General features: G+C 61.1%; 108 protein-coding genes (2 of these 108 running past the window's edge). 37 read left to right on the top strand and 71 right to left on the bottom strand.

Annotation, left to right across the window (positions count from 1 at the left end; translation table 11 throughout):
• The 3 genes from J2X43_RS18870 to J2X43_RS18880 all read right to left on the bottom strand — a co-directional run.
• On the bottom strand, positions 1 to 467 hold the 5' portion of the coding sequence (locus J2X43_RS18870) for a xanthine dehydrogenase family protein subunit M (protein ID WP_310296216.1). The gene continues 331 nt to the left of window position 1, outside the view; 467 of the gene's 798 nt are visible here — the first part of the coding sequence; the start codon lies at positions 465 to 467; its stop codon lies off the left edge, out of view.
• Between the two features lie 12 nt (positions 468 to 479).
• Positions 480 to 2,825 (bottom strand): xanthine dehydrogenase family protein molybdopterin-binding subunit, encoded by a 2,346-nt coding sequence (locus tag J2X43_RS18875; protein ID WP_310296218.1) that lies wholly within the window; start codon positions 2,823 to 2,825, stop codon positions 480 to 482.
• A gap of 82 nt (positions 2,826 to 2,907) precedes the next feature.
• Complete coding sequence (locus J2X43_RS18880; protein WP_310296221.1) at positions 2,908 to 3,399, bottom strand: 2Fe-2S iron-sulfur cluster-binding protein; 492 nt, start codon at positions 3,397 to 3,399, stop codon at positions 2,908 to 2,910.
• A 281-nt stretch (positions 3,400 to 3,680) separates the two neighbouring features.
• On the opposite strand from J2X43_RS18880, the gene J2X43_RS18885 reads away from it, so the two are divergent.
• The 3 genes from J2X43_RS18885 (at position 3,681) to J2X43_RS18895 (ending at position 11,887) form a co-directional block, all read left to right on the top strand.
• On the top strand, positions 3,681 to 3,947 hold the full coding sequence (locus tag J2X43_RS18885; protein WP_112385738.1) for a YMGG-like glycine zipper-containing protein: 267 nt from the start codon (positions 3,681 to 3,683) through the stop codon (positions 3,945 to 3,947).
• Between the two features lie 170 nt (positions 3,948 to 4,117).
• Positions 4,118 to 6,040 carry an autotransporter assembly complex family protein gene (locus tag J2X43_RS18890; RefSeq protein WP_310296224.1) on the top strand — a complete coding sequence of 641 codons (1,923 nt, stop codon included), beginning with the start codon at positions 4,118 to 4,120 and terminating at the stop codon, positions 6,038 to 6,040.
• A gap of 63 nt (positions 6,041 to 6,103) precedes the next feature.
• Positions 6,104 to 11,887, top strand: a complete 5,784-nt coding sequence (locus tag J2X43_RS18895; RefSeq protein ID WP_310296227.1) for a translocation/assembly module TamB domain-containing protein — start codon at positions 6,104 to 6,106, stop codon at positions 11,885 to 11,887.
• Positions 11,888 to 11,897: 10 nt separating this feature from the next.
• On the opposite strand, the gene J2X43_RS18900 is transcribed toward J2X43_RS18895, so the two are convergent.
• Positions 11,898 to 12,326 carry an Lrp/AsnC family transcriptional regulator gene (locus J2X43_RS18900; protein ID WP_310296229.1) on the bottom strand — a complete coding sequence of 143 codons (429 nt, stop codon included), beginning with the start codon at positions 12,324 to 12,326 and terminating at the stop codon, positions 11,898 to 11,900.
• A 129-nt stretch (positions 12,327 to 12,455) separates the two neighbouring features.
• On the opposite strand from J2X43_RS18900, the gene rocF reads away from it, so the two are divergent.
• The 6 genes from rocF to J2X43_RS18930 all read left to right on the top strand — a co-directional run bounded on the left by rocF (position 12,456) and on the right by J2X43_RS18930 (position 20,510).
• Positions 12,456 to 13,391 carry an arginase gene (rocF, locus tag J2X43_RS18905; protein WP_310296231.1) on the top strand — a complete coding sequence of 312 codons (936 nt, stop codon included), beginning with the start codon at positions 12,456 to 12,458 and terminating at the stop codon, positions 13,389 to 13,391.
• A 16-nt stretch (positions 13,392 to 13,407) separates the two neighbouring features.
• A complete protein-coding gene (gene rocD, locus J2X43_RS18910; RefSeq protein ID WP_310296233.1) occupies positions 13,408 to 14,607 on the top strand; it encodes an ornithine--oxo-acid transaminase in 1,200 nt (399 codons plus the stop codon).
• Positions 14,608 to 14,907: 300 nt separating this feature from the next.
• Entirely contained in the window at positions 14,908 to 16,692 is a 1,785-nt protein-coding gene (locus tag J2X43_RS18915; protein ID WP_310296235.1) for a PAS domain-containing methyl-accepting chemotaxis protein, read from the top strand.
• A complete protein-coding gene (locus J2X43_RS18920) occupies positions 16,692 to 17,171 on the top strand; it encodes a chemotaxis protein CheW (protein ID WP_112385744.1) in 480 nt (159 codons plus the stop codon). The genes J2X43_RS18915 and J2X43_RS18920 overlap by 1 nt, the downstream gene beginning before the upstream one ends.
• A 286-nt stretch (positions 17,172 to 17,457) precedes the next feature.
• Positions 17,458 to 19,209, top strand: coding sequence for a methyl-accepting chemotaxis protein (locus tag J2X43_RS18925; protein ID WP_310296238.1), 1,752 nt, complete (start codon positions 17,458 to 17,460; stop codon positions 19,207 to 19,209).
• A gap of 518 nt (positions 19,210 to 19,727) precedes the next feature.
• Entirely contained in the window at positions 19,728 to 20,510 is a 783-nt protein-coding gene (locus J2X43_RS18930) for a hypothetical protein (protein ID WP_310296240.1), read from the top strand.
• Positions 20,511 to 20,669: 159 nt separating this feature from the next.
• On the opposite strand, the gene J2X43_RS18935 is transcribed toward J2X43_RS18930, so the two are convergent.
• The 9 genes from J2X43_RS18935 to J2X43_RS18975 all read right to left on the bottom strand — a co-directional run bounded on the left by J2X43_RS18935 (position 20,670) and on the right by J2X43_RS18975 (position 30,718).
• Positions 20,670 to 22,328, bottom strand: coding sequence for an OFA family MFS transporter (locus J2X43_RS18935; protein WP_310296242.1), 1,659 nt, complete (start codon positions 22,326 to 22,328; stop codon positions 20,670 to 20,672).
• Positions 22,329 to 22,419: 91 nt separating this feature from the next.
• Complete coding sequence (locus J2X43_RS18940; protein WP_310296244.1) at positions 22,420 to 22,665, bottom strand: formate dehydrogenase subunit delta; 246 nt, start codon at positions 22,663 to 22,665, stop codon at positions 22,420 to 22,422.
• Positions 22,655 to 23,422, bottom strand: a complete 768-nt coding sequence (fdhD, locus tag J2X43_RS18945) for a formate dehydrogenase accessory sulfurtransferase FdhD (RefSeq protein WP_405049625.1) — start codon at positions 23,420 to 23,422, stop codon at positions 22,655 to 22,657. Before fdhD ends, J2X43_RS18940 begins: the two co-directional genes overlap by 11 nt.
• Positions 23,423 to 23,481: 59 nt before the next feature.
• Complete coding sequence (gene fdhF, locus J2X43_RS18950) at positions 23,482 to 26,361, bottom strand: formate dehydrogenase subunit alpha (protein WP_310296248.1); 2,880 nt, start codon at positions 26,359 to 26,361, stop codon at positions 23,482 to 23,484.
• Between the two features lie 6 nt (positions 26,362 to 26,367).
• On the bottom strand, positions 26,368 to 27,924 hold the full coding sequence (locus J2X43_RS18955) for an NADH-quinone oxidoreductase subunit NuoF (protein ID WP_310296250.1): 1,557 nt from the start codon (positions 27,922 to 27,924) through the stop codon (positions 26,368 to 26,370).
• On the bottom strand, positions 27,921 to 28,400 hold the full coding sequence (locus tag J2X43_RS18960; RefSeq protein WP_310296252.1) for a formate dehydrogenase subunit gamma: 480 nt from the start codon (positions 28,398 to 28,400) through the stop codon (positions 27,921 to 27,923). The genes J2X43_RS18955 and J2X43_RS18960 overlap by 4 nt, the downstream gene beginning before the upstream one ends.
• 137 nt (positions 28,401 to 28,537) lie before the next feature.
• Positions 28,538 to 29,434: a LysR family transcriptional regulator gene (locus J2X43_RS18965; protein WP_112385753.1), complete on the bottom strand. Its 897-nt coding sequence runs from the start codon at positions 29,432 to 29,434 to the stop codon at positions 28,538 to 28,540.
• Positions 29,435 to 29,500: 66 nt separating this feature from the next.
• Positions 29,501 to 29,845 carry a helix-turn-helix transcriptional regulator gene (locus J2X43_RS18970; protein ID WP_112385754.1) on the bottom strand — a complete coding sequence of 115 codons (345 nt, stop codon included), beginning with the start codon at positions 29,843 to 29,845 and terminating at the stop codon, positions 29,501 to 29,503.
• A gap of 102 nt (positions 29,846 to 29,947) precedes the next feature.
• Entirely contained in the window at positions 29,948 to 30,718 is a 771-nt protein-coding gene (locus J2X43_RS18975; RefSeq protein ID WP_310296256.1) for an SDR family oxidoreductase, read from the bottom strand.
• Positions 30,719 to 30,812: 94 nt separating this feature from the next.
• Between J2X43_RS18975 and J2X43_RS18980 the strand changes: the two genes are divergently transcribed.
• Both J2X43_RS18980 and glpD read left to right on the top strand, forming a co-directional pair.
• Entirely contained in the window at positions 30,813 to 31,595 is a 783-nt protein-coding gene (locus J2X43_RS18980; protein ID WP_310296257.1) for a DeoR/GlpR family DNA-binding transcription regulator, read from the top strand.
• A 98-nt stretch (positions 31,596 to 31,693) separates the two neighbouring features.
• Entirely contained in the window at positions 31,694 to 33,217 is a 1,524-nt protein-coding gene (gene glpD / locus J2X43_RS18985) for a glycerol-3-phosphate dehydrogenase (RefSeq protein WP_310296258.1), read from the top strand.
• 68 nt (positions 33,218 to 33,285) lie between these two features.
• Here glpD and J2X43_RS18990 read toward each other — a convergent pair whose 3' ends face one another.
• The 10 genes from J2X43_RS18990 to J2X43_RS19035 all read right to left on the bottom strand — a co-directional run bounded on the left by J2X43_RS18990 (position 33,286) and on the right by J2X43_RS19035 (position 43,703).
• Positions 33,286 to 34,215: an aldo/keto reductase gene (locus tag J2X43_RS18990; protein WP_310296260.1), complete on the bottom strand. Its 930-nt coding sequence runs from the start codon at positions 34,213 to 34,215 to the stop codon at positions 33,286 to 33,288.
• 200 nt (positions 34,216 to 34,415) lie between these two features.
• Positions 34,416 to 34,823: a F0F1 ATP synthase subunit epsilon gene (locus J2X43_RS18995; RefSeq protein WP_112385759.1), complete on the bottom strand. Its 408-nt coding sequence runs from the start codon at positions 34,821 to 34,823 to the stop codon at positions 34,416 to 34,418.
• Entirely contained in the window at positions 34,823 to 35,056 is a 234-nt protein-coding gene (locus J2X43_RS19000; RefSeq protein ID WP_112385760.1) for a hypothetical protein, read from the bottom strand. The genes J2X43_RS18995 and J2X43_RS19000 overlap by 1 nt, the downstream gene beginning before the upstream one ends.
• The gene (gene atpD / locus J2X43_RS19005) at positions 35,056 to 36,528 is read right to left on the bottom strand and encodes a F0F1 ATP synthase subunit beta (protein WP_112385761.1); all 1,473 of its coding nucleotides are present in this window, start codon (positions 36,526 to 36,528) and stop codon (positions 35,056 to 35,058) included. The genes J2X43_RS19000 and atpD overlap by 1 nt, the downstream gene beginning before the upstream one ends.
• Positions 36,529 to 36,551: 23 nt before the next feature.
• On the bottom strand, positions 36,552 to 37,436 hold the full coding sequence (locus J2X43_RS19010; RefSeq protein ID WP_310296264.1) for a F0F1 ATP synthase subunit gamma: 885 nt from the start codon (positions 37,434 to 37,436) through the stop codon (positions 36,552 to 36,554).
• Between the two features lie 26 nt (positions 37,437 to 37,462).
• Positions 37,463 to 38,992, bottom strand: coding sequence for a F0F1 ATP synthase subunit alpha (gene atpA / locus J2X43_RS19015; RefSeq protein ID WP_112385763.1), 1,530 nt, complete (start codon positions 38,990 to 38,992; stop codon positions 37,463 to 37,465).
• Positions 38,992 to 39,558, bottom strand: a complete 567-nt coding sequence (locus J2X43_RS19020) for a F0F1 ATP synthase subunit delta (protein ID WP_112385764.1) — start codon at positions 39,556 to 39,558, stop codon at positions 38,992 to 38,994. The genes atpA and J2X43_RS19020 overlap by 1 nt, the downstream gene beginning before the upstream one ends.
• A 254-nt stretch (positions 39,559 to 39,812) precedes the next feature.
• The gene (locus J2X43_RS19025) at positions 39,813 to 40,202 is read right to left on the bottom strand and encodes a DUF4345 domain-containing protein (RefSeq protein WP_310296267.1); all 390 of its coding nucleotides are present in this window, start codon (positions 40,200 to 40,202) and stop codon (positions 39,813 to 39,815) included.
• An 84-nt stretch (positions 40,203 to 40,286) separates the two neighbouring features.
• On the bottom strand, positions 40,287 to 42,503 hold the full coding sequence (locus tag J2X43_RS19030) for a primosomal protein N' (RefSeq protein WP_310296269.1): 2,217 nt from the start codon (positions 42,501 to 42,503) through the stop codon (positions 40,287 to 40,289).
• Positions 42,504 to 42,554: 51 nt separating this feature from the next.
• Positions 42,555 to 43,703, bottom strand: coding sequence for an AAA family ATPase (locus J2X43_RS19035; protein ID WP_310296271.1), 1,149 nt, complete (start codon positions 43,701 to 43,703; stop codon positions 42,555 to 42,557).
• A gap of 135 nt (positions 43,704 to 43,838) precedes the next feature.
• On the opposite strand from J2X43_RS19035, the gene J2X43_RS19040 reads away from it, so the two are divergent.
• Both J2X43_RS19040 and J2X43_RS19045 read left to right on the top strand, forming a co-directional pair.
• Positions 43,839 to 44,774, top strand: a complete 936-nt coding sequence (locus J2X43_RS19040; RefSeq protein ID WP_310296273.1) for a tyrosine recombinase XerC — start codon at positions 43,839 to 43,841, stop codon at positions 44,772 to 44,774.
• 90 nt (positions 44,775 to 44,864) lie between these two features.
• Positions 44,865 to 45,938, top strand: coding sequence for a TraB/GumN family protein (locus tag J2X43_RS19045; RefSeq protein ID WP_310296275.1), 1,074 nt, complete (start codon positions 44,865 to 44,867; stop codon positions 45,936 to 45,938).
• A 336-nt stretch (positions 45,939 to 46,274) separates the two neighbouring features.
• Here the strand turns inward: J2X43_RS19045 and lpdA are convergent, their stop codons facing one another.
• The 15 genes from lpdA to sdhC form a co-directional block, all read right to left on the bottom strand.
• On the bottom strand, positions 46,275 to 47,681 hold the full coding sequence (lpdA, locus tag J2X43_RS19050) for a dihydrolipoyl dehydrogenase (RefSeq protein ID WP_310296277.1): 1,407 nt from the start codon (positions 47,679 to 47,681) through the stop codon (positions 46,275 to 46,277).
• A 43-nt stretch (positions 47,682 to 47,724) separates the two neighbouring features.
• A complete protein-coding gene (locus J2X43_RS19055) occupies positions 47,725 to 48,477 on the bottom strand; it encodes an SDR family oxidoreductase (protein ID WP_310296279.1) in 753 nt (250 codons plus the stop codon).
• Positions 48,474 to 48,983 carry a hypothetical protein gene (locus J2X43_RS19060; RefSeq protein ID WP_310296281.1) on the bottom strand — a complete coding sequence of 170 codons (510 nt, stop codon included), beginning with the start codon at positions 48,981 to 48,983 and terminating at the stop codon, positions 48,474 to 48,476. Before J2X43_RS19060 ends, J2X43_RS19055 begins: the two co-directional genes overlap by 4 nt.
• Complete coding sequence (locus J2X43_RS19065) at positions 48,980 to 49,726, bottom strand: DUF4241 domain-containing protein (protein WP_310296282.1); 747 nt, start codon at positions 49,724 to 49,726, stop codon at positions 48,980 to 48,982. Before J2X43_RS19065 ends, J2X43_RS19060 begins: the two co-directional genes overlap by 4 nt.
• A gap of 14 nt (positions 49,727 to 49,740) precedes the next feature.
• On the bottom strand, positions 49,741 to 50,982 hold the full coding sequence (gene odhB, locus J2X43_RS19070) for a 2-oxoglutarate dehydrogenase complex dihydrolipoyllysine-residue succinyltransferase (RefSeq protein WP_112517745.1): 1,242 nt from the start codon (positions 50,980 to 50,982) through the stop codon (positions 49,741 to 49,743).
• Between the two features lie 51 nt (positions 50,983 to 51,033).
• The gene (locus J2X43_RS19075; protein WP_112444581.1) at positions 51,034 to 54,018 is read right to left on the bottom strand and encodes a 2-oxoglutarate dehydrogenase E1 component; all 2,985 of its coding nucleotides are present in this window, start codon (positions 54,016 to 54,018) and stop codon (positions 51,034 to 51,036) included.
• Between the two features lie 166 nt (positions 54,019 to 54,184).
• Entirely contained in the window at positions 54,185 to 55,087 is a 903-nt protein-coding gene (sucD, locus tag J2X43_RS19080; protein ID WP_112385776.1) for a succinate--CoA ligase subunit alpha, read from the bottom strand.
• A 15-nt stretch (positions 55,088 to 55,102) separates the two neighbouring features.
• Positions 55,103 to 56,296: an ADP-forming succinate--CoA ligase subunit beta gene (gene sucC, locus J2X43_RS19085; RefSeq protein ID WP_310296285.1), complete on the bottom strand. Its 1,194-nt coding sequence runs from the start codon at positions 56,294 to 56,296 to the stop codon at positions 55,103 to 55,105.
• 40 nt (positions 56,297 to 56,336) lie between these two features.
• Complete coding sequence (gene mdh, locus J2X43_RS19090) at positions 56,337 to 57,299, bottom strand: malate dehydrogenase (RefSeq protein ID WP_310296288.1); 963 nt, start codon at positions 57,297 to 57,299, stop codon at positions 56,337 to 56,339.
• Between the two features lie 176 nt (positions 57,300 to 57,475).
• On the bottom strand, positions 57,476 to 58,639 hold the full coding sequence (gene zapE / locus J2X43_RS19095; RefSeq protein WP_310296290.1) for a cell division protein ZapE: 1,164 nt from the start codon (positions 58,637 to 58,639) through the stop codon (positions 57,476 to 57,478).
• A gap of 48 nt (positions 58,640 to 58,687) precedes the next feature.
• Positions 58,688 to 59,197 carry a protease inhibitor Inh/omp19 family protein gene (locus J2X43_RS19100; RefSeq protein WP_310296292.1) on the bottom strand — a complete coding sequence of 170 codons (510 nt, stop codon included), beginning with the start codon at positions 59,195 to 59,197 and terminating at the stop codon, positions 58,688 to 58,690.
• 274 nt (positions 59,198 to 59,471) lie between these two features.
• Positions 59,472 to 60,251 carry a succinate dehydrogenase iron-sulfur subunit gene (locus J2X43_RS19105; RefSeq protein WP_112517747.1) on the bottom strand — a complete coding sequence of 260 codons (780 nt, stop codon included), beginning with the start codon at positions 60,249 to 60,251 and terminating at the stop codon, positions 59,472 to 59,474.
• A gap of 12 nt (positions 60,252 to 60,263) precedes the next feature.
• Positions 60,264 to 62,105, bottom strand: coding sequence for a succinate dehydrogenase flavoprotein subunit (sdhA, locus tag J2X43_RS19110; protein WP_310296295.1), 1,842 nt, complete (start codon positions 62,103 to 62,105; stop codon positions 60,264 to 60,266).
• A 7-nt stretch (positions 62,106 to 62,112) separates the two neighbouring features.
• The gene (sdhD, locus tag J2X43_RS19115) at positions 62,113 to 62,493 is read right to left on the bottom strand and encodes a succinate dehydrogenase, hydrophobic membrane anchor protein (RefSeq protein ID WP_310296297.1); all 381 of its coding nucleotides are present in this window, start codon (positions 62,491 to 62,493) and stop codon (positions 62,113 to 62,115) included.
• 11 nt (positions 62,494 to 62,504) lie between these two features.
• Entirely contained in the window at positions 62,505 to 62,897 is a 393-nt protein-coding gene (sdhC, locus tag J2X43_RS19120) for a succinate dehydrogenase, cytochrome b556 subunit (protein WP_112517952.1), read from the bottom strand.
• Between the two features lie 316 nt (positions 62,898 to 63,213).
• Between sdhC and J2X43_RS19125 the strand changes: the two genes are divergently transcribed.
• A complete protein-coding gene (locus tag J2X43_RS19125) occupies positions 63,214 to 63,657 on the top strand; it encodes a hypothetical protein (protein ID WP_310296299.1) in 444 nt (147 codons plus the stop codon).
• Here the strand turns inward: J2X43_RS19125 and J2X43_RS19130 are convergent.
• The 5 genes from J2X43_RS19130 to tsaD are packed head-to-tail and all read right to left on the bottom strand — an operon-like array spanning position 63,647 to position 67,114.
• Entirely contained in the window at positions 63,647 to 64,294 is a 648-nt protein-coding gene (locus J2X43_RS19130) for a methyltransferase (protein WP_310296301.1), read from the bottom strand. The genes J2X43_RS19125 and J2X43_RS19130 overlap by 11 nt on opposite strands.
• A gap of 6 nt (positions 64,295 to 64,300) precedes the next feature.
• Positions 64,301 to 64,732: an EVE domain-containing protein gene (locus tag J2X43_RS19135; RefSeq protein WP_310296303.1), complete on the bottom strand. Its 432-nt coding sequence runs from the start codon at positions 64,730 to 64,732 to the stop codon at positions 64,301 to 64,303.
• A gap of 1 nt (position 64,733) precedes the next feature.
• Positions 64,734 to 65,027: a YciI-like protein gene (locus J2X43_RS19140; RefSeq protein WP_310296305.1), complete on the bottom strand. Its 294-nt coding sequence runs from the start codon at positions 65,025 to 65,027 to the stop codon at positions 64,734 to 64,736.
• Positions 65,028 to 65,036: 9 nt separating this feature from the next.
• Positions 65,037 to 66,020, bottom strand: a complete 984-nt coding sequence (locus J2X43_RS19145; RefSeq protein WP_310296307.1) for an NAD(P)H-dependent glycerol-3-phosphate dehydrogenase — start codon at positions 66,018 to 66,020, stop codon at positions 65,037 to 65,039.
• A complete protein-coding gene (gene tsaD / locus J2X43_RS19150) occupies positions 66,017 to 67,114 on the bottom strand; it encodes a tRNA (adenosine(37)-N6)-threonylcarbamoyltransferase complex transferase subunit TsaD (RefSeq protein WP_310296309.1) in 1,098 nt (365 codons plus the stop codon). Before tsaD ends, J2X43_RS19145 begins: the two co-directional genes overlap by 4 nt.
• A gap of 72 nt (positions 67,115 to 67,186) precedes the next feature.
• On the opposite strand from tsaD, the gene hemC reads away from it, so the two are divergent.
• The 6 genes from hemC (at position 67,187) to J2X43_RS19180 (ending at position 73,054) form a co-directional block, all read left to right on the top strand.
• A complete protein-coding gene (gene hemC, locus J2X43_RS19155; protein WP_310296312.1) occupies positions 67,187 to 68,116 on the top strand; it encodes a hydroxymethylbilane synthase in 930 nt (309 codons plus the stop codon).
• A gap of 5 nt (positions 68,117 to 68,121) precedes the next feature.
• Positions 68,122 to 68,826, top strand: a complete 705-nt coding sequence (locus J2X43_RS19160; protein ID WP_310296314.1) for a uroporphyrinogen-III synthase — start codon at positions 68,122 to 68,124, stop codon at positions 68,824 to 68,826.
• 90 nt (positions 68,827 to 68,916) lie between these two features.
• On the top strand, positions 68,917 to 70,194 hold the full coding sequence (locus J2X43_RS19165; RefSeq protein ID WP_310296316.1) for a YbgF trimerization domain-containing protein: 1,278 nt from the start codon (positions 68,917 to 68,919) through the stop codon (positions 70,192 to 70,194).
• Positions 70,195 to 70,198: 4 nt separating this feature from the next.
• Positions 70,199 to 71,800 (top strand): heme biosynthesis protein HemY, encoded by a 1,602-nt coding sequence (locus tag J2X43_RS19170; RefSeq protein ID WP_310296318.1) that lies wholly within the window; start codon positions 70,199 to 70,201, stop codon positions 71,798 to 71,800.
• 17 nt (positions 71,801 to 71,817) lie between these two features.
• Positions 71,818 to 72,303: a TerB family tellurite resistance protein gene (locus J2X43_RS19175; RefSeq protein ID WP_112385795.1), complete on the top strand. Its 486-nt coding sequence runs from the start codon at positions 71,818 to 71,820 to the stop codon at positions 72,301 to 72,303.
• Complete coding sequence (locus J2X43_RS19180) at positions 72,293 to 73,054, top strand: glutamine amidotransferase (protein WP_310296321.1); 762 nt, start codon at positions 72,293 to 72,295, stop codon at positions 73,052 to 73,054. The genes J2X43_RS19175 and J2X43_RS19180 overlap by 11 nt, the downstream gene beginning before the upstream one ends.
• Here the strand turns inward: J2X43_RS19180 and J2X43_RS19185 are convergent.
• Entirely contained in the window at positions 73,029 to 74,279 is a 1,251-nt protein-coding gene (locus J2X43_RS19185; RefSeq protein WP_112385797.1) for an MFS transporter, read from the bottom strand. The genes J2X43_RS19180 and J2X43_RS19185 overlap by 26 nt on opposite strands.
• A 140-nt stretch (positions 74,280 to 74,419) precedes the next feature.
• Between J2X43_RS19185 and J2X43_RS19190 the strand changes: the two genes are divergently transcribed.
• Positions 74,420 to 74,710 carry a YggT family protein gene (locus J2X43_RS19190; RefSeq protein WP_112386055.1) on the top strand — a complete coding sequence of 97 codons (291 nt, stop codon included), beginning with the start codon at positions 74,420 to 74,422 and terminating at the stop codon, positions 74,708 to 74,710.
• Complete coding sequence (locus J2X43_RS19195; protein ID WP_112540491.1) at positions 74,707 to 75,021, top strand: DUF167 domain-containing protein; 315 nt, start codon at positions 74,707 to 74,709, stop codon at positions 75,019 to 75,021. Before J2X43_RS19190 ends, J2X43_RS19195 begins: the two co-directional genes overlap by 4 nt.
• 2 nt (positions 75,022 to 75,023) lie before the next feature.
• Here the strand turns inward: J2X43_RS19195 and ppa are convergent, their stop codons facing one another.
• Positions 75,024 to 75,557, bottom strand: a complete 534-nt coding sequence (ppa, locus tag J2X43_RS19200) for an inorganic diphosphatase (protein ID WP_112517760.1) — start codon at positions 75,555 to 75,557, stop codon at positions 75,024 to 75,026.
• A 9-nt stretch (positions 75,558 to 75,566) separates the two neighbouring features.
• Entirely contained in the window at positions 75,567 to 75,776 is a 210-nt protein-coding gene (locus J2X43_RS19205) for a hypothetical protein (RefSeq protein WP_112540490.1), read from the bottom strand.
• Between J2X43_RS19205 and J2X43_RS19210 the strand changes: the two genes are divergently transcribed.
• Positions 75,775 to 76,215 carry an MEKHLA domain-containing protein gene (locus J2X43_RS19210; RefSeq protein WP_112540489.1) on the top strand — a complete coding sequence of 147 codons (441 nt, stop codon included), beginning with the start codon at positions 75,775 to 75,777 and terminating at the stop codon, positions 76,213 to 76,215. The genes J2X43_RS19205 and J2X43_RS19210 overlap by 2 nt on opposite strands.
• Before the next feature lie 10 nt (positions 76,216 to 76,225).
• Here the strand turns inward: J2X43_RS19210 and J2X43_RS19215 are convergent, their stop codons facing one another.
• From J2X43_RS19215 to J2X43_RS19230, 4 genes are all read right to left on the bottom strand, one after another.
• The gene (locus tag J2X43_RS19215; RefSeq protein WP_112385801.1) at positions 76,226 to 76,732 is read right to left on the bottom strand and encodes a GNAT family N-acetyltransferase; all 507 of its coding nucleotides are present in this window, start codon (positions 76,730 to 76,732) and stop codon (positions 76,226 to 76,228) included.
• A gap of 203 nt (positions 76,733 to 76,935) precedes the next feature.
• Positions 76,936 to 78,753, bottom strand: a complete 1,818-nt coding sequence (gene typA, locus J2X43_RS19220; protein WP_112385802.1) for a translational GTPase TypA — start codon at positions 78,751 to 78,753, stop codon at positions 76,936 to 76,938.
• A 123-nt stretch (positions 78,754 to 78,876) separates the two neighbouring features.
• Positions 78,877 to 80,454, bottom strand: a complete 1,578-nt coding sequence (locus J2X43_RS19225) for an alkaline phosphatase D family protein (protein ID WP_310296329.1) — start codon at positions 80,452 to 80,454, stop codon at positions 78,877 to 78,879.
• A 133-nt stretch (positions 80,455 to 80,587) separates the two neighbouring features.
• Entirely contained in the window at positions 80,588 to 82,675 is a 2,088-nt protein-coding gene (locus tag J2X43_RS19230; RefSeq protein ID WP_310296332.1) for a M3 family metallopeptidase, read from the bottom strand.
• Between the two features lie 212 nt (positions 82,676 to 82,887).
• Between J2X43_RS19230 and J2X43_RS19235 the strand changes: the two genes are divergently transcribed.
• Positions 82,888 to 83,322: a hypothetical protein gene (locus J2X43_RS19235; protein ID WP_112385805.1), complete on the top strand. Its 435-nt coding sequence runs from the start codon at positions 82,888 to 82,890 to the stop codon at positions 83,320 to 83,322.
• A 3-nt stretch (positions 83,323 to 83,325) separates the two neighbouring features.
• Here J2X43_RS19235 and J2X43_RS19240 read toward each other — a convergent pair whose 3' ends face one another.
• Positions 83,326 to 83,967 (bottom strand): LysE family translocator, encoded by a 642-nt coding sequence (locus tag J2X43_RS19240; RefSeq protein WP_310296335.1) that lies wholly within the window; start codon positions 83,965 to 83,967, stop codon positions 83,326 to 83,328.
• A 120-nt stretch (positions 83,968 to 84,087) separates the two neighbouring features.
• Positions 84,088 to 85,311, bottom strand: a complete 1,224-nt coding sequence (locus J2X43_RS19245; protein ID WP_112385807.1) for an argininosuccinate synthase — start codon at positions 85,309 to 85,311, stop codon at positions 84,088 to 84,090.
• Positions 85,312 to 85,501: 190 nt separating this feature from the next.
• Here J2X43_RS19245 and J2X43_RS19250 point away from each other — a divergent pair, with 190 nt between their 5' ends.
• Together J2X43_RS19250 and J2X43_RS19255 are read left to right on the top strand one after the other, a co-directional pair.
• Entirely contained in the window at positions 85,502 to 86,353 is an 852-nt protein-coding gene (locus J2X43_RS19250; protein WP_310296337.1) for an SDR family NAD(P)-dependent oxidoreductase, read from the top strand.
• Positions 86,354 to 86,451: 98 nt separating this feature from the next.
• Positions 86,452 to 87,093 (top strand): LysE family translocator, encoded by a 642-nt coding sequence (locus J2X43_RS19255; protein WP_310296339.1) that lies wholly within the window; start codon positions 86,452 to 86,454, stop codon positions 87,091 to 87,093.
• Between the two features lie 2 nt (positions 87,094 to 87,095).
• On the opposite strand, the gene J2X43_RS19260 is transcribed toward J2X43_RS19255, so the two are convergent.
• The 7 genes from J2X43_RS19260 to J2X43_RS19290 form a co-directional block, all read right to left on the bottom strand.
• Positions 87,096 to 88,349 carry a DUF6596 domain-containing protein gene (locus J2X43_RS19260; RefSeq protein ID WP_310296341.1) on the bottom strand — a complete coding sequence of 418 codons (1,254 nt, stop codon included), beginning with the start codon at positions 88,347 to 88,349 and terminating at the stop codon, positions 87,096 to 87,098.
• Positions 88,349 to 88,702 carry a YciI family protein gene (locus J2X43_RS19265; RefSeq protein ID WP_310296343.1) on the bottom strand — a complete coding sequence of 118 codons (354 nt, stop codon included), beginning with the start codon at positions 88,700 to 88,702 and terminating at the stop codon, positions 88,349 to 88,351. Before J2X43_RS19265 ends, J2X43_RS19260 begins: the two co-directional genes overlap by 1 nt.
• 93 nt (positions 88,703 to 88,795) lie before the next feature.
• Complete coding sequence (locus J2X43_RS19270; RefSeq protein ID WP_112385812.1) at positions 88,796 to 89,590, bottom strand: ABC transporter ATP-binding protein; 795 nt, start codon at positions 89,588 to 89,590, stop codon at positions 88,796 to 88,798.
• Complete coding sequence (locus tag J2X43_RS19275; RefSeq protein ID WP_112385813.1) at positions 89,587 to 90,468, bottom strand: ABC transporter permease; 882 nt, start codon at positions 90,466 to 90,468, stop codon at positions 89,587 to 89,589. The genes J2X43_RS19270 and J2X43_RS19275 overlap by 4 nt, the downstream gene beginning before the upstream one ends.
• A gap of 116 nt (positions 90,469 to 90,584) precedes the next feature.
• Positions 90,585 to 91,538, bottom strand: a complete 954-nt coding sequence (locus J2X43_RS19280) for an ABC transporter substrate-binding protein (RefSeq protein ID WP_112385814.1) — start codon at positions 91,536 to 91,538, stop codon at positions 90,585 to 90,587.
• An 89-nt stretch (positions 91,539 to 91,627) separates the two neighbouring features.
• Positions 91,628 to 92,857 carry a 23S rRNA (adenine(2503)-C(2))-methyltransferase RlmN gene (gene rlmN, locus J2X43_RS19285; RefSeq protein WP_310296347.1) on the bottom strand — a complete coding sequence of 410 codons (1,230 nt, stop codon included), beginning with the start codon at positions 92,855 to 92,857 and terminating at the stop codon, positions 91,628 to 91,630.
• Positions 92,858 to 93,085: 228 nt separating this feature from the next.
• A complete protein-coding gene (locus J2X43_RS19290; protein ID WP_112385816.1) occupies positions 93,086 to 93,604 on the bottom strand; it encodes an invasion associated locus B family protein in 519 nt (172 codons plus the stop codon).
• A 337-nt stretch (positions 93,605 to 93,941) separates the two neighbouring features.
• On the opposite strand from J2X43_RS19290, the gene J2X43_RS19295 reads away from it, so the two are divergent.
• On the top strand, positions 93,942 to 94,502 hold the full coding sequence (locus tag J2X43_RS19295; protein ID WP_310296348.1) for a sigma-70 family RNA polymerase sigma factor: 561 nt from the start codon (positions 93,942 to 93,944) through the stop codon (positions 94,500 to 94,502).
• On the opposite strand, the gene J2X43_RS19300 is transcribed toward J2X43_RS19295, so the two are convergent.
• Positions 94,499 to 94,888 (bottom strand): YkvA family protein, encoded by a 390-nt coding sequence (locus J2X43_RS19300; protein WP_112385818.1) that lies wholly within the window; start codon positions 94,886 to 94,888, stop codon positions 94,499 to 94,501. The two genes, J2X43_RS19295 and J2X43_RS19300, sit on opposite strands and share 4 nt — an antisense overlap.
• A gap of 50 nt (positions 94,889 to 94,938) precedes the next feature.
• Complete coding sequence (locus J2X43_RS19305; RefSeq protein WP_310296350.1) at positions 94,939 to 95,247, bottom strand: 4a-hydroxytetrahydrobiopterin dehydratase; 309 nt, start codon at positions 95,245 to 95,247, stop codon at positions 94,939 to 94,941.
• 36 nt (positions 95,248 to 95,283) lie between these two features.
• Between J2X43_RS19305 and J2X43_RS19310 the strand changes: the two genes are divergently transcribed.
• Positions 95,284 to 95,784 (top strand): low molecular weight protein-tyrosine-phosphatase, encoded by a 501-nt coding sequence (locus J2X43_RS19310; protein WP_310296695.1) that lies wholly within the window; start codon positions 95,284 to 95,286, stop codon positions 95,782 to 95,784.
• Here J2X43_RS19310 and thpR read toward each other — a convergent pair.
• Complete coding sequence (thpR, locus tag J2X43_RS19315) at positions 95,691 to 96,284, bottom strand: RNA 2',3'-cyclic phosphodiesterase (RefSeq protein ID WP_310296352.1); 594 nt, start codon at positions 96,282 to 96,284, stop codon at positions 95,691 to 95,693. The two genes, J2X43_RS19310 and thpR, sit on opposite strands and share 94 nt — an antisense overlap.
• A 68-nt stretch (positions 96,285 to 96,352) precedes the next feature.
• Positions 96,353 to 96,997 (bottom strand): arylesterase, encoded by a 645-nt coding sequence (locus J2X43_RS19320; protein WP_310296697.1) that lies wholly within the window; start codon positions 96,995 to 96,997, stop codon positions 96,353 to 96,355.
• Positions 96,998 to 97,050: 53 nt separating this feature from the next.
• Between J2X43_RS19320 and J2X43_RS19325 the strand changes: the two genes are divergently transcribed.
• From J2X43_RS19325 to J2X43_RS19335, 3 genes are all read left to right on the top strand, one after another.
• Positions 97,051 to 97,758, top strand: a complete 708-nt coding sequence (locus tag J2X43_RS19325) for an ABC transporter ATP-binding protein (RefSeq protein ID WP_310296354.1) — start codon at positions 97,051 to 97,053, stop codon at positions 97,756 to 97,758.
• Positions 97,755 to 100,298: an ABC transporter permease gene (locus J2X43_RS19330; RefSeq protein ID WP_310296356.1), complete on the top strand. Its 2,544-nt coding sequence runs from the start codon at positions 97,755 to 97,757 to the stop codon at positions 100,296 to 100,298. The genes J2X43_RS19325 and J2X43_RS19330 overlap by 4 nt, the downstream gene beginning before the upstream one ends.
• A gap of 194 nt (positions 100,299 to 100,492) precedes the next feature.
• The gene (locus J2X43_RS19335) at positions 100,493 to 101,221 is read left to right on the top strand and encodes a Bax inhibitor-1/YccA family protein (RefSeq protein ID WP_310296358.1); all 729 of its coding nucleotides are present in this window, start codon (positions 100,493 to 100,495) and stop codon (positions 101,219 to 101,221) included.
• Between the two features lie 150 nt (positions 101,222 to 101,371).
• On the opposite strand, the gene J2X43_RS19340 is transcribed toward J2X43_RS19335, so the two are convergent.
• Complete coding sequence (locus tag J2X43_RS19340; protein WP_112444593.1) at positions 101,372 to 101,572, bottom strand: hypothetical protein; 201 nt, start codon at positions 101,570 to 101,572, stop codon at positions 101,372 to 101,374.
• A 297-nt stretch (positions 101,573 to 101,869) separates the two neighbouring features.
• Here J2X43_RS19340 and J2X43_RS19345 point away from each other — a divergent pair, with 297 nt between their 5' ends.
• Positions 101,870 to 102,427 (top strand): N-acetyltransferase family protein, encoded by a 558-nt coding sequence (locus tag J2X43_RS19345; protein ID WP_310296360.1) that lies wholly within the window; start codon positions 101,870 to 101,872, stop codon positions 102,425 to 102,427.
• Positions 102,428 to 102,430: 3 nt separating this feature from the next.
• On the opposite strand, the gene J2X43_RS19350 is transcribed toward J2X43_RS19345, so the two are convergent.
• The 3 genes from J2X43_RS19350 to acnA form a co-directional block, all read right to left on the bottom strand.
• A complete protein-coding gene (locus J2X43_RS19350) occupies positions 102,431 to 102,832 on the bottom strand; it encodes a DUF2794 domain-containing protein (RefSeq protein WP_310296699.1) in 402 nt (133 codons plus the stop codon).
• Positions 102,833 to 103,108: 276 nt separating this feature from the next.
• A complete protein-coding gene (locus J2X43_RS19355) occupies positions 103,109 to 103,849 on the bottom strand; it encodes a thioredoxin family protein (protein ID WP_310296362.1) in 741 nt (246 codons plus the stop codon).
• Between the two features lie 220 nt (positions 103,850 to 104,069).
• Positions 104,070 to 106,760, bottom strand: coding sequence for an aconitate hydratase AcnA (acnA, locus tag J2X43_RS19360; protein WP_310296363.1), 2,691 nt, complete (start codon positions 106,758 to 106,760; stop codon positions 104,070 to 104,072).
• Between the two features lie 261 nt (positions 106,761 to 107,021).
• Here acnA and ccmA point away from each other — a divergent pair, with 261 nt between their 5' ends.
• From ccmA to J2X43_RS19385, 5 genes are all read left to right on the top strand, one after another.
• Positions 107,022 to 107,669 (top strand): heme ABC exporter ATP-binding protein CcmA, encoded by a 648-nt coding sequence (ccmA, locus tag J2X43_RS19365; protein WP_310296701.1) that lies wholly within the window; start codon positions 107,022 to 107,024, stop codon positions 107,667 to 107,669.
• 235 nt (positions 107,670 to 107,904) lie between these two features.
• A complete protein-coding gene (gene ccmB, locus J2X43_RS19370; protein ID WP_310296365.1) occupies positions 107,905 to 108,564 on the top strand; it encodes a heme exporter protein CcmB in 660 nt (219 codons plus the stop codon).
• 58 nt (positions 108,565 to 108,622) lie between these two features.
• Complete coding sequence (locus J2X43_RS19375) at positions 108,623 to 109,384, top strand: heme ABC transporter permease (RefSeq protein ID WP_112517784.1); 762 nt, start codon at positions 108,623 to 108,625, stop codon at positions 109,382 to 109,384.
• 3 nt (positions 109,385 to 109,387) lie between these two features.
• A complete protein-coding gene (gene ccmD / locus J2X43_RS19380; protein WP_310296368.1) occupies positions 109,388 to 109,555 on the top strand; it encodes a heme exporter protein CcmD in 168 nt (55 codons plus the stop codon).
• Entirely contained in the window at positions 109,552 to 110,157 is a 606-nt protein-coding gene (locus J2X43_RS19385; protein ID WP_310296370.1) for a DsbE family thiol:disulfide interchange protein, read from the top strand. Before ccmD ends, J2X43_RS19385 begins: the two co-directional genes overlap by 4 nt.
• Here the strand turns inward: J2X43_RS19385 and J2X43_RS19390 are convergent.
• The 4 genes from J2X43_RS19390 to mtaB all read right to left on the bottom strand — a co-directional run.
• Complete coding sequence (locus J2X43_RS19390; protein WP_310296372.1) at positions 110,154 to 110,741, bottom strand: DUF2585 domain-containing protein; 588 nt, start codon at positions 110,739 to 110,741, stop codon at positions 110,154 to 110,156. The two genes, J2X43_RS19385 and J2X43_RS19390, sit on opposite strands and share 4 nt — an antisense overlap.
• Positions 110,738 to 111,382 carry a septation protein A gene (locus tag J2X43_RS19395; RefSeq protein ID WP_310296374.1) on the bottom strand — a complete coding sequence of 215 codons (645 nt, stop codon included), beginning with the start codon at positions 111,380 to 111,382 and terminating at the stop codon, positions 110,738 to 110,740. Before J2X43_RS19395 ends, J2X43_RS19390 begins: the two co-directional genes overlap by 4 nt.
• 65 nt (positions 111,383 to 111,447) lie before the next feature.
• On the bottom strand, positions 111,448 to 113,055 hold the full coding sequence (gene ftsY, locus J2X43_RS19400; protein WP_310296376.1) for a signal recognition particle-docking protein FtsY: 1,608 nt from the start codon (positions 113,053 to 113,055) through the stop codon (positions 111,448 to 111,450).
• A 15-nt stretch (positions 113,056 to 113,070) separates the two neighbouring features.
• Positions 113,071 to 113,428, bottom strand: the end of a protein-coding gene (gene mtaB, locus J2X43_RS19405) for a tRNA (N(6)-L-threonylcarbamoyladenosine(37)-C(2))-methylthiotransferase MtaB (RefSeq protein ID WP_310296378.1). It continues 917 nt past the right edge of the window; only the last 358 of its 1,275 coding nucleotides appear in the window; its start codon lies beyond the right edge, outside the window; the stop codon is at positions 113,071 to 113,073.

Raw genomic sequence — 113,428 nt, forward strand, 5'->3', positions numbered from 1 at the left:
TCCTCAAGCGCCGTTTCGAACAGCCCGGTAAAGAACTGATCCGCTGGCAACTGGCGCTTGCTTGTCATGATCGTCGCATTGAGCGCCAGCATTGCCGCCGGATAGTCGGCAGCCGGGTCATTGTTGGCGATTGATCCGCCGATCGTCCCCATATGCCGGACATGCGGATCGCCGATCAGCCCCGCCAGTTCGCAGAAGGCCGGAAGCACACTGCGGATTGCCGCAGATGAAGCGACTTCCGCATGCGTCGTTGCGCCGCCGATGGTGATCTTTCGCCCATCGACTTTGACCCCCTTCATCGAATCGATATGCCGGAGATCGACAAGGTTGCTCGGCGCGGCGAGCCGCTGCTTCATGGTGGCAATCAGCGTCATGCCGCCGGAAACGAACTTGCCCTCGGGTTTGCCGGAGATCAGCTTGACCGCCTCATCGACCGAAGAGGCGCGGTGATAGTTCAACTCGTACATGGCCCTTCCTCCTCAATTGTTCGCACGTGCCGCCATCCACACCTTTTGCGGTGTGGCAGGCATGGTCAGCATATTGTTGCCGATGGCATCGGTGATCGCATTCATCAGCGCCGGTGGAGACCCGATCGCCCCCGCCTCGCCGCAGCCCTTGATGCCGAGCGGGTTGCTCGGGCAGGGCGTGTTCTGATGCGACAGCTTGAAGGACGGCAGGTCGTCGGCGCGCGGCATGGCATAATCCATGTAGCTCGCCGTCAGCAGCTGCCCGTTCTCGTCATAGTGCACACCTTCGAGTAGCGCCTGGCCGATACCCTGTGCAATGCCGCCATGCACCTGTCCCTCGACGATCATCGGGTTGATGATATTGCCGAAGTCGTCAGCGGCAACGAACTGGATAATCTTGGTATGACCCGTTTCCGGATCGACCTCGACTTCGCAGATGTAGCATCCGGCCGGGAAGGTGAAGTTCGACGGATCGTAGAAGGCGGTTTCCTTCAGCCCCGGCTCCATACCCGCCGGCAGATTGTGGGCGGTGTAGGAAGCAAGCGCCACCTGGAACCATGGCAGCACCTTGTCGGTACCGGCCACCTTCAGCTCGCCATTTTCGATGACGATATCGCTCTCGTCAGCCTCCATCAGGTGTGCGGCAATCTTCTTCGCCTTGGCCTCGACCTTGTCGAGCGCCTTGACGACAGCCGACATGCCGACGGCACCCGAGCGCGAGCCGTAGGTGCCCATCCCCATCTGCACCTTGTCGGTATCGCCGTGGACGATGGAAACGCTGTCGATGGGAACACCGAGACGATCCGCCACCAGCTGAGCAAAGGTCGTCTCGTGTCCTTGGCCATGGCTGTGCGAGCCGGTCAGCACCTCGATCGTACCGACGGCGTTGACGCGCACCTCTGCCGATTCCCACAGCCCGACACCAGCGCCGAGAGAACCGACCGCCTGAGACGGCGCAATCCCGCAGGCTTCGATATAGCAACTCATGCCGATCCCGCGCTTCATGCCGCGGTTCGCGGCCTCTGCACGGCGGGCTTCGAAGCCATTCCAGTCGGCAGCCTGCATCGCCGCGTCGAGCGAGGCATCGTAGTCGCCCGCATCATACATCATGATCACAGGCGTCTGATGCGGGAAGGAGCGGATGAAGTTCTTCCGCCGAAGCTCGGCCGGCGAAATACCGAGTTCGCGTGCTGCGGTTTCCATCGTCCGCTCCAGCAGATAGGTCGCCTCCGGCCGACCCGCGCCGCGATAGGCATCGACGGGCGCCGTATTGGTATAGACGGTGCGGACATTGGCGTGGATCGCGGGGATCGCATACTGCCCTGACAGCAGCGTCGCATAGAGATAAGTCGGCACCGCCGAAGAGAAGAGCGACATGTAGGCGCCGAGATTGGCGATCGTATCGACCTTCAGCCCGATGATGCGATGATCCTTGTCGAAGGCCATCTTCACCTTGGACACGTGGTCGCGACCATGCGCATCGGTCAGGAAGGCTTCGGTGCGGTCCGAATTCCACTTCACCGGAACGCCGGTCTTCTTCGAGGCCCAGAGACAGACGATCTCCTCGGGATAGATATAGATTTTCGATCCAAAACCACCGCCGACATCGGGCGCGATGACCCTGAGCTTGTTCTCCGGCGCCACATTATAGAAGGCGCTCATCACCAGACGGGCGACATGTGGATTCTGGCTCGTCGTGTAGCAGGTGTAGTGATCCTCGGCAGAATCATAGATGCCGAGCGCCGCCCGCGGCTCCATCGGATTGGGCGACAGACGGTTGTTGGTCAGTTCGATCTCGGTGACATGCGCTGCCGCCGCAATTGCCTGATCGGTCGCGCCTTCATCGCCGATCACCCAATCGAAGATCAGATTGTCCGATGATTCAGGATGGATCTGCGGCGCGCCCGACTTCAAGGCCTCGACGGCTTCAGTGACGACAGGAAGCTCCTCGTAGTCGATGCTGACGGCTTCGGCAGCATCCCGCGCTTCGCCGAGCGAATCGGCGACGACGATCGCCACGGCATCGCCGACATAGCGGACCGTATCCACCGCCAGCGGCCGCCACGCACCCATCTTCATCGGCGAGCCGTCGCGCGAATGGATCATCCAGCCGCAGATCAGATTGCCGATGCCATCGGCAAACAGCTGCTTACCGTCGAGCACGCCGATGACGCCGGGCATCGCCTTGGCGGCCGAGACGTCGATATTGGTGATTTTTGCGTGAGCATGCGGGCTGCGGATGAAGTAGCCGTATTTCATGCCCGGAACGACCATGTCGTCTGTATAGCGGCCCTTGCCTGTCAGAAACCGCTTGTCTTCCTTGCGTGCGACGCGTGCACCAATTCCTTCAACACCCATGATGTCCTCCAATGGGGTTTCGGGCCTGGCATTCCGCCAAAGAGAATTGTGTTCGGCAGCTGCCAGACGAATTCAGGGGATGCTATTCGGCAGCCTGCTTGGCGCCGCCATGCATTTCGGCGTTGGCGGAGAGCACGGCCTTGACGATGTTGTGATAGCCGGTGCAACGACAGATATTGCCTTCAAGCTCGTGGCGGACGGTTTCCTCGTCGAGATGGCCGCCGTGGCGGTTGATCATATCGACCGAGGCCATCACCATGCCGGGCGTACAGAAGCCGCATTGCAGGCCGTGATGTTCCTTGAAAGCCGCCTGAACGGGATGCAGCTCGCCATTTGCCGCAAGCCCCTCGATGGTCGTCACCGAAGAGCCGGAGGCCTGGACGGCCAGGATTGTGCAGCTCTTGACCGACTTGCCGTCCAGATGGACGACACATGCACCGCATTGCGTTGTATCGCAGCCGACATGGGTGCCCGTCAGCCCCAGCTTTTCGCGAATGAAATGGACGAGAAGCGTTCTTTCTTCACAGTCGCCGCTCACCGCGCGGCCATTCACCGTCAGTTTGACTTTCGCCATGATGTCCTCCTCGTGCCTCCTCCAGGCACAAGCGGCATCATTTGACCTTTTCCCTTTAGGATCAACCGCTACTTTAGGGAGTTGTATCAATTTTGCTTCACTGCCGAAGTCCGATAGAACGGGGCTCTCCTGAAACGTTATGAAACGAAGCGTGACCGCAAACTTTGTGGAGATTGCTGGACACGCTTTGTTTACGACATAGTTTGCAGCCTACGTGACAAAAACAAAAACACGTGAGGGACGGCTGCTGCCAGGGGGCAGCGAACCTTTTGGAGATGGAAATGAAGAAGATTATCGCATTCGTACTCGTCGGCCTCTCGATCGCGAGTTGCACGCCGACACAGCAGGGTGCCGGCATCGGCGCCGCTTCCGGCGCTGTGATCGGTGGTGTTGCTACAGGCAATGTCCGCGGTGCCGCAGTTGGCGCAGCGATCGGCGGCGTTGCCGGCGCACTGATCGGCCGTGTCGCCGAGCAGCCCGGGCAGTGCTATTATCGTGATCGAAACGGCAATCGCTACATCGACGACTGCCCGCGCGGCGGCTACTAAGCGTTAAATTCACCGACTAAAAAATCCCGGCCAGCGCCGGGATTTTTCATTTTCTGTACTAAATTAGCCCGCCAACAACTTAAATTGGTACACGTTTCGCATTTTTGCCGCTAAGGTGCCCGCGGCTGGGCAACGCGAAGCTTCATTTTCCATGTAACTAAAAGCGGCGGATGCAGATCAGAGGGACGACACCGAAAGCGGGTTTCGCGTATCGGCGGACAGGCACCATGATGGTGATCGCGGCAACGGCCGCGTTTTCGCCTGCATTGGTCGATGAGGCATACGCCTTCAAGCTGTTTGGCATAACGATATTCGGCAAGGACGACAGCGAAGCGGAACAGGTTCCTGATCCGGTGCGATACGACGTCGATCTGACGTCGGGCACGGCCGATCCTGATCTCACTGAGGCGCTGCAAAACAGCTCGCGCCTGGTCGGCGACAAGGACAAGCCCGTATCAGGCGATCTCGGCGTCGTCGTCAAGGCGCGCGACGACCGCGAGCGGCTGATCGCCACCCTGTATGAAAAGGCCCGATATGGCGGCGTGGTGACCATCACCGTCGATGGCAAGAATATCGACAACCTGCCACCCAATCCGGTTTTCGACCGGTCGAAGCCGGTCACCGTCAACGTCAATGTCGATCCGGGGCCGGTGTTCCACGTACGCGACGTCCAGTTCGGCGGCGATGCAGCGATGCGCAATCCCGCAGACTACGATCTGGCGCCCGGCGAAGAGGCGGGCTCCCTCGTCATCATCAAGGCCGGCGACAAGATCGTCGAGCAGTTGAAGAGCGAAGGACGGCCGCTTGCCAAGCTGACGAAGCGCGAGGTCGTTGCCGATCATCGCACGAGCACCGTCGATATCGTCATCACCACCGAAGGCGGCCCCGTTGCCCCTGTCGGCACCGTTGGCGTCACCGGTGAAAAGACCGTCAAACCCGATTTCATCCAGCGCTATTCGCGGCTCAACCGCGGCGAAGCCTATTCGCCAGAGGCGTTGAAGAAGGCCGGAGACCGTCTGCGTGCACTTGGCGTCTTCTCGAGCGTCACCATTCACGAAGCCAATGAGCTCGCTGCTGATGGTACGCTACCGATGACCATCGAGGTGTCGGAAGGCAAGCAGCGCTACTTCGGCTTCGGCGCCAACTACTCGACGATCGACGGCTTCGGCCTGCAGGGCTACTGGGGCCATCGCAATCTTTTCGGCGAGGCGGAATCGCTTCGTATCGAAGGAACAGTCGGCCGGCTCGGCGAGAACGACATCAGCAATCTCGACTATTCGACTGGCATTTCCTTCACCAAGCCTGGCGCCTTCTTCCCTGCAGGAACGCTCAAGGCATCAATCCTTGCCAAGACGGAAAATCCAGACGCCTACAACGCCTCTCTGATCACCGGCTTGCTCGGTTACTCCTACGAACTCAGCGATCAGGACACCGTGTCGGCCGCAGCCGAGATCAGCTACGAAAAAGACGACGACGCCTTCGGCAACAACGAGTATCTGACCTTCGCTCTGCCACTGACATACGAGCGCGACGCCCGCGACAGCAAGTTCAATCCGACGGAAGGCTACCGCGCGACACTCGCGGCAACGCCGAGCTACGAAGCCTTCAACGGCACCATCTTCTCCTCCTTCGAGGGCTCGATCTCGGGCTATCAGGCGATCGGCCAGGAGGACAATGTAGTGTTCGCCGGTAAGGTGGCCGCGGGTTTCCTGGTCGGCGGCGAGCTGCAGGACATTCCCGCCACCCGCCGCTTCTTTGCCGGCGGTGGTGGCTCGGTGCGCGGCTACGGCTATCAGGAGATCTCGCCCTACGACGCCGACAACGAGGCGACCGGCGGCAAGTCCTATGTGACCGCATCGCTGGAGGCACGCGTCAGGATCACCGACACGATCGGCATCGTGCCTTTCATCGACGTCGGCACGGTCTCGGCAGACACCTTCCCCGATTTCGGCGATTTCCGCGCCGGCGCTGGCGTCGGTATTCGCTACGCCACGCCTTTCGGTCCACTGCGGCTTGATTTTGCCGTACCGCTGAACAAGTACGAAAATGGCACGGCCTATGGAATCTACGCCGGCATAGGCCAATCATTCTAACGGCGGAAAACGCAGCGGATGAACCCGTTGCACCGCCATGCGAACGGGATAGTGTCCGCCTTCATGCAAGCACTGACGAAACTCATGAACTGGATTGTAAGGCTGCTGGGCTATGGCCTTGGCCTCGTGCTTGTCGTTGCCGCGATTGCGATCGTCATTTTCGGCTTCACTTCCTTCGGCTCACGCATCGTTACCGAAAAGGTCGCGGAGATCATCTCCAACCGGGACATGAACGTCTCGATCCGCGAGCCTGGCAGCCTGCTGACAGGCGGCCTCGATGCTGCACAGATCACGATATCGGACACCCGTGGTGTTTTCGCCGAAGCGAGAGGAATCTCTATCAACTGGAATCCCTTGGCGCTGCTGACCGGCACGTTCCACGCCAAGCAGATCGGCATCCAGTCGATCACCGTCGTCCGCAAGCCGGTGCGCACCTTGCCGTCGCCGCCGGATACCGGCGAAGAAGCCGGCTTCAAGCTGCCCATCAAGATCGATATCGACAACATCGCGCTGCCGCAGATCAATCTCAGTGAGCAGCTTGTCGGCCGCGCCTTCACGCTGGTCGCGGGCGGCAATCTGCAGGCCGATCAGAGCGGTGGCCACGCGGTTCTCAACGTCAATCGCCAGTCGGTGCTGGACGCCAAGCTGAACGCAGACGTTGCCTTCATGCCCGAGGAAAACCACCTTCGCCTCAAGGCTCAGCTTGCCGAACCGAAGGGCGGCGTGATGGCGACGTTGCTGTCGCTGCCGGGCGATCCATCCGTCAATCTGTCGATCGATGGCGACGGTCCGATTTCGAACTGGAAGGCCAAGCTGCTGGCGGCCCTCGATGGACAGCCCCGCGCTTCGATCGAAGGCCAGCATGTGCTGACGCCGGAGGGGCTTCACCAGATCAACCTGAAAGGCGGCGGCGATCTGAGCTCGCTCCTGCCCCCACCCTTCCGCCCGCTCTTTGCAGGGCAGACGAATATCGACCTCGCGGCCACCTTCGACAACAAGGGCAAGATCGACATCCAGACCGGCAACATCGCCACCGGAAGCGTCGTCATCGCCGCCTCCGGCACGCTCGATCCGGCAGGCAACAACAGCCTGAATGCCAATGTTCTCGGCACGTCCGGCCCGGTCGATTTCCGCTGGCCGCTCGAAAAGGGTGAAGCCCGCCTGCTGGTCAGCGGCCTCAATGTCGCCCTGACCGGCGACGCCAAGGCTGCCCGGCTGAACGCCAGCGCATCCCTGGACGCGATCACCGTTCCCCAGGCCACGGCAAGCAACGTCAAGCTGACGGCCAAGAGCGATGCCTTCAACATCGCCAAGAAAAGCGGCGGCGTGCAGATCCGTCTTGTGGCCGGCGATACGGCCTTCATCAATCCCGACGTCAACCGGGCGGTCCAGGGGCCGGTCACGCTGGCAGCCCCGCTGCAGGTCGCGCCCGATAGCATTGGCTTCAACGGCACGACATTCGAAAGCGCCAATGCCAGCGGCAGCGTCAACGGCACTTACAGGCTCGAAAGCCAGGCGCTCACAGGCAATGCCAAGCTGACGATCGAACCGGCGGCCCTCCCGGTGGCGATCGCGCCGCGTTTCGACACGCCGATTTCGATCGAGACACAGGTTGCAGGCACGATCCCTTCGAAGATCAATCTGTCGAACCTCGTGGTGAAATCGGGCAGCCTGGAAACCAACGGCAACGTCACCCTCGACGGCGATACGCTGGCGGCCGATCTCAGCGGACGGCTTCCCGATATCGGCAAGCTCGTTCAGGATACCGGCGGCGAACTGGCCTACACGGCCAATATCAGTGGCCCGCTCACCGCGCTCGCCATCAAGGCGAACCTGAAGTCCGCGGCCCTCCAGACCGCAGGCCGTACGCTGTCCGGTCTCGACGTGGACCTCTCCGGGACCGCTGATCCCAATGCGCCGCAGGCGACGGTCAGCGCCAAAGGTGCGATCGACGGCCAGCCGCTGGCGATCAATGCCAACGTCCAGTCGAAAGACGGGACGACCAGCATTCCGTCGATCTCCATCGATGCCGGCAGCAACAAGCTGACCGGCAACATCGAGCTGACGCCATCCTTCCTGCCGAGCGGCAAGCTGAATTTCGATTTTCCGGATGTCGGCCTGCTGGCAGCCTTGGCAGGACAACGTGCCGAGGGCGATCTGAAGGGGGCCTTCGACATCGCCAATGACGGTGGCAAAATCTCCATCAAGGCGAAGGCCAGCGGCAGCGGCATCAGGCGCGACGGCCTGTCGCTGGTGAAGCCGGATATCGATATCACCGTCAGCGATCTGAAAGCTTTTGCGGCGAACGGCATCATCAAGGCCGACGAGATTTCTTCGGGCGCCAACACCATCAGCGGCCTGGCGGTCAATTTCACGCAGCAGCAGAACCGCACCAATTTCGATCTAACCTCCGTCTACGACGCCAATCCGCTGGTCGCCGCCGGCGCAGTCGAAACCAACGACGGCAGCATGAAGATCGAGCTCGACCGGCTGTCGGCAAAGCCGCTGAATATTGCCGTAGAGCTTTCTGCGCCGACCGCCGTAACGATCGCCGGTGGTGCCGCAAAGCTGGATGGCCTGACGATCCGCACCGGTGAGGGTTCGGTCAGCGTTTCGGGCTCGGCCGGAGAAACACTCGATATCGATGCGACGATCAAGGACCTTCCCGCCAGCCTCGCCAACACCTTCGTCCCGAAGCTCGAGGCGGCAGGCAGCATTTCCGGCACGGTCACGGTAACCGGCACCCCGGCGGCCCCGATCGCGAACTTCAAGCTCGACTGGAAGGACGCTTCGACAAGCCAGACCAAGGCCGCCGGCCTCTCCGGTTTCGCGATCGCCGCAAGCGGCAAGCTCGCTGACAACAGACTGGATTTCGAAACCACCGCAGATGGCGGCAAGGGACTATCCTTGAAGGCCTCAGGCAACTACATGGTCGCCGGTGCCAATGCCCAGGCCCTGTCGGTCGATGCCGAAATCGCCAACGTGCCAGCGGGGCTCGCCAACGCCTTCGTTCCCGATCTCGGTGCCGCCGGCGTCATATCCGGCACCGCCAAAGCATCCGGCACGCTCCCCAACCCCACTGCGCAATTCGATCTGTCATGGAAAGACGCCGCAACCGGCCAGACTGTGAAGGCCGGCCTTGCCAAACTGGCCATCGGCGCAACCGGCACCTTTGCCGACAACAAGCTCGCCTTCGACGTCGACGCCACCGGCGCAAAGAACCTGGCGCTGAAAGCCAAGGGCAACTTCGTCGTTTCAGGGCTCGAAGCGAATACGTTGACAGTCGATGCCGATATCAGCAACGCCCCGGCCTCGCTGGCAAATGCCTTCGTTCCGGGCCTTGGCGCCGAAGGACTGATTTCAGGGACAGGCAAGGCTTCCGGCAGGCTGCCACGCCCTAGCGCCGAATTCGACCTGACCTGGACCGATGCGGCGACCGGCCAAACCAAAAAGGCGGGGCTCGCGAGTTTCGACGTTTCCGCCAAGGGCAAGTTTGCCGATAGCAAGCTCGATTTTGACACCGCAGCAAGCGGCAAGAACAGCCTATCGCTGAAGGCAGCGGGCAGCTTCACCGTTGCCGGTCCCGATGCGAACAACCTCTCCGTCGATGCCACGATCGGCAATGTACCGGCCGGGCTGGCAAATCCCTTCGTTCCCGGCCTTGGCGCCGAGGGTCTGATATCCGGAACGGCCAAGGCCTCCGGCAAGTTGCCGAGACCAAATGCCGACTTCGACCTTACATGGACGGATGCCGCGACGGATCAGACGAAGAAAGCCAAGCTCGCCAGCTTCGACGTCACCGCCAAGGGCAAGTTCGCTGACGACCGCATCAATTTCGACGCGGCGGCAAGCGGCAAGAACAGCCTGTCGCTGAAGGCAACTGGCAACTTCGCCGTTTCCGGCCCCGATGCCAACGCGCTTTCGGTCGATGCCGACGTCACCAACGTGCCAGCCGGCCTTGCCAACCCCTTCGTGCCGGGCCTTGGCGCCGAAGGACTGATTTCCGGAACCGCCAGAGCTTACGGAAAGCTCCCCAATCCGGCGGCCGATTTCAAATTTGCCTGGAAGAACGCCGCGACCAGTCACACCAAGGCCGCCAATGTTACCGGTCTCGGCGTCACGGCCGATGGCCGACTTTCTGGTAATACGCTGAATTTCAACGTCAACGCCAACGGCAGCGGTTCCCTGTCGGTCAAGGCGAAGGGCAGCTTCGAGGTTGCCGGTCCTCAGGCGAATTCGCTGCGCGCCGACGCTGACATCAACAATCTGCCGGCCGGCATCGCCAACGCCTTCGTTCCCAATCTTGATGCCGAAGGGGCAATTTCGGGCAGCGCCAATGCCGCGGGCAAGCTTCCGATCCCCGATGTCGATTTCAAGCTCAACTGGAAGAATGCGCAGACCAGTCAGACAAAGAGCGCTGGCCTTGCGCCACTCGGCATCACCGCCAATGGAAAGCTTGCCAGCAACACGCTGACGATCGATACCGGCCTTTCCGGCGACGGCGGCCTGTCGATGAAGGGTGGCGGCAGTGTTGGCATTACCGGGCAGAAGGCACTGAACCTTCAGTTCCACGGCAACCTGCCCTTCGCCATTCTCGACGCGCAGCTCGCCCAGCAAGGCTTCGTTGCCGAAGGCGCGGCGGATATCGATCTTCGCATTACCGGAAATGCCGGTGGTCCCGTTCTCAACGGCAGCGTCAACACCAGTGGCGCCAAGCTGGTCGACGTTCGCCGCAACCTGGCTCTCAACAATCTGGCTGCAAGCATTACCATGAACGGCCAGCAGGCGACGATCTCGCGCTTCAGCGCCAATCTGGCAAGCGGCGGCGCAATCTCGGCCACCGGAACGATCGGCATTCAGCCGAATGGCGACTATCCGGTGAATATCGACGTCAAGCTGGACAAGGCCGTCTATGTCGACGGCACGCTCGTCGTCGCGACAGTCGATGGTACCGTCGGTCTGCGTGGTCCGCTGCTGTCCAACCCGACCTTGAGCGGACGCCTCGATCTGGAAAAAGCCTCCGTCACGGTGCCGGAAAAGCTGCCGACCTCGCTGCGCGAAATCGACATCAGGCACATCCACGCGCCCGCCGCGGTGCTCAAGCAACTGCGCGACGAAAACCCGCCGAAGCCTGGCGAAAAGTCTTCGACGATCACGCTCGATCTTCAGCTCAATGCGCCGTCGCAGATCTTCGTTCGTGGCCGCGGCATCGATTCCGAGCTTGGCGGCAGTCTGACCATCAAGGGGACGGCAGCAGCCCCGATCGTCTCCGGCGGCTTCACCATGCGGCGTGGGCGCCTGACGATCCTGAACCGCCGAATGAACTTCACCGACAAGAGCCGCATCACTTTCGCAGGCAACCTGACCCCTGCTTTGGATATGGAGGCAAGCTCGACCTCGGGCACGACGACGCTGACGGTCGATGTCGGTGGTCTGGCGACCGACCCGGCCATCACCTTCTCGTCGTCACCGGCCCTGCCGCAGGATGAAGTCCTGGCGCAGTTGATCTTCGGGCAGTCGATGTCAAAGCTTTCGCCGGTGCAGATCGCTCAGCTTGCGGATGCAGTCAGCCAGCTCGCCGGTGGCCGGTCGACCTCGCTCTTCGAGGGCCTGCGTAACCAGCTTGGCGTCGATGATCTCGACATTAGCACCGACGAAAAGGGCCAAACCAGCGTCAGCGTCGGCCGCTATCTCAACGAGCGCACTTATTTCGAACTGCAGCAAGGCGGCGCGGCCGGCGCCAAGGCGATCATCAATCTTGATGTCGGCCGCGGTGTCAAGCTTCGCGGTGCAGCGGGCGGCAATGGCGCCGGTGAAGCAGGCGTCGTCTACGAACGCGAGTATTGACGCGCGCGGCCTAGAAAATCGTCTTGCTGGTTTTCAGCAGGATGTTGGTTTCCGTCACGTTGATGCCGTCGACCAGACGGATGCGCCGCAGCGTCTCGTCGAAGGACACGAGATCCCGGTCTTCGAGTTCGGCGATGAAATCCCATTTGCCATTGGTGCTGTGCAAGGCACGCACTTGAGGCAACCCGCGCAGCTGGTCGGCAACCTTGTCGGCCAGTTTGCCGAGAACCTCGATGAGAATGATGGCCCGGACGCCCGCCGAGCGCACTTCATGCCCCGTTCGGATGGTGAAGGCTGCGATCGTGCCATTGACAACAAGCCGGTCGATCCGCGCGGCAACGGTCGCCCGTGAGGCGCCCGTCATCGCCGCTAGTGACGATACCGGCGTTCTTGCATTGTGTCTGAGAGCGCTGAGCAGTTCCTGATCGAGGTCGTCCATGATTTTCACTTTGCTCGAATGGTGTGAGCAATTTGTACAATGTTGATTTTATTTTGGCAATTTTCCATCTTTTTGTCGTCGCGGCAATAGCCGAATATGCAGCTCGAAACTCGAAATCCGGAGCTTGGAATGGACGTTCAATCGCGCGCAGTCACCCTCATTGGCGTTCCGTTGGAAGAAGGCTCCGGCCGAAGGGGCGCCGCAATGGGCCCGGCAGCACTTCGCATCGCAGGGATCGACCAGACGCTCATCGAGCTCGGTCATGACGTCAAGGACGACGGCGACCTGCAGATCGTGCCGGCTCGAGACCTGCCCAATCATCCGAAGGCCCACAATCTGCGGATCATCGGCGCGTTCACCCGGGCGCTGGAAGCGAGCACCTATGAAGCGGCCGCTGCCGGCCGCCTTCCGCTGATCCTTGGCGGCGATCACGCCCTGTCGATGGGTAGCGTCTCCGGCATGGCACGCTATGCCGCCGAACAGGGCCGCCCGCTGTTTGTCATCTGGCTTGACGCCCACTCGGATTTCAACTCGCCGGAAACCTCGCCCTCCGGCAATATTCACGGCATGCCGGTCGCGTTCTTCACCGGTCAGGCTGACCTCGCCGAAGTTCTTCCGAAGGCCCGGCCGCTGGTCGATCCGCGCAACGTCTTTCAGGTCGGCATCCGTTCGGTCGATGCGCCGGAACGCGAGCTGATCAAGAAGCACGGCGTCAACGTCTTCGATATGCGCTCGATCGACGAACAGGGTATCGCACCTATCATGCGGCAGATCCTCGCTGCGGTGGAAGAAGCCAACGGCCTCCTGCATGTCAGCCTTGATGTCGATTTCCTTGATCCCGATATTGCCCCGGGCGTCGGAACGACCGTGCCGGGCGGAGCGACATTCCGCGAAGCGCACCTCGTCATGGAGATGCTCTGCGACAGCGGCCTCGTATCGTCGCTCGATCTCGTCGAACTCAATCCGTTTCTGGACGATCGCGGCAAGAGCGCCCGCGTTCTTGTCGAACTGACCGCCAGCCTTTTCGGCCGCCGTATCTTCGATCGTCCGACCCGCGCCGCCTAATCCGAGGGAACCAGCCATGAACGCATCTGAAAACCTGATCGCCACCGAACAGCGGCTTGGCGCCCATAACTACAAGCCGCTCGACGTCGTGCTGACCCGCGGAGAAGGCGTTTACGTCTGGGATACCGACGGCAACCGCTATCTCGATTGCCTCTCGGCCTACTCCGCCGTGAACCAGGGCCATTGCCATCCGAAGATCCTGGCCGCGATGGTCGAACAGGCCGGCAAGCTGACACTCACCTCCCGCGCCTTCCGCAACGACCAGTTGGCTCATCTCTACGAAGAGCTGGCGGCACTGACCGGATCGCACAAGATCCTGCCGATGAATTCCGGTGCCGAAGCCGTCGAGACGGCGATCAAGGCCGTGCGCAAATGGGGCTACGAGGTGAAGGGCGTGCCGGAAGGCAAGGCAGAGATCATCGTCTGCTCCGACAATTTCCACGGCCGGACGCTCAGCATCATCAGCTTCTCGACCGACCCGGATGCACGCACCGGCTTCGGACCTTACACGCCGGGCTTCCGCACCATCCCCTTCGGCGATGCCGGAGCCTTTGCCGCGGCGATCAACGAAAACACCGTCGGCGCGCTGATCGAGCCGATCCAGGGCGAGGCCGGCGTCATCATTCCTCCGGCCGGTTATTTCAAGCGCGTCCGCGAGCTCTGCACCACGCACAACGTCACGCTGATTCTCGACGAGATCCAGACCGGTCTCGGCCGCACCGGAAAGCTGCTTGCGGAAGAGCACGAAGGCATCGAAGCCGACGTGACGTTGATCGGCAAGGCGCTCTCCGGCGGTTTCTATCCGGTGTCCGCCGTTCTTTCGAACAGCGAGGTCCTTGGCGTCCTCAAGCCCGGTCAGCACGGCTCCACCTTCGGCGGCAATCCGCTCGCCTGCGCCGTGGCTCGCACCGCGCTCAAGGTGCTCACTGAGGAAGGCATGATCGAGAATGCCGAGAAGATGGGTAACTATTTCCTCGAAGGTCTGCGCTCCATCCGCTCGAACATCGTCAAGGACGTACGTGGCCGCGGCCTGATGCTAGCGATCGAACTCGAGCCCGAAGCAGGTGGCGCGCGCCAGTATTGCTACGGTCTCAAGGAGCGCGGTCTGCTCGCCAAAGATACGCACGAGCACACGATCCGCCTCGCTCCGCCGCTGGTCATCACCAAGGACCAGGTCGAATGGGCCGTCTCCGAAATCGAGAAGACAATTACCTGAGGTGAGCGGCCTCTTCGGAGGCCGCAACCAACACGAAGTATGTTTGCGTGAACTCACGCATTAAACGCTAATATACATCAGTATATTCAGTCAGTTACTCATTTTTAATCTAACTAATCATATTATTTCAGCAGAAACACCCGGGCGCATTGTGGGGGCAGCGTCCGGGTTTTCAGCTTTATTTGAGATCTGACCTGCCGCATCGAATGCGCCGCAGGCGCGGCGATCTGTGTGCCTGTTTTTGGCAATCGCCCTCGCCCCGCACCGCTTTGGAGTGCTGCAGTCCTTAGAGGGACGACGATGCCGCTATTTTCAGTTATTTCAGGTTCCGACGCCAAGGCCATGTTCTCGGCGCTCAACAAATCGCAGGCCGTGATCGAATTCGACCTGCAGGGCAATATTCTGACGGCCAACGAAAACTTTTGCCGGACGCTCGGGTACGAGCTTTCGGAGATCGCCGGCAAACACCACCGCATATTCTGCGATCCTGACTATGTCGCGTCCGCGGCCTATAAGGATTTCTGGGCCAAGCTCGGCAAGGGCCAGTTCGATTCCGGCGAATACCGCCGCATCGGCAAGGGCGGCCGGGACGTCTGGATTCAGGCGACCTACAATCCCCTGCTCTCCAACGGCAAGCCTTACAAGATCGTCAAGTTCGCAACTGACGTGACCGCGGCCAAGCTCGATTCGGCAAATGCCATCGGCAAGATCGAAGCGATCTCCCGGGCACAGGCCGTCATCGAGTTTACCCCGTCCGGCGAGATCTTGACCGCAAACGGAAACTTCCTTTCCGTCCTCGGCTACAGCCTGGATGAAATCCGCGGAAAGCATCACAGCATGTTCTGCGAAACGGCCTATACGGCCTCGCCTGCCTACCGCGAATTCTGGACCAAGCTTGCCGCCGGCCAGTTCGTTGCCGAAGAGTTCAAGCGAGTCGGCAAGGGCGGTAAGGTCGTCTGGATCCAGGCGTCCTACAACCCGATCTTCGACATGAACGGTCGCGTCTTCAAGGTTGTCAAGTTTGCGACCGATATCACCAGCCGCGTGCAGGCCGTCGATGAGCTCGGCGAAGGACTGACGCGCCTTGCCGCCGGCGACCTGACCGGCGCCATTGAGACCCCATTCCTTCCGGCTCTCGACAAGGTCCGCGTCGATTTCAACAGCGCTGTTGAACGTCTGAGCGGCGCCATGCGCACCGTTGCTGAAAACACCGATGCCATCGCGCATGGCTCCCGCGAAATGACGACCGCTGCCGGCGAATTGTCTAGACGGACGGAGCGGCAGGCAGCAACCGTTGAGGAAACAGCCGCCGCCCTTGAGCAGATCACCCAGACAGTGGCCGACAGCGCCAAGCGCGCCGGTGAGGCTGGCGACCTGGTGGCCAAGACGAAGCTTGGCGCCGGCCATTCCGGCAGCATCGTCCGCAAGGCGATGGGAGCCATGGATCAGATCGCCAATTCGTCGCGCGAGATCAGCAACATCATCAGCGTCATCGACGAAATCGCGTTCCAGACCAATCTTTTGGCCTTGAATGCCGGTGTCGAGGCTGCCCGTGCCGGCGAAGCTGGCAAGGGGTTTGCTGTCGTCGCGCAGGAAGTCCGCGAACTCGCCCAACGCTCGGCGAACGCGGCAAAGGAGATCAAGACGCTGATCACCGCCTCGTCCGAACACGTCAAGAGCGGCGTAACGCTGGTCGGTGAAACCGGTAGCGCTCTGGAAGAGATCGTCTCGCAGGTCACCGAGATCGACGGCAATGTCGTGGCGATCGTTACAGCTGCCCGCGAGCAGTCTACCGGGCTGACGGAGATCAACAAGGCTGTCAACGCGATGGATCAGGTCACGCAGGACAACGCCTCTATGGTTGAGGAGACCACGGCTGCCAGCGGCAAACTCTCGAAGGAAGCCGAAAACCTCCGGGTGCTGCTGTCGCAATTTAGATTTGCGCAACACTCTTTCGCTAAGCTCAACACCAAAGCCACAGAAGCGCCTGCCGCACGCGCAACGCCACGTGGTCAACGCGTAACGAATGTTCGCGCCAATGGCGGCGCAGCCGCTCTGGCTTACGAGAATTGGGAAGATTTCTAATGAGCACCATTAATTCCAATAGTTTCAGTGGCGACACGCTCGAGATCATTGCCTTCCGGCTGCACGATCAGGAATTCTGCGTGAAGACGACGACCATCCGCGAAATCCGTGGCTGGGCGCCCTCCACCCCGATCCCGCATGCACCGTCGGATGTCATCGGCGTGATGAACCTGCGCGGCTCTGTAATCCCGATCATCGACCTCGCCTACAAGCTTGGTATGAAGAGCACGGTCGCCAATGAGCGCAGCGCCATCGTTGTCGCCGAAGTCCACAGCATGGTCATCGGCATGCTCGTCGACCGCGTCTCGGACATCCTGACGATCTCTTCCGGCCAGGTTCAGCCCGTTCCTGAGGTCACCGCCTCCTTCGATCGCGCCTATTGCGAAGGTATCATCGCCTCCGAAAACGGCATGATCTGCTTCCTGAACCTCGCGAAGATGTTCAAGGAAAGCGAAGCCGAAGAACTCGTTGCCGCCTAACGGAAGGCAGCGCCACACAAAATCAAAGCCGCCGTCGAGGCGGCTTTTTTGTGCCCAGTAGAAATCACCCATAAGAACTTGGCGTAAAAACAAATCTTATTAGCAATCTCTTTTATACCCTAAATTAACCTTCACACCATCATCATGGGTTGCGAACTGACAGTATTACGATTTCTGATAGTTGCGATTTTCGCGTATAGCGCGATTAATCCGGCCTCAAATCCAAAAGCTGTAAGTTCATCAACTTTGCCTGGCGAGAGCGTCGGCACATGATTGGGGAACGGGGATGCTGGGTTTATCTTCCGATGCAAAATACATTCTTGATGCCATTTCGAAATCTCAAGCCGTTATCGAATTTGATCTGAAAGGCAATGTCCTGAAGGCCAACGAGAACTTCTGCCGGGCGCTCGGCTACAGTCTCGATGAGATCACCGGCAAACATCACAGCATGTTCTGCGATCCGGCCTTGGTCGCAACCGCGGAATACCGCGATTTCTGGACCCGGCTTGGCCGCGGCGAACATGATGCTGGCGCTTACAAGCGGCTGGCAAAGGGCGGCCGTGAGATCTGGATCCAGGCAACCTATAATCCCGTGCTCAAGGGCGGAAAGCCCTTCAAGGTCGTCAAGTTTGCCACCGACATCACCGCGGCCAAGCGTCAGGCGATCGACGACGCCGGCAAGCTCGATGCGATCTCCCGGTCTCAGGCTGTCATCGAATTCAAGCCGAACGGCGAGATCCTGACGGCCAACGAGAATTTCTGTAAAGGCCTGGGCTACAGCCTCTCCGAAATCGCTGGAAAGCATCACAGCATGTTCTGCGATCCGGCCTATGCCCGCACCGAAGACTATGCCAATTTCTGGCGGCGGCTGGCAGGCGGGGAGTTCATCGCCAACGAGTTCGTTCGCTATGGCAAGGGCGGCAAGGAGATATGGATCCAGGCCGCCTACAACCCGATCATCGGTGCCGATGGCCGCGTCTACAAGGTCGTCAAGTTCGCCACCGACGTGACCGAGCGAATGAGCGCGATCAGCCAGCTCGGCAGCGCTTTGAAACATCTCGCGGAGGGCGACCTGACGCAGACGGTCAATACCGCCTTTGTCCCATCGATGGAGCAATTGCGCCACGATTTCAACACCGCGCTGGAAAAGCTGCGGGATACGATGGTGACGATCGGCGAGAACACGGCCGCGATCGCCGCCGGGTCTCACGAGATCGGTGCGGCAGCCGATTCCTTCTCGAAACGCACGGAACAGCAGGCCGCGTCCATTGAAGAGACGGCCGCCGCACTGGAGCAGATCACCACCACCGTCAACGACTCCAGCCACCGCGCCGGCGAGGCCGGTCAGCTCGTGGCCAAGACGAAGCATGGCGCCGAGCAATCCGGTATCGTCGTGCGCAATGCAGTCTCGGCAATGGGGCAGATCGAGCAGTCGTCCCGCGAGATTACCAACATCATCGGCGTCATCGACGATATCGCCTTCCAGACCAATCTGCTGGCGCTGAATGCCGGTGTCGAGGCCGCACGCGCCGGGGAAGCCGGCAAGGGCTTTGCCGTCGTCGCCCAGGAAGTGCGCGAACTCGCCCAGCGCTCGGCAAGTGCTGCCAAGGAAATCAAGGCGCTGATCAACCAGTCCAGCGAGTTCGTCAAGAATGGCGTCGATCTCGTCGGCCAGACTGGACGGGCGCTCGAAGAGATCGTCAGCCAAGTCGCCGACATCAATACCAATGTCGCGGCCATTGTCGAAGGATCACGCGAACAAGCGACAGGCATCAAGGAAATCAATCAGGCTGTCAATTCGATGGACCAGGCGACACAACAGAATGCCGCCATGGTCGAGGAAAGCACCGCAGCAAGCCACAAGCTGACCTCCGAGGCAGAGGTGCTGAGAGCCCTGCTCAGCCAGTTCCGCCTCGGCAACGAGATGCAGCATCGTCCAGCTGCGAGACATACCTCTCCGGCCCTGCAGCTTGTCTCCCGTGTTGCCAGAGCGCACGGTTCAGCCGCACCGGCCGCCGACAACTGGGAAGAATTCTGATCTCCACTCAGGCACACCTGCACTCCGGCTCTGCTTGCAGGGCCGGTTTTTCTTTGCATCTCTGCAAGCAAGGCGTGCTGCCAAAACCAGCCGCCACCCCTAATTTTTGATTGAATTAGAATATCATCATAGACAAGTATCGATTTGACGCCTCGTCCTTCGCAGCTATTCTGCGAGAATAGCCACGTATGCTTTCAGGCAAGGAAATTCTTCGAAACCATAATAAAAACAATCAATATAGAATTCGGCACTTTCCAGAAATTACGCAATAAAAAATATTATAGACGCAGTCTTGCCGATTTCGTTTACAGCTTCTTAGCTGTACACGTAGCCAAAACCAACCTTAGCGCGAAACTCCTACACAATATTAGAATCTACGTATATTATGATACTGTATCGATCGGAGACCTGACAACCACTTTTGGTTGCTGTTATCCGATACGGAAAGCGCGCGCTTCCGATTTTGATTTCCAAGCCTGGGCATGGGGTCCTGGCGGAATCGCTTTTGGAGGTTGGAAATGCAGTATCACAAATCGGCTATCACTGTACTCGCCATCAGCTGTGCAGCGTTGATCATGCCGTCCCAAGCTAGCGCCGAAGGCCTTCTCGGCGGCCTCGGAAACGCCCTCAGCGGCGGCTCCAAGAGCAGTACGAGCAGCGGGAGCACAAGCAGCGGGAGCACAAGCAGCGGCAGCAAAAGCAGTGGCGGCGGCCTTAGCATAGGCGGCAGTAACGGCATCAGCATCGGCAACAATGGCGGGCGCGGCCTCAGCGCGTCCATCGGCGGCTCCAGCGGCGTCAATGCCAGCGTCGGCGGCACATCGAAGGGTGGACTTGGCGTCAACGCATCCGTTGGCGGATCCGGCGGCATCAATAGCAAGACGAGCATCGGCGGCGGAACAAAAGGGCTCGGAGTCGGCACGACAGCAAGCGTCGGCGGCAGCAAAGGCCTGAATGCTGACGTCAAAGCCAATGTCGGCGGTAGTGGCCTCGTCAGCGCCAGGGCGAAAGCTGGATTGGGCGGCAACACGCTGGTCGATATCGCCCTCGGTGTGCCGGGCATCGATCCGGATGATCCGACCGGCCCTAATGGTCCTAATGGGCCCAATGGCCCGAACGGGCCGAGAGATCCCAATGGCTCGAATGGGCCACGTGGTCTGAATGGGCCGGCCTACTCTTACAATGACATGTCGGCAGCCGAGCGCGCCAAGGTAAAGCTTCGCTGCCGGGACATTCTCGGCTCGGGCGGCTACGAGGCAAGCCTCGTCAAGCTCTGCCGCATGGTCATCGCGATGCGCTGACCTCCTCCCCCGGGACCGTGTCCGGCGCGAAAGGCCGGATGCGGCCTGGTGGTGAAAGCGCCCAACTCCAGAATTCGCGCCTCTCCCCGGAGGCGCCTTTTTCATGAGAAAGGCACGCGTTGAGATGCGTGCCTTTCCTTAGATCCACCAAGGTCCCGATCAGCCGAACAAGGCAAACGTCGCCTTCAGCGTCACCCAGACACCCCACAGCAGCGGAATGCCGACGACGGCCCAGGCAAGTGCTGCCTTGGCGTCGAAACCGCCACGGCCAATGCCGAAGGAGCCGCTCGGCCCTGCACTTGCAGCGGCCGACTTGGCCTGCAGCGATGCCACTTCTGCGTCCGACATGAACCACTTGTCTGCAAGCGGCCGGACGAAGAGGTTGGCGATCAGGCCGAGTGCCAGCATACCAGCCAGGATATACATCGTGCCGGTATACAGCGCCGGTCCAGGCGCCACGCCCGCCGAGATTTGCGCCTCGCGGATGTAGTTGACGACCACAGGGCCGACGATACCGGCAGTCGCCCATGCCGTCAGCAGACGGCCATGGATGGCGCCGACGAACTGCGTACCAAAGATATCGGCGAGATAGGCCGGGATCGTCGCGAAGCCGCCGCCATACATCGACAGGATAATGCCGAAGGCGAGAACGAAGAGTGCCTTGTTGCCCATGTCGGCGAGCGTCGGCGCCACAGCGTAGAGCACAATGCCAAGCAGGAAGAACGTATAATAGGTGTTCTTGCGGCCGATCTTGTCCGACAGAGAGGCCCAGAAGAAGCGTCCACCGATATTGAAGAGCGAGAGCAGACCGGCAAAGCCCGCCGCGATTGTTGCGATCGATGCTTTCTGGCCCGCATCGAGCTGCGCGAAGCCGACGTCAGGCAGACCGATCAGCGAACCGGCAAAGATTTCCTGCAGCATCGGCGATGCCATGCCGATAACGCCGATACCGGCGGAAACGTTGAGGCAGAGAACCGCCCAGATCAGCCAGAACTGCTTGGTCTTGTGCGCATCGCGCAGGTGCACGTGCTTGGTGGTGATCATGCTGCTCTTGGCAGCAGGGGCCGTCCAGCCCTCAGGACGCCAGCCGGCCGGCGGAATGCGGTAGCCGAAGGCACCGCCCATCATGAAGACGAAGTAGATGACGGCCATGACCACGAAGGTCTGCCAGACACCGACCGACGTGTCGGTCTTGAAGTAGTTCATCAGCAGATTTGCGAGCGGAGCGCCGATCATCGCGCCGCCGCCGAAGCCCATGATCGCCATGCCGGTCGCCATACCGCGACGGTCCGGGAACCACTTGATCAGCGTCGAAACCGGCGAGATATAGCCGAGACCGAGGCCGATGCCGCCGATCACACCGGCGCCGAGCCACATCAGCCAGAGCTGATGGGTCATGACGCCGACGGCAGCGACGAGAATACCACCACACCAGCAGCAGGCGGAGACGAAACCGGCTTTGCGCGGACCGACCCGCTCAAGCCAGCCGCCCCAGATGGCCGCAGAGCAGCCGAGGAGCACGAAAAACAGCGTATAGATCCAGCCGAGATCGGCGACGCGCCAGTCGCAGGTCGTGGTGAAAAGAGCCGAAGCCAGCGTCAGATCCGGGCAGGCCGTCGAAGCGCTGATCCCCAGAGATTTAGACAGCGGCAGCCAGAACACGCTGAAGCCGTATGCCATGCCGATGCACAGATGAATGGCGAGTGCGGCCGGTGGCACGAGCCAGCGGTTGAACCCCGGCTGCGCAATAATTCGCTCACGATCAAGCAGGCCAGCGCCCGCCAGTACCCCTGCTCCTGATGTATCCGCTGCGGTCATGAATGAGTTCCTCCTGGATCTGACCTTGCTGACATGAATCGCGCTCGAACAGGCAAAAACAACCTGCGTCCCCCCTCGCGCGAAACGATGTTTAGTGCCGGATAGGCTCCGCCGGCTCGGGCTTGCGGATCAGGGAAGAGGCCTCGATCACCAAAGGATCGAAGCCATTGTTTTCCTGGTCCAGAATTTCAAAAAACTGCCGCCGCATACGCGGCTCCCAAAATTTATTGATATGTGTTGCGACGCCCTCGACAGCTTCGCTGGCGGGTTGGGTCTTGAAAAAAGTGGCGATCTGATTGGCCATGTAGACGAGCTTGGAACGCGTATCATGCGACATCGGCGATGCTTTCCGGCGAAATGCGGTGAGGATGGGTGAAAATCTCGAAATCATCGCCACGAACCAGGGCGACCAGCGTCATCCCGGCGTCCTCGGCCGTGCGGATGGCGAGTGCCGTCGGCGCCGAAATCGCAATCAGGATCGATGCGCCGAGAATTGCCGTCTTCTGCACCATCTCGACAGAGATGCGGCTGGTAACCACGACAGCACCCCCGATGCCAGTATTGCCCGACCGGATCACTGCGCCGCAAAGCTTGTCCAGCGCATTGTGCCGCCCGACATCCTCGCGAACGGCCGAGAGCCCCTGCCCAGGAATATAGAAGCCTGCGCCATGGACGGCACGGGTTTCGCGATGCAGCGGCTGCGCCTCGTTGAGCAGGTTTGCAGCGCGCACAATATCGCCATGCGTCAGTGCCAAGGGAGAACCGGAAACATCCGGCACCTTGCGAACGGCCTGCTCGATCGATTCGATACCACATAGGCCGCACCCGACGGGTCCAGCCATGCTGCGGCGCCGAGCGCGCAGAGCGTCTTCGACATCATCCGCGAGCATGATCTGCACATCGATGCCCATCTCGCTATCGACGGTCTCGATCGAGGAAATCTGCGCCATCGAACTGATGATCCCCTCCGTCAGGCTGAAGCCCACGGCGAAATCCTCAAGATCATCGGGCGTCGCCATCATGACGGCATGCGAACTGCCGCCATAGGAAAAGGCGATCGGCACCTCTTCCGGCACGATGCGCTCGCCCGGCATCACCACACCGCCCTTGCGGGCGATGCGGCTGACGGGGATGCGTGTGTGCCGTTCGGACATTACTCCGCGGCCTCCATCTTGCCGGAGATACGGCGGCTCTGGCGGGCCTGCTCGTCATATTCGAGCTGCCACTCGGTCGGCCCGTTGGAGGGCGAAACCTGCACCGCCGTCACCTTGTATTCCGGGCAGTTGGTCGCCCAATCGGAGAAGTCGGTGGTGATAACGTTGGCTTGCGTCGTCGGATGATGGAAGGTCGTGTAGACAACGCCGGGCGCAACGCGCTCGGTGATCAGCGACCGGAGCGTCGTGTCGCCGGAGCGGCTCTGCAGCTTGATCCAGTCGCCATCGCGGATGCCGCGCTGTTCGGCATCATGCGGATGGATTTCCAGCCGGTCTTCTGCGTGCCAGGCAACGTTCTCGGTGCGGCGCGTCTGTGCTCCCACATTATACTGGCTGAGAATACGGCCGGTGGTCAGCAGCAGCGGGAAGCGCGGGCCGGTGCGTTCGTCGGTCGCGACATATTCCGTGCGGATGAACTTGCCCTTGCCGCGAACGAAGCCGTCGACATGCATGATCGGCGATCCCTCGGGATGCTTCTCGTTGCACGGCCACTGAACCGAGCCCATCTTTTCCAGATAGTCGTAGGACACCATCGCAAAACTCGGCGTACTCGCCGCGATCTCGTCCATGATTTCGGACGGATGCTTGTAGTTCCAGTTGAGCCCCATCGCCTGCGCGAGCTTCTGTGTCACTTCCCAGTCGGCATAGCCGTTCTTAGGGGTCATCACCTTGCGCACGCGGTTGATGCGCCGCTCTGCATTGGTGAAGGTTCCGTCCTTCTCCAGGAAGGTCGAGCCCGGCAGGAAGACATGCGCGTAGTTGGCGGTCTCGTTGAGGAAGAGATCCTGGACGACAACGCATTCCATCGCCGCCAGACCGGCAGCGACATGCTTGGTGTCGGGGTCCGATTGCAGGATGTCCTCACCCTGGATGTAGAGCCCCTTGAAGGTGCCATCCACAGCCGCATCCAGCATGTTCGGAATGCGCAGGCCCGGTTCGTTGTTAAGCTTTACGCCCCACAGCTTTTCGAAGACATCGCGCGTCGCATCATCAGAGATATGGCGATAACCCGGCAGCTCGTGCGGGAACGATCCCATGTCGCACGAACCCTGCACGTTGTTCTGGCCACGCAGCGGGTTCACGCCAACGCCTTCACGGCCGATATTGCCTGTTACCATCGCCAGATTGGCGATCGCCATGACGGTCGTCGAGCCCTGGCTGTGTTCGGTAACGCCGAGGCCGTAATAGATCGCGCCATTGCCGCCGAGCGCATAAAGCCTGGCTGCACCACGCAGATCGGCAGCCGGAACGCCGGTGAATTTCTCGGTCTCCTCAGGACTATGCTGCGGCTCCGAAACGAAGGCCGCCCAATCCTCGAATTCCGACCAGTCGCAGCGCTCGCGAATGAATCTCTCGTTGAACAGGCCTTCGGTGACGATGACATGCGCCAGCGCCGTCATGACGGCAACGTTGGTGCCCGGCTTCAATGGCAGGTGATAGGCAGCCTCGACATGCGGCGTTCTGACAAGATCGATGCGGCGCGGATCGATGACGATCAGCTTGGCGCCCTGACGCAGCCGCTTCTTGAGCCGCGAGCCGAAGACCGGATGGCCATCCGTCGGGTTCGCACCGATGACGACCACGACGTCGGAATGCTCGACGCTGTCGAAATTCTGCGTACCGGCCGAGGTGCCGAAGGCTTGACCGAGACCATAGCCGGTCGGCGAATGGCAGACGCGGGCGCAGGTATCGACATTGTTATTGCCGAAGCCGGCACGGATCAGCTTCTGAACAAGGAAGGTCTCCTCGTTGGTGCAACGTGACGACGTGATGCCGCCAACCGCTTCGCGGCCATATTGATACTGGATGCGCTTGAACTCGGAGGCCACATGCGCGTACGCCTCGTCCCAGGTGACTTCCCGCCAGGGATCCGAGACCTTCTCGCGGATCATCGGGTTGAGAATGCGATCCTTGTGGGTCGAATAGCCATAGGCGAAGCGGCCTTTGACGCAGGAATGCCCGCGGTTTGCCTGGCCGTCCTTCCACGGCACCATGCGCACCAGTTCTTCGCCGCGCATTTCCGCCTTGAACGAGCAGCCGACGCCGCAATAGGCGCAAGTGGTGACCGCCGAATGCTCCGGCTGGCCGATTGCAATCACCGACTTCTCGGTCAGCGTCGCCGTCGGGCAGGCCTGCACACAAGCGCCGCAGGAAACGCATTCGGAATCGAGGAAATGCTCGTGCATACCGGGCGAAACGCGCGATCCGAAGCCACGCCCCTCGATCGTCAGCGCGAAGGTACCCTGCACCTCTTCGCAGGCCCGCACACAGCGCGAGCAGACGATGCATTTCGACGGGTCATAGGTGAAATACGGGTTCGACTCGTCCTTCGGCATCCATTTCAGATTGATCTCGCCATTGCTGCGCGCCTTGACGTGATTGTCGCCTTCATAGCCGTAGCGAACGTCGCGCAGGCCGACGGCACCCGCCATGTCCTGCAGTTCACAATCGCCATTGGCGGCGCAGGTCAGACAGTCGAGCGGGTGGTCGGAGATATAGAGTTCCATCACGCCGCGACGGATATCCTTCAAGCGGCCCGTCTGCGTATGAACGACGAGGCCGGAAGCGACCGGCGTCGTGCAGGATGCGGGCGTGCCGTTGCGTCCTTCGATCTCGACAAGACAGAGACGGCAGGAACCGAAGGCATCGACCATATCGGTAGCGCAGAGCTTCGGAACCTGGATCCCGGCTTCCATCGACGCACGCATGATCGACGTACCCTCGGGCACGGTGATTTCGCGGCCGTCGATGGTCAGCGTGACCATGGCTCCGGATTTCGAAGCCGGCGTTCCGTAGTCAATTTCATGAACGAGAGACATGGGTCTTTACTCCGCCGCTTCGATAAGGGGTGTTGGAGCGAAATCGTCCGGGAAGTGCGTCATCGCACTCATGACCGGATATGGGGTGAAGCCGCCCAAGGCACAGAGCGAGCCGAATTTCATCGTGTTGCAGAGATCGGTGAGGAGCGCCCGGTTCTTCTCCGGCTCGATCCCTTGGGCAATCTTGTCTGCCGTCTCAACGCCACGGGTCGAGCCGATGCGGCAGGGCGTGCACTTGCCGCAGCTCTCGACCGCGCAGAATTCCATCGCGAACCGCGCCTGCTTCAGCATGTCGGCGCTGTCGTCGAAGACGACGATACCCGCATGGCCGATCAAACCGTCCCTGGCGGCGAAAGCTTCGTAGTCGAACGGCGTATCGAACAGCGCCCGCGGGAAATAAGCCCCAAGGGGACCGCCGACCTGAACCGCCTTGACCGGACGCCCGCTCGCGGTGCCGTTGCCGATCTTATCTATGATATCGCCGAGTGACAGGCCGAAGGCCGTCTCGTAAAGACCGCCATGCTTGACGTTTCCGGCGATCTGCAGCGGTATCGTGCCACGCGAACGACCCATGCCGAAATCACGGTAGAAAGCTGCACCCTTGTCGAGAATGACAGGCACCGATGCCAGCGAAATGACGTTGTTAATGACGGTCGGAGACGCAAACAGCCCCTTGTGAGCAGGCAGCGGCGGCTTGGCGCGTACGACACCGCGCTTGCCTTCCAGGCTGTTCAGCAGCGCCGTTTCCTCGCCACACACATAGGCACCGGCGCCCATGCGCACTTCGATGTCGAAAGCCTTGCCCGAGCCCATGACCGACTGACCGAGCACCCCGGCCTTGCGGGCGATCTCGACCGCCTCTGTCATCGCCGCGATCGCATGCGGATATTCCGAGCGGGTATAGACAAAGCCCTTGGTGGCGCCTGTCGCAAGCCCAGCAATCGCCATCCCCTCGATCAGCACGAAGGGATCGCCTTCCATGATCATCCGGTCGGCAAAGGTACCGCTATCGCCTTCGTCAGCATTGCAGACGATGTATTTGCGCGGCCCCGAAGCGTCGAGAACCGTTTTCCATTTGATGCCGGTCGGGAAGCCGGCGCCCCCTCGCCCGCGCAGCCCGGAATCGGTGACTTCCTTGACGATTTCCGCAGGCGCCATCTGAGCGGCACGCTTCAAGCCCGCCAGGCCACCATGCGCCTGATAATCCTCAAGCGACAGCGGATCGGTGATACCGCAGCGGGCGAAGGTCAATCGGGTCTGTTCCTTGAGGAATGGGAGGCTTTCGACCTCCCCAAGACAGAGCGCGTGATCGCCGCCGGAGACCAGACCGGCCTCGAATAACCCGGCAACATCCTTTGCCTTCACCGGACCATAGCCGATGCGCTTGCCTTCGATCTCGACTTCGACGAGCGGCTCCAGCCACAGCATGCCGCGCGAACCGTTGCGCACCAGCTTCACGTCGAGACCGCGAGCAGCAATCTGCGCGGCCACTTCCTTCGCAACCTTGTCGGCGCCGAGCGAAAGCGCCGCCGCATCGCGGGGAACGAAAATCTTGACGGTCATCGCCGCACCTCCGCAACGAATTCGGCAACCGTCTCGTCATCGACGCGGCCGTAAAGCTCGCCGTCCAGCATCGCCGCCGGCGCGCAGGCGCAGAGCCCGAGACAGTAGACCGGCTCCAGCGTGACGCTGCCGTCGAGCGACGTCTGATGGAAATCGATACCCAAAAGCGTCTTGACCCGATCAGCCATGGCGTCTCCCCCCATCGACTGACAGGCCTCGGCCCGACAGAGTTTCAGAACATGGCGCCCGGCCGGATGATCCCGGTAGTCGTGGTAGAAGGTCATCACGCCATGAACTTCAGCGCGCGACAGGTTCAATTCGTCAGCGATCACAGGAAGCGCTTCCTGCGGCACATAGCCGAACTCATCCTGAACTTCATGCAAGATAGGAAGAAGCGGACCTTCGAGAGACCGAAGGCTCGAGACGATCGCGCGCGTGCGCGCGGCAATATCGCCGGTGGCGACATGGGCATTCATTTTGGCAGGCCTCCCAGGGCTTCCCGTTTCAGCCGCCACACCAGCCTCCCCCAGCTTGGTATGACATTGTGACAGGAAGTGTCTCAGGGAACATGCAGGCGATCAATAAAGCTGTTCCGTCGATTGATAGGTTTTTCCTATCGAAGATCTTCGCTCTCCGCGAGTATCCTTGCCTCATGCAACAGCGCAGAGACGAGTGGCGTGAACGGCTCGCGATGTGTCGCGACCAGACCGACAAGATGATCGGCCTCCGGCTCGACAATCGGGATCATGCGGATTTCGGCCGGAAAACCGAAGGATTCGGCCACATTCCGTGGCATGATGCTTGCCCAGCGGCCGGTCCGCACATGCGAAAAAAGCACGATCATCGACCCTGACTCCAAAGTCGGATGCGCCGTCGCACCGGCTTCGGCCAGATGCCGGTTGATGATCCGGCGGTTCTGCATGTCCGCAGTCAATAGACAAAGCCGAAGATGGCCAACCTCGCGCCAGGTCACGGTTTCGCGATCTGAAAGCGGACTGCCGGCGGCGGTAATCAGATTGTAGCGCTCGGCATAGAGCGGAACCGTCGTCACCCGCCCAAGCGGTTCATTCTCCAGATAGGTGATGCCGGCATCGATCTCGAGATTTTCGAGCATGCTCAGAACCTGCAGCGAGTTGCGCGAGACGATCGAAAAGGTAACGTCGGGATGCCGCTCCTGAAACGGCGTGGTGATCCGCGGTAGCATCGCCAGCGCGGTTGGAATGGAAGCGATCCGGAGGTGACCGGAAAGACCCTTGCGGGCGGTGCGCATCTCCTCGCGCATCGTGCGGGTATCGCCGACGATCCGGCGCGCCCACTCAAGCACACGCTGTCCCTCGGGTGTCAGCCCCTGGAAGCGCGACCCGCGCTGCACCAGCATGACGCCCAGCTGGTCCTCCAGCTGGCGGATCGCCGCCGAGAGCGTCGGCTGTGAAACGCCACATTCCTCGGCCGCGCGGCCGAAATGCTTTTCATTGGCAAGGGCTATGAAGAATTCCAGCTTATCGATCATCCGGTCTCCCGCCGAACTTCCTGTTCAGGCATCTTTGGCCGGAGAACACACGCTTAGCAAGAGCGGCTATCGGGCCGCTGCGGCTCCAGGAAACAGCGCGAAAAGCGAATCCAGGAAGGAGGCGACACTCTCGTTTCCGAGGCTGTAATAGACAAGACGCCCCTCACGGCGGGTATTGACCAGACCTTCCATCCGCAGCCGCGCCAGCTGCTGCGAGACCATCGCCTGCTGCACGCCGAGCAGCTCTTCGATCTCGCTGACGGTCTTTTCCTCTTCGGCAAGAATGCAGAGAATGAGGAGCCGCGTCTGGTGCGCCATTGCCTTGAGGAGGCTGCTTGCTTCATGAGCTTTCTCAGCAAGCTTCTTCAATTCCTGACCAGCTGTTCCCGGCGCAGTTGTAGGCAAAGGCATTCGGATTCTCTGATGGACGCGTTAGGACGGGTCCAAGCGATAGCATATTCGCACCGTTATACTGCGCAATTTTACTAAAATACCAAAAATAGTCCAAGTAAATCAGCAGATAAGCTGGCCGCCGTTGATTTCCAAGACTTGGCCGGTGATGTAGCCGGAGAGCGAAGGCGCAGCCAAAAAGAGATAGGCAGGGGCGCAGTCCGCAGCGGTTCCGAGCCGCTGCAGCGGAATGGTTTTGCGCGTCTGCTCCAGCTTTTCGCGCGACGAATAACGCTCGTGGAAATCCGTCTCGATCGTCCCTGGCGACACGCAATTGACACGGATCGCATCGGGCGCAAGCTCGCGCGCCAACGCCTTGGAATAGGTGGAAACGAAGGCTTTCGAAGCCGAATAGATCGCCGAACCCGGACTGCCGCCGGTCAGCGCCGAAATCGACACCGTATTGACAATCGCCGCGCCGTTGGCGGCCCTCAACGCCGGGAGAAGCGCACGCGTCACCTCGACGACCGATGTCTGATTGAGCCGGGTGATCGCTTCATATTCGCTGTCGGTCAACTCGCCTGCCGGAAACCGGCCGACCATCGTGCCCGCATTGTTGACCAGCACGTGGACGCTACCGAACGCCTGAAGAACCTGATCCGCAAACTTTGCGGTACCGCCGGAAACGGTAAAATCGCCTGCGATCAGCACCGCACGGCCGTCCGCTTCCGCAGCCGTCAGGAAGTCTGGCAGCTGCCGTTCGGTACCCCGGCCGGTATGAACGGCAACGCGCGCACCGCAATCAAGAAATTGCCGGACGACTTCGAGGCCGATGCCGCGGCCCGCGCCGGTGACGACAACATTGCGGTTTTCGAAAAGCTTTGGATCAAACACGCGATGGCCCTCCCGGCGTCGGCTTTCACTCGCCGATTGCGCAATTTTCGCTTTAACATATGATCGCAAAAAACGAAAGAAAGGGAGGCGCAGCATGTTTCTGTCCGGACGGCAGACCGAGATCCTCGATATCGCCAAGTCCGAGGGCCGCGTGCTGGTAGAAGATCTGGCGGCGCGTTTCTCGGTGACCCCGCAGACCATCCGCAAGGATCTCAACGATCTCTGCGACAGTCGTGTGCTGACCCGCATCCATGGCGGCGCGATCTTTCCGGGTGGCACGGAGAACGTCAAATACGAGGCACGGCGCTCGATCGCCGCCAACGAGAAGACGGCGATCGGCCGGGCAACCGCAGCCCTCATCCCCAACAATGCCTCTCTGTTCATCAATATCGGCACGACGACCGAAGCCGTTGGCGAAGCACTGATCGACCATCACGAACTGATGGTCATCACCAATAACATCAACGTCGCCAGCCGCTTGCGGCTCTTCCCCTCGATTGAGGTGGTGATCGCCGGGGGCGTGGTGCGCCATTCCGACGGCGGCATCGTCGGCGAAGCGGCCGTCGATTTCATCCGCCAGTTCAAAGTAGATTATGCCGTCATCGGCGCATCCGCGATCGATCCCGATGGCGCGCTGCTCGATTTCGACTACCGCGAAGTCAAGGTTGCCCAGGCAATCATGGCCAACGCCCGGCACGTGGTCCTGGTCGCCGATTCCACCAAGTTCGAGCGCACCGCGCCCGTCCGCATCGGCCATCTGTCGCAGGTCCACACCTTCGTCACCGATGAATGCGCCCTGGATTCGCTGCGGCGGATCTGTTCCGAGGGCGGTATCAGCCTGGTTGAGACCAACAGGACGGACGGCGAAAAAGATTAAATCTGCATCGTCGCAAAAGGTTCGTTTGACATTCACTTTCTTTCGTTTTAGCGCTTAACGGATTTCATTTTTAAGCACTAAATCATTGGAGAGCGTGCGTGAGCGGGCAGATTTTCGACCTATTCGTGATCGGCGGCGGTATCAACGGCTGCGGGATCGCCCGGGATGCGGCTGGACGCGGCTATTCGGTGGCACTGGCCGAGATGAACGACTTCGCCTCTGGCACGTCGTCAGGTGCCACCAAGCTCATCCATGGCGGTCTGCGCTATCTCGAACACTACGAATTCCGGCTGGTGCGTGAATCGCTGATGGAGCGCGAGGTGCTCTGGGCGATGGCGCCGCACATCATCTGGCCGATGCGCTTCGTGCTGCCCTACCACAAGGGCGGCATCCGGCCTGCCTGGCTGATCCGTCTCGGGCTGTTCCTCTATGATCACCTCGGTGGCCGCAAGCTGCTGCCGCCGACGGCGACGCTCGACATGCGGACCGATCCAGCCGGCAAGCCGCTGAAGGCGCTGTTTGCCAAAGCCTTCGAATATTCCGACGGCTGGGTCGACGATGCACGCATGGTGGTGCTCAATGCCCGCGATGCCAGCGATCGCGGCGCGCTGATCATGCCGCGCACGAAAGTGGTGTCGGCGCGGCGCGAGAATGGCCTCTGGACCATCGAAACGGTGGATACGCTGTCGGGACGCAGTTCGACGCATCAGGCCCGCATGCTGGTCAATGCCGCCGGTCCCTGGGTCGATCATGTGATCCGCGCCGCCTTCGGCGAGAACGAGGCACGGCATGTCCGCCTCGTCCAGGGCAGCCATATCATCGTTCGGAAGAAGTTCGAGGGGCCGAAGGCCTATTTCTTCCAGAACCCCGACAACCGCATCATCTTCGCCATTCCTTATGAGAGTGACTTCACGCTGATCGGCACCACCGACCGCGATTACACCGGCGATCCCAGGGATGTCAGAATCTCCGGCGAAGAGACGACCTATCTCTGCAATGCGGCCTCCGAGTATTTCAAGGAGCCGGTGAAGCCCGAGGATATCGTCTGGACCTATTCGGCGGTTCGGCCGCTGTTCGACGATGGCGCTTCGAAGGCGCAGGAGGCGACGCGCGATTATGTGCTGAAGCTCGAAGGCAAGGACGGAACCGAGGCGAATGCCGCACCGCTGCTCAACGTCTTCGGCGGCAAGCTGACGACCTACCGGCGGCTGTCGGAACATGCGCTGGAAAAGATCGGCGAGGCGATCGGTATCAAGGGTAGCCCGTGGACGGCAAAGAGCCATCTGCCGGGCGGGGACTTTCCGGTACAGGGATATGAGGCGGAGGTCGGCAAGCTGAAGGCCGCCTATCCGTTCCTCGCCGACAGCCATGCCCGAAGGCTGACGCGCCGCTATGGCACCAGGGCCAATGTGCTACTCGGCAAGGCCGCATCATCAACTGATCTCGGCAGGCATTTCGGATCGGATCTCTACGAGGCCGAGGTGCGCTATCTCATGCAGAACGAATGGGCCTTCACCGCCGAGGATGTCCTCTGGCGGCGCAGCAAGAAGGGGCTCTATCTCAGCAAGGAAGAGGCGGCAGCGCTGGAGAGCTTCCTGCGGGCCGAGCGGCTCGCCGCTTAAGTGTCTGCAGGGGGGCCAGCGCCGGTCCTTATTGAGCCGGCGCAACGCTTCCCGTTGGCTTCCACGTTTTACGGCAGTTGATAGCCGGCCGCCTTGAACATCCGGTACCACTCCTCGCGGCTCAGCTCGATGTCAGCTCCGATCGCGCTGTCACGCAAGCGTTGGGGGTTCGTCGTTCCCAGCACCGTCTGAATTTTGGCGGGATGACGCGCGATCCACGCGACAGCAATGGCAGCAGGCGTCGCACCGTAAGTTTCCGCGAGTTGGTCCAGAACCTTGTTGAGCTCCAGATAGTTCTCGCGGTCGCCCAGGAAGATGCCTTCAAAGAAGCCATGCTGGAACGGCGACCACGCCTGCAATGTGATGCTATTGATCCGGCTGTAGTTGACGAGCTCGCCATCCCGGTCGATCGACTGCTCAGATCCGCCCATATTGGCAGCAACGCCGAATGCGATAGACGGCGCGTGGGCAACACTCAACTGGATCTGATTGGCTATGATAGGTTGGGTAACAGCTGTCTTCAGCAAATCGATCTGGCCTGGCGTATGGTTCGAAACACCGAAATGGCGAACCTTGCCTGCTGCATGGAGCTTGTCGAATGCCTCGGCGACCTCTTCCGGCTCCACCAGCGCATCGGGCCGATGCAATAGAAGCACGTCCAGATAGTCGCTCCGCAGGGCCTTGAGGGACCGGTCGACGCTTGCGAGGATATGTTCCTTGGAGAAATCGAAATATCCCGGCCGGATCCCGCATTTGCTTTGAATGACGATCTTGTCCCGCTCGTCGGCTGTAAGGCGAAGAGCGTCACCAAACCGCGCTTCGCAGCGATGGGGGGCGCCGCCATAGATGTCCGCGTGATCGAAAATATTGACACCGATCTCCCGGGCCGCCGAGTAGAGGGCTTTAATTCCGCTGTCATCCAGCGTGTTGATCCGCATCAAACCAAGCACGACACTCGATACCGACACGCCCGAGGTCGAAAGCTGAATATTTTTCATGGGAACTCCCTGCAGCAATTGCGAATAGTTGAGGGACCCTATTAGGCGCAGAAGTCAAAATCTAGAGCCGATAGTGGGCCGCCCGCGGCCGCCAGATACTCAAGATCTCATGTTCATTGCCAGTAAGATCGGCACTCATGTGTCCAAAACGAAAAAAGCGGCCCTGAAGGCCGCTTTCGATCATTTGGGACTATTCCCGATCAGTCCTGTTCGACAACGCCACGCAGATGCGTGAGTTCGAGGATGAACTGCTCGAGCTTGGACTTGTGCTCATGATGCTCGGCATCATCGAGATCCTTCTGCGCCGCTTCGATACGGCGGGTCAGCTCGTCCTTGTTGATTTCCTCGACCGGAACGGCCGATTCGGCGAGCAGCGTGCAGCCCGTCGGCAGGATGTCGGCAAAGCCACCGAACACGACGTAGTCCTGCTTGCTGCCGGAGGCCGAACGAACGCTGACGATGCCGGGCTTGATGGTCGTCATCGTCGGCGCATGGTGGGCCATGACCGTCATCTCGCCCTCGGTTGCCGGAATGACAACTTCCGTCACCATCTCCGACAGGAGCAGACGCTCCGGAGATACGAGTTCAAAATTGAAATTGTCAGCCATCAGTGACTTACCTTCTCGGCCTTTGCATCTTGCAGTTTGGTCCCGCAGAACGGGCAGTGCTGTATCGCCTGATCGAGATAGCCGAGGCCTTCCTCGGCCTGAACCAATCCGACAACCATCATCAGCGCACCGTTATCCGCCCTGTAGACGGTGGGCGCTGCGGGTTCCGGAAGATCTGCCACGACCACCCGAAGGGAGTCGCAGCAGAAAATCTCGTCTTGCGCGTCGCTCATCAAGCGGCTGCGGAGAGCTTCTTGGCCTTTTCGATGGCTTCTTCCATCGAGCCGACCATGTAGAAGGCTGCTTCCGGCATGTCGTCGTAGTCGCCGTTGACCAGGCCCTTGAAGCCCTTGATCGTGTCTTCGAGCGCGACGAGCTTGCCCGGCGAACCGGTGAAGACTTCGGCGACGAAGAACGGCTGGGACAGGAAGCGCTCGATCTTGCGGGCACGGGCAACGGCCAGACGGTCTTCTTCAGACAGTTCGTCCATACCCAGGATGGCGATGATGTCCTGCAGCGACTTGTAGCGCTGCAGCGTCGACTGAACCTTACGAGCCACTTCGTAATGCTCTTCGCCGACGACCATCGGGTCGAGCATGCGCGACGTGGAGTCGAGCGGGTCAACGGCCGGATAGATGCCCTTTTCGGCGATCGAACGCGACAGAACGGTCGTTGCGTCCAGGTGAGCAAACGAAGTTGCCGGAGCCGGGTCGGTCAAGTCGTCGGCCGGAACGTAAATGGCCTGAACCGAGGTGATCGAACCGGTCGTCGTCGTGGTGATGCGTTCCTGCATCTGGCCCATGTCCGTTGCGAGCGTCGGCTGATAGCCAACGGCCGAAGGAATACGGCCGAGCAGAGCCGACACTTCGGAACCTGCCTGCGTGAAGCGGAAGATGTTATCGACGAAGAACAGAACGTCCTGGCCCTGGTCGCGGAAGTTTTCAGCAACCGTCAGACCCGTCAGAGCGACGCGAGCGCGGGCGCCCGGCGGTTCGTTCATCTGGCCGTAAACGAGGGCTGCCTTCGAGCCTTCGCCGCCGCCGTGCTTGTTGACGCCGGACTCGATCATTTCGTGGTAGAGGTCGTTGCCTTCGCGGGTACGTTCACCCACGCCTGCGAACACCGAGTAACCACCGTGCGCCTTGGCGACGTTGTTGATCAGTTCCATGATGAGGACGGTCTTGCCGACGCCTGCGCCGCCGAAGAGGCCGATCTTGCCGCCCTTTGCGTAAGGCGCGAGAAGGTCGACGACCTTGATGCCGGTGACCAGGATCTGTGCTTCCGTCGACTGTTCGACGTAAGACGGTGCATCCTGGTGGATGGCGCGCTTGGAAGCGGTGACCAGCGGACCGGCTTCGTCAACCGGCTCGCCGATGACGTTCATGATACGGCCGAGCGTTTCCGGACCGACCGGAACCGAGATCGGCGCGCCGGTGTCGAAAACTTCCTGGCCGCGGACGAGACCTTCGGACGAGTCCATGGCGATCGTACGCACGACGTTTTCACCGAGGTGCTGCGCGACCTCAAGAACCAGGCGGTTGCCCATGTTCGTGGTTTCGAGCGCGTTCAAAATCGCCGGCAGTTCGCCTTCGAAAGCCACGTCGACGACGGCGCCGATAACCTGTGTGACCTTGCCGACAGAGCCTGTGGCGGTCTTCTTAGCGGCGGTCTTCGCTGCCGCCTTCGGGGTAGCTGCCCTAGCCATTCTAATACCCTCTTTCTCTAACCTCAGAGCGCTTCCGCGCCCGAAATGATTTCAATGAGTTCCTTGGTGATCTGCGCCTGACGCTGACGGTTGTAGTTGAGCGTCAGCTTGTTGATCATCTCACCTGCGTTACGTGTCGCGTTGTCCATGGCGCTCATCTTCGCGCCCATCTCGCCAGCTGCGTTTTCAAGCAGCGCGCGGAAGATCTGGACAGAAATGTTGCGCGGAATCAGATCCTCGAGGATCGATGCCGGATCCGGCTCGTATTCATAGACAGCGCCGGCATGGGCAGCATCCTCGGTGACGCCTTCCGGCACCTTCGCGGGGATGATCTGCTGTGCCGTCGGGATCTGGCTGATGACCGACTTGAACTCGGAATAGAACAACGTGCAGACGTCGAACTCACCAGCTTCGAACATCTCGATGATGCGCTTGCCGATCTGGGCCGCATTCTCGAAGCCGACACGCTTGACGTCGCGCAGTTCCTTGCGCTCGGTGATGAGCGAAGAGAATTCGCGGCGCAGGCTGTCGTAGCCCTTCTTGCCAACGGTGAAGATCTTGACGGTCTTGCCCTGAGCAATGAGCTTGCGGGCATGATCACGTGCAAAACGCGAAATCTGCGAGTTGAAACCGCCGCAAAGACCGCGCTCTGCGGTGCAGACGACGAGCAGGTGAACCTGATCCTTGCCTGTGCCGGTCATCAGCAACGGTGCACCGTCGGCATCGGTGACCGCATGGGCGATGTTCGCGAGAACAGCCGCCATGCGCTCCGAGTAAGGCCGGGCGGCCTCGGCCGCCTCCTGCGCACGCCGAAGCTTAGCCGCGGCGACCATTTTCATCGCCTTGGTAATCTTCTGCGTCGCCTTGACGGAGGCGATCCGGTTTTTCAGATCCTTAAGTGAAGGCATCCGTTATCCGTCCTAACTGAGCCCGATCAGGCGAAAGACTTCGAGAACGAGTCGAGAGCAGCAACGAGCTTGCCCTTCGTATCGTCGCTGATGGCCTTTTCCGTGCGGATCGTATCGAGGATCGCCTTACCTTCCGAGCGGAGGTAGGAAAGCAGACCCTGTTCGAACTTGCCGATCTGGTTGACGGCAATCTTGTCGAGATAGCCGTTCACGCCAGCGAAGATCACAGCAACCTGCTCTTCGGTCTTCAGCGGCGAGAACTGCGGCTGCTTCAGAAGTTCGGTCAAGCGTGCGCCGCGGTTCAGCAGGCGCTGCGTCGAGGCATCGAGGTCCGAACCGAACTGAGCGAAGGCGGCCATTTCGCGATACTGGGCGAGTTCGCCCTTGATCGAGCCGGCAACCTGCTTCATCGCCTTGATCTGCGCGGCAGAACCGACGCGCGAAACCGACAGACCGACGTTAACAGCCGGGCGGATACCCTGATAGAACAGGTCGGTTTCAAGGAAGATCTGGCCATCGGTGATCGAGATCACGTTGGTCGGAATGAACGCCGAAACGTCGTTACCCTGCGTTTCGATGACCGGCAGAGCGGTCAGCGAACCGGCGCCCTTTTCGTCGCTCATCTTTGCAGCGCGCTCGAGGAGACGCGAGTGAAGGTAGAAAACGTCGCCCGGATAAGCTTCGCGGCCCGGCGGGCGGCGCAACAGGAGCGACATCTGGCGGTAGGAAACGGCCTGCTTGGAAAGGTCGTCGTAGCCGATGAGAGCATGCTGACCGTTGTCACGGAAGTATTCGCCCATGGCGCAACCGGCAAACGGTGCCAGGAACTGCATCGGAGCCGGATCGGAAGCCGTCGCAGCAACGATGATCGAGTACTTCAGAGCGCCGCGTTCTTCGAGAACCTTGACGAACTGGGCAACCGTCGAGCGCTTCTGGCCGACAGCGACATACACGCAGAACAGCTTTTCGCCTTCCGGACCAGACTCGTGAATAGCCTTCTGGTTCAGGATCGCATCGAGAATGATGGCGGTCTTGCCGGTCTGGCGGTCACCGATGACGAGCTCGCGCTGGCCACGGCCGACCGGGATGAGGGCGTCGATAGCCTTGAGGCCGGTCGACATCGGCTCATGAACCGACTTACGCGGAATGATGCCCGGAGCCTTGACGTCAACGCGCGAACGGCGCGTTGCGTTGATCGGACCCTTGCCGTCGATCGGGTTGCCGAGAGCGTCGACAACACGGCCGAGAAGTTCCGGACCAACCGGAACGTCAACGATGGCACCCGTACGCTTGACGGTGTCGCCTTCCTTGATGTCACGGTCCGAGCCGAAGATAACCACGCCGACATTGTCGGATTCGAGGTTCAGGGCCATACCGCGGATGCCGCCGGGGAACTCGACCATTTCACCGGCCTGAACGTTGTCCAGACCGTAAACGCGAGCAATACCGTCGCCGACAGAGAGAACCTGGCCGACTTCCGAGACTTCAGCTTCTTTGCCGAAGTTTTTGATTTGATCTTTGAGAATTGCGGAAATTTCCGCGGCGCGGATATCCATCAGCCAACCTCTTTCAATGCAAGCTTGAGAGTAGAAAGTTTGGTACGAAGCGACGTATCAATCTGACGGGACCCGACCTTCACGATCAGACCACCAAGAATTGACGGATCAACCGTGACGGCAATCGCCACGTCTTTGCCGGTGGCGCTCTTCAGCGCCGCCTTCAATTCAGTTTCCTGCGCTGCGGTCAGCGCATGGGCCGAGGCAACCTCGGCAGAAATTTCGCCACGCTGACGGGCAGCGATGATGCGGAAGGCCTTGATCATGCCCGGGAGGGCGAACAGGCGGCGGTTACGCGCCACGACCTTCAGGAAGTTACCGACGAAACCGGAAATACCGGCCTTCTCGCTGATGGCGACGATAGCCTTCAGCTGATCGTCAGCCGAGAATACCGGGCTGGCGACGAAACGCTTCAGGTCGTCGCTCTCATCCAGCATCGCCTGGAAACGGTCGAGATCAGCGGTGACGCTCTCGACGGCACCTTCTTCAAGCGCCAGATCGAACAGCGAGGACGCATATCGCTCTGCAACACCAGAAGTAAGCTGGGACGTGTCTGCCACGGGCACAAATTTCCCTGATTTCAATTCAAGAATCCGGCCGTCGGCGGGCGCCTGACCTATGCTCTTGAATTCGTTTTGATTTCCCCCAGAAATCGCAAGAGAAGCCTCTTGCTTCTTCCGAAATTCGGGGTCCGTCTAACATAGGACGCAGGGACTCGCAACACGCGTAACGCCCGAATATGCCTTTCGAATGATTTTCTATCGGCAAAATCGTGAAATGGCGTGGAGGCAGGCGAGCAGGCGGTCCGCTGCCCGGTAATTCAGGTTGTGAGGAAGCCGAAAGAATAGGCCAGCGGAACAGCCGCGAGGATCGCCTGCACAACCAGAAGTAAATAGTTGATAATTGTGCTCCCCTTATCTGAAAGGAGCGAAATGATGCGTGCGAAAGCTGACAATGCCAAGGTCGCACCGAGAACCAAATAGATCGGCAGCATCTCAAGCATTATGGGTGCAAGGCCGAGCGCCAGATACAGGCCGCCTGTTGAACGCAGTGCAGCGTAGCCATCCCGCCGCCCTTCTGCAGGCTGAAGGCCAACGAGACGCATCGCGTAGCCCGGAGCGAACATAATGACCAAACCTATTAAAGCTACGAACGCTGCGGCGCAAAATGCCAGCTGCTCGCCAAACTCCTCGGGAAAATATAGTTCCATGAATCGACCCCAAATCATGCCGCGTTTGGCAGTCCTTATGGCATGATTGCAGGCGGTGGAAAACGGCCAGCAGGCGCTGTTTTTTTAAAGGAAGCTCTGCGGATCGATGTCGAGCTGGACCTGAATGGAGCCGCGTTCTTTTGGCGCCTGCGACAGCATGGTCTTCAGAAAGGCCTGCATATCGGAATTGCGCCGCCCGTGGACGAGCAACCGGAAACGATGGCGACCGCGGACGATTGCAAGCGGCGCTTCGGCCGGTCCCAGCACGGAAATGCCCGAGACCTGCGGCGCGGAACCGCGGATGCCGCGCGCATGAGCCTCCGCATCCTGGCGGGTCTCCGCCGAAACGATGATCGAGGCGAGACGGCCGAACGGCGGCAGAATCGCGCGCTCGCGCTCGGTGATCTCGCGCTCGTAGAAGGCACCCGCATCGCCCGAGACGATCGCCTGCATGACGGGATGCTGGGGTTGATAGGTCTGCAGCAGACCGTGGCTCTTCAGGCCCGTTCGCCCGGCGCGGCCGGTGACCTGCGACAGCAGCTGGAAGGTACGCTCCGCCGCGCGCGGATCGCCATTCGCCAACCCGAGATCGGCATCGACAATGCCAACCAGCGTCATAAGCGGAAAGTTATGACCCTTGGCGACGAGCTGCGTGCCGATGACGATATCGGCCTCACCCTTGGCAATCGCATCAAGCTCCAGCCGCAGCCGCTTCACGCCGCCGGTGATATCGGAAGAGAGCACGATGGTGCGCGCGTCGGGAAAATGCCGCTCGACTTCCTCGGCGATCCGCTCCACCCCGGGGCCACAGGCGACGAGATGATCGAGCGTGCCGCATTCAGGGCATGCTTCAGGCGTGCGCTCGGTATGGCCGCATTGATGGCATTGCAGCTGGCTTCGGAAGCGGTGCTCCACGAGCCAGCTTGAACATTGCGGGCATTGGAAGCGGTGACCGCAGACACGGCAGAGCGTCAGCGGTGCATAGCCACGCCGGTTGAGGAAAAGCAGCGCCTGCTCCTTCTTCTCCACCGTCTTGCCGATCGCCCGGATCAGCACCGGTGACAGGAAGCCGCCGCGCTCCGGCGCGTGGCGGCGCATATCGACGAGATGCAGATCCGGCATCGCCGCATCGCCGAAGCGCGTCGGCAGATGGATCGTCGTGTAGCGGCCGCTCTGGCCGTTGACCTGGCTCTCCACCGACGGCGTTGCCGAGACCAGTACGACCGGAAAATCACCGATACGTCCGCGCACGACCGCCATGTCGCGCGCATTGTAATAAACCCTGTCTTCTTGCTTGTAGGCCGGATCATGCTCCTCATCGACGATAATCAGGCCGAGATCCTCGAAGGGCAGGAACAGCGCCGAGCGCGCACCGGCAACGACCCGCACCTCGCCGGTCACCGCCTGCCGCCAGACCTTTTCGCGCATGCGCGGCGCGAGGTCCGAGTGCCATTCGGCGGGCTTGGCTCCGAAGCGATCCTGAAAGCGTTCCAAGAAGCTCGCCGTCAGCGCGATCTCCGGCAGCAGGATCAGCACCTGCTTGCCACGTCGCAGCGTCTCGGCGATCGCCTCGAAATAGACCTCGGTCTTGCCGGACCCCGTTACTCCGTCGATCAGCGACACGGCGAATGCGCCGTTGCGTACCTCGGCCAGAATGTCGTCGGCGGCTTCCTTCTGCGGACCGGCGAGCCGCGACCGTGCAAAATCGGGATCGGGCTTCGCGACCACAGGCGGCGGCGGCAGAAAGATCGTTTCGAAAATACCCTGGCTGATCAGCCCATCCACGACGCTGGTGGAAACACCCGCAGCATGGGCAAGCCCCGTCCGCGTCCACGAAACGCCGTCAGAGGCCGTATCGAGCACGCGGGCGCGTGCCGGCGTCATCCGCTCCGGTTCACCGCCGACGAAGCGCAGGCCTTCCACCATCGGCTCCGGTTCGAAGGCATTGGGCGCACGCAATGCCATGCGCGCCACGAGACCGGGCGGCGAAAGGGTATAGGCGGCGACCCAATCGATGAAATCGCGCATCTCCTTGGTCAGCGGCGGACAATCGAAGACATGGGTGATCGGCCGCAGCTTCTTCGGATCGACGCCATCTTCGCCGCCATCCCAGACGACGCCGATGACCTGACGCGGCCCGAGCGGCACCTGGACGACAGAACCGGGCTCGACCGCCATGCCATCAGGCACGGCGTAGGAATAGGGCCGCGGTGCAGGCAGCGGAACGAGCACCGGAACCGTGCGGGTTGCCGGTGGTGTCTCGAACAATGCGCCAAAGAGATCGGACGAATCTGTGCTCATCGCGGCAGACCATGCCCGCAACGCAACAGAAAGGAAACCCGCTGAAAACGGCTAGTCGTCTTCGTCATCGTCACCAGCAATCGTGCCCGTCAGCCGCATGCCTTCGATCCAGGTGGCGCCGTTCTCACGGATCACCTTGCGCGGACGAACGCCGCATCGCTCACGCACCGCTTCCGCCAGCTTTTCGGAATGCGTCACGATCCAGACCTGACTGCTCTTCGAAGCCTCGGCAATCATGTCGGCAAGCGGCAACAGCATATCGGGATGCAGGCTCGCCTCCGGTTCGTTGAGCGCGATCAATGGCGGCAGGCGATAGGAAAGAAGTGCAGCCGCAAGACCGAGAAAACGGATCTGTCCATCCGACAGCTCGCGGGGCTGAAACACCCGATGCGGAAAGTCGGGCAGAATAAGCCCAAACTCCGTCGTCTCTCCCGGATCAGGAACAACGAGCTTCGCCACGCCGAGCGCCGATGCTAGAATGCGCTCGAGCTCCACCGTATCCTGTCTGGTATGGACAAGCGTTGCGAACACAGCGGCCAGATTGGCACCGTCCTCATCCAGCATCGGACCGGTGACGGCGAGGCAGGGGTGACGCAGAGGCGACGCCCGATCGGTGCGGAAGCCATGGAAAAAGCGCCAGTTGCTAACAATCCGCCGGAAGGCCGCGACCTCCGGAAAATGCCCGGCGTCACCGAGCAGCGCGATCGCCGTTTCCGAGGTCAGCGCTTCATCCGGATAGTTCTCCATCCGGCCGTCACCGCCGCGCACCGAAATGGCGGGCCCGGCACGTTTCATCATCACCACCGTCCGGCGCCCGGTCTCGACCGAAAGCTCCTCGGCCTTCACCTGTGGCTCAAGCGCGAAGCCGGCCGCAGCGCTCGGGGGCCGGAGCCCGGCTTCGACGTGATAGCGAAACGTGATCGCCCGCTCCTCGTCGACGATCTCGACTTCGAGCCGGATGCGCGCCGGCCCCTCGGATTTGCGCCGCGTCCCCGACCAGAGCGCCGAGAGCATGCCCCCTTCCGCCGCAAGCTCGTGTGCCAATCGTCCCCGCACCGCCGCCTGTACCAGCTGCAGCGCACGGTAGAGATTGGATTTACCCGCACCGTTTTCGCCAAGAAACAGCGTCGTATCCGCCAGATCCATGCGGATCGAACGCAGCGAACGGTAATTCTGGGCAAACATCGAGCGAAGGCGCATGACACCGCTTTAGCGCAAAGCAGCACCAAAAAGAATGGGCGGGACGCGGCCCGGGCTTGGCTTGGCCGATCTTAGCAATTCCATAATGTCCCTCGGTCAAAATCGGCAACGAACACCAAAATCAAGGCCGCCGCCGTGAACGAACTTCTGATTATTGCCGATCCGCGGCTGATGGCCGAACGCAGTGCCTGGCTTATGAGCCTCGCCAGCGAGCGCCGTCTTTCGGCTCACACGCTGGATGCATACGAACGCGACAGCCGCCAGTTTCTGACCTTCCTCACCGGCCATCTCGGCGGCCCCACGACGCTGGGCGATATCCAGGCGTTGCGCCCTGCCGATTTCCGCGCCTTCCTGGCCGCCCGCCGCAAGGTAGGATCGGGCGCCCGCTCGCTCGGCCGCAATCTCGCCGGTCTGCGCTCGCTGCTGCGCTATCTCGAAAAGAAGGGTTTGGTGAACGCTGCAGGTGCCAGCGCGGTGCGCTCACCGAAACAGCCGAAATCGCTGCCGAAACCGCTTTCCGACCGTCAGGCCGTCACCGTCGTCAGCAACGAGGCGCAGATGCATGACGAGCCCTGGATTGCCGCCCGCGACGCCGCCGTCATGACACTGCTTTACGGCTGCGGCCTGCGCATCTCCGAAGCGCTCGATCTGACACCTGGAGATTTCCACGCCGGCGCAACGTCACTGCGCATCACCGGTAAAGGCAACAAGACACGCCTGGTCCCCCTGCTTGCCATCGTCGGCGAGGCGATCGGTAAATACCGCGCGCTTTGCCCGTTCCATCTTGAACCATCCGAGCCGCTCTTCCGCGGCGCCCGCGGAGGCAAGCTGCAGCCGGCAATCATCCAGCGCACGATGCAGACGATGCGCAGCGCCTTCGGCCTGCCAGAAACCGCAACGCCGCATGCGCTGCGTCACTCCTTCGCAACGCATCTCCTGGCAGGCGGCGGCGATCTGCGCACCATCCAGGAACTCCTCGGCCACGCCAGCCTTTCCACCACCCAGGTCTATACCGGCGTCGATTCGGCCCGGCTGCTCGAAGTCTATGATCGTGCCCATCCAAGGGCGTAATCATTCGTTAACGCATTCCCTTAAAGGAATATGCGCGAAGGCGGCGTAGAGCATGAGACTGATCAAGCACCGCGAGCGGAACCACCAATCATGACGATTTCCATCGGCCACCGCAGACTGCAGATCGCGCAGCCGGGCAACATCCTGCTCTGGCTGATCGCGGCCTTCCATATGCTGCTGGCCGCAGCCTTGCTCGCCGTTCTCTTCTCCGTTTCGCCCGCTACCGCCGCCGATGACAGCTGCTCCGGCAAGGACCTGATGGCCGAGCTGAAGCAGAGCGACCCGGCCCGCTACGCCGAAGTCGTCAAGGAAGCCGACGCTGTTCCGAACGGCAAGGGTATCTTCTGGAAGATTGAAAAGCAGGGCCTGAAACCGTCCTGGCTGCTCGGCAGCATGCACGTCACCGATCCCCGCGTGCTGAACCTTCCGGCCTACGCCCAGGCAGCGCATGACGGCGCCGATACGATCGTCATCGAATCCGACGAAATTCTCGACGAGAGGAAGGCCGCCGCCGCGCTCCTCGCCCGCCCCGATCTGACCATGTTCACCGATGGCACCACGATCGACAAACTTCTGTCGCCCGAAGACTATGCCCGTCTCGACGCTGGACTGAAGCAGCGCGGCATCCCGCTTTCTGCCGTATCCCGCATGCGCCCGTGGATGATCGCCAGTGCGGTTGCCCTGCCCGCCTGCGAAATCGCCCGCAAGGCCAAGGGCGTGCAGTTTCTCGACCAGAAAATCGCCGCCGATGCCATCAAGCAGGGCAAGCAGGTCAAGGGCCTCGAAACGTTGGCCGAACAGCTGCAGGCGATGGCCGAGCTGCCGATGGAATTCCATCTGAAATCGCTGATCGAAACGCTGGAACTCGGTCCGAAGATGAACGACGTCGTCGAAACCATGACCGACCTCTATCTCTCGGGCGACGTCGGCATGACCATCCCGATGCTGAAGACCGTCTCTCCCGAAGAGGGTGGTGACGGCGACTACGCCGCCTTCGAACAGCGCATCATCCTCGACCGCAACAAGGTGATGGCCGACCGAGCCGCACCGATCCTCGCCAACGGCAACGTCTTCATGGCCGTCGGCGCCCTGCACCTGCCGGGCGATCAGGGCGTGATCCAGCTGCTGCGTAAGCAGGGCTTTACGGTTACTGCGGTGAATTGAGCCGGAAACTTTCCCGGCGCACCCCACATCGTCCCTCATTCCCGTGCCCATCACATGAATCCAGCCGCCGCGCGTCTGCGCGGCGAGAAGAGATTCGATGTCTGCAAAAGATCGCGATGCGTCTCACGCGGAGCCCCCCTCATCCGGCCCTCCAGGCCACCTTCTCCCCGCTGGGGAGAAGGGAAAGTCGAGGATGCCTCTTGCGCTAACACCCCCCTCTCCCCTCGGGGAGAGGGCAGGGTGAGGGGGCTACGGCCTCAAGCTTTCAGGAATGCCGGGCGCAAAAAAGCCGCGGCCCTGTCGGACCGCGGTTTCTCCGGCAGTAGCTGACCAACCTTACATATGGATCGGCTTGAAGAACGCCGCCAGCGCCGCGTCCTTCACGGCTTCCGACATGGTCGGATGCGCGTGGCAGGTGCGGCCGAGGTCTTCGGCGGAGCCGCCGAATTCCATCAGAACGGCGATCTCGTGGATCATTTCGCCGGCGCCGAAGCCGACGATGTGGCCGCCGAGGACGCGGTCGGTTTCCTTGTCCGACAGGATCTTCACGAAACCGTCGGTCGCCAGCATCGCGCGGGCGCGGCCGTTGGCGGTGAACGGGAACTTGCCGGTCTTGTAGGCGATGCCAGCGGCCTTCAGCTCTTCCTCGGTCTTGCCGACGGAGGCGACTTCAGGCTGGGTGTAGACGACGCTCGGGATGACGTCGTAGTTCACATGGCCGTGCTGGCCGGCGAGGATTTCGGCGAGTGCGACGCCTTCGTCTTCAGCCTTGTGTGCCAGCATCGGACCCTTAACCACGTCGCCGATCGCGTAGATGCCTTCGACATTGGTCTTGAAGTGGCCGTCGATTTCGACGCGCCCGCGGTTGTCGAGCTTGACGCCGGCTTCTTCGAGGCCGAGGCCAGCCGTGTAGGGAATGCGGCCGGTCGAGATCAGCACGACGTCGGCTTCAACGGTCTGCGCATCGCCGCCCTTGACCGGCTCGAAGGTAACCTTCGCGCCCTTGCCACCCTTCTCGACGCCGGTAACCTTGGCGCTGAGATTGATCTCGATGCCCTGCTTGCCGAGCATGCGCTGGAACTGCTTGGAAACGTCGCCGTCCATCGCGCCGAGGATCTTGTCGAGATATTCGATGACGGTGACCTTGGCGCCGAGGCGCGACCAGACCGAGCCGAGCTCTAGGCCGATGACACCGCCGCCAACGACGATCATGGTCTCCGGAACCTTCTCAAGCGCGATCGCACCCGTCGAGGAGACGATGATCTTCTCGTCGATATCGACCTTGACGCCCGGAATGCCGGCAACGTCGGAACCAGTGGCGATGACGATGTTCTTCCCTTCGAGTTCCTGCACCTTGCCGTCTTCGGCGGTTACGGAAACCTTGCCTGCCGAGACGATCTTGCCGGTGCCCTGGAAGGCATCGATCTTGTTCTTCTTGAACAGGAAGGCGACGCCATCGACATTCGACTTCACCGTCGCATCCTTGTGCGCCAGCATCTTTTCAAGATTGAGCTTCGGTGCCGCAACCTCGATGCCGAGCGCATCCATGCCATGGGCGGCCTGATGGAACATCTCGGAGGCGTACAACAGCGCCTTGGAGGGGATGCAGCCGACGTTGAGGCAGGTGCCGCCATAGGTCGCGCGCTTTTCGACGACCGCAACCTTCAGGCCGAGCTGAGCCGCCTTGATTGCCGCGACATAACCGCCAGGGCCGGTTCCGATAACGATCACATCGTAAGCCATTGTTCTTTTCCTTTTATTCGTTCGTTGGTCAGGAAATGGAAGCCTATCGCCCGCCGCTCACATTCATGATGGCGCCGGTCACATAGGATGAATTCGAAGACAGGAGATAAAGCACAGCATCCGCGACTTCCGCGGCCGTTCCCGGACGCTGCATCGGGATGGAAGAGGCCATGTCCCGGGCGCGGTCGGGTAGACCGCCGGATGCATGGATATCGGTATCGATGATACCGGGCCTGATGGCGTTGACCCGGACGCCCTCGGTCGCGACTTCGCGCGCCAGACCGATGGTGAACGTATCGATCGCGGCTTTCGACGCGGCGTAGTCGACATATTGCGACGGCGAGCCGATGATCGCGGCCATCGACGAAATATTGACGATCGAGCCACCCTTGCCGCCATGGCGGGTCGACATCCGGCGCACCGCTTCCGCAGCGCAAAGAATGGAACCGGTGATATTGATACGCATCATGCGCTCGATGCGCTCGACGCTCATCTCATCGACACGCTGCGGCTGGTCGACGATGCCGGCATTGTTGACCATGCCATCGAGACGGCCGAAATGCCGGTCGACGGCCTGAAACATAGCGGTAATGTCTACCGCACTTCCGACGTCGCCCTTGATGGCGATAGCATCGCCACCCTTGCTTTTGATCTCGCTGACAACGCTTTCGGCAGCTGCCGCATTGGAAGCGTAGTTGACGGCAACGCGCCATCCCTGGCTCGCCGCGAGCCTGCAGACCGCAGCGCCGATACCGCGGCTTCCGCCGGTGACGAGAAGAACGGGAGCATCGCTCACTTCACGCACTCCTTGAAGGAAAAGACATCCCAGGGTGCGACGGCCTGCTTGCCCTCGCCGAGGATCGATGAATCGCGCAGCGCCGGACCGATCGCAGGCAGCACGATGCTGGCAACAGCATTCGATTTTTCGCCTGGAAGGTTGTCGATCGCGCCCTTGTCGTCGACGCCATAGACCGGACCCTGCCAGATGGTGCAGGCGTCGAGATCAGCCCCCGTCGCATCGCCTTCGGGGCAATTGAACATCACCATGCCGATCGTCCGGGCCGGATCTTCGGAAGGCATGACATAGCCATCAAGCACCGCCTTGCTGTCCTTCATCGTCATCTTGAACTGATTGCTGGCGGCCGCAGCATCGGAATTCAGCGGCGAGAATTTCAGCTGATAGGTGCCGTCACGATCCGCATAGACGGCGTTCGACAGCGGGCAGTCTGCCGCCGCGGCAAAACCGGGCAGCATCAGCACAGAAGCCGCAACGAGTGCTGCAAGGCTCGATCTCTTGCTCATTGCGCCACCGGCTCCTTCCGCCCATCGGAATTTTCGATCACGTAGAAGTCGGTCAACATCACCAGAGGATGACCGTCTTCAGCGAGTCCCCAGAAGACCGGATAAAAACCATCGCCCCAACCGCTCCAGAAGATCGCCACATTGCCGGGCTTGCCTGATACCGGCGAATGCAGCGCGAAGCGGCCGCCATTGGCATTCAATTCAGGGGCGATGACGTCGTAGTAATTGACATCTTCGTCCGGCTTTGCCGCCTGTTCCGTTTCCGCCCGCTCCTCAAGAAGCTTCAGCGTATCGGCATCCATGTAGGAACCGAGACCGGCATCGACAGGATAGCCGAGGATCTCGTCGTCCTTCAGCGCCGCCGGATCCTGGCCGGGGATCGCCGCCATCTCCCAGCGCGCAGGCTTGCCTTCGCCGAAGCGCATGCTGGCCGCAGCGACGCGGCCGAAGGCCTGATAGAGAGTGACAGGATAGTTGCCGGGAGGGACGGTCCGGATGAAGGCCGGGCGGTCCGGCTGCGCCAGCGGATCGGCGGCGATGATATGTCCGGAGGTCAGCTGCACGTCGCCCATCTTGACGACGGTGATCTTGCGTTCGGCAAGTGCGGCGTCATCCAGCGAAACCAGGTCGAAATTGCTGCTCGCCTTGCTGATATCCCAGGCTGCGGCGAAAGCCGGAACCGGAAGATGCACTGCGGCTGCGCCCAAGAGCGCGAATGCCGCCTGCCTGATCCGGTTCCGCATCGGATTTGCTCCGCTTAGAGATCGAGAACCAGACGTTCCGGATCTTCCAGGCTTTCCTTGACGCGAACGAGGAAGGTCACCGCTTCCTTGCCGTCAACGATACGGTGGTCATAAGAGAGCGCGAGATACATCATCGGACGGATGACGATCTGGCCGCCGACGACAACAGGACGGTCCTGGATCTTGTGCATGCCGAGGATACCCGACTGCGGAGCGTTCAGGATCGGCGAGGACATCAGCGAACCGTAGACGCCACCGTTGGTGATCGTGAACGTGCCACCCTGCATGTCGGCCATCGACAGCGAACCGTCGCGGGCAGCCTTGGCAAGACGGCCGAGGTCCTTTTCGATTTCGGCGATCGACATCTGGTCCGCGTCACGGATGACCGGAACGACAAGACCCTTGTCCGTGCCGACAGCCATGCCGACGTGGCAGAAGTTCTTGTAGATGATGTCGGTGCCGTCGATCTCCGCGTTCACAGCCGGGAGTTCCTTCAGCGCGTGGGTCACGGCCTTGGTGAAGAAGCCCATGAAGCCGAGCTTCACGCCATGCTTCTTTTCGAAGACGTCCTTGTACTTGGCGCGCAGGTCCATGACGGCCTTCATGTCCACCTCGTTATAGGTGGTCAGCATGGCAGCCGTGTTCTGGGCATCCTTCAGGCGCTTGGCGATCGTCTGGCGCAGACGCGTCATCTTCACGCGCTCTTCGCGGCCGGCATCCTGAACGGTCGACGGCGCACGTGCAGCCACCGGAGCGGCGGCCGGTGCAGCCGCAGCCGGAGCGGAAATGCCCTTGGCGACGGCAGCGATGACATCGCCCTTCAGAACCTGGCCGCGCTTGCCGGAACCATCGACCTGCTCGGCAGCGATGTTGTTTTCAGCAAGCATCTTGGCAGCAGCCGGTGCCGGCGGCATGGAGGACGGTGCAGCAGCGGCAGCCGGGGCTGCGGCAGCAACCGGCTCGGCAACCTTGGCCGGTGCGGCGGCGGCGGGAGCAGCAGCCGGGGCTGCTGCAGCAGCACCTGCGGCGATCTGGCCGAGCAGCGCGCCAAGGCCGACCGTCTCGCCGGCCTGGGCAACGATTTCGGACAGCGTGCCGGAGGCAGGCGCCGGGACTTCGATGGTCACCTTGTCGGTTTCAAGCTCGAGGATCGGCTCGTCCGCCTTGATGGCATCGCCGACCTTCTTGAACCAGGTGCCGACTGTCGCCTCGCTGACGGATTCACCGAGAGTTGGAACGCGGATTTCTGTGGCCATGATTTTGGTTTCCGTTGATCAGTTTGTTTCGATCGTTGTTCGTTCGTTGGATCAGCCGCCCAACGCATCCTCAAGGAATGCGGCGAGCTGCGACAGGTGCTTGGACATCAGGCCCGTTGCCGGCGAAGCGGCGGCCGGGCGGCCCGTGTAGCGGACGCGCTGATACTTCGCATCGATATGGGCGAGAACCCATTCCAGATACGGGTCGATGAACGACCATGCACCCATGTTCTTCGGCTCTTCCTGGCACCAGACCATCTCGGCGTTCCGGAAGCGGCTGAGCTCGTTGATGAGCGCCTTGGCCGGGAACGGATAGAGCTGTTCGACGCGCAGCAGGTAGACATCGTCGATGCCGCGCTTTTCGCGCTCTTCGAGCAGGTCGTAATAGACCTTGCCGGTGCAGAGCACGACGCGGCGGATCTTGGCATCCTTCTGCAGCTTGATCGGGCCGTCCTTGATGACTTCGGCATCGTCCCACAGGAGACGGTGGAAGGAGGACTCACCCGCCATTTCGGCCAGCGTCGAGACCGCGCGCTTGTGGCGCAGCAGCGACTTCGGCGTCATCAGCACCAGCGGCTTGCGGAAGTCGCGCTTCAGCTGACGGCGAAGGATGTGGAAGTAGTTCGACGGCGTCGTGACGTTGGCGACCTGCATGTTGTCTTCGGCGCAGAGCTGAAGGAAGCGCTCCAGGCGAGCCGAGGAGTGCTCCGGACCCTGGCCTTCATAGCCGTGCGGCAGAAGGCAGACGAGACCGGACATGCGCAGCCACTTGCGTTCGCCCGACGAGATGAACTGGTCGAAGACGACCTGTGCACCGTTGGCGAAGTCGCCGAACTGGGCTTCCCAGAGGGTCAGCGCGTTCGGACGGGCCAGCGAGTAACCGTATTCGAAGCCGAGGACCGCTTCTTCCGAAAGCATCGAGTTGATGACTTCGTAGCGGGCCTGGGTCGGCGACAGGTTAGCAAGCGGAATGTAGCGCTCTTCCGTTTCCTGATCGTAGAGGACAGAGTGACGCTGCGAGAAGGTGCCGCGTTCGCAGTCCTGACCCGACAGGCGGATCTTGTGGCCTTCCGTCACCAGCGAACCGAAAGCCAGCGCTTCGGCCATCGCCCAGTCGATGTTTTCACCCGACTGAACCATGTTGGCGCGGTTTTCCATGAAGCGCTGGATCGTCCGGTGCGCATGGAAGCCCTCAGGAATTTCAGCCAGCTTGCGGCCGATTTCCTTCAGCTGCTTCATCGGAACGGCGGTCTTGCCGCGGCGCTGCTCGTCGGCATTGTCAGCCGTGCGCAGGCCCGACCACTCACCGTCCAGCCAGTCGGCCTTGTTCGGCTTGTAGCTCTGGCCAGCCTCGAACTCCTGCTCGAGATGGGCGCGCCAGTCGGCCTTCATCTTCTCGACTTCGCCTTCGGTGAGAAGGCCTTCGCCAACGAGACGCTCGGCATAGATCTGCAGCACGGTCTTGTGGCCGCGGATGACCTTATACATCTTCGGCTGCGTGAAGGATGGCTCGTCGCCTTCGTTGTGGCCGTAGCGGCGGTAGCAGAACATGTCGAGGACGACAGGCTTGTGGAACTTCATGCGAAATTCCATGGCGATCTTGGCGGCGTAGACAACCGCTTCCGGATCGTCGCCGTTGACGTGCAGGATCGGCGCTTCGATCATCTTGGCGACGTCGGACGGATAGGGCGACGAACGCGAGAAGGCCGGATTGGTGGTGAAGCCGATCTGGTTGTTGATGATGACATGCATCGTACCGGCAACGCGGTGACCGCGCAGACCGGACAGGCCGAGGATTTCGGCAATGACGCCCTGGCCGGCGAAGGCCGCGTCACCATGGATCAGCAGCGGCAGAACCTTGGCGCGTTCGGTCAACGGAATGGTGTCGCCGTCCCAGACGGTGGCACCCATATCCTGCTTGGCGCGGGCCTTGCCCATGACGACGGGATCGACGATTTCGAGATGCGACGGGTTTGCCGTCAGCGAAACGTGGACCTTGTTGCCGTCGAATTCGCGGTCGGAGGAAGCACCGAGATGGTACTTCACGTCGCCCGAACCTTCGACTTCGTCAGGTGCGTAAGAACCGCCCTTGAATTCGTGGAAGATGGCGCGGTGCGGCTTACCCATGACCTGGGAGAGCACGTTCAGGCGGCCGCGATGGGCCATGCCGAACACGGCTTCCTTGAGGCCGAGGTTGCCGCCGCGCTTCAGGATCTGCTCAAGCGCCGGGATCAGCGATTCACCGCCGTCGAGACCGAAACGCTTGGTGCCCTTGAACTTGACGTCGAGGAACTGCTCGTAGCCTTCGGCTTCGATGACCTTCTGCAGGATCGCCTTCTTACCCTCGGGCGTGAAAGCCACACCCTTGTCCGGACCTTCGATGCGTTCCTGGATCCAGGACTTCTCTTCCGGGTTCGAGATATGCATGAATTCGACGCCGAGCGTCGAGCAATAGGTGCGCTCGAGGATCTCGATCATCTCACGCAAAGTCGCGTATTCGAGGCCGAGAACGTTGTCGATGAAGATCTTGCGATCGTAATCGGCGGCGGTAAAGCCGTAATTCTCAGGCGAAAGCTCGTGATAATCCTCGACCGGCGCGGCGATGCCGAGCGGGTCGAGCTTGGCGTGCAGATGTCCGCGCATGCGGTAGGCACGGATCATCATGATGGCGCGCACGGAGTCGCGCGTCGCCTGGATGATGTCGGCGCCGTCGCTCGGCTTGCCGGATGCTTCGGCCTTCGCCTTGACCTTGGTCTCGATGACCTTCTCGACAATGCCCCAGTCGCCGTCGAGCGCCGAGACGAGATCGCCGCCGGCCGGGATCGGCCAGTGCTTCTTGCGCCAGGATGCACCCTTGGCTGCCTTCTTCACGTCGCTCGGATCATCGTCCAGCGCCTTGAAAAAGGCCTGCCACTGTTCGTCGACCGACGACGGATCTTCTTCATAACGGGCGTAGAGCTGCTCGATATAGGCAGCGTTGGCGCCATCCAGAAACGAAGTGATCTGAAACTGCTCGTTGGCTTCTTGCCGTGCCATGGTGTTACGCGGGCGCTTCTGCCCGCCTCCTGACTAAGATGAATTTGCCGGCCATCTCGCCGGCTGCCGCATTCCAATTTACCGCCTGTCCGCGGCACATCTGCATTCGAAAGTCAGCCGGGCGGCGACGGCAGATGCGATCCGCCGCCCGGGTCTATATGTCGGTTCAGCCCTTGAGGACTTCAACCAGCGTCTTGCCGAGGCGGGCCGGGGACGGCGACACCTTGATGCCGGCTGCTTCCATGGCAGCGATCTTCGATTCCGCATCGCCCTTGCCGCCGGAAACGACTGCACCGGCGTGGCCCATGGTGCGGCCCTTCGGAGCGGTACGGCCGGCGATGAAGCCTGCCATCGGCTTTTTGCGGCCCTTCTTGGCTTCGTCGATCAGGAACTGCGCTGCATCTTCTTCAGCAGCGCCGCCGATTTCGCCGATCATGATGATCGAGGTCGTCGCCGGATCGGCCAGGAACATCTCGAGCACGTCGATGAACTCGGTGCCCTTGACCGGGTCGCCGCCGATGCCGACAGCCGTCGTCTGGCCGAGGCCTTCGTTCGACGTCTGGAAGACGGCTTCATAGGTGAGCGTGCCCGAACGGGAAACGATACCGACCGAACCCTTGCGGAAGATCGAGCCCGGCATGATGCCGATCTTGCATTCTTCCGGCGTCAGGATGCCTGGGCAGTTCGGGCCGAGCAGGCGCGATTTGGATTTGTCGAGGCGAGCCTTGACACGGACCATGTCCATGACCGGGATGCCTTCGGTGATGCAGGTGATGAACGGGATCTCGGCGTCGATTGCCTCGATGATCGCGTCTGCTGCGCCTGCCGGCGGAACGTAGATGACCGATGCGTCAGCGCCGGTGCGTTCCTTGGCTTCGGCAACCGATGCGAAGATCGGCAGGCTTTCGCCCTTGGAGCCGGTCCAGGTTTCGCCACCCTTCTTCGGGTGAATGCCGCCGACCATCTGCGTGCCGTAGTAGGCAAGCGCCTGTTCGGTGTGGAAGGTGCCGGTCTTGCCGGTCAGGCCCTGAACGAGAACCTTGGTATTCTTGTTGACGAGAATAGACATGTATAGGTCCTCAAATTAGGCGTTGATCGCCGCGACGATCTTCTTGGCCGCATCGTCAAGATCGTCAGCAGCCGTGATCGCGAGACCGGATTCGTTGAGGATCTTCTTGCCGAGCTCGACATTGGTGCCTTCGAGGCGAACGACGAGCGGAACCTTCAGACCGACTTCCTGCACGGCAGCGACGACGCCTTCAGCGATGACATCGCACTTCATGATGCCACCGAAGATGTTGACGAGGATGCCTTCGACCTTGGGGTCGGCAGTGATGATCTTGAACGCAGCCGCGACCTTCTCCTTGCCGGCGCCACCGCCGACGTCGCAGAAGTTTGCCGGCTCTTTGCCGTACAGCTTGATGATGTCCATCGTCGCCATGGCGAGACCGGCACCATTGACCATGCAGCCGATATTGCCGTCGAGGGCAACGTAGGCGAGGTCCCACTTGGAGGCTTCGATTTCCTTGGCGTCTTCTTCGGTCTCGTCGCGCAGCGCCTTGACGTCGTCATGGCGGAACAGCGCGTTGCCGTCGAAAGACATCTTGGCGTCGAGAACGCGCAGATGACCGTCCTTCATGACGATCAGCGGGTTGACCTCGAGGAGCGCCATGTCCTTTTCGTTGAACGCCTTGTAGAGCGCCGGGAACAGCGACTTGGCATCTTCGGCCGCAGCGCCGTCGAGCTCCAGAGCCTTGGCAATGGCAGCGACATCGGCAGCCGTCACACCGGCTTCCGGGTTGATGGCGATCGTGTGGATCTTCTCAGGCGTGTCGTGAGCAACGGCTTCGATGTCCATGCCGCCTTCGGTCGAAACGACGAAGGCAACCTGACCGACGGAGCGATCAACGAGCAGCGAGCAGTAGAGTTCGCGGGCAATGTCGGCGCCGTCTTCGATGTAGAGACGGTTGACCTGCTTGCCGGCTTCGCCCGTCTGCGCCGTTACCAGCGTGTTGCCGAGCATTTCCTTGGCGTGAGCAACGACCTCTTCGATCGACTTGGCAAGGCGGACACCGCCCTTGGCGTCGGGGCCGAGTTCCTTGAACTTGCCCTTGCCGCGGCCGCCAGCATGGATCTGGCTCTTGACGACGTAGAGCGGGCCCGGAAGCGACTTTGCAGCAGCCTCGGCTTCCTCGGCCTTGAGGATCGGCACGCCGCTTGCGACCGGCGCGCCATAGCCCTTCAAGAGAGCCTTGGCCTGGTATTCATGAATATTCATGGATCTATTCCTGTTTGAATTGCGTGGGGGCGCGCGGGAACTACTTCAGCGCAGGCGCAATGTTGATGCAGGCTTCGCAAAGACCGGCGACAGCGGCGACCGACTTGTCGAAGGCTTCCTTTTCGGCCTTGTTGAGGTCGATCTCGATGACGCGCTCGACGCCACCGGCACCGATGACCGTGGGAACGCCGACATACATGTCCTTGACGCCGTACTGGCCGGTCAGCTGCGCTGCGCAAGGCAGAACGCGCTTCTTGTCCTTGAGGTAGGATTCAGCCATTTCGATCGCCGAAGCAGCCGGAGCATAATAGGCCGAACCGGTCTTGAGCAGGCCGACGATTTCTGCGCCGCCATCACGGGTGCGCTGGATGATTTCTTCGAGGCGTTCCTTGGTGACCCAACCCATGGTGACGCGGTCGGTCAGCGGAATGCCGCCGACGGTCGAGTAACGGGCGAGCGGCACCATGGTGTCGCCGTGACCGCCGAGAACGAAGGCGGTGACGTCCTGAACGGAAACGTTGAATTCCTTGGAGAGGAAGAGGCGGAAACGCGAAGAGTCCAGAACGCCGGCCATGCCGACGACCTTGTTGGCCGGGAGGCCGGAGAACTTCTGCAGCGCCCAGACCATCGCGTCGAGCGGGTTGGTGATGCAGATGACGAAAGCGTTCGGGGCATATTTCTTGATGCCGGCGCCGACCTGCTCCATGACCTTCAGGTTGATGCCAAGAAGATCGTCGCGGCTCATGCCCGGCTTGCGGGCAACGCCTGCGGTGACGATGCAGACATCAGCACCTTCGATCGCGGAGTAATCGCTGGCACCGGTCAGGTTGACGTCGAAGCCTTCGACCGGGGACGACTGGGAAATATCGAGGCCCTTGCCCTGCGGGATACCGTCGGCAATGTCGAACAGAACGATATCGCCGAGTTCCTTGAGGCCGGCGAGATGCGCCAGCGTGCCACCAATCATGCCAGAACCAATGAGTGCGATCTTATTACGCGCCATTTCGCTTTTCCTTTGCGAATATAATCGGTCGGGCGGCGCGCCGCGGCGTCGTCCAATGCCGCAATCGCATAGACCCAAAGCCCAAAAATGGCAATGTGTTATTTTTGGTGTAGCATTTTCAATCGTTTAGATGTCAAAATTCTTACGTAAACGTAAATCAATTTGTCACCAAATTGTTACTCGGCGGCGGTCTTTTGATGATGCAGCGCAAGATATTCGGCGCTGCGCATCTCAAAGAGACGCGACGCGGTACGATCGAACTCGAAGCCCTCGGTGCCGCGCCGCTCGGCGAGCAACTGTTCCGGCATGGCCGCCGCCGAGGCATGCAGACGCACGCCATGGTCATATAGGGTATCGACGAGAATGATGAAGCGTTTGGCCTGATTTCGCTTGTCCGCCGTCAGAAGCGGAATGCGATCGACGAAAACGGTATCGAACCGGCCTGCGATCGCCAGAAAGTCCGCAGCGCCGAGCGGCTTGTCGCAGAGATCGGCAAAGCTGAAGCGCGCAATCCGGTCGACGGCGAGCGGCACATGGATCGAGCGCCCCTTCATCGGGATATCCACCGGCTGTGCCTTGCGTCCATGCAGCATCTGCGTCCACGACGCATCCATGGCCATATCGGTGCGCGCGTCGATCGGCGTCAGGTAGACCGGCTGGCTGTTCAGCTTTTCCATCCGGTAGTCGGTCGGCGAGTCGAGCGTGACGACATCGACATTCTTCTTCAGAAGCTCGACGAACGGCAGGAAAAGCCCTCGATTGAGGCCATCCCTGTAGAGATTGTCAGGCTCGACATTCGAGGTTGCGATCAGCACGCAGCCCTTGGCGAACAGCTCCGAAAACAGCCGCGACAGGATCATCGCATCGGCGATATCGGTGACGGTGAACTCGTCGAAGCAGAGGAGTTCAGCTTCCTCATAGAGCGAAGCCGCCACCGGCGGAATCGGATCGGCCTGCTTGGTCTCGCCGTCCTTGAGCTTCTGGCGATGAGCGGCGATGCGATTGTGCACATCGGCCATGAATTCGTGAAAATGCGCCCGCCGCTTCTTCTTGCAGGGCGCCATGCCGAAGAACATGTCCATCAGCATCGTCTTGCCGCGGCCGACGCTGCCATGGATGTAAAGGCCCTTGATCCCGGGCTCGGATTTCTTCTTGGAAGCGAACAGCCAGCCGAGAGCGCTCGATTTGGCGGCAGGACGGCGTTGCTTCAGCTGCGACAGAACCCGGTCGAGGCTCTTGGCAACATCCATCTGCGCGGAATCGATCTGAAGAGAACCCGAGGCCGTCAGCGACTTCAACTGTTCGCTGACGCTCAGGGCGTAGTCTGGCATTGGCTGCATGAGGGCTGGTCCGCCTATGCGTGACCGGCGGACGCGCCGCCGGCGCGATTACCGGCTGAGAGTGATCGGCTGGCCGCCATTGGTCTGGCCGGAGAAGCTATTGTCAGCCGTCTTGTAGACGCTGCCGATCTGGTTGCCGCTGCGGTCCTTGAGCAGAACCTGCTTGCCGGAAACTTCCCAGGAGCCCATCGCCGTCAGCTCGCCCGTGCAACCGCGCGTGCCGCCACGCGAACCGCTGCCGAGATTGGTCAGCGTCAGGAACATGTCGCAGCCGCCGTTAACGCGCCAGCTGCCGACCATCGATTCCTTGGTGACATCGAGAGCGTTTGCAGCCATGGCGCCCGGTGCTGCCGGAGCTGCCGGGGCCGCGGTCGGCGCCGCGGGGAACTGCGAAGCGCCGCCCGGAGGAGGCAGCTGCCCGCCCTGCACCGACGGTACAGGCTGCGCGGTCAGCGGTGCCGGCTGGCTGCTGTAGCTCGCATTGTCATAGGCCGTACGCTGGCAGCCAGCGAGTGACAGAACAACCGCCACACCCGTCATCGCATATCGCAACTGCATCTTGAGGCTCCCGAATATCCGCCTTGCCGCATCAAAAGTAGTCATCAGACTAATTTTCGAATTAACGTATTTCACTTTGGTTAATCAAGTGAGCACACCCGTAAATTGCCCGTGACAGCATCTGTGCCGGAACGAAGGCAATTCAAGCCGTGCGGCCGCACTTCTGAAGGGAGAATTTGTCAGCACGGTGATCAGCGCAAATTCTCAAGCACTTTCCAGCCTTGCCCGGAGAGTGAAACGGCGCCCGAAGGCGCCGTTCGAAAAGCTATGCCGATCAGACCCGGCGCTCGACCATCATCTTCTTGATCTCGGCGATTGCCTTGGCGGGGTTCAGACCCTTCGGGCAAGTCTGCGCGCAGTTCATGATCGTGTGGCAGCGGTAGAGGCGGAAGGGATCCTCGAGGTTGTCGAGACGCTCTCCGGTCGCTTCATCTCTGGAGTCGATCAGCCAGCGATAGGCCTGCAGCAGAACAGCCGGACCGAGATAGCGGTCGCCGTTCCACCAGTAGCTCGGACAGGAGGTCGAGCAGCAGGCGCAGAGAATGCATTCGTAGAGGCCATCGAGCTTCTGGCGGTCCTCGTGGCTCTGCTTCCATTCCTTGGCAGGCGTCGGCGACACCGTCTTCAGCCAGGGCTCGATCGAGCGATGCTGGGCATAGAAGTTGGAGAGATCAGGGACCAGATCCTTGACGACAGGCATATGCGGCAGCGGATAGATCTTCACCGTGCCCTTGATATCGTCGAGACCCTTGGTGCAGGCCAGCGTATTCGTGCCGTCGATATTCATGGCGCAGGAACCGCAGATGCCTTCGCGGCAGGAGCGGCGCAGCGTCAGCGTCGGGTCGATCTTGTTCTTGATATAGAGCAGACCGTCGAGAACCATCGGGCCGCAATCGTCGATATCGATATAGAACGTATCGATCGACGGCGTCTGGCCATCATCCGGGCTCCAGCGGTAAACGCGGAATTCGCGGGTATTCTTGGCACCGGCAGGCTTCGGCCACACCTTGCCTTCGCGCATCTGGGAGTTCTTGGGGAGAGCGAGTTCTACCATGTCCGGTTCCTCTTAGTACACACGAGCCTTGGGCGCGATCTTCTTGGGATCGATGCCCTCTGCGATCAGCTCGGTGTGAACCGGGCGGTAGTCGAGCTTGACGTCGCCTGCGTCATTGACCCAGGCAAGCGTGTGCTTGCGCCAGTTGACATCGTCGCGACCAGCGAATGCGCCTTCCGTGTAGTCTTCGCGCGCATGCGAGCCGCGGCTCTCTTTGCGGGCTTCGGCGCCGTAGATCGTCGTGATGGCGTTGGCCATCAGGTTCTGCAGCTCCAGCGTTTCGACGAGGTCGGAGTTCCAGATCATCGAGCGGTCGGTGACCTTGATGTCCTTCATCTCGCCCCAGATCGCCGAGATGCGGCGGCAGCCGGATTCCAGCGATTCCTGCGTACGGAACACGGCGGCGTCTTCCTGCATGGCGCGCTGCATCTTCTCGCGCAGAACGGCCGTCGGCGTGCCGCCGCTGGCGTTCCGCAGCGTGTCGAAGCGGTCCATGATCTTGTCGCAGGCAGCAACGTTCAGATGCGGAACCGGGGATGCGCGGTCGATGACCTCGCCTGCGCGGATCGCCGCGGCACGGCCGAAGACCACGAGGTCGATCAGCGAGTTGGAACCGAGACGGTTGGCGCCGTGCACCGAGGCGCAGCCGGCTTCACCGACGGCCATCAGGCCGGGGATGACGCGTTCCGGATTGCTCGAGTCGGCATTCAGCACTTCGCCCCAATAATTGGTCGGAATGCCGCCCATATTGTAGTGGACGGTCGGCAGAACCGGGATCGGCTCGCGCGTCACATCGACACCGGCAAAGATCTTGGCGCTCTCGGAAATCCCCGGCAGACGCTCGTGCAGAACCGCCGGATCGAGATGGTCGAGATGCAGGAAGATATGGTCCTTGGCCTTGCCGACGCCGCGGCCTTCGCGAATTTCCAGCGTCATGCAGCGCGAGACGACGTCACGCGAGGCGAGGTCCTTCGCCGAAGGGGCGTAGCGTTCCATGAAGCGTTCGCCCTCGGAATTCACGAGGTAACCGCCTTCGCCGCGTGCGCCTTCGGTGATCAGACAGCCGGAGCCGTAGATGCCGGTCGGGTGGAACTGGACGAATTCCATGTCCTGCAGCGGCAGGCCCGCGCGGGCCACCATGCCGCCACCGTCGCCGGTGCAGGTATGAGCCGATGTCGCCGAGAAATAGGCGCGGCCATAACCGCCGGTCGCCAGCACCACCATTTTGGCGGCGAAGCGATGGATCGTGCCGTCATCGAGGTTCCAGGCAACGACGCCGGTGCAACGGCTGCCATCCTCGGACATGATCAGGTCGAGCGCGAAATACTCGATGAAGAATTCGGCGTTATTGCGCAGCGACTGGCCATAGAGCGTGTGCAGGATGGCGTGGCCGGTACGGTCGGCAACGGCGCAGGTACGCTGTACCGGCGGGCCCTCGCCGAAATTCTGCATGTGGCCGCCGAACGGGCGCTGGTAGATATTGCCTTCCTCGTTACGCGAGAACGGCACGCCGTAATGCTCGAGCTCATAGACCGCCTTCGGCGCTTCCATGGTCAGATACTGCATGGCGTCGACGTCGCCGAGCCAGTCGGAGCCCTTGACGGTGTCGTAGAGGTGCCACTGCCAGCTATCAGGCGTCATGTTCTGCAGCGAGGCGGCGATGCCGCCCTGCGCCGCGACCGTGTGCGAGCGTGTCGGGAATACTTTGGTGATGCAGGCGGTGCGGAAACCTTGTTCGGCCATGCCGAGCGTGGCGCGAAGACCGGCGCCGCCGGCGCCGACGACGATCACATCATAAGAGTGATCGACGTACTTGTAGGCCTTCCCATTCTGAGCGGGTGAAGAGGGTGCCATGATGCGGTTATCCTACGAATGCAATTTTCAGAATGGCGAAAAGACAGAGGCCGGCGATCAGGATCGAGAAGAAGGTGTTCAGCATCAGGCTGACGATCTTCAGCCATTCGGTGTGAACATAATCCTCGATGATGACCTGCATGCCGAGCTTCATGTGAATAACGCCCGAGATGATCATCAGACCCATGATGACGGCAACGAACGGGTTCGACAGCGCGTGAACCACGTCTGCATAGGGCTGGCCGGCATGAACCAGCATGAAGATGATGAAGAACAGAAACAGCGGCACGTTGGCGACCGCGGTGAGGCGCTGGCGCCAGAAATGATCGGTGCCTTCCTTGGCGGAGCCGAGGCCGCGAACCTTACCGAGCGGGGTACGCATATCCATGAGAGCGACCTTTAACGAATGACGAAGCCGATCACCCAGACCAGCACGGTCAGACAGAGCGATCCGATCAGATTGGCGATGGCGAGCTTGGTGGAGAATTCCTTCCCGAAACCATGGCCGAGATCCCACATGAAGTGGCGGAAACCGCCGAGCATGTGGTGGATCAGCGCCCAGGTGTAGCCGAGCAGCACGAGCTTGCCGATGATGCTGCCGAGCACCCAGTTGGCCCAGTCGTAATTCGACTGTCCCGTCGCAGCCGCGATCAGCCACCAGGCGATCAGCAGCGTGCCGACATAGAGAGCGCCACCGGTAATGCGGTGGACGATCGACATGATCATGGTGGGGATTGGTTTGTAAATTTGCAAATGCGGCGACAGGGGCCGGTTATTTGTCACATTCGCCATCAGAACCTCGCGGCGTCTTCTCTGCGCTTCCGGAATACGGAGCATTTCAAGGCAACCACAGGAATGACAAAATTGTCTGTGTGCGTTGCATCAATGGCGACGTTTAATCACCGAAGCCCCGGACGACAAGCACAATCGCCGTCCGCTTTTAATTTAATCGATTCGCGTTACCGGGAAGTTGCTGCAAAGCAAAACTGGCTTCCGGTACTCAGATTTTATCCTGATTTTTCATCGCTCAAGTGGACATACGGGAAGTTTTGAAGCAAGCTGCCGTTAACGATTTGTTAACGATCGCATTTTGCGAGGAAGACAGCCGATGGTCACGCGTTTTTCGAAAGCCATTCCGCTCATGCTCGGCGCCTTGATGGCGCTGCCTGCCGCCGCCGGCGAACGCTTTCCGCATCACGGTCGCGGTATGGTCCATTGGACCAGCGGCTATCAATGGCATGGCGATCGCGACCGCCGTGACGGCCATCAGCGCTATGTCAGACTGCGACAGTTCTCGCCTGTCTACAACGGCTACACCATTCAGGGCAGCAACGCCGCCGCACCGGTGAACAACGGTCCGGCCTATAACGGCACCTATGCTGGTTCTTATGCCTATGACGTCGATGGCGGCACCTATATCGGCGCCAGCGGCTACGCGATCTATGCGGCACCCAGAACCGCCACCCTCGGGCCGAAGGCCAAAGTGATCGATGTCGCGATCCAGGATGACCCTTGCGAATACGAGGCGAATGTCTGCGTGATCAGGCCCTGAAGCGCCAGACCGTCGTCTTCTTGACTTCGCTATCCTCGAGCGCCCGGGTGACCGGCACTTCGTAGACGGCGCAGAATTCCAGCCGGTCTTTCGGCAGGTAGGCACGGCCGGGATCGCCGACCAGCACCGTCTTGCCATCTTTCGCCAGCCGCTCGAACCACGGCAGCAACGCATCGGCAAATCCGCGATCGTAAAACACGTCGCCTGCGAGCACGATATTCGCACCAACGTCCGCGCCGACAATGTCTGAGCCTTCGAAGCCGATCGCAACCTGGTTTGCCGCCGCGTTGAGCCGCACGGCAGTCCGAGCCCAGGGATCGATATCAGCGGCGGCAACGCCAGCCGCTCCAGCCATCGTCGCGGCGATCGCGACGAGGCCAGAACCGGTCGCGAAATCAAGCACCTGCGCGCCACTGACCGTATCAGGATGGTCGAGAATATAGCGCGCCAACCCCTGCCCGCCGGCCCAGGCGAACGCCCAGAACGGCGGCGGCAGACCGATCTCCGCAAGCTCCTCTTCCGTCTTCAACCATAGCTCATGAGCCTCGCTCGCCAGATGCAGCCGGATCTCCGGCACATGCGGCGGCGCCATCAAGCTGGTATTGGCGCGGATGAAGAGTTCCGGATCGGTCTTCAAGAGCGGTCAGCGCGGCGGGTTGTCGATACCGCCCATGCGGCAGACTTCGAGCCACTCTTCGTCGGTCACCGGCTGCACGGACAGGCGCATGGACGTCACCAGCGACATCTTCGACAGCTTCTCGCTCGCCTTCACATCCTTCAGCGTCACCGGCTTCGGCACATCCATGACGGCGCGGATATCGACGCAATCCCATTTGGGGTCGCCCTTGGCCGAGGAATCCGGATGCGAGAGAGCGCAGACTTCGACGATCCCGACAATCTCCAGTCCATCATTGGAATGGTAGAAGAAGCCCTTGTCACCGATCTGCATGGCCCGCATGTTGTTGCGGGCGAGGTAGTTGCGGACACCCGTCCACTCCGTCCCCTTCTCGCCTGCAGCCTTCTGCTGCTCCCAGGACCAGGCAGCCGGCTCGGACTTGTAAAGCCAGTGCGCCATCTCAAGCCTCCGGATTGTTGAAGACCCAGTTATAGGGCTTCACCTCGACGCTCTCGAACAAATCGGCTTTGGCATAAGGGTCTGCTTCGCCAAGCGCCTTGGCGGCTTCCAGGCTGTCGGCCTTGACGATCACAAGGCTGCCGTTCGGTTTGCCATCGGCATCGAGGAACGGACCGGCAATCGCCAGCTTGCCTTCGGCATTCAGCTTGTTGAGATACTCGACATGAACAGGACGCGTTTCCATGCGCACGTTCAGATGGCCTGGCTTGTCCTTGCAGAGAAGGGCGAAAAGCATGTCAGTCTCCTATTCGGTGGTGATCGGACGTGTCATCAATTTTTCAATGGCCTCGGCAATCCTGAGCTTGCCCTCGATGATCGCCGAGACAGCGTCGGTGATCGGCATGTCAACGCCAAGCTCGCCAGCCAGCCGCGAGGCAACGGCAGCGGCAAAAGCGCCCTCGACCAGCTGGCCGCGTGCAGGATCGGCCTGTTCGCCGCGGCCGAGGGCGATGCCGAAGCGCAGGTTGCGCGATTGATGGCTGGTGGCTGTGAGTACCAGATCGCCGAGCCCCGAGAGCCCGCGAACCGTATCCGCCTGTCCGCCCTTGGCGGCAACCAGCCGCGACATTTCCGCAAGCCCGCGGGCAATCAGCGCCGCGCGGGCGGAATCGCCGATACCGCGGCCCTCGCCGATGCCGCAGGCAATGGCGAGAACATTCTTCAGCGCGCCCCCGAGCTGCACGCCTGTGCGGTCGTCGGATGCATAAAGTCGGAAGGTGCGGCCTGAGATCGCCTGCGCCAGCCGCTCGGCAACATCCATATCCGCGGCCGCGATCGCCATCGCCGTCGGCAGGCCCTTGGCGATATCGGCCGCAAAACCGGGACCAGAGAGCACGGCGACACGATGAGCCGGAAGCTCCCGTTCCAGCATGTCGGTCAGCAACGCGCCGGTCGCGCGTTCGATGCCTTTGGCACAGGTGACGACGAGAGCATCCTTAGCCAGATAAGGACCATACTGGCGCGCGGCATCGGCCTGCGCTTGCGACGGCATAGCGAAGAGGACGATCGACGCGTCGCGGATGGCGTCCGCTTCTGCGGAAAATTCCAGCGCTTCGGGCAGCGCAATTCCCGGCAGTGCCGCATCGTGCAGCCGCTCGGCCGCCAGATCGGCCATCAGTGCCGGATCCCGGCCGACAAGCGTCACGGCGCTACGGCCAGTGAGCGCGATGACCGCGGCAAGCGCGGTTCCGAACGCACCGGCACCGATGACTGCAATCCGCTCGCTCATGCCTTGGCTCCGCGTTTTCCGTAATTGACCAATGCCTCGGCATTGGAATCGAGCGGCCAGCGCGACCGCGGCTGAACGTCGAGATCATCAGGCGCCACGCCGATCGCCATTCGCTCCAGTCCGGCCCAGGCGATCATCACGGCATTATCGGTGCAAAGCCGGAGCGGCGGCGCGATGAAGCGGAAGCCATGCGTGCCGCAGAGCGCTTGCAGCGTGCCGCGAACTTCCTGATTGGCCGCAACACCGCCCGCAACCACCAGCGCCGGCTGGCCCTCAATGTGTGGAAACTCGGTTTTGAAACGCTGCAGCCCGCGCCCGATCCGGTCCTTCAGCGTGCGCGAAATCGCTTTCTGGAAGGAAGCGCAGATATCGGCAATATCCTGCGTCGAGACAGGTGCAATCTCGGTTGCCGCCTGGCGAACGGCGGTCTTCAGACCGGAAAAGGAAAAGTCGAGGCGGGCCTCGCCGACCAGCGGGCGCGGAAAGGAAAAGCGATCGGGATTGCCCGATTTCGCCGCCTTCTCCACTTCGGGACCGCCAGGATAGGGCAGCCCCAGCAGCTTCGCCGTCTTGTCGAAGGCTTCGCCGAGCGCGTCGTCGATCGTCGTTCCCCAGCGCTCGTACTGGCCGATGCCGCGCACGAGGATGAGCTGCGTGTGGCCGCCGGAAACGAGCAGCATCAGATAGGGGAAGGAAAGCCCATCGGTCAGCCGCGCCGTCAGCGCATGCCCCTCGAGATGGTTGACGGCATAGAGCGGCTTTCCCGCCGCCCGTGCGATTGCCTTGCCGGTCATCAGCCCAACCAGAAGCCCGCCGATAAGCCCCGGACCCGACGTCGCAGCAATGGCATCGACATCGGCCAGCGACACATTGGCGCGCTGCAGCGCCTCTTCGATCAGCGTGTCCAGCGCTTCGACATGAGCGCGCGCCGCGATCTCGGGAACCACGCCACCATAGGCGCTATGCTCGTCAAGCTGACTGAGCACAACGTCGGAAAGCACATTCGAGCGGCCTTCCGCATCGCGTTCGACCACCGCAGCCGCGGTCTCGTCGCAGCTTGTTTCGATGCCGAGGATGCGTAGAAAGGGAGCCATGAAACCTGATCGTTGATTGCGATGGGGCGGAAACCCGGATACGAGACTTCCGGTAACAACGGATCAAAGCGGATGCAAACAAAACCTTTCCGGATCGGTACGCGGGGCAGCCCGCTGGCGCTTGCCCAGGCACACGAAGCCCGCGACAGGCTGATGGCCGCGCATGGCCTGCCGGAGGAAATGTTCGAGATCGTGGTGCTGACCACGACCGGCGACCGCATCACCGACCGTTCTCTTTCCGAGATCGGCGGCAAGGGCCTTTTCACCCAGGAACTCGAAGAAAAGCTGGCGATCGGCGAGCTCGATTTCGCCGTGCATTCGGCGAAGGACATGGCAACCACGCTGCCGGAGGGGCTCTATCTCTCCGCCTTCATGCCGCGCGAGGACATCCGCGACGCGGTGATCGGCCGCACGGCTGCAAAGCTGATCGATCTGCCGCACGGCGCGACCGTCGGTTCCTCGTCGCTGCGCCGTCAGGCACTGATCCGCCGCATGCGCCCGGATATCAATGTCATCACCTTCCGCGGTCTCGTCGATACCCGCCTGCGCAAGCTGGCCGAAGGTCAGGTCGACGCGACGCTGCTTGCTCTCGCTGGTCTGAAGCGCCTCGGCAAGGTCGATGTGCTGACGGATATTCTCGACCCCGATACGTTCCCGCCAGCCCCCGCGCAGGGCGCGATCGCCATCGAAAGCCGCATCGGCGACGAGCGGATGGACAATTTGCTCGCCGCTATCAACGATCCGGCGACCTTCGATGCGGTTTCCTGCGAGCGCGCCTTTCTCGGCGCCCTTGACGGCTCCTGTCGCACGCCGATCGGCGGCTATGCGATCTGCGAAGGCGATCAGATCAAGTTCTCCGGCCTGATCATCACCCCGGACGGACGCCACCAGCACGCGATCACCATTGACGGCAACCGCCGTGATGCCGCGGCGCTCGGAACCCGAGCCGGGCAGGACGTTCGCGACCGTGCGGGAACCACGTTCTTCGACGACTGGAACTAGTCTCCATGCGCGTGCTCGTCACCCGCCCGCAGTGTCAGGGGGAACGAACGGCACAGCGATTGCGGGCCATGGGCCATGAGCCCTCGCTTCTGCCTCTGTCAGAACCGCGTCACGACAGTGATGCTGCGATCGAGGCATTGGATGCGCATGACGGCCCGATCGCGATTACCAGCGCAGAGGCCGTTCGGTCCCTGACCGCAAGATCCGGCGAACTGGCACGCCACCTCACCCGGCCGGTATTCTGCGTTGGCGCGGCGAGCGCCGAGGCGGCAGACGCGGCAGGCTTCACCTCGGTCTCCGCAAGCACCGGCGATGGCAGTGATCTGGCGGAGCTGATTGCTGGTCAGGCAAACGGTGTCATCACCTATCTGGCTGGCGCCCCGCGCGCCGAAACATTCGAAAAACGGGCGGCTGAACTCGAATTACAGATCGATGTTGCCGTCTGCTATCGCATGCAGCCGGTCACCATCGATCCCGCTCAGATCGAACAGCTGGCTAGGGCGCCGGCGGAAGCCGCCCTCTTCTATTCCCGCGAGGCGGCGCTGGCGTTCTTCGAGCTCTTCACAGCCGAATCCACACCTGTCTGGCTCACAGTTGCCAAGCTGTTTTGCCTTAGCGAAGCCGTGGCAACTGCCGTCCCCGGCGGCCTCAGGAAAAATATCCGGACAGCCGCGATGCCGGATGAGCAAAGCCTTTTGTCGCTCCTTTGAAGGCATGCTCCGCCCAAATTTGATCTAACCTCTTTCCTTAACTGGCATCACTGACTAGTTTCGTTGCAATGCAGGAAAAAAGAGGACCTCATGGTTTCGGGAAACCCGCCACGCCATTCGAAGAGAACCGAACAGCCGGTCACCATCGATCTGGAGGCGCAGGAATTTGCCAAGCAGGAGGATGCAGCAGAGATGCCTGCGCAGGCGGCTGAGAGCCCTGACGACCAGGCAACCAGCGATCTGAACGCCTCGCTTCAGGCGGCAAAGGAGCAAGCCTCCGAAGACCTGAATGCAAAGGCGGAAATCCCCGTCACGGAAGAGGCCGCGGGCGTAGAAACACGGCCCGATGAAGCGCCCTACCGCGCCGAGGAACGGGTCTTTACCGCACCGCCGCCGCAGCAGCGCGGCGGCTCGACCTCGGGTCTCATCGCCGCAGGCATTTTCGGTGGTCTTGTGGCGCTCGTAGGTGCCGGTGCCATCCAATATGCCGGATATCTCCCCGGCTCTGCGCCGCAGCAGGCCCAGTCCGATCAAAGCGCAGAATTTTCTGCCGAACTTGATGGCCTGAAGCAGGCGATCGCCAATCTGGCGGCCGCGCCGAACCCGGATGACGACGCCCTCGACAAGCGGATTGCCGCGCTGGAAACAGCGGCAAAAGCACCGTCGCAAACCGTGGCGGGCGACCCGGCAGCCGTCGAAGCCTTGAACCAAAAGGTCGCCGATCTCACCGCACAGCTGGAACAACTCCGCTCGTCGATCACGCAGACATCCGAGCAGCAGGCCTCCAGCGGCGCCGATCTGACCAAGCGTCTCGACGAAGCCGAGAAAAAGCTCAACGAGCCACGCCAAGACGTTGCCGTCGCCAAGGCGATCGCCGCCGCTGCGCTGAAGGCAGCGATCGACCGCGGTGGCCCGTTTACGGCCGAACTCGATACATTCGCAGGCGTTTCACCTGACGATCCGGCGACCAAGGATCTCAGAAGCTTTGCCCAAACCGGCGTGCCCTCGCGTGCCGAACTGATCAATCAGGTTTCCGATGTGGCAAGCGCCGCCGTCGAATCCGCGAACCAGCCGAGCCCTGATCAGAGCTGGTCGGACCGGTTGATGAACAGCGCCAAGTCGCTGGTCAGCGTCCGTCCGGTCGGCAACATCGAGGGTGAAAACGTAGAGGCGATCGCTGCCCGCATGGAAAACAAGGTTCGAAACGGCGACCTTCCGGGCGCCGCCAACGAATGGAACGATCTGCCGCCGGCAGCCAAGCAGGCGTCGGCAGCCTTCAAGCAATCTCTTGAGGCCCGTATCCGGGTCGAGGATCTTGTCAGCGGAGCGCTGTCCAAAGCCGTCTCCGGCACCGGCAAGGAGGGCTGAACCGATGGTCAAGCTCGTCATTTTTGCGCTCGTGGTTCTCGTTCTCGGCTACGGTTTCTCCTGGCTCGCCGACCGGCCTGGCGACCTGTCGCTCATCTGGGAAGGCCAGCTCTATCAGACCAAGCTGATCGTCGCCGCCAGCGGCCTGATCGCCTTGATCGCCCTCGTCATGATCGCCTGGTGGCTGGTCCGGATGATCTGGACCTCGCCGCATTCCGTCACCCGTTATTTCCGCGCCCGCAAGCGCGATCGCGGTTATCAGGCGCTCTCGACCGGCCTGATCGCCGCCGGCGCCGGCAACGCGCTTCTCGCCCGTAAGATGGCCGCACGCTCGCGCGGCCTGATCCGCGCCGACCAGGAACCGCTGATCAACCTTCTGGAAGCGCAGGCCGCGCTGATCGAAGGCCGCCACGATGAGGCACGCGCCAAGTTCGAGGCCATGGCCAACGATCCGGAGACCCGCGAACTCGGTCTGCGGGGGCTGTATCTCGAAGCCAAGCGCCTCGGCGCCAACGAGGCGGCCCGCCAATATGCCGAGAAGGCTGCCGATAATGCGCCCTATCTTCCCTGGGCCGCACAGGCGACCCTAGAATATCGCAGCCAGGCTGAACGCTGGGACGACGCTATCCGCCTGCTCGATCAGCAGAAGGCAGCCCGCGTCGTCGACAAGCAGGACGGCGAGCGTCTGCGTGGCGTGCTGCTGACGGCACGCGCCGACGACAAGCTGGAAAAAGACCCTGCAGGTGCCCGCGACGACGCCCTCCAGGCGCTGAAGCTGATCCCCGATTTCGAGCCTGCCGCAACCATCGCAGCAAAGGCGCTGTTTCGCGAAGACAAGCTGCGCAAGGCTGCCGCCATTCTCGAACAGGCGTGGAAGGCCAGACCACATCCGGATGTCGGCCGCATCTATGTGCAAGCACGCAGCGGCGATTCCGTCACCGACAGATTGAAGCGCGCCGAAAAGCTGGAGGCTCTTCGCCCCAACAACGTCGAGTCGCTTCTCGTCGTCGCCCAGGCCGCCCTTGCCGCTCAGGATTTTGCCAAGGCGAGAGCCAAGGCGGAGGCCGCCGCCCGCATGCAGTCGCGTGAGGCAGCATTCTTGCTGCTTGCCGATATCGAAGAGTCCGAGACTGGCGATCAGGGCCGTGTCCGTCACTGGCTGGCCCAGGCGCTGAAGGCGCCGCGCGATCCGGCCTGGGTCGCAGACGGCTTTGTCTCCGACAAATGGCTGCCCGTCTCGCCCGTCACCGGCCGTCTCGATGCTTTCGAATGGAAGGCGCCCTTTGGGCAGCTTGAGGGCCCGGTCGAGGAAGGCACCGTGACGTCGATCGATGCCGCCCTGAAGACATTGCCGCCGGTGCGCCAACAGCGTGCCGAAGCACCTGCCAACGACCACCGCATCATCGAACTGGAACGCGCCGCAACCATCGCCGAAGCCGTGCGCCCGGCGCCTGCACCAGCGTCCGCCCCGGCTCCAAAGCCAGCGGAAGCAGTTACCCCTGTCAGACAGCTTGAACCCAAACCATATTATGGAATGCCTGACGACCCAGGCGTTCGCGACAACAAGGCGGCCCCGGAACCCAAGACGCGGCTCCGCCTTTTCTGAGATGGAACGACAACCGCATGTTCGAACGCTTTCAGGCATTCTTCCACAATCTCACCGCAGACGATGGCAGGAAGGGTTTCAGCCCTGATGACCCGCGCATCGCCGTGGCCGCTCTCTGCATGCAGGTCATGGAGGCGGACGGCCAGATCAAGGACAGCGAGAAGAAGCGGCTGCGCAAGCTTCTCAAGGAGCAGTATGGCCTCGACGGCAAACAGCTGGATGCGGTCATCGCCGCCGGTCTCGAAGCCGAAAGCAGCGCCGTCGACTACTACCGCTTCACGTCGGATCTCAAGCGCCACCTGAATACCGAGCAGCGGCTGGAGCTGATCGGCATTCTCTGGGACATCGTCTATGCCGACGGCGAGCGCAGCGAGATGGAAGACCACGTCATCTGGCGCATCGCCGATCTGCTCGGCGTCTCCTCGCGCGAGCGTATCCAAAAGCGCCAGGAAGCGGCTGCGCGCGTGACGGATGCGGTCGTGGTGCAAGACGATGCAGATTGAGCGACCGGTCAATCGCGACAAGCGCCCGATCCTGATCGTTCTGCATCAGGAGCAGTCGAGCCCCGGCCGGGTCGGCCAGCTTCTCGTCGAGAAGGGCTACAGGCTCGACATGCGCCGCCCGGTTCTCGGCGACACACTGCCTGGAACACTCGACGACCACGCCGGCGTTGTCGTCTTCGGCGGCCCCATGAGCGCCAACGATCCCGACGATTTCGTGAAATCCGAAATCAACTGGCTGGACATCCCACTCAAAGAGAACCGGCCATTCCTCGGCATCTGCCTCGGCGCGCAGATGCTGGTCCGCCATCTCGGCGGCAAGGTGCAGGCGAATGCCGATGGCTCGACGGAAATCGGCTGGTACCCGCTGCACCCGACCGAAAAGGGCCGGCTGCTGATGCACTGGCCGAAGATGGTCTACCATTTCCATCGCGAGGGCTTCGACCTTCCCCGCGGCGCCGAGCTTCTGGCTGAGGGTGACGCCTATCCGAACCAGGCCTTCCGCTACAACAAGAATGCCTGGGCGCTGCAGTTCCATGCCGAGCTGACGCGGGTGATGATGCACCGCTGGGTCGTCCATGGCGCCCATCGCTTTATTCTGCCTAATGCGCAGCAGGGCCGCGAGCATCTGGAAGGGCGCATGCTCTTTGACGCGCCGCTAAAAGCCTGGCTGAACGAATTCCTCGATATCGTCTTCGAGGGAAAGACGGCAAAGAGCGCGCCTGTCTCTATGCCGGCGTCGCTGAGCGCATAGGCGCATCCAGCGTATCGATCTGCCGCAGCTGGCGGAAGCTCATCGCCCAGATCACCGACACCGCGAGCGTCCCAAGACCGCCGATCACGACCGCAGGCACGGCGCCGAACGTATGCGCCATCGTACCCGCCCGGAATTCGCCGAGTTCATTCGACGCGCCGACAAAGACCATGTTGACGGCGTTCACGCGGCCGCGCAGCTCATCCGGCGTCCAGAGCGCGATCAGGCTTTCGCGCACATAGACCGAAATCATGTCGGCGGCGCCCATGATCGCCAGCGCGGCAATCGAGGTCCAGGTATGCGTCGAGACGCCGAATACAATGGTTGCGATGCCGAACAGACCGACGCCCATGAACATATAGAAGCCGGCGCGATGCTTCATCGGGCGGGCGGCAAGGAACAGCGCCATCACGATCGCGCCGACGCCTGGCGCCGAACGCAGCAGACCGAGCCCCCAGGGGCCGAGCGTCAGGATATCGCGGGCATAGATCGGCATCAGCGCCGTGGCACCGCCGAGCAGCACCGCGAAGAGATCGAGCGAGATCGCCCCGAGCACCACCTTGTCCGCCTTGATGAAACGGAAGCCGCCGAGGATCATGTCCCAGCTCTTTGCCTCGCCGGAACTGCGCTGCGCAGGCTTCGGGATCATGAAGAGCAGGATGGCGCCCAGTATCGCGAACACCACCGAGACTGTGTAGGCCGTTGTCGCACTGACGCCATAGAGCAGTCCGCCGAGTACGGGACCGGTAATTGCCGCCAGCTGCCAGGACGACGAATTCCAGGCGATCGCGTTCGAAAGATCCTTCTCCGGCACGAGGTTCGGCGCCAGCGACTGTATGGCAGGCGCAGCGAAGGCGCGCTCGATGCCGAAGATCAGCAGCACGATGAAGACAGGGATCGGCGAGAACGTGCCGGTCACCGTCATGATCAGCAGGGCCAGCGTGCAGAGCGCGCTGACGAGCGAGCAGATCGAGGCAACGGCGCGGCGGTTGTAGCGGTCGGCGACCGATCCGGTCACCAGCATCAGAACCAGCGACGGTAGGAACTGCACAAGGCCGATCAGGCCGAGATAGATTGCGCTCCGCGTCTGGTCGTACATCTGCCAACCCACAGCAACGCTGAGAATCTGCTGCGAGAAGGACAGCAGGAACTTCGCGAAGAAGAACCGGGTGTAGGAAGAATGCCGGAACGCCGCAAAACGGTCTCCGGTGGACGAGAAAGACATGGGGGCAACCAATGAAACCGGGCCGCGCGGGACAGTTCAAACGCGCCCATTAAACATGATTCACCGCGCGTTAAGACACGGCACTTGCCCGTTTAGTCGCCAATAGCTACATGTCTGTCAACAACGAACTGGAGACGACGATGATTGCCCTCTTTCAAACCATTGATTTGGCTTTGAATCTTTACACCTGGGTGCTGATTGGGAGTGCCATTTTCTCGTGGCTCTATGCCTTCAACGTCATCAATTCCAGCAACCAGTTCGTCAATTCGGTGGGGATGTTCCTCTATAACGTCACCGAACCAGTGCTGCGGCCGATCCGCCGCGTGCTGCCGAACCTGGGCGGTATCGACATCTCTCCGATCATCCTGCTGCTGATCATCTTCTTCCTGCGCTCCTTCATGTGGAACACGATCTTCCCGCTGGTGGCGTGAGCTGTGCCTGGACGATCTTCGACGGCTATCTCCGCCTGACGGTGCGTTTGACGCCGAACGGCGGACGTGACGCCATTGACGGCCTGGAAACAGATGCCGAAGGCGACACGCACCTGAAAGCCCGCGTCAGCGCCGTGCCGGAAAACGGCAAGGCGAACAAGGCGCTCGTCGCCCTTCTCGCAAAATCGCTTCGCGTTCCGAAGTCTGCGATAGCTCTTGTCTCCGGCGAAACGTCGCGCAAAAAAATCCTCCGCATCGAGGGCGATACGGAGGATCTGGTCGAAAGGCTGAAAGCTTTCGGTCGGGCCTGAGCTTACTTCGCCTTCTTGGCGCGCTCGACGGCTTCGAGGATCAGTTCACCGGCTTCCTTGGAGCCCTTCCAGCCAAAGATCTTTACCCACTTGCCGGGCTCCAGATCCTTGTAATGCTCGAAGAAGTGCTCGATCTGCTTGACGGTGATATCGGGAAGATCGGTATATTCCTTGACCTTCTCGTAGCGCAGCGTCAGCTTCGGCGACGGAACGGCGATGATCTTCTCGTCCTTGCCGGAATTGTCTTCCATCATCAGCACGCCGATCGGGCGCACATTGATGACGCAGCCCGGAACCAGCGGACGGGTGCTGGCGATCAGCACGTCGATCGGGTCGCCGTCTTCCGAAAGCGTATGCGGCACGAAGCCGTAATTGCCGGGATAGGTCATCGGCGTGTAGAGGAAACGGTCAACGACCAGCGTGCCGGCTTCCTTGTCCATTTCGTACTTGATGGGATGGCCGCCAACCGGCACTTCAACGATGACGTTGATATCTTCCGGTGGATTGTTGCCGATGGAAATGGCGTCGATGCGCATCAGTGTCCCCTAATATAGGATGGTATCCGGCTGCCAGATAATCAGAATCTCTTCGCAACGCAACATGTCAGGCTCATCTTCCGTCGTTTTGGCTAATAGAGTTTGGCCTTGAAGCAAAAGTTCGGGGATCGGCGCAATAATGGGAAACGGCGCCACAAACAGGTCGCAATATCCAAGTTGGCTTTGCTTTTCAGATTCCCCATTGCGATAGACGGTCATGCATCTTTACGAACAGAAAGACTTTTTCGAACTCGTGTGTGGCAGCTATCGCCGCATTGTCGGCAAGGATCTCGTGCCCCGGGTGCTGACGCAGAGAGAAGCCGTTCGCTGGCTTTACGAGGACGCGCCGTTTGGCCTCCTGGCACACGACACGGCCACAGATCCCGTCTTCGTCTATGGAAACAAGAGCGCTCAGCGGCGCTTTGAATACAGCTGGGACGAGCTCACTGCACTGCCCTCGAGGCTGTCTGCTGAAGCGCCGGAACGCCAGGCGCGCGAGAATTTCCTGCGGCAGGTCGCCGAGCGCGGTTATGTCGACGACTACGAGGGCATAAGGATCAGCAAATCGGGAAAGCGCTTTCCGATTGCGGATGTCACGGTCTGGCAATTGATCGATGTGGATGGGACGATCCGCGGCCAAGCGGCAAGGCTGCCATAAAAGGCAGCCGTCAGTTCCAGATGAAGCCGATCTTCTTCAGCTGCTTGTGGTCGAAATTTTCCATGCCTTCGCAGAAATCGACGCCGCCATGGCCGCGATAGAAGCGGCTGGCATTGTCATTGTCCTCAAGGCACCAGACGACGAGACCATTGCAGCCAAGCGACTTCAGCAGCCGGCGGGCTTCGCCGAAGAGCATACGGCCGAGGCCGATACCCTGATATTCCGGGCGAAGATAGAGTTCGTAGATTTCGCCTTCCTGCGGCAGAGCGCGGGCACGGTTGAGACCAAGCGTGGCATAGCCCGCAACCGTTCCTGCGACGTCAAGAACCAAAAGCGTTGCCGGACCACGGGTGGCCTTGCGCCACCAGCCTTCGCCGCGCCGTTCGATCATCTGCGTCAGTGCGCGATGGGGGATGATGCCGGCATAGGTGTGCTGCCACGCAAGGCGATGCGCCTCCGATATGGCGCGGGCATCTTGCGGCTCGGCCCGCCGAACATCGATCGACAACGTCTTCATAACGCTACTCTGGTCCTTCAGCGGACAATTAACCATGCGCGATCATGCGCCTTCGCCAATTGCCCACAGACTTAACATGTGGACGATGGGCAAAATTTAACGCTTTTTTAACTATTGCGACAAGAAGGATTCGACACGGCGCACAAATAAAAACCCCGGCCTGGAGGGCCGGGGTTTCAACTATCCAGGAATGGCAGCGGCTATCAGGCCGACTTCGCCTTGGCGAAACGCTTGCGGTCGTTCGCGTCGAGATACATCTTGCGCAGACGGATCGACTTCGGCGTTACTTCCATCAGCTCGTCGTCCTGGATCCAGGAGAGAGCGCGGTCGAGCGTCATGCGGATCGGCGGCGTCAGCTTGACGGCTTCGTCCTTGCCGGCAGCGCGGATGTTGGTCAGCTGCTTGCCCTTGAGAACGTTGACTTCAAGGTCGTTATCGCGGCTGTGGATGCCAATGATCATGCCCATATAGACCTTTTCGCCCGGCTCGATCATCATCGGGCCGCGGTCTTCCAGGTTGAACATGGCGTAGGCGACGGCTTCGCCGGCTGCGTTTGCCAGCAGAACGCCGTTGGTACGGCCGCCGATTTCACCCTTGTAAGGCTGATAATCCTTGAACAGGCGGTTCATCACAGCCGTGCCGCGCGTGTCGGTCAAGAGTTCCGACTGGTAGCCGATCAGGCCGCGGGTCGGCGCATTGAACACCAGGCGAACGCGATTGCCGCCCGAAGGACGCAGCTCGGTCATTTCGGCCTTGCGCTCGGACATTTTCTGAACGACGACGCCGGAATGCTCTTCATCGACGTCGATGACGACTTCTTCGATCGGCTCCATCAGCTGATCGTTCTCGTCGCGGTGCATGACGACGCGCGGACGCGACACGGCCAGCTCGAAGCCTTCACGGCGCATGGTTTCGATCAGAACGGCAAGCTGCAATTCGCCACGGCCAGACACGAAGAATGAATCCTTGCCTTCGGCTTCTTCGATCTTCAGCGCGACGTTGCCTTCTGCTTCCTTGTAGAGACGGTCGCGAATGACGCGCGAGGTGACCTTGTCGCCTTCGGTACCTGCCAGCGGGCTATCGTTGACGATGAAGGACATGGTGACTGTCGGCGGATCGATCGGCTGCGCGGTCAGTGCCTCGGTGACAGCTGGATCGCAGAACGTGTCGGCAACCGTACCCTTGGAAAGGCCGGCGATCGCGACGATGTCACCTGCGTGAGCCTCTTCGATCGACGTGCGCTCGATACCGCGGAACGCGAGGATCTTCGAGATACGGCCATTTTCGATCAGTTTGCCGTCCTGGCTCAGAACCTTGACGGCCTGGTTCGGCTTGATCGAACCGGAATTGATGCGGCCGGTAATGATACGGCCGAGGAAGGGGTTGGCTTCAAGGATCGTGCCGATCATCGTGAACGGGCCTTCGTGGACCGTCGGCTCCGGAACATGCTTGAGCACGAGGTCGAGCAGCGGTGCAAGACCCTGGTCCTTCGGGCCTTCAGGATTGACGTTCATCCAGCCATCGCGGCCCGAACCGTAGAGGATCGGGAAGTCGAGCTGCTCGTCGGTAGCGTCGAGGTTGGCAAAAAGATCGAAGACTTCGTTGATGACTTCTTCGTGGCGGCCATCCGGGCGGTCGATCTTGTTGATCGCGACGATCGGGCGAAGGCCGACCTTCAGCGCCTTGGAGACGACGAACTTCGTCTGCGGCATCGGGCCTTCCGACGAGTCGACCAGAACGATCGCGCCGTCCACCATTGACAGGATACGCTCGACTTCGCCGCCGAAGTCGGCGTGGCCGGGGGTGTCGACGATGTTGATGCGAACGCCCTTCCACTCGACCGAAGTCGCCTTGGCAAGAATCGTGATGCCGCGCTCTTTTTCCAGATCGTTGCTGTCCATGACGCGCTCTGCAACGCGCTGGTTCTCGCGGAACGAGCCGGACTGTTTCAGGAGCTCGTCCACCAGGGTCGTTTTGCCATGGTCAACGTGCGCGATGATCGCGATGTTGCGAAGTGCCATTATATCAAATCTCTGAGGCTGGGGCGCTACGTCGGGAGGAGGCGCCTATTACGTTTGGCGCGCTCATACAGTGTTTTTTGCGATTGCGAAAGGGGGGAGAGGCGAGAGCGGCCATAGACAGGGTTAACTCGTACGTTGCGGGTCGATGACGGTTCGCCACAACTCGTTGTCATCGCGATCCATCAGGCGCACGGTCATCTGCTCCGTTGCGCCATCGATATCGACCAGGCCGAAGAACTGCATTCCGGCACTTGGCGGCAGATTGGATTCGATCCCTCCCGGTGCCGCCTTGATGAAGCGCACCTCGGGGCCGAACGTGCCGTCCAGCTCCTGCGGTCCATAAGTGCCCGAATGAAGCGGGCCGGAAACGAACTCCCAGAAGGGCAGGAAATCCTGAAACCTGGCCTTTCCGGGATCATAATAATGAGCCGCCGTATAGTGCACGTCGGCCGTCAGCCAGACGATATTGCCGATCGCCGCATCGCGGATGAAGCGCAGTAGATCGGCAAATTCGAGTTCCCGGCCGAGCGGCGCTCCGTTGTCGCCGTTGGAGACGGATTCGCTGCCGCTGCGCTTTCCATAATCGTCCCAGATCACCAGCCCGACCGGCAGATCACACGCGATCACCTTCCAGGTTGCCGTCGAACGGACAAGTTCGCGCTTCAGCCACGCCACCTGCGCCTCACCGAAAAGCCGCGACTGCGGCGTGATCTCGCGGTCGAGTGCATGGGTATTGGGTCCGCGGTAGGAGCGTAGGTCGACAAAGAAGATATCGAGCAGCGGGCCGTAGGAAACCTTGCGATAGATCCGCCCCGGTTCCTCCGCCACGTAGCGGATCGGCGTCATTTCGTGAAAAGCCCGGCTGGCGCGTGAAGCGAGCGCCGAGACGGACTTTTCCTTGTAACGGTCGTCGGCACGAAGATCGGTTGAGGGAGACCAGTTGTTCAGCACCTCGTGATCGTCCCATTGGTAGAAAACCGGACAGACGGCGTTGAAATCGGTCACGTGCTCGTCCAGCAGATTGTATTTCCACTGGCCGCGAAATTCGGACAGCGTCTGTGCGATCGTCCGTTTCTCGTCGGTGACCACGCGGTTTTTCCAGATCCCGCCGTCTCGCAGACGGATCTCGTCGGGGATCGGATTGTCGGCGTAAATCGTGTCGCCGGAATGGATCATGAAATCAGGCCGATGGTAGGCGATCGTCCGATAGGTCCGCATGCCCTCGTCATCGATCCCCCATCCCTGTCCTGCCGTATCGCCGGACCAGACGAAGCGGATATCCCGCCTTGTCGACGGCGCCGTGCGGAACTGACCGCGAATGGGCTCAGAGCGGCTGTTGATATCCTGCAGGTCTGCAGCCACGAAACGGTAGAAGATTTCCTGATCCGCCGGCAATCCATCGAGCAGCACTTTGCCGGCAAGATCGGTCTCGGGCGTGACATCGAAGGATGCAAGCCGAACCGCGTTTGCAAATTTATCGGTCGTGGAATATTCGACGAACAATCGCGAGGGCCGGTCGACGCGCGCCCAGATCACGCCGGAATCCACATCGACATCGCCGGATTGCACGCCGGAGGTAAAGACCGGCCGGCTTGACGAGCCACGCGCATAGAAGGGCATCGCAAGGCCCGCCGCCGCAAACCCACCGACCGCGCCGACCGAGGATAAAAACCGGCGGCGCGTCGTTTCTTTCAAGATCATGCCAAAGCCCCGGCTACTTCAGGAGCGGGAACGAAGCGTCCCGCCCCAGCCTTGGGCAACCGTCATGTCAGTCTCTTGAAGACCGCATGACGGTTTGCCGAAACTTCGGCGACAGTTTTGTTACGGCACGCGCTCAGGCATCGCTGCCCGAGAGCTCCTTGAAGGTTGCCAGACCCTTCTTGACCAGCATCGCGTCCGGGCTCGGCAGCTTGCCGCGGAAACCCTTGTAGGCGTCTTCGGGATCGAGCGATCCGCCGGTCGAATAGATGTTGTCCTTCAGCTTCGCCGCCATTTCGCGGTTGAAGGCATCGCCGGTTTCCTCGAAGGCCGCGAACGCATCGGCGTCGAGCACTTCCGACCACATGTAGGAATAGTAGCCGGCCGAATAGCCGCCGGAGAAGATATGCTGGAAGTGGGGCGAAGCATGACGCATGACCAGTGACTTCGGCATGCCGAGCTCGGCCAGAACCTCCGCCTGAACCGCCATCGGATCATCGACGGCATCGCGCGTATGGAATTCCATGTCGACGATTGCCGAGGAGGTGAACTCTACCGTATTGAAGCCCGCATTGAAGGTCCGCGCCGCGAGAACCTTGTCGAGCAGCGCCTGCGGCATCGGCTCGCCTGTTTCGAAATGCACCGCATATTGCTTGAGGATCGCGGGCACGGTCAGCCAGTGCTCGTAAAGCTGCGACGGCAATTCGACGAAATCACGCGAAACGCCGGTTCCAGAAACCGACGGATAGGTGACGTTTGACAGCATCCCGTGCAGCGCATGGCCGAATTCATGGAACAGCGTTCGGGCGTCGTCGAGCGACAGCAGCGCAGGCTTGCCTTCCGCAGGCTTGGCGAAATTACAGACGTTATAGATGATCGGCAGCTCGCCGGTGTTGCCGTTCTTCAGCTTCAGCTTGTGCTGCGACTGGAAGGAGCTCATCCAGGCACCCGAGCGCTTGGAGCTGCGAGCAAAGTAGTCGCCGAGGAACAGCGCCACAAGCTTGTCGCTGGCGTCGCGGATTTCGAAGACGCGAACATCGGGATGGTAGGCGGCAATGCCCTTCTTCTCAACAGCCCGGATGCCGAACAGGCGGTTGGCCACGTCGAAGCAGGCTTCGATGATCTTATCGAGCTGCAGATAGGGCTTCAGCTCCGTTTCGGAGAAGTTGAACTTCTGTGCCCGGATCTTCTCCGCATAGAAGCGCCAATCCCAGGGCATGACCTCGTGGTTTTTCCCATCTTCGGCAATCAGCCTGGCGATATCGGCTTCTTCCTCGCGGGCGCGGGAAACGGCTTTCGCCCAGACTGCCCGCAGCAGCTCGTCGACAGCAACAGGCTTCTTCGCCATCGTGTTGTCGAGCTTCAGCTCGGCGAAATTGCCGTAACCGAGAAGGCCGGCCATTTCCTTGCGCAGCGCCAGCGTTTCCTTGATGATGCCGCGGTTATCGGTTGCGCCCGCATTCGCGCCACGGGCAGTCCAGGCCTTGAAGGCCTGTTCGCGCAGATCGCGGCGTTCTGAAAATGTCAGGAACGGCTCGATGATCGACCGCGACAGGGTGACCGCAAACTTGCCGTCTTCTCCGCGTTCGCGGGCCGCCGCTGCCATCGCATCCTTCAGGAAATCCGGAAGACCTGCGAGCTCCTGTCCTTCGGACAGCAACAGCGACCAGCTCTTTTCGTCGGCGAGAACGTTCTGGCCGAAATTGGTGCCCAGACCGGCCAGCTTCTCGTTGATGCCTGCGAGCTTTTCCTGCTCCGGCTTCGGCAGCTTGGCGCCGGATTTCACGAAGCCCTTCCAGTGCCGTTCCAGCACCCGCGTCTGCTCCAGGGTCAGTCCCAGTTCCGCGCGCTTTTCCCACAGCGCGTCGATGCGCGCAAAGAGACCGGCATTCATGCCGATCTTCGAATAGTGCCGCGACATCTTCGGCGAGATCTCGCGCTCGAGCGCCTGGATGACATCGTTGGTATGCGCACCTGCCCGGTTCCAGAACAGCGCGGAGACACGCGACAGCTCATCGCCGGCAATCTCCAACGCGACGATGGTATTTTCGAAGGTCGGCGCCTCGGCATTGGCGGCGATCGCATCGATCTCCGTTTCGTGAGACGCGAGCGCCGCATCGAAGGCGGCTGCGAAGTCGCCATCATTGAGCGCTTCGAAGCGCGGCAGGCCGTGATGCCCGTTCCAGTTGACGAGCGCCGGATTGAATTCTGGTGTGGAAGGCATGCTGACATCCTTTTACGCAAGCAAGTGAAAAGGCAATATAGGTGACGCTTCGCGGCAATGGTATGTTGCTGATCAAATTCGTCTTTTGCTGGTACGTGGAAGATTTGATCCATGAAAACTGATAGACGAAAATTAACTATTTGTTAACGATTGACGCCCGGCGGTCCTAGACGCTAGTTTTCGCTTACTCTTTTCGTAAGGGGACATGCGCCATGGAAATTTTTTCTGTGCGGTCTTCTCAAAGTTTGCTTTTTAAAAACAGTCACAATAACGCAAAATCTTCGAAGACCTCCGATATTGAAATTGATACTGGACCGGCAGTCCAACCCGGCTTCAGGGTAGACGACGTAACAGCCTCCGGCGGCCCGGATTTCACAGCAGTCAGCCCGGGCGAGTTGCGAAGCTATGCCCGGCAGAGCTTCGATTCCGGAGAGCTCGACCAAGACACGTTTGCGGCGATCTCAGAGCCGTTGCCGATGCATGCGATCGATGCGCAGGGCAATCTGCTGGACCTGCGCGGCGTTACCGACGGCACAGCGTTCAATTTCCGCGATTACTACGAAAACCAGCTGCAGATCGCCAAGTCCCTCGGCGACACCGATGGCGAGAAGACACTGAAATCGATCGTCGATTTCATCAGCACCTGACGATTAGGCCTTGCGCCAGCCGAGCAGCCCGGGCGTCGCATGCCATAGGGCCTGAACGGCAAAGCCCATGAACAGCACGCCGGAGCAGCGCACGATCAGCCGCTCGTTGGCGCGATAGAAGCGGCGCACGGCGCCCGCACCGATGATGGTGACGAGTATGATATCGGCAGTCACAAAGCCGACGAAAGAGACGCTGAGCATCAGGGGCAAAGCTGCGAAATCCAGCGCGTTTGCCGAACCGGCGACAAGCGCCGTGAATGTTGCAAGCGCCACCGGATATCCCTTGGGATTGGTAACGCCGAAGATCAGGCCGCGGCGGAAAGGGCGTTCGACGACGACGAGCGCCTGACCATCGGCCTTCGGTTTGGCGCTCACGGCGTTCCAGCCGATCCAGGCAAGGTAGAAGCCGCAAAGCAGGCCGAGCAGGTCGAACACGAAGGTGCCGATGATCTTCGCACCGACGATCGCGATCAAGGCCAGCGCCGACCAAATGATGTCACCGACCAAATGCCCCATCAGGAAAAACGCTCCCGCCTTGCGGCCCTGCCCGGCACCGATACCGAGCAGCTGCAGGAAAGCGGGACCGGGGATGAGGACATAGAAAAGTGCGGCCAGAAAGGCGCCAAGAAGCAGCGATTGCGTCATGAAATGCTCCGCAGATGATCCGCGCAGACTATGCCAATGCAAGGTGCCGTCAAGGCCATCCGCGATGCAAAGAAAAGGCCCGCGCAATAGCGGGCCTTTCATATTTCGATGGCAGAGGGATCAGCCCTTCAGATTGCGCTTGCCGAGCGTGCGCAGGCGCAGCGCGTTGAGCTTGATGAAGCCGGCCGCATCCTTCTGGTCGTAGGCGCCCTGGTCGTCCTCGAAGGTGACCAGCTTGTCCGAGTAGAGCGACTTGGGGCTCTCGCGGCCGGTGACCATGACATTGCCCTTGTAGAGCTTCAGCGTCACTTCGCCTTCGACATGCTCCTGGCTCTTGTCGATGAGCGCCTGCAGCATCTCGCGCTCCGGCGAGAACCAGAAGCCGTAATAGATGAGCTCGGCATATTTCGGCATCAGCTCATCCTTCAGGTGAGCTGCACCGCGGTCGAGCGTGATCGACTCGATGGCGCGGTGCGCCGCGAGCAGGATCGTGCCGCCGGGCGTCTCATAGACGCCGCGCGACTTCATACCGACATAGCGGTTCTCGACGAGGTCGAGACGGCCGATACCGTTGTCACGGCCGTAATTGTTGAGCGCTGCGAGCAGGGTCGCCGGGCTCATGCGAACGCCGTTGATCGAGACGGCATCACCCTTTTCGAAGCCGACCTTGATGACGGTGGCCTTGTCGGGCGCGGCTTCCGGCGAGATCGTGCGCATATGCACATATTCGGGAGCTTCCTGAGCCGGATCTTCCAGAACCTTGCCCTCGGATGAGGAGTGCAGAAGATTGGCGTCGACGGAGAACGGCGCCTCGCCCTTCTTGTCCTTGGCAACCGGGATCTGATGCTGTTCGGCAAAGGCCAGCAGATCGGTACGGCTCTTGAAATCCCAGTCGCGCCACGGCGCGATGATCTTGATATCCGGGTTCAGCGCATAGGCGGACAGCTCGAAGCGAACCTGGTCGTTGCCCTTGCCGGTCGCGCCATGCGCGATCGCATCGGCGCCGGTCTTGCGGGCGATGTCGATAAGGTGCTTCGAGATCAGCGGACGGGCAATCGAGGTGCCGAGCAGATAGACTCCTTCATAGACGGCATTGGCACGGAACATCGGGAAGACGAAGTCGCGCACGAATTCTTCGCGCACGTCCTCGATGTAGATTTCCTTGATGCCGAGCATCTCGGCCTTCTTGCGCGCCGGCTCTAGCTCTTCGCCCTGACCAAGGTCGGCCGTGAAGGTCACGACTTCGGCGCCGAGTTCGGTCTGCAGCCACTTCAGGATGATCGAGGTGTCGAGGCCGCCCGAATAGGCAAGCACGACTTTCTTCACGTCTTTTTTAGGTGCCATGATGATGAGGTCCGTTGCAAAGGGGCAGCGGCAAACCGCAAAGCCCGGTGTCGCGGGCACTTTTAGCGAGATTGTCACACGACGCAAGGGCAGGAAGCGCCGCTTTTCGGTCGCGGATAGTGTTTGACAGCGTCAAATGCCAACCCATATCTGGCTTCGTCCGCACAACGCTTCGAGGAGAGCCGGTCCCGTGACGAATATTCAAGAGATTTTCAAGCCATCCAACGTTGCCGTAATTACCGGCGGCGCCTCCGGCATCGGCCTTGCGGCGGCAAAGCATTTTGCCAAGGCAGGCATGAGCGTCGTCATCGCCGATCTCGGCCAGGAGAAGCTCGCCAAGGCACGTGCCGAGCTCGAGGCCATCGTTGGCGCTGCACATGTTCTTGCAGCCGAAACCGATGTCTCCGACAAGGCGGCGCTTGAGGCATTGGAGCGGACGGTCATCCAGCGCTTCGGCCGTGTTCACGTGCTGATGAACAATGCCGGCATCGGGCCGGAAACCTCGATATTCAGCCCGCAGGCCGATTGGGACAACATTCTCGGCGTCAATCTGCTGGGCGTCATCAACGGTACCCGCGCTTTCGGCGCCGCGATGGCCAAGCATGGCGAGCCCGGACTGATCATCAACACCGGTTCCAAGCAGGGCATCACCACCCCGCCGGGCAACCCCGCCTACAACGTTTCGAAAGCCGGCGTGAAGGTCTTCACGGAGGCGCTCGAACACGAGCTGCGCAACACCGAAGGCTCGAAGATTTCCGCTCATCTGCTGATCCCCGGCTTCGTCTTCACCGGACTGACCAAAGGCGGTCGCGCCGAAAAGCCGGCTGCGGCCTGGACGCCGGAGCAGACGGTGGATTTCATGGTCGAGAGCCTGGCAAAAGGCGACTTCTACATCCTCTGCCCCGACAACGACGTCGCGCGTCCCGTCGACGAGCGCCGCATGGCCTGGGCCGCCGGCGACATCATTGAAAACCGCCCGCCGCTGTCGCGCTGGCACAAGGACTATGCCGACAAGTTCAAGGCGTTTCTGGAAGCCAAGTAACGACCGGAAACGATCGGCCACATCAGAAGGTTTGATTGGTAATTTTCCGAAAGCCGGATATGAGAAATAACATCTCCTTCCGGCTTTCAGAGTGCACCATGGACTTTCTTCCGACCCTGCCAACGCTCCTCGCCTTTGCCGCTGCAAGCCTGCTGCTCGCAGCAACGCCAGGGCCGGACATGACGCTCTCGATCAGCCGCGCCCTGTCGCAGGGCAAGAAGCCGGCACTCTATGTCGTGCTCGGCACAAGTCTCGGCATCGTCGTCCACACCATGCTGGTTGCCTTTGGCATCTCGGCACTGATCACGGCCTCGCCGACCGCCTTCCTGATCCTCAAGACCGGGGGCGCTGCTTACCTGCTCTGGCTCGCCGTACAGGCGGTCCGTTTCGGCTCGAAGCTCTCGGTCGAAAAGGTCGATGAGGTGAAGGGCACGCCACTCTCCAACATCTCCAGCGGCTTCTGGGTCAATCTCCTGAACCCCAAGGTCATCATCTTCTTCATGACCTTCCTGCCGCAGTTCGTCACCGCCGGCGATCCCGCCGTCACGCACAAGCTGCTCTTCCTCGGCTTCTTCTTCATTCTGATCGGCATGCCGGTGAATGCAGCCGTGGTCTTCGCCTCCGACTGGCTCGCCGGCTGGCTGCAGAAGAACAGAAAGGTGCTGCGCGGCATGGACTACACTTTCGCAGGCGTCTTCTCGATCTTCGCGGCGAAGATTTTTTTCACGCAGGCCCGTTAAGCTTAGCTATCCCGCAGCGCCTCGAGCCGCTGCGCCAGAAACAGCTTCTCAGCTTCGGACAGCGAGAGCTCGATGGCCCTGGCATAAGCGAGCCTTGCCTGATCAACCTGGCCGTCGCGCACCAGAAGATCGGCCTGAACCGCGTAAAACGGCTGATACTGCGTAAGCGCCATGGCGATCGGCTTGAGCCGGGCAAGCGCTGCGGCCGCACCCTCGACATAGGACAGCGCGACGATCCGGTTCAGTTCATAGACCGGGTTGTCGGCAGTGCGGGCAAGCTCTCCGTAGAGCAGCGCAATCTGTTGCCAATCCGTCTCGGCAAAGTCTTGCGCCTCCGCATGCACGGCAATGATCGCCGCCTGCAGCTGATATGCACCTGGGCAGCCACGCTTCAGCGCCTGTTCAATCAGCGCCACGCCCTCGGCTATCGCCGTGCGATCCCAGAGTCTGCGGTCCTGCATTTCGAGAGTGAGGATCGCGCCGCCCTCGCCGATCCGCGCGGCCCTGCGGGCATGATGCAGAAGCATCAGCGATAGCAGCCCCTCGATCTCCGGCTCATCAGGGCGCAACGCCATCAGCAGCCGCCCGAGCCGGATCGCCTCCTCACAGAGATCGACGCGGATATGGCTGCCGCTGCCGGAAGCATATCCTTCATTGAAGATCAGATAGACGACGGCAAGCACGCTTTCGAGCCGTACCGTCCACCCCTCCGGCCCCGGCACCTCATAAGCGATCCCTGCCTTGGCAATCTTGTCGCGGGCGCGCACAAGCCGCTGCGCCATCGCATCGTGCCGGTCGAGGAAGGCCCCGGCGATCTCTTCGGTCTTCAGCCCGCAGACAGAGCGCAAGGTCAGCGCCACGCAGGTCTTCCGGTCGATCGCCGGGTGGCAGCAGGCAAAGATCAGCTTCAGCCGCTCATCGCCGATCGGATCAGGGTCGTCTGCTATGGACGACGCGCTCTCCAATTCGGCAAGATGGGCGATCTCCACAGACTTCGCCCGGAAATTGGCCGAGCGCCGCAGCCGGTCGATCGCCTTGCGACGGGCGACCTGCATCAACCAGGCGTTTGGAGAAGCGGGCAAGCCATTGCGGCCCCAATGGACCAGCGCCGATTCCAGTGCGTCCTGCAGGCTGTCCTCGGCCAGCTGGAAATCCCGCAGCGCGCCCATAAGGCTGGAAAGGAGACGGCCACCGTCCTGCCGGGCGATCCTGTCGATCGCGTCGGCAACTGGACCGGCGGCCGGAACCTCGCTCATCAGCGGTCGAAGACCATGATCGGCCGCACCTCGACGCAGCCCATAGCCGCATGCGGGATCATCGCTGCGTATTTGATGGCATCGTCGAGATTGTCGCAATCGAGGATGTAGAACCCGCCAAGCTGGTCCTTGGTGTCGGCGAAGGGACCGTCCATCGTCTCGGTCCGGCCGTTGCGCACCCTGACGGTGGTCGCGGTGGTCACCGGCTGTAGCGCATCGCCGGCAACCCAGATCCCATCCTTTTTGTAGGTCTCGGTCGCGGTAGCATAGCCGCTCATCATCGTGCCGAATTCAGGGGAATCCGGGGGCGTGCGCGTGTTCGGGTCCATGTAGATCAGCGCTATATATTTCATCATCCGTCTCCTTAGCTCACCACCGCTCCATGCGATGGTGACGGATAACGAATGCGATGCAAGCGGATCGACATCGCCTCGAAAATATTTCGATCAGCCGATCAGCAGCGCGTCATCGTCAAGCGTCTGCCCGCGCATCTTGCGGAACATCGCGATCAGGTCCTCGACCTGCAGATCCTTGCGATTGTCGCCGCTGACATCGAGCACGATCTCACCGCCATGCAGCATGATCGTCCGATGGCCGTAGTCGAGTGCCTGGCGCATCGAATGGGTGACCATGAGCGTCGTCAGCTTGCGCTCCGAAACGATCTTGTCCGTCAGCCCCATGACGAACTCGGCCATCCCGGGGTCGAGTGCCGCCGTATGCTCGTCGAGCAGCAGTACTTCCGAACCGGCCAGCGTCGCCATGACCAGCGAGACCGCCTGCCGCTGACCGCCAGAGAGCAGATCCATGCGATCGGCCATGCGGTTTTCGAGACCGAGATTGAGTTCGCCGATGCGTTCGCGGAAATGCTCGCGGCGCTTTGGCCCGAGCGCCGACACCAGGCCGCGCCGCTCGCCGCGACGGGCGGCCAGCGCCAGATTCTCTTCGATCGACAGGGCACCGCAGCTTCCGGTCAACGGATCCTGGAACACGCGTGCCACAAGACCGGCCCGCGCCGCCGTCTGCTTGCGTGTGACGTCGGTTGTGCCGATCGTCACCTTGCCTTCGCTTGCCAGTACATCGCCGGCGAGCACGCCGAGCAGGGTCGATTTGCCAGCGCCATTCGAACCGATGACGGTGACGAAGGAGCCCTGCTCGATCGTCAGGCTGATGCCGTTCAACGCCTTCTTTTCAAGCGGCGTACCCTTGCCGAAGACGACCTTGATATCCTGAACGCTGATCACGATGCAGCTCCTCCGCGGCGAAGACGGGGAAGGATCAGCGCGATCGTGACGAGTACCGCCGTGACGAAATTGAGGTCCGAAGCCTGCAGGCCAATGAAATCGGTCGACAGCGCAAGCTGGATGGCGATGCGATAGATGATCGAGCCGAGCACGCAGCCGATCAGCGCGATCAGCAGGCCGCGCCGGCCGAGCAGCGTCTCACCGACGATGACGGCCGCGAGACCGACGACGATCGTGCCCACGCCCGATGTGACATCGGCAAAGCCATTGGTCTGCGCAAACAGCGAGCCACCGAGCGCCACCAGCGCATTCGAGATCGCCATGCCGAGATAGATCTGCCGGTTGGTATCGACGCCTTGGGCGCGGGCCATGCGGGCGTTGGCGCCAGTGGCGCGCATCGCAAGTCCCGCATCGCTCTCAAGGAAACGCCAGACGACGATGACGGCGATGACGACGAGAACGCCGACGAAAAGCGGGCGGACATAGAAATCGCGCAGGCCATGGCCGAAAAATGGGCTGATCATCGTATCGGCATTGATCAGCGCCACGTTCGGCTTGCCCATGACGCGCAGGTTCACCGAGAACAGCGCGATCATCGTCAGGATCGAGGCAAGCAGGTTGAGGATCTTGAACCGCACGTTCAGCATCGCCGTGACGATGCCCGCAGCCGAACCCGCAATCATCGCCACCAGCGCGGCAAGCCACGGATTGACGCCCGCGATGATCAGCACCGCCGTGACGGCGGCTCCGAGCGGAAACGACCCGTCGACCGTCAGATCCGGAAAATCGAGAACGCGGAAGGCGAGATAGACGCCGAGCGCAACGAAGGCATAGACCAGCCCCAGTTCCACGGCTCCCCAAAATGCAATTTGGCTCAAGGCCTCCCGCCTTTCTGTTCTTCTGTGCCCGTGCTTTCGCGGGTCTTAAAATACCAAACCGCCCCCGTTTAGAAACAGGGGCGGCTAAACGCAATATCGAAAGCGACGGTTTCGGTTTACTCGACGACGCGGTTGGCGCGCTTCAGCACGCTTTCCGGCAGCGTTACGCCCATCTTTTCCGCGGCCTTCTTGTTGACGACGAGGTCGCTACCGGCGGCAACCTTGACAGCGATGTCGCCCGGGTTCTCACCCTTGAGAATGCGCACGACGATATCGCCGGTCTGCTTGCCGACATCGTAGTAGTTGAAGCCGAGGGCAGCGATCGAACCGCGCGAGACGGAATCGGTGTCGGCGGTGAAGAGCGGCAGCTTCGCTTCCTCGGCAACGGCAACCGCGCCTTCGAGAGCCGAGATGATCGTGTTGTCGGTCGGCACGTAGATGACGTCAGCACGGCCGACAAGCGCGCGGGCGGCGCCCTGAACTTCAGCCGACTTGGTGGCGGCGGATTCAACGACCTTGAGGCCGGCCTTCTCGGCTTCCGTCTTCAGCACGGCCAACAGCGATACGGAGTTGGCTTCGCCCGAATTGTAGAGATAGCCGATCGACTTCACGTTCGGCAGGATTTCCTTGATCAGCGCGATATGCTCGGCAACCGGCGACATGTCGGACAGACCGGTAACGTTGCCGCCCGGCTTGTCCATGTCCTTCACCAGCTGTGCGCCGAGCGGATCGGAAACCGCGGTGAAGACGACAGGAATATCGCGCGTCGAGGAAACGACGGCCTGCGCCGACGGCGTGGAGATCGGTACGATGACGTTCGGATCTTCGCCGGCGAACTGGCGGGCGATCTGCGCTGCCGTTGCCGGGTTGCCCTGTGCGGATTCGAACAGGAACTTGAGGTTCTCGCCTTCCTTGTAGCCGGCAGCCGCCAGCGTGTCCTGCACGCCCTTGCGAACGGCATCGAGTGCCGGATGCTCGACGATCGCCGTCACGGCAACCGTGACGTCTTCAGCCTTTGCAGGCAGGGTAAGGGCAAGGGTCGCCGCAACGGCGAGCAAGATCGAACGCATAGAGTCCTCCATAGATTATCAGGCGCTTCTAGAAAAAGACGAAGGCCCGATCAATCGCAAAGAACTGTTAGAAGGATCAAACTTGCTGATCAGTCGTCCGCGCCGTGATTGGCAATCATCATCGCTTCGAAGGCGAGACGCTCGGTCTTGCGCATGCGCTCGGACTCCGACTTCAGCTGCCCGCAGGCTGCAAGAATATCACGGCCGCGCGGCGTGCGGATCGGCGAGGCGTAGCCGGCCGAATTGATGAAATCGGCAAACTTCTCGATCTGCGCCCAATCCGAACACTGATAGTTGGTGCCCGGCCACGGGTTGAACGGGATCAGGTTGATCTTCGCCGGAACACCCTTCAGTAGCTGGATCAGCCCCTTCGCGTCTTCCAGACTGTCATTGACGTCCTTCAGCATCACATATTCGAAGGTGATGCGGCGGGCGTTGGAAAGACCCGGATACTTCCGGCAGGCGTCGATCAGTTCCTTCAGCGGATACTTCTTGTTGATCGGCACCAGGATGTCGCGCAGGTCGTCGCGAACGGCGTGCAGCGAGATCGCCAGCATGACGCCGATCTCGTCGCCGGTGCGGAAGATCTCAGGCACGACGCCGGATGTGGACAGCGTGACGCGGCGCTTCGAGAGCGACAGCCCATCGCCATCCGTCGCGATCAGCAGCGCCTGCTTGACGGCATCGAAATTGTAGAGCGGCTCGCCCATGCCCATCATCACGATATTGCTGACCTTGCGGCCCTCGGCCGGCATGATCGTGCCCTGCGGCGCTTCGCGATCCGGGAAGTCGCCCAGCCGGTCGCGGGCAAGCAGCAGCTGCGACAGGATTTCCTCGGCCGTCAGGTTGCGCACCAGGCGCTGCGTGCCGGTGTGACAGAAGGAACAGGTAAGCGTGCAGCCGACCTGGCTGGAAATGCAGAGCGTGCCGCGGCCTTCCTCGGGAATATAGACGGCCTCGATCTCGACGGGACGCCCGGCGCCGCGCGGTGGAAAGCGCAGCAGCCACTTGCGGGTACCGTCGTTGGAAACCTGTTCCTCGACGATTTCAGGACGGGCGATCGTGAAATGTTGCTTCAGCGTCTCGCGCATGTCCTTGGAGATATTCGCCATATGATCGAAATCGGAGACGCCGCGCACATAGATCCAGTTCCAGAGCTGGCTGACGCGCATCTTGATCTGCTTTTCCGGCACGCCCTTTTCGCGCAGTGCATCGGCCATCTGCTCGCGCGACAACCCGATCAGCGAGGGCTTCTCGTCGCTGAGCTGGGGGCGCGGCGCCTGTGGCTTGGTAACGGCCATAGCATCCATGACGGACATAGTTTCTCGATCCCGAAATCAAAACTGGACGCATCCCGGTAAGCCGGAAGACTTGGCGGGTGACATCGGCAGTTCGCAGAAAATTGAATGCGGAGCTACGGGCAAAGCCGCAATCGTTCCGCTGTTGCGCGGGGCTTTATCATCATTTTCCCCGCACGTCACTATAGATGGAAACGGCAAAGGCCGGCGCAAGGCCGGCCTTCGAATTCTTCGATCAAGCGGAAGAGCTTACTTGCAGCTTTCGATCTGCTTCAGCGCCGCCGAAATGCCGGACAGCGAATAGGCGTAGGACGTGCCGGTGCCCTTGCGCGAGACGGCTGTGACCGTCATCGAGTGACCGCCCTTCATGGCGGCGACCAGAGCGGGCTCCTGAGCGGCATTCTCGACCCAGCCCGCCTTGTCTTTGGTGAACATGACGAAGGTCTTGTTGTCGATGACGACGTTGATCTTGGAATTTTCCTTGACCGTGTAGCCCATCATCGCCTGCGGCTCATAGGAAATGTTCTGGCCCGGGCGCTGCGATACGATGAAGAAGTTATCACCGTGATCGACGCTTGCCGGCTGCTTCGTCGTCGGAACGGACAGTACGTAGCAGACGGTGCTGTTGCCCTGCTTGTAGGAATAGGCGCCCCAAGCCTGGAACTGCTGGATGCGGGTCGGCGCCGAGGCTCCGCCCTGCTGCGCTCCTGCGACTCCGGCCGTGATGAGAACGAGAGCGAGAGCGGGTGCGATACTTTTTACAAACATTGATTTCCTGCCGGTTCTTGCGATTCAGCGCCCGATCAGAGCGGGCAGCGCTTTCGTCACGATCTGCTTTATTTTGACTTAATTCAGGTTACCAAAGCGTCAACGGAGACCGTGATTTGTCTCCACCTGTGTCATTTAGGCCTGTGTGTCAACGTTCGGCTTGGTGCGGCTGCCTGCGGTGATGTTATGCGTCGATGACGTCGCGTCATCCCTTCGAGAGCAATTTAAGACATAAAGATTCAGGCAAGAGTTTGACCTTTCGAAAATCCGTTGTACCTCATTAAGGTATTGGAAATTCGTCCAAGAATTGCCTGAGCCAGGGGGAACGTGACCGGACATGGATGCTGAGGAAAAACAGCGTTTCGCTGCCCTCGCAAAAGCTGTCGCCGATCAGCGGGACCAGCAGGCTTTCTCAATCCTGTTCGATTATTTCGCGCCACGCTTGAAATCCTGGCTGTTGCGCCAGCGGATGCCGGCAACCGAGGCAGAAGAGTTGGTCCAGGAAGTGATGATCGTGCTCTGGCACAAGGCCGGTCTCTACGATCCGGCGCGCTCTTCGCTATCCACCTGGCTGTTCCGCATCGCCCGCAACCGCCGCATCGACCTGCAGCGGCGCGCCAGGGCTCGCGTCCTTGATGAAGACGACCCGACACTGCAACCGGCTGCCGAAATCGGTGCCGACGAGGCGGTCGCCAATGATGACCGCGATGCCCACGTGCGCGCCGCCGTCAGCCAGCTGCCGGAGGAGCAGCGTGAGATGCTGCGCGCCGCCTTCTTCCTTGGGCAATCGCATTCGGAAATCGCCGAAGCCACGGGACTGCCGCTCGGCACGGTGAAATCGAGGATCAGGCTCGCTTTCGGCAAGCTCAAGAAAGTTCTGGAAGCGGAAACCGCCTAGACGGTCTTCATGCCCTCGGGCTGATCGGCAAGGGCGCGATCGGCAGCCTCATAGTGCTTGGGCTTCATATGGCCGCTGACAAGCGCAAAGGCGGCCGACAGCACGGCAATATCGTCGGAGAAGCCGACAACCGCGAAAATATCCGGGATCATGTCGAACGGCAGAACGAAATAGGCGAGTGCTGCCAGCAGGATGCCGCGGACGCGCGCGGGCGTCGCCGGGTCGGTGGCGCAATAGAAAGCAGCAACGACATCGCGCGAGAACGGGATCTGCCGGACGGCGCGCTTGAAGGTCGGCCAGAATTTCTTGCGCACGGCCTTTTCCCGGCGGCTCTGGGTTTCCTCATCGCCGGGCAGCAGGATCTCACCGTATTTGACGTCGTCCATTCCGATCTCCTCAAAATGCATGGCCTGATATGGTGACTGCCGGACGCGATTCAATTGTTTGTGTTCAGACCGGCCGCCTTGTCCATTGCCTTGGCCAGTTTGAAATCAAGCTCGGTCAGCCCGCCGGCATCGTGCGTGTTAAGCGTCACGTCGACCCGCGAATAGACATTGAACCATTCCGGATGGTGATTGAGCTTCTCGGCCGATAGCGCCGACTGCGCCATGAAGCCGAACGCTTCGACGAAGCTGCCGAACTTGAAGGTTTTGGAGATCGACTTGCCATCCTCGGCAAGCGTCCATCCTTGCATTGCCGCCAGATGTTCGTCGATTGCGCGGCGTTCCAGTTTTTCCATCTTCATGTCATTGTCCTCCGATCACCTTTCATAGGTCTCTTCATGAAACGCGTCAGCATCCTGTTTGTTTGCATGGGCAATATCTGCCGGTCGCCCCTGGCGGAAGGAATCTTTCGCCATACCGCGGCAGAGGCCGGGCTCTCGGACAAGTTTGCCATCGATTCGGCTGGAACGGGCGGCTGGCACGAAGGCGACCCGCCAGACCGGCGATCGGCCGCAACAGCCAGACAGCACGGGATCGACATATCCGCACAGAGGGCACGCCGCATCCGCAGCGAAGACGTCGCGGCATTCGATCTGGTTATCGCGATGGACCGGAACAACGTGGCCGAGCTTCGGCGCACATTACCAAACGCCCGCAACATCCACCTTTTCGGCGACATCGCCCTCGGCACCGGCGAAGATATTCCGGACCCCTATTACGGTGGTCCGGAAGGCTTCGAGAATGTCTATGCCAGGCTCTTGGCCGGCTGCATGAAGTTGCTTGGCGAAGTCGGCGCCGACAGCGCTTCATGGAGTGGGAAGACCTCTTCCGTCAGATAAGGCCCGCCGCCGACCGAATCCCTCGACGAGAGCAGGACGAAGCGCGGCACGGTGAAGGTCGACGTCTGGAAATTGCCGCGGCCCGAGAGGTAGTGAACCACGTCATCGACGCGCGACGACTTCAGGCGGGCAAGCGTCACATGCGGCGTAAACTTGCGGGGATCGGGCGGAAGGCCGATCCTCTGGCAGATACGCTCGATCTCGCCCTGAAGAGCATACATCTCGGGTGAAGGCGATACACCCGCCCAAACCGAGTGCGGCTTCTTGGAACCGAAAGCGCCGATACCATCGAGCCTGATCTGGAATTCCGGGCGGTCGATCCTGTCCAGCCGCTCGACGATCTCGTCAGCGGTGCGGCCATCGACATCGCCGATGAAGCGCAAAGTGACGTGGTAATTCTCCACATCGATCCATCGGGCACCGGGAAGACCACCGCGCAGCAATGAAAGGCTCATCGCCGCATTGCGCGGAATTTCGAGGGCGGTAAAAAGTCTCGGCATAACGAGCACTCCCCGAATCTTTTGCAGGTGCTAACACGGAATCACGCAATGGTGAGCCGCGCAAGCCCCTATTTCTTCACAGTAGAAATCGTCCCGATGAAATTTGTGACAGCCGGCTCCATCTTCTGAACCATGACATCCACTCCCTTGGAATTAGGGTGCATACCGTCCTCAAGCTTAAGGCTGGGGTCTAGCACAACGCCATCGAGGAAAAAGGCGTAGAGCGGAACCTGATGTTTTTGCGCCAGTTTCTCGAAGATGGGATTGAACCGAGCAGCATAGTCCGCCCCCATGTTCGGCGGCGCGATCATGCCGGCAAGCAGGACCGGAATACCTCTGTTCTTTAGCCGGGTAATGATTTCATCAAGGTTTCGCTCGGTTTCCTCGGGCGCGATCCCCCGAAGCGCATCATTGGCGCCAAGCTCGAGGATGACGCCGCTCGTTCCGTCGGGAACCGACCAGTCGACCCGTGCGAGCCCGCCGGTGGAGGTGTCGCCGGAAACGCCGGCATTGGTGATCGCGACATCGACTCCTTTCGCTTTGAGTGCGGCCTGCAGCTTCTCGGGAAAGCCGTCTCCCGGCGACAACTGGAACCCGGCCATCAGGCTGTCACCGAAGCCAACGAGGTTGATTGTCGCGGCATTTGCCAGTGTAGCGGCAAGCAGAGAGCCCGCAATGACAGCGATGTGAAGCAGGCCAACTTTAAATCTCATTCCGCTTTCCCTAAATTGTCGAAGTCTTTGGGATTTATATAGGGCTATTTTCTTTGGCAAAAACCATCATCGAGCTGAAGCACGCGGATTTGACATTGGGCAACGCCGCGGCGTCGGTCCACGTGCTGAAAGGCATCGACCTGACGATCGAGGCCGGCGAATCCGTCGGTATCGTCGGGCCATCGGGATCCGGCAAGTCGACGCTGCTGATGGTGCTTGCCGGTCTGGAAAGGCTCGATAGCGGTGAAATCCACATTCAGGACACGCCGCTCCACGCCATGAGCGAGGATCAGCTGGCTGATTTCCGCGGCCGGAACATCGGCATCGTTTTCCAGTCCTTCCATCTGATCGCCAACATGACGGCGCTCGAGAATGTCGCAGTGCCCCTCGAGCTTGCCAACGTGGCCAACCCGTTCGAGATCGCCCAGCGCGAATTGCGCTCCGTCGGTCTCGGCGAGCGGCTGAACCACTATCCGGGCCAGCTCTCCGGTGGCGAGCAGCAGCGCGTGGCGATTGCCCGGGCGCTGGCGCCGTCTCCCGCTCTTCTGATCGCCGACGAACCGACCGGCAATCTCGACACCGAGACCGGCCGCCAGATCGCCGATCTGCTCTTCGCAAAGCAGGCCGAGCGCGGCATGACCCTGCTGCTCGTGACCCATGACAATGCGCTCGCCAGCCGCTGCTCGCGGCAGATCCGGGTGCGCTCCGGCAAGATCGAAAGCGACAGCCCGGCGCGCCAGTCTGCGGCAGTCCTCGCATGACCCTGATCACGCCGCGCGCGTCACTCGCCTTCCGCCTGGCCCTTCGCGAGCTGCGCGGCGGCCTCAGGGGCTTCTACATCTTCCTCGCCTGTATCGCGCTCGGCACCGGCGCGATCGCCGCCGTCAATTCCGTCTCGACCTCGATTACCGACACGATCGCGTCGCAAGGGCAGGAACTTCTTGCCGGCGACGTCCGCTTCGAGCTCAACAATCGCGAGGCATCGCCGGATGAGATGAATTTCCTGCGCGGCTTCGGGAAGGTCTCGATCTCGACCGGCCTGCGCTCGATGGCAAGAAAACCTGACGGTTCCGACCAGGCGCTGGTCGAGGTCAAGGCCGTCGATGACGCCTACCCGCTCTATGGCACGTTCCAGTCGGAGCCCGATTATCCGCTGGCAGCCCTGCTCTCCGACCAGAGCGGCACCTACGGCGCGGTCGCGGCTCCACTTCTGCTTCAGCGCCTTGGCCTTGCCGTCGGCGACGAAATTCTGCTCGGCAACGCAACGCTCAGCATCACGGGAACCGTCAAGACAGAGCCGGACGCGCTCTCCGAGGGCTTCGGCTTCGCGCCACGGCTGATCGTCAGCCGCGCGGCGCTGCAGGCTTCGGGACTGATCCAGACCGGCAGCCTCGTCGAGCACGCCTACAAGATCAAGCTGGATGATCCCCGCGACCTTGGTGCGGTGCGCGACCGCGCCGCCAAGGAGTTTCCTTCCGCCGGCTGGTCGATCCGCGCCAGCGACCGCGCTGCGCCATCGCTGACGGAGAACATCACCCGTTTCTCGCAGTTCCTGACGCTGGTCGGCCTTACCGCGCTGATCGTCGGCGGCGTCGGCGTTGCCAACGCGGTCCGGGCCTTTCTCGACTCCAAGCGGACGACGATCGCCACCTTCAAATGCCTTGGCGCGCCCGCGTCGGTCGTGGTGCTCGTTTATCTGTTCCAGATCGCCATCATCGCCTTCGCTGGCATCCTGATCGGTCTGGCGCTCGGCGCCATCTCGCCTGTGATCGCCGCCCAATTCCTGGCACAGTTCCTGCCGGTCTCGACGGCACCGGCGCTCTATCCGGGCGCGCTGCTGCTGGCCGCTGTCTTCGGCATCCTGACGACGCTGGCCTTTGCCATCCTGCCGCTGGGGCATGCCCGCGAAGTTCCGGCGACGGCTCTGTTCCGCGAACAGGGCTTCGAAGCCCGTGCCCTTCCCTCCTGGCCCTATATCCTGCTGGCCGGCGTCTTCATGGCAGCACTTGCGGGGCTGGCGATCGTCACCGCCTACGACCGCTTCATCGCCGTCGTCTTTGTCGGCGCCATCGTCTTCGCCTTCGTGATTCTGCGCGCCGTGGCCGCCCTGATCGCCTGGCTGGCAAAACGCAGCCCGCGCGTCAGTTCGCCGGCGCTGCGTCTGGCAATCGGCAATATCCACCGCCCCGGCGCCTTGACGCCCTCTGTCGTGCTCTCGCTGGGCCTCGGGCTGGCGCTCCTGGTAACGCTGACGCTGATCGACGGCAATCTGCGCCAGCAGCTGACTGGCCGCATGGCCGGCGGCGCACCGAATTTCTTCTTCGTCGATATCCAGAGTGCCCAGGTGGAGAGCTTCCGCAATCTGATCAAGCAGCAGGCGCCCGAGGGCAAGCTGGTCGAAGTACCGATGCTGCGAGGCCGGATCCTGGCCTTCAACGGCGAAGACGTCACCAAGCGCAAGGTGCCGCCGGCAGGGCAATGGGTCCTGCGCGGCGACCGCGGCATCACCTATTCCGAAAACATCCCCGAGAATGCCGCACTCACAGAGGGCAGCTGGTGGCCAAAGGATTACAGCGGCGAGCCGCAGGTTTCCTTTTCCGCCGAAGAGGCAGGCGAACTCGGCCTCAAGATTGGCGATACCGTCACCGTCAACGTGCTGGGCAGAAACATCACCGCGCGGATCACCAACCTGCGCAAGGTCCAGTGGGAATCACTATCGCTGAACTTCGTGATGGTCTTTTCGCCGAATACGTTCCGCGGCGCCCCGCATGCCTGGCTGGCAACGCTGACCGATCCCTCGGCAAGCGCGACCGAAGAGACGGCGATCCTGAAGGCCGTCACCAACACCTATCCGACGGTGACAAGCGTCCGCGTCAAGGATGCGATCGATATCGTCAACCAGCTGGTCGGACAGCTTGCGACCGCGATACGCGCGGCGGCTTCCGTCGCACTCATTGCCTCTATCCTGGTGCTGGCAGGCGCGCTCGCCGCCGGAAACCGGGCCCGGACGCACGATGCGGTGGTGTTGAAAACGCTGGGCGCAACGCGCGCCATGCTCATCCGCGCCTTCAGTTACGAGTATCTGATCCTCGGCGCGGCCACCGCCATCTTCGCGCTTCTGGCAGGCGGCGTGGCAGCATGGTTCATCGTCAGCCGTATCATGCGGCTACCCTCCGCCTTCCTCCCGGATGTCGCGGGTCTGACGATCGCCACCGCTCTGGTGCTGACCGTCGGGATCGGCCTGATCGGAACCTGGCGCATCCTCGGCCAGAAGGCAGCACCCGTTCTGCGCGAGCTCTAGGGCTGGCACTGGTAAAGCAGCGCCCGATAAAATAGCTTCACCTTACGGCGATTTAACCCCGCCGCCGGTTGCAAGGGCCTTGTTTGCAAAGGGCGAAAGCCTCATATTGACCGCAGGCATGCTGGAGCTCCGCAGCGGCGCCCGGGTCGCAAAGCCCGACACCGTATTCACATCGGAGCTTGTAAGAGGAAACTATGGCTGACCTTCGTAACTACCAAAGCCGGACGCAGACTGGCGAGATGATCGACCAGGGGCTGCGCTCCTATATGCTCAAGGTCTACAACCTGATGGCGCTGGGTCTGGCGATCACGGGTGTAGCCGCATTTCTGTCATTCCAATTCGCCTTTGCCGACGGTCAGCTGACCGCCTTTGGCCAGGCCATCTATCTGAGCCCGCTGAAGTGGGTCGTCATCCTGGCTCCTCTGGCCATGGTGTTCTTCCTGAGCTTCCGGATCAACCGCATGAGCGTTTCGGCCGCGCAGACCACCTTCTGGATCTACGCCGCGCTGGTGGGTCTGTCGCTCTCGTCTCTGCTGCTGATCTACACCGGCCAGAGCGTGGTGCAGACATTCTTCATCACCGCCGCTTCGTTCGGCGCACTGTCGCTCTACGGTTATTCGACCAAGCGTGATCTCTCGGCCATGGGCTCGTTCCTGGTCATGGGTCTGTTCGGCCTGATCATCGCGTCGGTCGTTAACATCTTCCTGGGTTCGTCTGCCCTTCAGTTCGCGATCTCCGTGATCGGCGTCCTGATCTTCGCCGGCCTGACGGCCTACGATACGCAGCGGATCAAGGAAATGTACTACGACGCCGATGGTGCCGAGGTCATGGGCCGCAAGGCGATCATGGGCGCGCTGACGCTCTATCTCGACTTCATCAACCTGTTCATGTTCCTTCTGCAGTTCATGGGTAACCGCAAGTAAGACGGAACTGTTGACGGCCAGACCGTCTGGCCGAATGCGAGACAACCGAGCCGCCTGCAACAGAGATGTTGCGGGCGGTTTTGTTTTTTCGGAGTGTGGATTGAGCGCTGTGGTCATGCAGCTGGCAAATAACGGCCAGCCTTGCGCGTCTTAAAGCTTGCGTGCCGCCAGGCGCCGACGGTCGAGCGCAACATGGTCGGAGCCGCGCTTCGTCAGGCGGAATTGCCGCTTCTGGAACTCGCCGCGAATCTCGATAAAGCCCTTCTCCTCGGCTTCGTTCAAGGTCTTCAGGCTGGTGCCCTCAGGGGGAGACTGCCAATCAATGCCGACGGCGGCGTGCAGCAAAACCAGAATCTTGATAATGGCGTTTCTCCATGGCTGACGCACGCGGCCGATCTGCCGCCTGACGCAAAGGCCTGTTCCGCGAAGCTGTTCTCTAGAAGCTCTGGCGGGTTCGGTCAACTCGCCGGCCTTGGCCGCCACACGGCTGTCATCTCCGGCTTGCCGGAACAGAAGGCAGCGGAACAATCACGACGACGGCAGGCAAGTGCCCTGCATGGTCCCGATATCCTTATTCGCTTTTCCTGTTGCCAAATCTCGCGCCGGATGGTTTTCAGCCTGAACCACATTCCAGACATCGGCCGCCCAATGACCGTTCATCTCCGAGATATCGCAACCTCCGACCTCGATGCCATCACCGCGATTTACCGTGAGGCGGTGCTGTCAGGCGTCGCCAGCTACGAGATTGCCCCGCCGGAGCGCCAGGAGATGGCCACGCGGCTGGCTGCCATAACGGGCCAGGGCTACCCCTATCTCGCCGCCATCGACAAAGACGGTGTGCTGCTGGGCTATGCCTATGCATCGGCGTTCCGCACACGTCCGGCTTACAGGTGGATGGTCGAGGATTCGATTTATCTGGCGCCGGAGGCCCGGGGAAAGGGCGTCGGCAAGGCGCTGCTCGCGGAACTGATCGCCCGCTGCATCGCCCTTGGCTTCCGGCAGATGGTCGCCGTCATCGGTGGCGCCCATCCGGCATCGATCGCGCTGCATCGTTCATTGGGTTTCGAGGAAACCGGCCTGCTCAAGGGTACCGGCTACAAGCACGGCCGCTGGCTGGACACCATGCTCATGCAGCGGCAGCTGGGCGAGGGAAAGGATACCGATCCGGACCCGTCGGCCTATCCAGGCAGCCTCTACAAGGGCTGATCGCTATTTGTCGACGAGCTTCAGCACCTTGTCGAACACCTTCAGCACCTGCTGCAGCTCGTGGCCGCGCTTCAGGATCATGCCGTTGGTGTTGACGACGGAATAGGCGCCCTGCTTGTTGGCAAGCTTGGGGTCTTTCTCGATGGTGAAGAGCGGCATTTCGCCGGAGCGCTTGAAGACGGAGAACACCGCCTTGTCCTTCATGTGGTCGATGGCGTAGTCTTTCCACTCGCCCTCGCCGACCATGCGGCCGTAGATCCACAGGATCGCATCCAGCTCTCGCCGGTGAAAGGTCACCGGCAACGGATTCTTTTTCTGCTTGTATTCTTTAAGATCGACGACGACTGAGGAACTACTGTCGGCGGAACGGTGATCGCCATGCCGCAAATCCGGCTGATCTGTCATCAGTCTCACAAGGCCTCTCGCTTATGACAGGAGAGTGACAGTTTGCCCGACCCGCCGCAAATTGCAAGTGCGGCCAGTCATCACATTAAGCATATGCTATGCAATCTCCTGAACGCCGCAATTCAGTCAAAACAGCGCCTCATTTGCAGGGGAAATTCCGCTCACCGATTTGGCGCCAGCGCGCCAAAGGGCCCGGCTGAGCGTATCGACCTTAACCCCAGCCCCGAATACGATTAGCCGGGCCGCCCCGTTTTCCATCCTGAACGGATGAAACTTTCAGATATTTTTCCCGGCCATGACGACGGTTGCGCCGAGGATCGCGGCCGGATCACCGTCAGCCGTAGCAGCCTGTAACAGGATTGCACAGCCTTCAAGGTCGGCCTTTTGCAGAACCGTTGCAGGTAAGGTCAGGCTTATTGCCTTTCCGTCCCACATTCCGACAGTTTCGATATCGCTGACGCTGTTGATATAGGAAATCTTCTGGCCGCTGTTTTCGCCCTTCTCGACGTCGATGGTCCTTTCCTTGTCGAAATAGACCATCACCACATTGGCTTTCCCCTGGCCGGCGCCAATCTTGATCTCCAGCTCATCGCCCCGCATCTGCGCATCGATAGGGACATTCAGCCCCTTGCCGTCGGTCGAGAAGCCGTCGATCTTTCCGTTGATCGCCGAGAGATCGGAGCCGGTCATATGATCACGGCCGTTGACGACAACCTGCGGCGTGTAAACGTTGCTGCGGCCAAGCATGCGGGCATAGCCGTACTGACGCTCGGTGTTCTGCTTGGAACTCAGCGTGTCGGTCCAGCCGAGATAGTTCCAGTAATCGACATGATAGGCGAGCGCGATTACATTCCCCTGGCCAACGATCTTGCGAAATGCGGCATCGGCAGGCGGACAGGATGAACAGCCTTGCGAGGTAAACAGTTCAACGACGCCCTTCGGCTTGCCGTCTTCGGCTTGAAGTGGTGCTGCGAGCACCAGACCGGCAATCAGCGAAATCAAAAAACGCGGCGACATTGCAACCTCTTTATCCAGGACATCGGGCGAACGAAGGCCGCGCGGCCTGATTGACGACCGTAGAGATAATCCTTCCGGTTCCAAACGGGAAGTAACGAAGGGGTGAGACATCCCCGCCCGCCGCCACGCCGGGAACACATCGCCGTGAGCCGCGTCCCCGCAAAGAAAAACCGCCGGAGATTGCTCCCCGGCGGCGATTATCATGTGCTTGTCTTAAGAATTAAGCAGCGAGGTCGCGCAGAACCGTCTGCAGGATACCGCCGTTGTTGAGGTAGATGACCTCGTCGAGCGTATCGACGCGCGACAGCAGCGGAACGTCCTTCACCGAACCATCGCCGTAGGTGATCTTGGCGATCTTCTTCTCGCGCGGCTTGATGTTCTCGAGACCTTCGATCGTGACAATTTCATCGCCCTTGAGGCCGAGGCTTGCCCAGGTCGTGCCTTCTTCGAAGACGAACGGGATGATGCCCATGCCGACCAGGTTCGAGCGGTGGATACGCTCGAAGGACTGGGCGATGACGGCCTTGACGCCGAGCAGGTTGGTACCCTTTGCAGCCCAGTCACGCGACGAGCCGTTGCCGTATTCGACACCCGCGAAGATGACGAGCGGAACGCCCTCTGCCTTGTACTGCATGGCCGCGTCGTAGATCGATTCCTCTTCCTTCGACGGGTAATGGATGGTGTAGCCACCTTCCTTGCCGTTCGGGCCGAGCATGTGGTTGCGGATACGGATGTTGGCGAAGGTGCCGCGCATCATGACTTCATGGTTGCCGCGGCGCGTGCCGTACTGGTTGAAGTCCGCAACGCCGACATTGTGCTCGATGAGGTAGGCACCGGCAGGAGACGCCGCCTTGATCGAACCGGCCGGGGAAATGTGGTCGGTGGTGATCTTGTCGCCGAAGAGACCGAGAACGCGCGCACCCTTGATGTCGGAAATGCCCGTGCCGGTCTTGCCCATGCCGACGAAATACGGCGGGTTCTGAACGTAGGTCGAGTTGTCGTCCCAGGCATAGGTCTGGCCCGGAGGAACCTGAACGGCCTGCCAGTTGACGTCGCCCTTGAACACGTCGGCGTACTTTGTCTCGTAAAGTTCGCGGGTGACGTATTTCTGAATGAATTCCTGGATCTCGTGCGAGGTCGGCCAGATATCCTTCAGATAGACAGGGGTTCCGTTCTGGTCTTCACCGATCGGCTCCTTGGTCAGGTCCTTCTGGACCGTGCCGGCAAGCGCGTAGGCGACGACGAGCGGCGGGGAAGCGAGGTAGTTCGCCTGAACGTCAGGCGAAATACGGCCTTCGAAGTTGCGGTTGCCCGACAGCACGCCGGAAACGATCAGACCCTTGTCGTTGATCGTCTTCGAGACCGGTGCCGGCAGCGGGCCGGAATTGCCGATGCAGGTCGTGCAGCCGAAGCCGACGAGGTTGAAGCCGAGCTTGTCGAGATCAGCCTGCAGGCCCGACTTCGCCAGGTATTCGCCAACGACCTGCGATCCAGGTGCGAGCGAGGTCTTGACCCACGGCTTGGTCTTCAGGCCCTTGGCAACGGCGTTGCGGGCGAGAAGGCCGGCAGCGATCAGAACCGACGGGTTGGAGGTGTTGGTGCAGGAGGTGATCGCAGCAATGGCGACGTCGCCATGACCAAGATCGAAATCGGTGCCTTCGACCGGGTAGCGGTTCGAGAGCTGGCCCGGCTTCTTGTAGTCGGCGTCCATCGAACCGGCGAAACCGGCAGCGATGTTTTCGAGCGGGATGCGGCCTTCCGGGCGCTTCGGGCCGGCCATGGCAGGCACGACGTCGCCAAGGTCGAGTTCCAGCGTATCGGTGAAGACGAGGTCGGAACCATCGCCATCGCGCCACATGCCTTGAGCCTTGGAATAGGCTTCGACGAGCGCGATACGCTCCTTGGTGCGGCCGGAAACGTTCAGGTAGTTGATGGTTTCGCCGTCAACCGGGAAGAAACCGCAGGTCGCGCCATATTCCGGACCCATGTTGCCGATCGTCGCGCGGTCGGCGAGCGGCATGTTGTCCATGCCCGGGCCGAAGAATTCAACGAACTTGGAAACAACGCCCTTCTTGCGCAGCATCTGCACGACCATCAGCACGAGGTCGGTCGCGGTGACGCCTTCCTTGAGCTTGCCGGTGAGCTTGAAGCCGATGACTTCAGGCAGGAGCATCGAGACTGGCTGGCCGAGCATGGCTGCTTCGGCTTCGATACCGCCAACGCCCCAACCGAGAACGCCGAGACCGTTGATCATCGTCGTGTGGCTGTCGGTGCCGACGCAGGTGTCCGGATAAGCGATCGTTTCGCCATCCTCTTCCTTGGTCCAGACGGTCTGGCCGAGATATTCGAGGTTGACCTGGTGACAGATGCCGGTGCCCGGAGGAACGACGCGGAAATTCTTGAATGCCTGCTGGCCCCACTTCAGGAAGCGGTAGCGCTCGCCGTTGCGCTGGTATTCCAGCTCGACGTTCTTGGCAAAAGCCTGCGGCGTGCCGAATTCGTCGACGATGACGGAGTGGTCGATGACGAGGTCGACGGGAACCAGCGGGTTGATCTTCTCGGGGTCGCCACCGAGCGACACCATCGCGTCGCGCATTGCCGCGAGGTCGACGACGGCGGGAACGCCGGTGAAATCCTGCATCAGCACGCGCGCCGGGCGATAGGCGATTTCGTTTTCGACGGTGCCCTTGTTGTTCAACCACTCGGCAACGCCGAGGATGTGCTCCTTGGTGACCGACTGGCCATCTTCGAAGCGCAGCAGGTTCTCCAGCAGAACCTTCATCGAATAGGGAAGCTTCGAAACGCCCGGAAGACCATTCGCCTCAGCCTTGGGAAGGCTGTAATAGACGTAGTCCTTACCATCGACAGTGAGGGTGGAGCGACAATTGAAGCTGTCAAGAGACTTAGACACGAGATACCCCGTTTCTGATAGCCAACACAGTCGTGCGAACGCCTATGCACTTAATGCACATCAGGATGCGGGTACGGCCATTTCCGCTGTCCGCACGTGGAAAGAATATTCCATGTTCGGCGCAAGGATGAAGTTCACGCCGACCGCTGGCGTGGTTGCGGGTCTTATAGATAATTTCTAAGAAGGGTGCCAGATACTGCGTGGCCCATTTCGGACATTTTTTGCGTCGCGATGACTAAAATCTTAATCAACGGAAACGCCATGCATCTGACTGCCGAAAATCTCTCAGCACGCCGCGGCGAAGACCTGATTTTCAAGGATATCTCGTTCCGCATCGAAGCCGGCGAAGCACTGGTTTTGGCAGGGAAAAATGGATCAGGAAAGTCCACTTTACTGCGTGTCATGGCGGGACTTCTGCGGCCCGAAACCGGCACGGTCGACTTCACTGATTCGCGGGGTTCTTCGGAACATCGCGCCAGCGAAATCAGCCACTATCTCGGCCACCGCAACGCGATGAAAAGCGAGCTCACGGTCGCCGAAAATCTGACCTTCTGGCGGGACTTTCTCGGCAGCACTTCCGGTGGCGAGGGACTGCCGATCATGGAGGCCGCGGAAGCCGTCGGCCTCCCCGGCATCACCCACCTCCCCTTCGGCTATCTCTCCGCCGGCCAGCAACGCCGCTTCGCCTTCGCCAAACTGCTGGTCGCCCACCGCCCTGTGTGGATCCTGGATGAACCGACTGCAGCACTCGATGCGAGTGCGGACAGGATGTTTGCGGCGCTGATTGCAGCGCATCAGAAGAAGAGCGGGATCGTGCTGGCTGCGACGCATCAGCCGCTGGGGCTGGAGAATGCGAGGGAATTGCGGATGACCGGGTTTGCGGGTGTGGATCAGGGGGTGTGGGGATGAAGAATACAGCCAGCCCCGGCGCCAGCATTACCCCCCTCTGCCCTGCCGGGCATCTCCCCCACAAGGGGGGAGATCGGCTGGGCGCCGCCGCTCGTTCTCCTCTTATTATTTGGCTGAGCCGCCGCAACAGGTCGATCTCCCCCCTTGTGGGGGAGATGTCCGGTAGGACAGAGGGGGGTGTCCAGCGCGAAAAGGCCAACGAAACGATTGCCTCGCCAGTCAGAGAGCCCGTTCAATGACCGCCCTCTTCCTCCGCGACCTGAAACTCTCGATCCGCGCCGGCGGCGGTGCGCTCATCGGCGTCTTGTTCTTCCTGACCGTCGTCGCCGTCATCCCCTTCGGCGTCGGCCCCGATCTCAACCTGCTTTCGCGCATCGGCCCAGCCATTGTCTGGATCGGCGCACTGCTATCGGCCCTTCTCGGCCTCGACCGCTTGTTCCAGGCCGAGCGCGACGACGGATCGCTGGATCTTCTGCTGATGCAGGAAACGCCGCTGGTGCTGACCGTCCTCGTCAAATGCCTCGCTCACTGGACCGCCACCAGTCTGCCGCTGCTTATCGCCTCGCCGCTGCTCGGCCTCTTCATGAACATGAACGAAACGGCGATCGGCGCCACGATGCTAACGCTGCTGGTCGGCTCGCCCGCCATCACCTTCATCGGTGCCGTCGGCGCAGCCGTCGCGGTTGCCCTGCCGCGCGGCGGGCTGCTGGTCTCGATCCTCGTGTTGCCGCTCGCCATTCCAGTGCTGATCTTCGGCGTCAGCGCCAGCTATGCGGCCGTCGAGGATCCGGCACCCTTCCTGCCGCCCTTCCTTATTCTCATCGCATTGACGCTGTTCTTTGCGGTCATCGGCCCGGCAGCGGCAGCGCTGGCACTCAGAAACACGTCGGATTGATCATGGCGTTGACCGGCATCAATTGCGGGAAGTACCCGTTCAAGGTAAAGAACCGCTCATGAGCGAAACAAGCCTTGCCATCAGCAAATTCAGCGACCTCGCGAACCCCACGCGGTTCCTGGCGCTGGCACAACGCATCATTCCCTGGATGGCTGGCATCACGGCTCTCTGTCTGGCCGTGGGGCTGTATCTCAGCTTCGCGACCGAGGGCGACTACCAGCAGGGCGAAACCGTCCGCATCATGTATATCCATGTGCCCTCGGCCTGGCTGGCGATGATGTGCTACACCGTCATGAGCATCTCGGCGATCGGCACGCTTGTCTGGCGCCACCCGCTGGCCGACGTCGCAGCCAAATCCGCGGCACCGCTCGGCGCCGCCTTCACCCTGCTCGCGCTCGTCACCGGCTCGCTCTGGGGAAAGCCGATGTGGGGAACATGGTGGGTCTGGGATGCCCGCCTGACCTCGGTCTTCGTGCTCTTCCTCATGTATCTCGGCCTGATCGCGTTGAACCGCGCCATCGACGATCCCTCGAAGGCTGCACGTGTCGTCGCCGTGCTGATCCTGGTCGGCTTCGTCAACATCCCGATCATCAAATTCTCGGTTGAATGGTGGAACACGCTGCATCAGCCGGCAAGCGTCATGCGCCTCGACGGCCCCGCGATCGATCCGGAATTCCTGCGCCCGCTCTTCGTCATGGCCATTGGATTCACGCTGCTGTTCTTCACGCTGCACATCATGGCGATGCGCAACGAGATCTGGCGCCGCCGTGTCGCCGCCCAGCGCCGCCTTGCGGCCCGTCTGGCAAGCCGCGAGGACTGATCGATGTCTCACGCTTTCTACGTCTATAGCGCCTACGGCTTTGCTGCCGTGATCACCATAGCCGTCACCCTCTGGATCTGGGCCGATGGCCGCGCCCGTCAGAAGGAACTCGCCGCTCTGGAAGCATCCGGCATCCGCCGCCGCTCGGCACGGCCGAAGGGTGGCGAATGAGCGCCCCCGAAACCCAGCCGGCAGCCCGCCGCGGCCTCAGCCGCTATGTCGTGGCATTGATTCCGCTCGTGGTCTTCGGCGGCATCGCCGCCACCGCCGGAAAAATGCTCTACGACCAGGATTTCCACGGCAAGGACATTTCCGAAATCCCCTCGGCGCTGCTCGGCACCAAGGCACCATCGCTGAACCTCGCCCCGCTTGAAGGCTCGAACCTTCCGGGACTCACCGATGCGGCGGTGAAGGGCAAGCTGACGCTCGTCAACGTCTTCGCCTCCTGGTGCATCCCCTGCCGCCAGGAGCATCCGATCCTGAAGCAGCTGGCCGCCGACGGCAGGCTGAACATTGTCGCCATCAACTACAAGGACAAGAGTGCGAACGCGCTCCAGTTTCTGGGCGAACTCGGCAACCCCTTCAACGCCATCGGCGTCGATCCGAACGGCAAGGCAGCGATCGACTGGGGTGTCTATGGCGTCCCGGAAAGCTATCTCGTCGGCCCCGACGGCACGATCCTCTATAAGCGCGTCGGCCCCTTCGATGAGATCAGCATGAAGGAAGGACTGTTTCCGGCGATGGAGAAGGTGCTGGGAAAACCGGCGTCCTAAACCGCACTCTGCCAGGCCTTCACGGCCTCGACCGGCCAGACCAGCATCAAGACATTGAGCGTCAGGTTGTCCCGGATCATGTAGCCGGTAAAAATCTCGAAGAAGATGGCGATCGCCACCGTCAGGGCAACCGGCGCACGCGCGGCGAAGAAGAAACCGACGACCATGAAGACCGCGTCCATCGCCGAATTCAGAATGCTGTCGCCGTAGTAATCGAGCGAGATCGTCGCGGCCCGATAGCGGTCGATGATGATCGGCGAATTCTCGAGCAGTTCCCAGCTGGATTCGATCACCAGCGCCAGCAGCAGTTTCGCGCCGATGGGCTTGTTGCGCAGCACGAGATGCGCCAGCCCGTAGAACAGGAAGCCGTGGATGATATGCGACGGCGTGTACCAGTCGGACAGATGCTGGGAATTGCCACTAGAATTGACGGTGCCTTCCCAGAGCTTGACGTAGCCGCAGGTGCAGATCGGCGTGCGGCCCATGAAATATTCGGCCACAATCTGCGCCAGAAGCACGCCAATGCAAGCGATGAACCAGAAGTTTTGATGTTTCGTCCGCTCAGCCGTGCCGTCGAAGCTCACTTGTCGGTTTCTCCGGCAGGCTGCACCGTATGTTTCAGGATCAGCGGCATCTGCGCCATGGTGAAGATGATCGTGATCGGCATCGTGCCCCAGACCTTGAAGGCGATCCAGAAGTCATCGGAGAAATTCCGCCATACGACTTCATTGAGCACGGCCAGAAACAGGAAGAAGATGCCCCACCGCAGCGTCAGCTTGCGCCATCCCTCAGCATCGAGCTGAAAGGCGGCGTTGAAGACATAGCCGAGCAGCGACTTGCCGAAGGCAAGGCCGCCCAAGAGCGCCACACCAAACAGCGCGTTGACGATCGTCGGCTTCATCTTGATGAAGGTTTCGTTCTGCAGATAGATCGACAGCGAGCCGAAGATCAGGACGACGATGCCCGAGACGAAAGGCATGATCGGCAGATGGCCGAGGATGATCTTCGAGGCAACCAGGGAAATGACGGTCGCCGCCATGAAAAGGCCGGTGGCGACGAACAGCGGGCCGCCAAGCTCGCTCAGAGCAGGAAACCGGTCGACCAGCCACTGGCCGCGAAGATTGGCGAAGAAGAAGATCAGCAGCGGGCCGAGCTCGAGCGCCAGCTTCAGCATCGGGTGATGCCGGTCGGCGGAAGAGGGCGTGATATCGCTTTCGGTGGTCATGCGTGCGTCGAACCTATTCGTTTGTCAGGCGCGGCATGCGCGCCCTTCTCGTCATATCTGTGGCATCATTGCCCGAGACCGGCAATGGCATGGGCAAAATCCTCGGCCTCGAATGGCTCCAGATCGTCCACACCCTCACCGACGCCGATGAAATAAACAGGCAGCTTGTGCTTGGCGGAGATCGCCACGAGGATACCGCCGCGCGCCGTGCCGTCGAGCTTGGTCATGATCAGGCCGTTGACGCCGGCGACATTGCGGAAGATTTCCACCTGGTTGAGGGCGTTCTGGCCTGTTGTCGCGTCCAGCGTCTGCAAAACGGTGTGCGGCGCATCGGGATCGAGCTTGCCGAGCACGCGCACGATCTTCTCAAGCTCGGCCATCAGCTCGGCCTTGTTCTGCAAGCGTCCGGCGGTATCGATGATCAGCACGTCGCATTTCTTCGCCTTGGCCTGCTCGAAAGCATCATAGGCAAGACCGGCGGCATCGGCGCCAAGCTTGGTGCCGATGAATTCCGACTTGGTGCGATCGGCCCAGATCTTCAGCTGCTCGATAGCAGCGGCACGGAACGTATCGCCGGCGGCAACCATCACCTTCAGCCCGGCGCCTGAGAGCTTGGCCGCCAGCTTGCCGATCGTCGTCGTCTTGCCGGTGCCATTAACGCCGACGACGAGAATGACATGCGGCTTGTGGCTGAGATCGAGCTGCAGCGGCTTGGCGACCGGCTTCAGCACCTTGGCGATCTCGCTCGCCATAATGCGGCTGACGTCTTCGCCTGTTACATCCTTGCCGTAGCGCTCGGACGCCAGCGTATCGGTGACGCGCATCGCCGTCTCGACGCCAAGGTCGGCCTGGATCAGCAGGTCTTCGAGGTCCTGCAGCGTTTCGTCATCGAGCTTGCGCTTGGTGAAGAGCGCGGCGATCTGGCCGGTGAGCTGTGAGGAGGTACGGGCAAGACCGGCGCGCAGGCGCTGGAACCAGGTGAGCTTGGGTTGCGGGACGAGTGGTTCGGGTTCGGAGGCGGCAGTGCCGGTGGCAAAACCCTTGGGCAGGATGAGCGGCTCGGCTGGTGGTGCCTCGGCCGCCGTGGGTGACGGTTCTTCGAGGTCGGCGGGTGGGGTACCCCCCTCTGCCCTGCCGGGCATCTCGCCCTCAGGGGGGGAGATCGGCTGGGGGCGCTCGCTCGCTTCTGGAGCTATTTCATCCTGAGCAGAGACCGCTGCAGTTTCCGGCTCGATATCAATAGGCTCTTCGGGCGCTATGCTGGCACCAGCAACCGCCTCAAGTTCCACCTGATCTCCCTGCTTGAGGGGGAGATGTCCCTGAGGGACAGAGGGGGGTGTTTTCGCAGGGGGCGCGATCTGGTCTTCAGCCGGAGCCGCGATCTCAGCCTCAGCTTCCGCCTGCAACAGCGACAGCGGCACGACACCGATATCACCCAGCTGCTCGGCATCCTGCAAGATCGCCGGCTCTTCCTCCGCTGGCGCGACCGGCTCGGCCTCCGCAACATCGGCAACCGGCCCACCGGCCGTATCCACCTCTTCCGCCAGCACCGGGTCGGCCGTAACCGGCAGCTCGTCCTTCACCGGCTCGATCGCGGGCACAGCCTCCTGCGGCTTTGCCTCCTCAAGCGGCTTGCCGAAGGTGAAGACCTTTTTGATGAAACTGAGCGCCATTTGAATTCCGTAAACTCAGGCGGCTTCCGCCGCCGTCAATTGCATGTCGAGGTGCTTGCCGTTGTGGCCGGTGATCTCGGCCTGCAGCAGAGAACGCGGGCGAAGGCCGGGAGCGGCGGCAAGCGTGAAATTTTCCGTATGCGCCAGACCGTTGTTTTCCACCAGCAGCCACTGCCGCGTTCCAACCATTCTGTCCAGATGGGAGCGATGCAGCGTCTGTCCAGTGGCGCGCAGCCGCGCAGCGCGGTCCTTGATCAGCGAACGATCAAGCTGCGGCATGCGGGCAGCGGGCGTTCCGGGGCGCGGGCTGTATGGGAAAACGTGCAGATGCGCGATATCAGCCTCCTCCGCGAGGCTGGCGGCATTGGCGAAC

It is taken from the genome of Rhizobium sp. BE258 (assembly GCF_031457345.1).
GTDB lineage: Bacteria > Pseudomonadota > Alphaproteobacteria > Rhizobiales > Rhizobiaceae > Rhizobium.

Bases quoted from the DNA above. Each gene is read 5' to 3' on its own strand.
- J2X43_RS18885 (WP_112385738.1), top strand. From the start codon at position 3,681: ATGAAGAAGATTATCGCATTCGTACTCGTCGGCCTCTCGATCGCGAGT.
- hemC (WP_310296312.1), top strand. From the start codon at position 67,187: ATGCAAACAAAACCTTTCCGGATCGGTACGCGGGGCAGCCCGCTGGCG.
- J2X43_RS19215 (WP_112385801.1), bottom strand. From the start codon at position 76,732: ATGAAGACGTTGTCGATCGATGTTCGGCGGGCCGAGCCGCAAGATGCC.
- J2X43_RS19205 (WP_112540490.1), bottom strand. From the start codon at position 75,776: ATGACCGTCTATCGCAATGGGGAATCTGAAAAGCAAAGCCAACTTGGA.
- tsaD (WP_310296309.1), bottom strand. From the start codon at position 67,114: ATGGCTCCCTTTCTACGCATCCTCGGCATCGAAACAAGCTGCGACGAG.
- J2X43_RS19000 (WP_112385760.1), bottom strand. From the start codon at position 35,056: ATGAGCGACGCGCAAGACGAGATTTTCTGCTGCGACTCCCTTCGGGTG.
- J2X43_RS18935 (WP_310296242.1), bottom strand. From the start codon at position 22,328: ATGACCGCAGCGGATACATCAGGAGCAGGGGTACTGGCGGGCGCTGGC.
- J2X43_RS19350 (WP_310296699.1), bottom strand. From the start codon at position 102,832: ATGACAGATCAGCCGGATTTGCGGCATGGCGATCACCGTTCCGCCGAC.
- J2X43_RS18980 (WP_310296257.1), top strand. From the start codon at position 30,813: ATGTTTCTGTCCGGACGGCAGACCGAGATCCTCGATATCGCCAAGTCC.
- J2X43_RS18895 (WP_310296227.1), top strand. From the start codon at position 6,104: ATGCAAGCACTGACGAAACTCATGAACTGGATTGTAAGGCTGCTGGGC.
- J2X43_RS19025 (WP_310296267.1), bottom strand. From the start codon at position 40,202: ATGGAACTATATTTTCCCGAGGAGTTTGGCGAGCAGCTGGCATTTTGC.
- J2X43_RS18955 (WP_310296250.1), bottom strand. From the start codon at position 27,924: ATGACCGTCAAGATTTTCGTTCCCCGCGATGCGGCGGCGCTTTCGCTC.
- J2X43_RS19100 (WP_310296292.1), bottom strand. From the start codon at position 59,197: ATGCAGTTGCGATATGCGATGACGGGTGTGGCGGTTGTTCTGTCACTC.
- sucD (WP_112385776.1), bottom strand. From the start codon at position 55,087: ATGTCTATTCTCGTCAACAAGAATACCAAGGTTCTCGTTCAGGGCCTG.
- J2X43_RS19135 (WP_310296303.1), bottom strand. From the start codon at position 64,732: ATGGCGCACTGGCTTTACAAGTCCGAGCCGGCTGCCTGGTCCTGGGAG.
- sdhC (WP_112517952.1), bottom strand. From the start codon at position 62,897: ATGGCGAATGTGACAAATAACCGGCCCCTGTCGCCGCATTTGCAAATT.
- J2X43_RS19230 (WP_310296332.1), bottom strand. From the start codon at position 82,675: ATGCCTTCCACACCAGAATTCAATCCGGCGCTCGTCAACTGGAACGGG.
- ccmD (WP_310296368.1), top strand. From the start codon at position 109,388: ATGTCTCACGCTTTCTACGTCTATAGCGCCTACGGCTTTGCTGCCGTG.
- J2X43_RS19210 (WP_112540489.1), top strand. From the start codon at position 75,775: ATGCATCTTTACGAACAGAAAGACTTTTTCGAACTCGTGTGTGGCAGC.
- J2X43_RS19290 (WP_112385816.1), bottom strand. From the start codon at position 93,604: ATGTTTGTAAAAAGTATCGCACCCGCTCTCGCTCTCGTTCTCATCACG.
- J2X43_RS19145 (WP_310296307.1), bottom strand. From the start codon at position 66,020: ATGAGCGAGCGGATTGCAGTCATCGGTGCCGGTGCGTTCGGAACCGCG.
- J2X43_RS19280 (WP_112385814.1), bottom strand. From the start codon at position 91,538: ATGCGTTCGATCTTGCTCGCCGTTGCGGCGACCCTTGCCCTTACCCTG.
- J2X43_RS19185 (WP_112385797.1), bottom strand. From the start codon at position 74,279: ATGTCTTTCTCGTCCACCGGAGACCGTTTTGCGGCGTTCCGGCATTCT.
- J2X43_RS19075 (WP_112444581.1), bottom strand. From the start codon at position 54,018: ATGGCACGGCAAGAAGCCAACGAGCAGTTTCAGATCACTTCGTTTCTG.
- odhB (WP_112517745.1), bottom strand. From the start codon at position 50,982: ATGGCCACAGAAATCCGCGTTCCAACTCTCGGTGAATCCGTCAGCGAG.
- J2X43_RS19395 (WP_310296374.1), bottom strand. From the start codon at position 111,382: ATGACCACCGAAAGCGATATCACGCCCTCTTCCGCCGACCGGCATCAC.
- J2X43_RS19105 (WP_112517747.1), bottom strand. From the start codon at position 60,251: ATGGTAGAACTCGCTCTCCCCAAGAACTCCCAGATGCGCGAAGGCAAG.
- J2X43_RS19265 (WP_310296343.1), bottom strand. From the start codon at position 88,702: ATGAAATATATAGCGCTGATCTACATGGACCCGAACACGCGCACGCCC.
- J2X43_RS19190 (WP_112386055.1), top strand. From the start codon at position 74,420: ATGATTGCCCTCTTTCAAACCATTGATTTGGCTTTGAATCTTTACACC.
- J2X43_RS19165 (WP_310296316.1), top strand. From the start codon at position 68,917: ATGGTTTCGGGAAACCCGCCACGCCATTCGAAGAGAACCGAACAGCCG.
- J2X43_RS19320 (WP_310296697.1), bottom strand. From the start codon at position 96,997: ATGAGATTTAAAGTTGGCCTGCTTCACATCGCTGTCATTGCGGGCTCT.
- rlmN (WP_310296347.1), bottom strand. From the start codon at position 92,857: ATGTCCGTCATGGATGCTATGGCCGTTACCAAGCCACAGGCGCCGCGC.
- J2X43_RS19300 (WP_112385818.1), bottom strand. From the start codon at position 94,888: ATGGACGACGTCAAATACGGTGAGATCCTGCTGCCCGGCGATGAGGAA.
- J2X43_RS19255 (WP_310296339.1), top strand. From the start codon at position 86,452: ATGGACTTTCTTCCGACCCTGCCAACGCTCCTCGCCTTTGCCGCTGCA.
- J2X43_RS19355 (WP_310296362.1), bottom strand. From the start codon at position 103,849: ATGTCGCCGCGTTTTTTGATTTCGCTGATTGCCGGTCTGGTGCTCGCA.
- ccmA (WP_310296701.1), top strand. From the start codon at position 107,022: ATGCATCTGACTGCCGAAAATCTCTCAGCACGCCGCGGCGAAGACCTG.
- J2X43_RS19010 (WP_310296264.1), bottom strand. From the start codon at position 37,436: ATGCCTTCACTTAAGGATCTGAAAAACCGGATCGCCTCCGTCAAGGCG.
- sdhA (WP_310296295.1), bottom strand. From the start codon at position 62,105: ATGGCACCCTCTTCACCCGCTCAGAATGGGAAGGCCTACAAGTACGTC.
- J2X43_RS19125 (WP_310296299.1), top strand. From the start codon at position 63,214: ATGGTCACGCGTTTTTCGAAAGCCATTCCGCTCATGCTCGGCGCCTTG.
- J2X43_RS19295 (WP_310296348.1), top strand. From the start codon at position 93,942: ATGGATGCTGAGGAAAAACAGCGTTTCGCTGCCCTCGCAAAAGCTGTC.
- zapE (WP_310296290.1), bottom strand. From the start codon at position 58,639: ATGCAGCCAATGCCAGACTACGCCCTGAGCGTCAGCGAACAGTTGAAG.
- rocF (WP_310296231.1), top strand. From the start codon at position 12,456: ATGGACGTTCAATCGCGCGCAGTCACCCTCATTGGCGTTCCGTTGGAA.
- J2X43_RS19375 (WP_112517784.1), top strand. From the start codon at position 108,623: ATGAGCGAAACAAGCCTTGCCATCAGCAAATTCAGCGACCTCGCGAAC.
- mdh (WP_310296288.1), bottom strand. From the start codon at position 57,299: ATGGCGCGTAATAAGATCGCACTCATTGGTTCTGGCATGATTGGTGGC.
- J2X43_RS18890 (WP_310296224.1), top strand. From the start codon at position 4,118: ATGCAGATCAGAGGGACGACACCGAAAGCGGGTTTCGCGTATCGGCGG.
- atpD (WP_112385761.1), bottom strand. From the start codon at position 36,528: ATGGCTAGGGCAGCTACCCCGAAGGCGGCAGCGAAGACCGCCGCTAAG.
- ppa (WP_112517760.1), bottom strand. From the start codon at position 75,557: ATGCGCATCGACGCCATTTCCATCGGCAACAATCCACCGGAAGATATC.
- J2X43_RS18995 (WP_112385759.1), bottom strand. From the start codon at position 34,823: ATGGCTGACAATTTCAATTTTGAACTCGTATCTCCGGAGCGTCTGCTC.
- J2X43_RS18965 (WP_112385753.1), bottom strand. From the start codon at position 29,434: ATGATCGATAAGCTGGAATTCTTCATAGCCCTTGCCAATGAAAAGCAT.
- sucC (WP_310296285.1), bottom strand. From the start codon at position 56,296: ATGAATATTCATGAATACCAGGCCAAGGCTCTCTTGAAGGGCTATGGC.
- J2X43_RS19140 (WP_310296305.1), bottom strand. From the start codon at position 65,027: ATGCTTTTCGCCCTTCTCTGCAAGGACAAGCCAGGCCATCTGAACGTG.
- J2X43_RS19385 (WP_310296370.1), top strand. From the start codon at position 109,552: ATGAGCGCCCCCGAAACCCAGCCGGCAGCCCGCCGCGGCCTCAGCCGC.
- J2X43_RS18880 (WP_310296221.1), bottom strand. From the start codon at position 3,399: ATGGCGAAAGTCAAACTGACGGTGAATGGCCGCGCGGTGAGCGGCGAC.
- J2X43_RS19305 (WP_310296350.1), bottom strand. From the start codon at position 95,247: ATGAAGATGGAAAAACTGGAACGCCGCGCAATCGACGAACATCTGGCG.
- J2X43_RS19330 (WP_310296356.1), top strand. From the start codon at position 97,755: ATGACCCTGATCACGCCGCGCGCGTCACTCGCCTTCCGCCTGGCCCTT.
- J2X43_RS19180 (WP_310296321.1), top strand. From the start codon at position 72,293: ATGCAGATTGAGCGACCGGTCAATCGCGACAAGCGCCCGATCCTGATC.
- J2X43_RS19310 (WP_310296695.1), top strand. From the start codon at position 95,284: ATGAAACGCGTCAGCATCCTGTTTGTTTGCATGGGCAATATCTGCCGG.
- J2X43_RS19045 (WP_310296275.1), top strand. From the start codon at position 44,865: ATGACGATTTCCATCGGCCACCGCAGACTGCAGATCGCGCAGCCGGGC.
- J2X43_RS18970 (WP_112385754.1), bottom strand. From the start codon at position 29,845: ATGCCTTTGCCTACAACTGCGCCGGGAACAGCTGGTCAGGAATTGAAG.
- J2X43_RS18940 (WP_310296244.1), bottom strand. From the start codon at position 22,665: ATGTCGCATGATACGCGTTCCAAGCTCGTCTACATGGCCAATCAGATC.
- J2X43_RS19160 (WP_310296314.1), top strand. From the start codon at position 68,122: ATGCGCGTGCTCGTCACCCGCCCGCAGTGTCAGGGGGAACGAACGGCA.
- J2X43_RS18920 (WP_112385744.1), top strand. From the start codon at position 16,692: ATGAGCACCATTAATTCCAATAGTTTCAGTGGCGACACGCTCGAGATC.
- J2X43_RS19345 (WP_310296360.1), top strand. From the start codon at position 101,870: ATGACCGTTCATCTCCGAGATATCGCAACCTCCGACCTCGATGCCATC.
- J2X43_RS19240 (WP_310296335.1), bottom strand. From the start codon at position 83,967: ATGACGCAATCGCTGCTTCTTGGCGCCTTTCTGGCCGCACTTTTCTAT.
- J2X43_RS19035 (WP_310296271.1), bottom strand. From the start codon at position 43,703: ATGCGCCTTCGCTCGATGTTTGCCCAGAATTACCGTTCGCTGCGTTCG.
- J2X43_RS18900 (WP_310296229.1), bottom strand. From the start codon at position 12,326: ATGGACGACCTCGATCAGGAACTGCTCAGCGCTCTCAGACACAATGCA.
- typA (WP_112385802.1), bottom strand. From the start codon at position 78,753: ATGGCACTTCGCAACATCGCGATCATCGCGCACGTTGACCATGGCAAA.
- J2X43_RS18925 (WP_310296238.1), top strand. From the start codon at position 17,458: ATGCTGGGTTTATCTTCCGATGCAAAATACATTCTTGATGCCATTTCG.
- rocD (WP_310296233.1), top strand. From the start codon at position 13,408: ATGAACGCATCTGAAAACCTGATCGCCACCGAACAGCGGCTTGGCGCC.
- ftsY (WP_310296376.1), bottom strand. From the start codon at position 113,055: ATGGCGCTCAGTTTCATCAAAAAGGTCTTCACCTTCGGCAAGCCGCTT.
- fdhF (WP_310296248.1), bottom strand. From the start codon at position 26,361: ATGTCTCTCGTTCATGAAATTGACTACGGAACGCCGGCTTCGAAATCC.
- J2X43_RS19235 (WP_112385805.1), top strand. From the start codon at position 82,888: ATGGAAATTTTTTCTGTGCGGTCTTCTCAAAGTTTGCTTTTTAAAAAC.
- fdhD (WP_405049625.1), bottom strand. From the start codon at position 23,422: ATGCCGGGCGAGCGCATCGTGCCGGAAGAGGTGCCGATCGCCTTTTCC.
- atpA (WP_112385763.1), bottom strand. From the start codon at position 38,992: ATGGATATCCGCGCCGCGGAAATTTCCGCAATTCTCAAAGATCAAATC.
- J2X43_RS19030 (WP_310296269.1), bottom strand. From the start codon at position 42,503: ATGAGCACAGATTCGTCCGATCTCTTTGGCGCATTGTTCGAGACACCA.
- sdhD (WP_310296297.1), bottom strand. From the start codon at position 62,493: ATGGATATGCGTACCCCGCTCGGTAAGGTTCGCGGCCTCGGCTCCGCC.
- J2X43_RS19060 (WP_310296281.1), bottom strand. From the start codon at position 48,983: ATGAGCAAGAGATCGAGCCTTGCAGCACTCGTTGCGGCTTCTGTGCTG.
- lpdA (WP_310296277.1), bottom strand. From the start codon at position 47,681: ATGGCTTACGATGTGATCGTTATCGGAACCGGCCCTGGCGGTTATGTC.
- J2X43_RS19065 (WP_310296282.1), bottom strand. From the start codon at position 49,726: ATGCGGAACCGGATCAGGCAGGCGGCATTCGCGCTCTTGGGCGCAGCC.
- J2X43_RS19260 (WP_310296341.1), bottom strand. From the start codon at position 88,349: ATGAGCGAGGTTCCGGCCGCCGGTCCAGTTGCCGACGCGATCGACAGG.
- J2X43_RS19225 (WP_310296329.1), bottom strand. From the start codon at position 80,454: ATGATCTTGAAAGAAACGACGCGCCGCCGGTTTTTATCCTCGGTCGGC.
- J2X43_RS18930 (WP_310296240.1), top strand. From the start codon at position 19,728: ATGCAGTATCACAAATCGGCTATCACTGTACTCGCCATCAGCTGTGCA.
- J2X43_RS19335 (WP_310296358.1), top strand. From the start codon at position 100,493: ATGGCTGACCTTCGTAACTACCAAAGCCGGACGCAGACTGGCGAGATG.
- J2X43_RS18990 (WP_310296260.1), bottom strand. From the start codon at position 34,215: ATGAAAAATATTCAGCTTTCGACCTCGGGCGTGTCGGTATCGAGTGTC.
- thpR (WP_310296352.1), bottom strand. From the start codon at position 96,284: ATGCCGAGACTTTTTACCGCCCTCGAAATTCCGCGCAATGCGGCGATG.
- J2X43_RS18875 (WP_310296218.1), bottom strand. From the start codon at position 2,825: ATGGGTGTTGAAGGAATTGGTGCACGCGTCGCACGCAAGGAAGACAAG.
- J2X43_RS19175 (WP_112385795.1), top strand. From the start codon at position 71,818: ATGTTCGAACGCTTTCAGGCATTCTTCCACAATCTCACCGCAGACGAT.
- J2X43_RS18915 (WP_310296235.1), top strand. From the start codon at position 14,908: ATGCCGCTATTTTCAGTTATTTCAGGTTCCGACGCCAAGGCCATGTTC.
- J2X43_RS19245 (WP_112385807.1), bottom strand. From the start codon at position 85,311: ATGGCACCTAAAAAAGACGTGAAGAAAGTCGTGCTTGCCTATTCGGGC.
- J2X43_RS18960 (WP_310296252.1), bottom strand. From the start codon at position 28,400: ATGAATGCCCATGTCGCCACCGGCGATATTGCCGCGCGCACGCGCGCG.
- J2X43_RS19170 (WP_310296318.1), top strand. From the start codon at position 70,199: ATGGTCAAGCTCGTCATTTTTGCGCTCGTGGTTCTCGTTCTCGGCTAC.
- ccmB (WP_310296365.1), top strand. From the start codon at position 107,905: ATGACCGCCCTCTTCCTCCGCGACCTGAAACTCTCGATCCGCGCCGGC.